Annotated in this window: 96 protein-coding genes, 4 tRNA genes, 3 rRNA genes and 2 pseudogenes (2 of these 105 cut by a window edge); 39 read left to right on the top strand and 66 right to left on the bottom strand. The window is 42.6% G+C overall.

All coding sequences use genetic code 11. The features are described from left to right. The 3 genes and pseudogenes from B649_RS05560 to B649_RS05550 form a co-directional block, all read right to left on the bottom strand. A protein-coding gene (locus B649_RS05560; RefSeq protein ID WP_015653532.1) for an HlyD family type I secretion periplasmic adaptor subunit crosses the window boundary here: on the bottom strand, positions 1 to 618 show its beginning. 696 nt of this gene lie to the left of the window's left edge; 618 of the gene's 1,314 nt are visible here — the first part of the coding sequence; its start codon is at positions 616 to 618; its stop codon lies off the left edge, out of view. A gap of 5 nt (positions 619 to 623) precedes the next feature. Continuing rightward, positions 624 to 2,614 (bottom strand): annotated as a pseudogene (locus B649_RS12680) (ABC transporter transmembrane domain-containing protein); the annotation flags it as partial. Between the two features lie 92 nt (positions 2,615 to 2,706). Next, positions 2,707 to 4,008: a TolC family protein gene (locus B649_RS05550; RefSeq protein ID WP_015653529.1), complete on the bottom strand. Its 1,302-nt coding sequence runs from the start codon at positions 4,006 to 4,008 to the stop codon at positions 2,707 to 2,709. A 365-nt stretch (positions 4,009 to 4,373) separates the two neighbouring features. On the opposite strand from B649_RS05550, the gene B649_RS05545 reads away from it, so the two are divergent. The 7 genes from B649_RS05545 (at position 4,374) to B649_RS05515 (ending at position 10,613) form a co-directional block, all read left to right on the top strand. Continuing rightward, positions 4,374 to 5,594, top strand: coding sequence for an AAA family ATPase (locus B649_RS05545; RefSeq protein ID WP_015653528.1), 1,221 nt, complete (start codon positions 4,374 to 4,376; stop codon positions 5,592 to 5,594). Positions 5,595 to 5,785: 191 nt separating this feature from the next. Beyond that, positions 5,786 to 5,992 (top strand): hypothetical protein, encoded by a 207-nt coding sequence (locus B649_RS05540; RefSeq protein ID WP_015653527.1) that lies wholly within the window; start codon positions 5,786 to 5,788, stop codon positions 5,990 to 5,992. A 138-nt stretch (positions 5,993 to 6,130) separates the two neighbouring features. Then, a complete protein-coding gene (locus B649_RS05535) occupies positions 6,131 to 6,682 on the top strand; it encodes a response regulator (RefSeq protein ID WP_015653526.1) in 552 nt (183 codons plus the stop codon). 105 nt (positions 6,683 to 6,787) lie between these two features. Further along, positions 6,788 to 6,862 (top strand) — tRNA-Glu (locus tag B649_RS05530). Between the two features lie 75 nt (positions 6,863 to 6,937). Beyond that, entirely contained in the window at positions 6,938 to 7,348 is a 411-nt protein-coding gene (locus tag B649_RS05525) for a rhodanese-like domain-containing protein (protein ID WP_015653525.1), read from the top strand. Between the two features lie 74 nt (positions 7,349 to 7,422). Further along, positions 7,423 to 9,510, top strand: coding sequence for a phosphate acetyltransferase (pta, locus tag B649_RS05520; protein WP_015653524.1), 2,088 nt, complete (start codon positions 7,423 to 7,425; stop codon positions 9,508 to 9,510). Continuing rightward, positions 9,507 to 10,613, top strand: a complete 1,107-nt coding sequence (locus B649_RS05515; protein ID WP_015653523.1) for an acetate kinase — start codon at positions 9,507 to 9,509, stop codon at positions 10,611 to 10,613. The genes pta and B649_RS05515 overlap by 4 nt, the downstream gene beginning before the upstream one ends. Here B649_RS05515 and B649_RS05510 read toward each other — a convergent pair. Both B649_RS05510 and nifJ read right to left on the bottom strand, forming a co-directional pair. After that, positions 10,610 to 11,605, bottom strand: a complete 996-nt coding sequence (locus tag B649_RS05510) for a dihydroorotate dehydrogenase-like protein (RefSeq protein WP_015653522.1) — start codon at positions 11,603 to 11,605, stop codon at positions 10,610 to 10,612. The genes B649_RS05515 and B649_RS05510 overlap by 4 nt on opposite strands. Then, a complete protein-coding gene (gene nifJ, locus B649_RS05505; RefSeq protein WP_015653521.1) occupies positions 11,605 to 15,171 on the bottom strand; it encodes a pyruvate:ferredoxin (flavodoxin) oxidoreductase in 3,567 nt (1,188 codons plus the stop codon). Before nifJ ends, B649_RS05510 begins: the two co-directional genes overlap by 1 nt. A 190-nt stretch (positions 15,172 to 15,361) precedes the next feature. Between nifJ and B649_RS05500 the strand changes: the two genes are divergently transcribed. Further along, positions 15,362 to 16,801, top strand: coding sequence for a pyruvate kinase (locus tag B649_RS05500; RefSeq protein WP_015653520.1), 1,440 nt, complete (start codon positions 15,362 to 15,364; stop codon positions 16,799 to 16,801). Positions 16,802 to 16,824: 23 nt separating this feature from the next. On the opposite strand, the gene B649_RS05495 is transcribed toward B649_RS05500, so the two are convergent. From B649_RS05495 to B649_RS05455, 9 genes are all read right to left on the bottom strand, one after another. Next, complete coding sequence (locus tag B649_RS05495; protein ID WP_291750950.1) at positions 16,825 to 17,949, bottom strand: sensor domain-containing diguanylate cyclase; 1,125 nt, start codon at positions 17,947 to 17,949, stop codon at positions 16,825 to 16,827. Between the two features lie 322 nt (positions 17,950 to 18,271). After that, complete coding sequence (gene glgP, locus B649_RS05490; RefSeq protein ID WP_015653518.1) at positions 18,272 to 19,915, bottom strand: alpha-glucan family phosphorylase; 1,644 nt, start codon at positions 19,913 to 19,915, stop codon at positions 18,272 to 18,274. 10 nt (positions 19,916 to 19,925) lie between these two features. Further along, complete coding sequence (gene glgB / locus B649_RS05485; RefSeq protein WP_015653517.1) at positions 19,926 to 21,881, bottom strand: 1,4-alpha-glucan branching protein GlgB; 1,956 nt, start codon at positions 21,879 to 21,881, stop codon at positions 19,926 to 19,928. Continuing rightward, positions 21,881 to 23,353 (bottom strand): glycogen synthase GlgA, encoded by a 1,473-nt coding sequence (gene glgA / locus B649_RS05480; protein ID WP_015653516.1) that lies wholly within the window; start codon positions 23,351 to 23,353, stop codon positions 21,881 to 21,883. The genes glgB and glgA overlap by 1 nt, the downstream gene beginning before the upstream one ends. Further along, positions 23,346 to 24,776, bottom strand: a complete 1,431-nt coding sequence (locus B649_RS05475; RefSeq protein WP_015653515.1) for a glycogen/starch synthase — start codon at positions 24,774 to 24,776, stop codon at positions 23,346 to 23,348. Before B649_RS05475 ends, glgA begins: the two co-directional genes overlap by 8 nt. Next, entirely contained in the window at positions 24,769 to 25,773 is a 1,005-nt protein-coding gene (locus B649_RS05470) for a hypothetical protein (RefSeq protein ID WP_015653514.1), read from the bottom strand. The genes B649_RS05475 and B649_RS05470 overlap by 8 nt, the downstream gene beginning before the upstream one ends. Beyond that, complete coding sequence (locus B649_RS05465; RefSeq protein WP_015653513.1) at positions 25,766 to 27,796, bottom strand: alpha-amylase/4-alpha-glucanotransferase domain-containing protein; 2,031 nt, start codon at positions 27,794 to 27,796, stop codon at positions 25,766 to 25,768. Before B649_RS05465 ends, B649_RS05470 begins: the two co-directional genes overlap by 8 nt. Before the next feature lie 8 nt (positions 27,797 to 27,804). Beyond that, a complete protein-coding gene (locus B649_RS05460) occupies positions 27,805 to 29,802 on the bottom strand; it encodes a glycoside hydrolase family 57 protein (RefSeq protein ID WP_015653512.1) in 1,998 nt (665 codons plus the stop codon). Further along, a complete protein-coding gene (locus tag B649_RS05455) occupies positions 29,802 to 32,309 on the bottom strand; it encodes a sugar phosphate nucleotidyltransferase (protein ID WP_015653511.1) in 2,508 nt (835 codons plus the stop codon). Before B649_RS05455 ends, B649_RS05460 begins: the two co-directional genes overlap by 1 nt. Before the next feature lie 156 nt (positions 32,310 to 32,465). Here B649_RS05455 and glk point away from each other — a divergent pair, with 156 nt between their 5' ends. Then, complete coding sequence (gene glk / locus B649_RS05450) at positions 32,466 to 33,449, top strand: glucokinase (protein WP_015653510.1); 984 nt, start codon at positions 32,466 to 32,468, stop codon at positions 33,447 to 33,449. Here the strand turns inward: glk and B649_RS05445 are convergent. The 7 genes from B649_RS05445 to B649_RS05415 all read right to left on the bottom strand — a co-directional run bounded on the left by B649_RS05445 (position 33,446) and on the right by B649_RS05415 (position 40,748). Continuing rightward, complete coding sequence (locus B649_RS05445; RefSeq protein ID WP_291750949.1) at positions 33,446 to 34,108, bottom strand: tRNA-uridine aminocarboxypropyltransferase; 663 nt, start codon at positions 34,106 to 34,108, stop codon at positions 33,446 to 33,448. The genes glk and B649_RS05445 overlap by 4 nt on opposite strands. A gap of 136 nt (positions 34,109 to 34,244) precedes the next feature. Then, positions 34,245 to 34,360, bottom strand: a 5S ribosomal RNA gene (gene rrf, locus B649_RS05440). 141 nt (positions 34,361 to 34,501) lie between these two features. After that, positions 34,502 to 37,420, bottom strand: a 23S ribosomal RNA gene (locus B649_RS05435). A 324-nt stretch (positions 37,421 to 37,744) separates the two neighbouring features. Beyond that, a tRNA-Ala gene (locus tag B649_RS05430) sits at positions 37,745 to 37,820 on the bottom strand. Between the two features lie 97 nt (positions 37,821 to 37,917). Continuing rightward, a tRNA-Ile gene (locus B649_RS05425) sits at positions 37,918 to 37,994 on the bottom strand. Between the two features lie 121 nt (positions 37,995 to 38,115). Next, a 16S ribosomal RNA gene (locus B649_RS05420) occupies positions 38,116 to 39,625 on the bottom strand. The 16S, 23S and 5S rRNA genes sit together here with 2 tRNA genes alongside, the layout of an rRNA operon. Before the next feature lie 391 nt (positions 39,626 to 40,016). Continuing rightward, positions 40,017 to 40,748 (bottom strand): hypothetical protein, encoded by a 732-nt coding sequence (locus B649_RS05415; RefSeq protein ID WP_015653508.1) that lies wholly within the window; start codon positions 40,746 to 40,748, stop codon positions 40,017 to 40,019. Positions 40,749 to 40,981: 233 nt separating this feature from the next. Between B649_RS05415 and B649_RS05410 the strand changes: the two genes are divergently transcribed. The 4 genes from B649_RS05410 to B649_RS05395 are packed head-to-tail and all read left to right on the top strand — an operon-like array spanning position 40,982 to position 46,665. Continuing rightward, positions 40,982 to 42,994 (top strand): TonB-dependent receptor, encoded by a 2,013-nt coding sequence (locus B649_RS05410; protein WP_015653507.1) that lies wholly within the window; start codon positions 40,982 to 40,984, stop codon positions 42,992 to 42,994. After that, on the top strand, positions 42,991 to 43,521 hold the full coding sequence (locus B649_RS05405) for a hypothetical protein (protein WP_291750948.1): 531 nt from the start codon (positions 42,991 to 42,993) through the stop codon (positions 43,519 to 43,521). Before B649_RS05410 ends, B649_RS05405 begins: the two co-directional genes overlap by 4 nt. Continuing rightward, positions 43,518 to 45,446: a GGDEF domain-containing phosphodiesterase gene (locus tag B649_RS12150; protein WP_015653505.1), complete on the top strand. Its 1,929-nt coding sequence runs from the start codon at positions 43,518 to 43,520 to the stop codon at positions 45,444 to 45,446. The genes B649_RS05405 and B649_RS12150 overlap by 4 nt, the downstream gene beginning before the upstream one ends. Before the next feature lie 52 nt (positions 45,447 to 45,498). Continuing rightward, positions 45,499 to 46,665, top strand: a complete 1,167-nt coding sequence (locus B649_RS05395; RefSeq protein ID WP_015653504.1) for a pyridoxal phosphate-dependent aminotransferase — start codon at positions 45,499 to 45,501, stop codon at positions 46,663 to 46,665. 98 nt (positions 46,666 to 46,763) lie between these two features. On the opposite strand, the gene B649_RS05390 is transcribed toward B649_RS05395, so the two are convergent. The 6 genes from B649_RS05390 to B649_RS05365 form a co-directional block, all read right to left on the bottom strand. Then, a complete protein-coding gene (locus B649_RS05390; RefSeq protein ID WP_015653503.1) occupies positions 46,764 to 46,985 on the bottom strand; it encodes a hypothetical protein in 222 nt (73 codons plus the stop codon). A gap of 72 nt (positions 46,986 to 47,057) precedes the next feature. Beyond that, positions 47,058 to 47,603: a hypothetical protein gene (locus B649_RS05385; RefSeq protein WP_015653502.1), complete on the bottom strand. Its 546-nt coding sequence runs from the start codon at positions 47,601 to 47,603 to the stop codon at positions 47,058 to 47,060. Positions 47,604 to 47,620: 17 nt separating this feature from the next. Next, the gene (gene lpxD, locus B649_RS05380) at positions 47,621 to 48,568 is read right to left on the bottom strand and encodes a UDP-3-O-(3-hydroxymyristoyl)glucosamine N-acyltransferase (protein WP_015653501.1); all 948 of its coding nucleotides are present in this window, start codon (positions 48,566 to 48,568) and stop codon (positions 47,621 to 47,623) included. A gap of 5 nt (positions 48,569 to 48,573) precedes the next feature. Continuing rightward, positions 48,574 to 49,050, bottom strand: coding sequence for an acetolactate synthase small subunit (gene ilvN / locus B649_RS05375; RefSeq protein WP_015653500.1), 477 nt, complete (start codon positions 49,048 to 49,050; stop codon positions 48,574 to 48,576). Further along, positions 49,050 to 50,744 carry an acetolactate synthase large subunit gene (locus tag B649_RS05370; RefSeq protein WP_015653499.1) on the bottom strand — a complete coding sequence of 565 codons (1,695 nt, stop codon included), beginning with the start codon at positions 50,742 to 50,744 and terminating at the stop codon, positions 49,050 to 49,052. The genes ilvN and B649_RS05370 overlap by 1 nt, the downstream gene beginning before the upstream one ends. A 150-nt stretch (positions 50,745 to 50,894) precedes the next feature. Beyond that, the gene (locus B649_RS05365) at positions 50,895 to 51,500 is read right to left on the bottom strand and encodes a class I SAM-dependent methyltransferase (protein WP_015653498.1); all 606 of its coding nucleotides are present in this window, start codon (positions 51,498 to 51,500) and stop codon (positions 50,895 to 50,897) included. Positions 51,501 to 51,655: 155 nt separating this feature from the next. Here B649_RS05365 and B649_RS05360 point away from each other — a divergent pair, with 155 nt between their 5' ends. Continuing rightward, positions 51,656 to 52,078 (top strand): host attachment protein, encoded by a 423-nt coding sequence (locus B649_RS05360; RefSeq protein ID WP_015653497.1) that lies wholly within the window; start codon positions 51,656 to 51,658, stop codon positions 52,076 to 52,078. Positions 52,079 to 52,094: 16 nt separating this feature from the next. Here the strand turns inward: B649_RS05360 and B649_RS05355 are convergent, their stop codons facing one another. Then, positions 52,095 to 52,958, bottom strand: coding sequence for a hypothetical protein (locus B649_RS05355; RefSeq protein WP_015653496.1), 864 nt, complete (start codon positions 52,956 to 52,958; stop codon positions 52,095 to 52,097). Between the two features lie 146 nt (positions 52,959 to 53,104). Between B649_RS05355 and B649_RS05350 the strand changes: the two genes are divergently transcribed. The 3 genes from B649_RS05350 to pcm are packed head-to-tail and all read left to right on the top strand — an operon-like array spanning position 53,105 to position 54,563. Then, the gene (locus tag B649_RS05350) at positions 53,105 to 53,443 is read left to right on the top strand and encodes a TraR/DksA C4-type zinc finger protein (protein WP_015653495.1); all 339 of its coding nucleotides are present in this window, start codon (positions 53,105 to 53,107) and stop codon (positions 53,441 to 53,443) included. Positions 53,444 to 53,453: 10 nt separating this feature from the next. Next, positions 53,454 to 53,927 carry a DUF2603 domain-containing protein gene (locus B649_RS05345; RefSeq protein WP_015653494.1) on the top strand — a complete coding sequence of 158 codons (474 nt, stop codon included), beginning with the start codon at positions 53,454 to 53,456 and terminating at the stop codon, positions 53,925 to 53,927. A 21-nt stretch (positions 53,928 to 53,948) separates the two neighbouring features. Continuing rightward, positions 53,949 to 54,563 carry a protein-L-isoaspartate O-methyltransferase gene (gene pcm, locus B649_RS05340; protein WP_015653493.1) on the top strand — a complete coding sequence of 205 codons (615 nt, stop codon included), beginning with the start codon at positions 53,949 to 53,951 and terminating at the stop codon, positions 54,561 to 54,563. On the opposite strand, the gene B649_RS05335 is transcribed toward pcm, so the two are convergent. The 4 genes from B649_RS05335 to B649_RS05320 all read right to left on the bottom strand — a co-directional run bounded on the left by B649_RS05335 (position 54,553) and on the right by B649_RS05320 (position 61,606). After that, positions 54,553 to 57,147 (bottom strand): cation-transporting P-type ATPase, encoded by a 2,595-nt coding sequence (locus B649_RS05335; protein ID WP_015653492.1) that lies wholly within the window; start codon positions 57,145 to 57,147, stop codon positions 54,553 to 54,555. The genes pcm and B649_RS05335 overlap by 11 nt on opposite strands. A gap of 3 nt (positions 57,148 to 57,150) precedes the next feature. Further along, positions 57,151 to 58,176, bottom strand: coding sequence for an AmmeMemoRadiSam system radical SAM enzyme (gene amrS, locus B649_RS05330; RefSeq protein WP_015653491.1), 1,026 nt, complete (start codon positions 58,174 to 58,176; stop codon positions 57,151 to 57,153). Between the two features lie 62 nt (positions 58,177 to 58,238). After that, a complete protein-coding gene (locus tag B649_RS05325; protein ID WP_015653490.1) occupies positions 58,239 to 60,356 on the bottom strand; it encodes a Tex family protein in 2,118 nt (705 codons plus the stop codon). After that, a complete protein-coding gene (locus B649_RS05320; RefSeq protein ID WP_015653489.1) occupies positions 60,353 to 61,606 on the bottom strand; it encodes a DEAD/DEAH box helicase in 1,254 nt (417 codons plus the stop codon). Before B649_RS05320 ends, B649_RS05325 begins: the two co-directional genes overlap by 4 nt. Positions 61,607 to 61,757: 151 nt before the next feature. Here B649_RS05320 and B649_RS05315 point away from each other — a divergent pair, with 151 nt between their 5' ends. From B649_RS05315 to B649_RS05295, 5 genes are all read left to right on the top strand, one after another. Next, on the top strand, positions 61,758 to 62,054 hold the full coding sequence (locus B649_RS05315; protein ID WP_015653488.1) for a DUF1294 domain-containing protein: 297 nt from the start codon (positions 61,758 to 61,760) through the stop codon (positions 62,052 to 62,054). A 234-nt stretch (positions 62,055 to 62,288) separates the two neighbouring features. Then, a complete protein-coding gene (locus tag B649_RS05310; RefSeq protein ID WP_015653487.1) occupies positions 62,289 to 62,744 on the top strand; it encodes a (2Fe-2S)-binding protein in 456 nt (151 codons plus the stop codon). A 2-nt stretch (positions 62,745 to 62,746) separates the two neighbouring features. Continuing rightward, positions 62,747 to 64,879: a molybdopterin cofactor-binding domain-containing protein gene (locus B649_RS05305; protein WP_015653486.1), complete on the top strand. Its 2,133-nt coding sequence runs from the start codon at positions 62,747 to 62,749 to the stop codon at positions 64,877 to 64,879. A gap of 7 nt (positions 64,880 to 64,886) precedes the next feature. Continuing rightward, entirely contained in the window at positions 64,887 to 65,903 is a 1,017-nt protein-coding gene (locus B649_RS05300; RefSeq protein WP_015653485.1) for an XdhC/CoxI family protein, read from the top strand. Next, a complete protein-coding gene (locus B649_RS05295) occupies positions 65,893 to 66,480 on the top strand; it encodes a nucleotidyltransferase family protein (protein WP_015653484.1) in 588 nt (195 codons plus the stop codon). Before B649_RS05300 ends, B649_RS05295 begins: the two co-directional genes overlap by 11 nt. Here the strand turns inward: B649_RS05295 and B649_RS05290 are convergent. Together B649_RS05290 and B649_RS05285 are read right to left on the bottom strand one after the other, a co-directional pair. After that, a complete protein-coding gene (locus B649_RS05290; protein ID WP_015653483.1) occupies positions 66,475 to 66,849 on the bottom strand; it encodes a DUF779 domain-containing protein in 375 nt (124 codons plus the stop codon). The two genes, B649_RS05295 and B649_RS05290, sit on opposite strands and share 6 nt — an antisense overlap. Before the next feature lie 61 nt (positions 66,850 to 66,910). Then, positions 66,911 to 68,407, bottom strand: coding sequence for an aldehyde dehydrogenase family protein (locus tag B649_RS05285; protein ID WP_015653482.1), 1,497 nt, complete (start codon positions 68,405 to 68,407; stop codon positions 66,911 to 66,913). A gap of 203 nt (positions 68,408 to 68,610) precedes the next feature. On the opposite strand from B649_RS05285, the gene B649_RS05280 reads away from it, so the two are divergent. After that, complete coding sequence (locus B649_RS05280; protein WP_015653481.1) at positions 68,611 to 70,611, top strand: methyl-accepting chemotaxis protein; 2,001 nt, start codon at positions 68,611 to 68,613, stop codon at positions 70,609 to 70,611. A gap of 35 nt (positions 70,612 to 70,646) precedes the next feature. On the opposite strand, the gene B649_RS05275 is transcribed toward B649_RS05280, so the two are convergent. The 12 genes from B649_RS05275 to B649_RS05225 all read right to left on the bottom strand — a co-directional run bounded on the left by B649_RS05275 (position 70,647) and on the right by B649_RS05225 (position 82,361). Further along, the gene (locus B649_RS05275) at positions 70,647 to 71,306 is read right to left on the bottom strand and encodes a response regulator transcription factor (protein ID WP_015653480.1); all 660 of its coding nucleotides are present in this window, start codon (positions 71,304 to 71,306) and stop codon (positions 70,647 to 70,649) included. Next, entirely contained in the window at positions 71,303 to 73,207 is a 1,905-nt protein-coding gene (locus tag B649_RS05270; RefSeq protein ID WP_015653479.1) for an FIST N-terminal domain-containing protein, read from the bottom strand. The genes B649_RS05275 and B649_RS05270 overlap by 4 nt, the downstream gene beginning before the upstream one ends. A gap of 119 nt (positions 73,208 to 73,326) precedes the next feature. Beyond that, positions 73,327 to 74,751 (bottom strand): leucyl aminopeptidase, encoded by a 1,425-nt coding sequence (locus tag B649_RS05265; protein WP_015653478.1) that lies wholly within the window; start codon positions 74,749 to 74,751, stop codon positions 73,327 to 73,329. Further along, complete coding sequence (gene pqqE / locus B649_RS05260; protein WP_015653477.1) at positions 74,742 to 75,875, bottom strand: pyrroloquinoline quinone biosynthesis protein PqqE; 1,134 nt, start codon at positions 75,873 to 75,875, stop codon at positions 74,742 to 74,744. The genes B649_RS05265 and pqqE overlap by 10 nt, the downstream gene beginning before the upstream one ends. Then, a complete protein-coding gene (gene pqqD / locus B649_RS05255) occupies positions 75,865 to 76,137 on the bottom strand; it encodes a pyrroloquinoline quinone biosynthesis peptide chaperone PqqD (RefSeq protein ID WP_015653476.1) in 273 nt (90 codons plus the stop codon). The genes pqqE and pqqD overlap by 11 nt, the downstream gene beginning before the upstream one ends. Continuing rightward, a complete protein-coding gene (pqqC, locus tag B649_RS05250) occupies positions 76,106 to 76,849 on the bottom strand; it encodes a pyrroloquinoline-quinone synthase PqqC (protein WP_015653475.1) in 744 nt (247 codons plus the stop codon). The genes pqqD and pqqC overlap by 32 nt, the downstream gene beginning before the upstream one ends. Positions 76,850 to 76,878: 29 nt before the next feature. After that, positions 76,879 to 77,793: a pyrroloquinoline quinone biosynthesis protein PqqB gene (gene pqqB, locus B649_RS05245; RefSeq protein ID WP_015653474.1), complete on the bottom strand. Its 915-nt coding sequence runs from the start codon at positions 77,791 to 77,793 to the stop codon at positions 76,879 to 76,881. Positions 77,794 to 77,895: 102 nt separating this feature from the next. Next, a complete protein-coding gene (pqqA, locus tag B649_RS12510) occupies positions 77,896 to 77,970 on the bottom strand; it encodes a pyrroloquinoline quinone precursor peptide PqqA (RefSeq protein WP_015653473.1) in 75 nt (24 codons plus the stop codon). A 16-nt stretch (positions 77,971 to 77,986) separates the two neighbouring features. Continuing rightward, positions 77,987 to 79,780, bottom strand: a complete 1,794-nt coding sequence (locus tag B649_RS05240) for a methanol/ethanol family PQQ-dependent dehydrogenase (protein ID WP_015653472.1) — start codon at positions 79,778 to 79,780, stop codon at positions 77,987 to 77,989. A 101-nt stretch (positions 79,781 to 79,881) separates the two neighbouring features. After that, on the bottom strand, positions 79,882 to 80,667 hold the full coding sequence (locus B649_RS05235; RefSeq protein ID WP_015653471.1) for an ABC transporter permease: 786 nt from the start codon (positions 80,665 to 80,667) through the stop codon (positions 79,882 to 79,884). Further along, positions 80,660 to 81,397, bottom strand: coding sequence for an ATP-binding cassette domain-containing protein (locus tag B649_RS05230; protein ID WP_015653470.1), 738 nt, complete (start codon positions 81,395 to 81,397; stop codon positions 80,660 to 80,662). Before B649_RS05230 ends, B649_RS05235 begins: the two co-directional genes overlap by 8 nt. A gap of 1 nt (position 81,398) precedes the next feature. Further along, the gene (locus B649_RS05225) at positions 81,399 to 82,361 is read right to left on the bottom strand and encodes a PQQ-dependent catabolism-associated beta-propeller protein (RefSeq protein ID WP_015653469.1); all 963 of its coding nucleotides are present in this window, start codon (positions 82,359 to 82,361) and stop codon (positions 81,399 to 81,401) included. 121 nt (positions 82,362 to 82,482) lie between these two features. On the opposite strand from B649_RS05225, the gene B649_RS05220 reads away from it, so the two are divergent. Continuing rightward, entirely contained in the window at positions 82,483 to 83,646 is a 1,164-nt protein-coding gene (locus B649_RS05220; protein ID WP_015653468.1) for an ABC transporter substrate-binding protein, read from the top strand. Further along, complete coding sequence (locus tag B649_RS05215; protein WP_015653467.1) at positions 83,631 to 84,101, top strand: DUF302 domain-containing protein; 471 nt, start codon at positions 83,631 to 83,633, stop codon at positions 84,099 to 84,101. Before B649_RS05220 ends, B649_RS05215 begins: the two co-directional genes overlap by 16 nt. On the opposite strand, the gene B649_RS05210 is transcribed toward B649_RS05215, so the two are convergent. From B649_RS05210 to B649_RS05195, 4 genes are read right to left on the bottom strand one after another with little or no spacing between them, the layout of a single operon-like run. Beyond that, positions 84,095 to 84,493, bottom strand: coding sequence for a DUF411 domain-containing protein (locus tag B649_RS05210; protein WP_015653466.1), 399 nt, complete (start codon positions 84,491 to 84,493; stop codon positions 84,095 to 84,097). The genes B649_RS05215 and B649_RS05210 overlap by 7 nt on opposite strands. Then, on the bottom strand, positions 84,490 to 85,194 hold the full coding sequence (locus B649_RS05205; RefSeq protein WP_015653465.1) for an ABC transporter ATP-binding protein: 705 nt from the start codon (positions 85,192 to 85,194) through the stop codon (positions 84,490 to 84,492). Before B649_RS05205 ends, B649_RS05210 begins: the two co-directional genes overlap by 4 nt. A 1-nt stretch (position 85,195) precedes the next feature. Beyond that, positions 85,196 to 85,936 (bottom strand): ABC transporter permease subunit, encoded by a 741-nt coding sequence (locus B649_RS05200; RefSeq protein WP_015653464.1) that lies wholly within the window; start codon positions 85,934 to 85,936, stop codon positions 85,196 to 85,198. A 5-nt stretch (positions 85,937 to 85,941) separates the two neighbouring features. Further along, entirely contained in the window at positions 85,942 to 86,910 is a 969-nt protein-coding gene (locus B649_RS05195) for a transporter substrate-binding domain-containing protein (protein WP_015653463.1), read from the bottom strand. A gap of 154 nt (positions 86,911 to 87,064) precedes the next feature. Here B649_RS05195 and pedF point away from each other — a divergent pair, with 154 nt between their 5' ends. Genes pedF through B649_RS05180 form a run of 3 tightly spaced genes read left to right on the top strand, consistent with a single transcriptional unit; the run spans position 87,065 to position 89,111 of the window. Then, on the top strand, positions 87,065 to 87,475 hold the full coding sequence (gene pedF, locus B649_RS05190; RefSeq protein WP_015653462.1) for a cytochrome c-550 PedF: 411 nt from the start codon (positions 87,065 to 87,067) through the stop codon (positions 87,473 to 87,475). 6 nt (positions 87,476 to 87,481) lie between these two features. Continuing rightward, positions 87,482 to 88,348: an ABC transporter substrate-binding protein gene (locus tag B649_RS05185; RefSeq protein ID WP_291750947.1), complete on the top strand. Its 867-nt coding sequence runs from the start codon at positions 87,482 to 87,484 to the stop codon at positions 88,346 to 88,348. Positions 88,349 to 88,358: 10 nt separating this feature from the next. Beyond that, positions 88,359 to 89,111: a thiosulfate oxidation carrier protein SoxY gene (locus B649_RS05180; protein ID WP_015653460.1), complete on the top strand. Its 753-nt coding sequence runs from the start codon at positions 88,359 to 88,361 to the stop codon at positions 89,109 to 89,111. A 5-nt stretch (positions 89,112 to 89,116) separates the two neighbouring features. Here the strand turns inward: B649_RS05180 and B649_RS05175 are convergent, their stop codons facing one another. The 5 genes from B649_RS05175 to B649_RS05155 all read right to left on the bottom strand — a co-directional run bounded on the left by B649_RS05175 (position 89,117) and on the right by B649_RS05155 (position 93,957). Next, positions 89,117 to 90,310: an OprD family outer membrane porin gene (locus B649_RS05175; RefSeq protein WP_015653459.1), complete on the bottom strand. Its 1,194-nt coding sequence runs from the start codon at positions 90,308 to 90,310 to the stop codon at positions 89,117 to 89,119. 266 nt (positions 90,311 to 90,576) lie between these two features. After that, on the bottom strand, positions 90,577 to 91,860 hold the full coding sequence (locus tag B649_RS05170; RefSeq protein ID WP_015653458.1) for a hypothetical protein: 1,284 nt from the start codon (positions 91,858 to 91,860) through the stop codon (positions 90,577 to 90,579). A gap of 310 nt (positions 91,861 to 92,170) precedes the next feature. Next, positions 92,171 to 93,433 (bottom strand): type II toxin-antitoxin system HipA family toxin, encoded by a 1,263-nt coding sequence (locus B649_RS05165; protein WP_015653457.1) that lies wholly within the window; start codon positions 93,431 to 93,433, stop codon positions 92,171 to 92,173. A gap of 17 nt (positions 93,434 to 93,450) precedes the next feature. Continuing rightward, a complete protein-coding gene (locus tag B649_RS05160; protein WP_015653456.1) occupies positions 93,451 to 93,714 on the bottom strand; it encodes a helix-turn-helix transcriptional regulator in 264 nt (87 codons plus the stop codon). 159 nt (positions 93,715 to 93,873) lie between these two features. Continuing rightward, positions 93,874 to 93,957 (bottom strand) — tRNA-Leu (locus B649_RS05155). Positions 93,958 to 94,103: 146 nt separating this feature from the next. Between B649_RS05155 and B649_RS05150 the strand changes: the two genes are divergently transcribed. The 7 genes and pseudogenes from B649_RS05150 (at position 94,104) to B649_RS12500 (ending at position 104,765) form a co-directional block, all read left to right on the top strand. Continuing rightward, positions 94,104 to 96,173, top strand: a complete 2,070-nt coding sequence (locus B649_RS05150) for a flagellin (protein WP_015653455.1) — start codon at positions 94,104 to 94,106, stop codon at positions 96,171 to 96,173. A 63-nt stretch (positions 96,174 to 96,236) separates the two neighbouring features. Then, positions 96,237 to 98,504, top strand: a complete 2,268-nt coding sequence (locus B649_RS05145) for a DNA translocase FtsK (protein ID WP_291750967.1) — start codon at positions 96,237 to 96,239, stop codon at positions 98,502 to 98,504. A 224-nt stretch (positions 98,505 to 98,728) separates the two neighbouring features. Further along, the gene (gene acnB / locus B649_RS05140; protein WP_015653453.1) at positions 98,729 to 101,338 is read left to right on the top strand and encodes a bifunctional aconitate hydratase 2/2-methylisocitrate dehydratase; all 2,610 of its coding nucleotides are present in this window, start codon (positions 98,729 to 98,731) and stop codon (positions 101,336 to 101,338) included. A 116-nt stretch (positions 101,339 to 101,454) separates the two neighbouring features. After that, positions 101,455 to 102,807 (top strand): ATP-dependent RNA helicase DbpA, encoded by a 1,353-nt coding sequence (gene dbpA / locus B649_RS05135; protein ID WP_015653452.1) that lies wholly within the window; start codon positions 101,455 to 101,457, stop codon positions 102,805 to 102,807. Positions 102,808 to 102,850: 43 nt separating this feature from the next. After that, positions 102,851 to 103,339 carry a PAS domain-containing protein gene (locus B649_RS05130; protein ID WP_015653451.1) on the top strand — a complete coding sequence of 163 codons (489 nt, stop codon included), beginning with the start codon at positions 102,851 to 102,853 and terminating at the stop codon, positions 103,337 to 103,339. A gap of 697 nt (positions 103,340 to 104,036) precedes the next feature. Then, positions 104,037 to 104,324: pseudogene (locus B649_RS12505) on the top strand (methyl-accepting chemotaxis protein); the annotation flags it as partial. Positions 104,325 to 104,420: 96 nt separating this feature from the next. After that, positions 104,421 to 104,765 (top strand): CZB domain-containing protein, encoded by a 345-nt coding sequence (locus tag B649_RS12500; protein ID WP_291750966.1) that lies wholly within the window; start codon positions 104,421 to 104,423, stop codon positions 104,763 to 104,765. 9 nt (positions 104,766 to 104,774) lie between these two features. On the opposite strand, the gene B649_RS05120 is transcribed toward B649_RS12500, so the two are convergent. The 10 genes from B649_RS05120 to B649_RS05075 form a co-directional block, all read right to left on the bottom strand. Further along, positions 104,775 to 106,013 carry a glucose-6-phosphate isomerase gene (locus B649_RS05120; RefSeq protein ID WP_015653449.1) on the bottom strand — a complete coding sequence of 413 codons (1,239 nt, stop codon included), beginning with the start codon at positions 106,011 to 106,013 and terminating at the stop codon, positions 104,775 to 104,777. Further along, positions 106,013 to 107,008 (bottom strand): type I glyceraldehyde-3-phosphate dehydrogenase, encoded by a 996-nt coding sequence (gap, locus tag B649_RS05115; protein ID WP_015653448.1) that lies wholly within the window; start codon positions 107,006 to 107,008, stop codon positions 106,013 to 106,015. The genes B649_RS05120 and gap overlap by 1 nt, the downstream gene beginning before the upstream one ends. A gap of 108 nt (positions 107,009 to 107,116) precedes the next feature. Then, a complete protein-coding gene (locus B649_RS12145; RefSeq protein WP_015653447.1) occupies positions 107,117 to 107,632 on the bottom strand; it encodes a glycine zipper 2TM domain-containing protein in 516 nt (171 codons plus the stop codon). Positions 107,633 to 107,698: 66 nt separating this feature from the next. After that, on the bottom strand, positions 107,699 to 108,316 hold the full coding sequence (gene hisG / locus B649_RS05105) for an ATP phosphoribosyltransferase (protein WP_015653446.1): 618 nt from the start codon (positions 108,314 to 108,316) through the stop codon (positions 107,699 to 107,701). Continuing rightward, the gene (locus tag B649_RS05100) at positions 108,310 to 108,927 is read right to left on the bottom strand and encodes a type III pantothenate kinase (protein WP_015653445.1); all 618 of its coding nucleotides are present in this window, start codon (positions 108,925 to 108,927) and stop codon (positions 108,310 to 108,312) included. The genes hisG and B649_RS05100 overlap by 7 nt, the downstream gene beginning before the upstream one ends. A 7-nt stretch (positions 108,928 to 108,934) precedes the next feature. Continuing rightward, the gene (locus B649_RS05095) at positions 108,935 to 109,276 is read right to left on the bottom strand and encodes a cupin domain-containing protein (RefSeq protein ID WP_015653444.1); all 342 of its coding nucleotides are present in this window, start codon (positions 109,274 to 109,276) and stop codon (positions 108,935 to 108,937) included. 75 nt (positions 109,277 to 109,351) lie between these two features. After that, positions 109,352 to 110,227: an ORF6N domain-containing protein gene (locus B649_RS05090; protein ID WP_015653443.1), complete on the bottom strand. Its 876-nt coding sequence runs from the start codon at positions 110,225 to 110,227 to the stop codon at positions 109,352 to 109,354. 79 nt (positions 110,228 to 110,306) lie between these two features. Further along, a complete protein-coding gene (locus B649_RS05085) occupies positions 110,307 to 111,128 on the bottom strand; it encodes a tyrosine-type recombinase/integrase (protein ID WP_015653442.1) in 822 nt (273 codons plus the stop codon). Then, positions 111,128 to 112,126: a PQQ-binding-like beta-propeller repeat protein gene (locus B649_RS05080; protein ID WP_015653441.1), complete on the bottom strand. Its 999-nt coding sequence runs from the start codon at positions 112,124 to 112,126 to the stop codon at positions 111,128 to 111,130. The genes B649_RS05085 and B649_RS05080 overlap by 1 nt, the downstream gene beginning before the upstream one ends. Next, positions 112,126 to 112,722, bottom strand: coding sequence for a hypothetical protein (locus B649_RS05075; protein ID WP_015653440.1), 597 nt, complete (start codon positions 112,720 to 112,722; stop codon positions 112,126 to 112,128). The genes B649_RS05080 and B649_RS05075 overlap by 1 nt, the downstream gene beginning before the upstream one ends. Before the next feature lie 122 nt (positions 112,723 to 112,844). On the opposite strand from B649_RS05075, the gene gatC reads away from it, so the two are divergent. From gatC to B649_RS05055, 4 genes are all read left to right on the top strand, one after another. Continuing rightward, positions 112,845 to 113,135 (top strand): Asp-tRNA(Asn)/Glu-tRNA(Gln) amidotransferase subunit GatC, encoded by a 291-nt coding sequence (gene gatC, locus B649_RS05070; protein WP_015653439.1) that lies wholly within the window; start codon positions 112,845 to 112,847, stop codon positions 113,133 to 113,135. 3 nt (positions 113,136 to 113,138) lie between these two features. Then, a complete protein-coding gene (locus tag B649_RS05065; protein ID WP_015653438.1) occupies positions 113,139 to 113,483 on the top strand; it encodes a Spx/MgsR family RNA polymerase-binding regulatory protein in 345 nt (114 codons plus the stop codon). After that, entirely contained in the window at positions 113,480 to 114,550 is a 1,071-nt protein-coding gene (locus B649_RS05060) for a type IV pilus twitching motility protein PilT (protein WP_015653437.1), read from the top strand. The genes B649_RS05065 and B649_RS05060 overlap by 4 nt, the downstream gene beginning before the upstream one ends. Before the next feature lie 105 nt (positions 114,551 to 114,655). Further along, a complete protein-coding gene (locus B649_RS05055) occupies positions 114,656 to 115,060 on the top strand; it encodes a Fur family transcriptional regulator (protein ID WP_015653436.1) in 405 nt (134 codons plus the stop codon). Positions 115,061 to 115,146: 86 nt separating this feature from the next. Here B649_RS05055 and B649_RS05050 read toward each other — a convergent pair whose 3' ends face one another. Then, positions 115,147 to 115,343, bottom strand: partial view of a class II 3-deoxy-7-phosphoheptulonate synthase gene (locus B649_RS05050; RefSeq protein ID WP_015653435.1) — the final stretch only. 1,150 nt of this gene lie beyond the right edge of the window; only the last 197 of its 1,347 coding nucleotides appear in the window; the start codon falls outside the window, past its right edge; the stop codon is at positions 115,147 to 115,149.

Raw genomic sequence — 115,343 nt, 5'->3', positions numbered from 1 at the left:
GTCGAGGACTTCTTTGAGACGGGCTTCGTGATCTTTTGCGGAGGCTAAGAGCTGTTTGAGTCTGCTTTTATCCGCTTTTGCCGCTTCGGTCGCTTCATCGTTTTGGCGGATCTGTTCTTGGAGGACTTGGCGTTGTTGATCGTAGGCGAGGGAGCCGGAGGTGTACATCATCTGCTGAGTGGCGATGGCGGCAGTATCTTGACATTTACTGCTAGGATGAAAGGCTCTATCGTTGATCTGGGCATCGAGGCGTTCAATCTCTAAATCAAGGAGTGTTAGGTTCTTTTGTTTGGACTCCAGATCGCTTTGGGTGAGCGAGGGGTCGATCTCCATCAGCACCTCCCCCTTTTTAACGCTTTGCCCCTCTTTGATATGAATAGCGCTGATCACCCCCGTCTCTACCGGCTGGAGGGTTTTAATCTCACCATCGGGAACGACTTTGCCCCGTGCGCTCACTACCACGTCGATTTTGGCGAGGAAGAGCCAAAGGAGTCCTATCACCATAAAAGCGAGGATGGCATAGAGGAGGCTTCGCCCTAGCGGTGACGTGGGACGCTCTTCAATCTCGACGAGGAGCGGGGTAAATTCGTGTTTGTCTTTGGTGTGAAATAAGCCCATCGTTATAAACCTTGCTGTGTGGTGAGTTTGTAGTAGTATCCTTGTAAGCGCATTAGCTCTTCATGGCTTCCGCGCTCTACGATATGCCCTTTGTCCATCACGATGATGATGTCGCAATCTTTGACTGTACTGAGGCGATGAGCGACGATGAACATGGTTCGTCCTGTTTTAATGCTTTGGAGATTGTCTTGGATGATCCGTTCCGATTCATAGTCCAGTGCCGAAGTTGCTTCGTCAAATATGAGGATGCGAGGATTGGTGATCAAAGCTCTGGCAATAGCGATACGCTGACGCTGACCTCCTGAGAGTGCGGCACCTCGTTCTCCTACCTGCGTATCATACCCCTCTGAGAGTTCGGCGATAAACTCATCGGCTCCCGCCATACGAGATGCGGCGATGATATGCTCCATAGGGGCATCGGGACGGCTAAGGGCAATGTTCTCTTTGATCGTGCCGCTAAAGAGGTAGTTCTCCTGCAAGACTACTCCGATGTTGTTACGGAGCCACTTGGGGTTCATATGACGTACGTCTACTCCGTCTATGTAGATTGTTCCGCTGTTAGGGATATAGAGACGTTGGATGAGTTTGGTGATGGTGCTCTTACCGCTGCCGCTGCGTCCTACCAGTCCTACACTGCTCCCGATAGGTATTTCGGCACTGATACCGTTTAGTACAGCGGGAGAATCGGGAGCGTAGGAGAAGACGATGTTATCGAAGTTCACGCTTCCATCGATTTTAGGGAGGGTGATCGCCTTGTCATTGGTTTGCTCTGTCGGGGTGTTGAGGATGTCACCCAATCTATCCACCGAGAGGAGTGTTTGTTGAAACTCGTTCCATAGATTCACCAGTCGCAATACGGGTCCCGTAAACTGCCCTGCAAACATCTGAAACGCGATGAGCTGACCGACACTCAGTTTCCCCTCCAATACTAACGTCACCCCCATATAGAGCATCGAGATGGTGAGGAGCTTTTGGAGTGCTCCACTCACCCCTCCGAGGATGTTGGAGAGGTTGCTGAGCTGAAATCCCGCATTGACGTAACGGGCGAGGTAATCTTCCCATTTGCGCTGCATCGAACCCTCTAGCGCGAGGGATTTGACCGTTTGAACTCCTGTTACCGCTTCGACGAGATAGGCATTGCTTTGCGCCCCCATCTGAAACTTCTCTTCGAGTCTGCGACGTAGCTCAGGGGTAATAATGAGATAGAGGATCGCGATGACCGTAACGAATCCCAGTACAACAAGGGTGAGTTTGACACTGTAGAGGAGCATCACCGCGACAAAGACCACCGAGAAGAGGACATCGAGGATGAGGGTAACCGATTTGTTAGCGATGAACTCACGGATCTGGTCGAGTTCACGAACACGGGCGATGATGTTCCCCACTTTACGTTTTTCGAAATAGACGAACGGCAATGCGAGGAGATGGTGAAAGAGCTTCGCCCCAGCTTTGCATCAATTTTCGAGGTGGTATGGGCGAAGATGTAACTGCGGATCAGATTGAGGATCAGTTCGAACACCGCCACGGCGATAAAAGCAACCGCAAGGACATCGAGAGTACTCATCGAGCGGTGTACGAGAACCTTATCGAGGATCACCTGCGTAAAGAGCGGCGCGACGAGACCGAATAGCTGAAGAACGAAGGAGGCGATCAATACCTCTGCCATCACCTTTTTGTACTTCATGATTTGGCGAAAAAACCACCCGAATCCGAATCGTGCATCAGCACTGAGGATACGGTGCTTTAGGACGATGCTTTTGCCTGTGCTTTGAGCGTTACAATCTTCATAGCTCATAATATAAGGCTCTTTACGGGTGATGTCAAAGACCAGTAGTTCTTGTTTCTCACTATTGGCTTGGATGATACTCATATAGGTGCCATCGATCTTTTGAACAATGATCGGCATCGGATAAGACTCGATCAGTTTTTCGACGGAGAGTTTTTTGATGCTTGCGCGGAATCCTTGAGCCGTTGCAATACGGCTCAGCTCTTCGATAGAGGGTTCGCTTTCACTTAGGGCGTACTCTTTGATAATGACGCGGGTATCGATCGCGATGCGGTTGAGTTTACCCGCTATTTCGAGGGCGGTTAGCGCACTGTGCATGATTCAATTCCGCTATGCTGTAATTTCAACGATTCCGCCTCATAAGAGTGCTGAATCGTTTCACTTTGTAATGTCAATTCTCTCTCCAGTGCTTCGAGTTTTACACTCACCTCACTCACGGCGTCCGCTTCACCCTGCGCTCTGAGTCTTTGGGTCATGGTGAGTTTGGAACGGGTTTCATTGAGCGCTTCGGTTTCGTTCTTGGTGAGCTGTGAAAGACGATTGAGCTTCTCATGTTTGGTGCGGGTTTCATGATCAAATTCCCTCTTTGCCAATTCAACCTCTTCACGGATGCGAGAGAGTTCCAGACGGAGACGTTCGGATTCACTGTTGTATTTGAACCCCTCGAACAGACTCCATCGCAGACTCACCCCGGCGTTCCAGCTATTGGGACGGATATCATCAAATCCGCGTGAAAAGTTATCCTGATCCGATCCGTAGAGATAGTACGATGAGTAAAGCGATACGACCGGGAACTGCGAGCGATTCAACATCGAGATTTCGGATTGTTTCTGGAGGATTCTTTCTTCGTAACTGCGTGCTTGCGGGGTATGGAAAAAGGATAATGTGTTATTCTCCCCATTTGTTTCCAAAGGGAGTAATCTGGTATCGGTCGTACTGAGATCGATATGGGATTTTTGAGAGAGGGCTATGATGTTTTCGTCGAACTCCATGGAGGAGCGCTCGATGTCACGTTCAAGATCGATGATACGGATTGCTTCATCCCCGACCGAAACGCGTGATTCTTTACCGGCACTGTAGAGCCGCTGTTTGAGACTGTAGAGTTCTTGGCGGAGTGTTCGCATTTGTGATTTGAACGTTTTTTCACTCTGAGTCCTCTGAGCACGAACATAATGTTCGAGAAGTTCGCGGTAGAGTTTGATCTCTTCATTACACTGATCGAGTTTTTTTACTACAATCTCTTTTTCTCCTACTTTGATCTGTTTGAGCGTAGAGCCGAAATGATAGAGTTCGTAATTCAGTCGAAGAGCCACCGAGTGCTCATAGGGGATAGTAGAGTTAATCGTCGTATCACCCACCGAAATACTCCCGGAGGATTGGGGATCGAGGTTATGGTTATATTCACCGCTGTAGCCCAAAGAGAACTGAGGATAGAGGGTCGAATAGATACTCTCTAGGCGGGCTTCTTCGATTTTTGTGTCGATGGAGCGGAGATTAAGACGGTGGGAAGAGTGCAACGCACTCTCTTTTAACTCGAAAAACGTGATCTCACGGGCACATAAAAGATTCAAGGCAGTTAGGAGAAAAATAGCGGGTAGTTTCATAGGCACTTCATTATCTAAATTATTTAAGAAATTTATAATAACTAAGTGTTTCTTAGAAAAGTGATATTTTAAATAAACAGTAAATAATTATTTTAATGTTTTACAAAAAGTAACACATACTGATGTTTAATATGTTATATAACGTTATTATTTTTGTTTGCTATTGTATGAAATTTATAATTTTAATGATAATTCGGTAGAAATTCCATCGCTATCGTTTTCATACACCATAAAAGATATTACGGTATAGAATTCGACATTGATTAATACATTGAATCGAATAAAGAGTAATTTTGAACAAGGGCTTGACAATTAATCGCAATAATGTTAATCTTACTTTACATATTTATAAATAGGTTGCCTATATGAGTTTACAAACACTTTTCCAAGAACAAGCAAAACGGCTCCGCACGATTTCACTGGATAAAAAGCGTTACCTTTATGATCAAATCAATTGGACATCTAAATCGATCGGTATCTTGGGGCAAAGAGGACTTGGAAAAACCACAATGATGCTCCAGTACATCAAAGAAAACTATGAAGGGAGTGATAAAGCGCTGTACATTTCGCTCGATAACCCCTATTTCCAATCGGTATCTCTATATGATTTTGCCATGGAATTTGAAAGCTATGGGGGAGAGATATTGTTTATCGACGAAGTGCATAAATATGACGATTGGTCAAGCCATGTCAAAACAATTTATGATGCTTCTGCTCTTCGAGTCGTCTTTTCAGGTTCTTCGATCCTCCAGATCAATAAACAAAAAGGGGACCTTTCTCGAAGAAGCCTTATTTATACTCTTGAAAATCTATCTTTTAGAGAATATTTGAGCCTTAGTGGTGCTATGGAATACCAGCCTATCAGCCTCGAAGATCTTTTAGAGAACCATGGTGCGATTGCAACAAATATATCAGAGCAGATCAAACCACTCAAATATTTTAAAGAATATCTAGAATATGGTGCCTATCCGTTTGTATTGGAAGACAAAGATAATTTCCATCAACGTCTCGTACAAGTGATCAATCTCATCCTTGAAACCGATTTACCCTATATTAACCGAATTGAAATGGCACAAATCGGAAAGCTCAAAAAGCTTCTTTACCTTTTGGCAATCAATGTCCCATTTATCCCTAATATCACCGATCTCTCATCTGCAACTCAAATTTCAAGACCTAAAGTATACGAGTATCTAAATCATCTGGAACAGGCTAAAATCATCAATACGCTGCGAAGTAAAGAAAAAGGGTATAACGTACTATCCAAGCCCGAGAAGCTATTAATGCAAAATACCAATCTTTCCTTTGCTCTCTCCTCGTCAGTCGATATTGGAAGTATGAGAGAGGCATTTTTCGTCAATCAGATCAAAAATGCCCTTGCTGCTAAAAACCGATTTATCGATGAATCGATCTATAGCTCTAAAAAAGGGGATTTTTTAGTAGACGATAAGTACACGTTTGAAATAGGTGGAAAGAATAAAGGCTTTGAGCAAATCAAAGATATCTCAAACAGCTATGTCGCTTCCGATGATATCGAGATAGGCTATAAAAATAAAATCCCCCTTTGGCTCTTTGGATTTTTATATTAAAATGAAAAGAAAATCAATTCTAAAATTTCATCAAAAGTATAAATATGTGTATCAAATACATTACACATGACCTCTCTATCGCTTAAGAATAAAAGTAACAAATTTCTAGCAATATTATATTGAAAACGATGATACGGTTTCCCGTGTAAAGCTTCTTTGGTAATTCAGCTCATTTTTACTACACTTCCATCATGGAATCAACTAAAGAACAACTCATTATCGATATTGAAAACCTGCTAAACCGCTATGATGGGCTCAAACCCACCCATATTGATCCTGCTTTACTTCAATTTTTGGATCGACAAACCCTACTCAGCATCATCGGTTCTATTCTAAGACAGCAAGAAAAAACGAATGAATCCAATATAGAATGGTTAGAACAATTCAAAAAACATTAATATCTAATCATGATCACAAAAACCGTTTTTGTAATTATTCAGACCAAAATTGTTTTTTTAAGGTAATGCTAAAAAATATGATCTATAATTACAACAATTATCCACAGTGATATTTTCTAACAACCAAAAGGAGTCCTCATGTCATCCAATGTAGATTTGATTCAACTTACTGAACAAACCAAAAAACTGACCGCAATGGTCGTCGAAGACGAAGTTGTTGCGAATGATCTTTTGAGTTCAACGTTCAAAAACTTTTTTGCTGACGTAACATCAGCTTATAACGGTGCTGAAGCACTACGTATGTACGAGAAAGTTAATCCGGATATCGTTTTTGTTGATATCATCATGCCGGAAATCGATGGTATCGAGCTTGCTCGCCGTATCCGTTCTATCAACCCGTCACAAATCATCATTGTTATCTCTGCGAGCAACGATATTCAAAAAATCTCTGAATCAATCGAAGTTGGTGTTAACAGCTTTATCCAAAAACCGATTGATACGAAAAAAATCCTTGAAATGCTTCAAAACATTACAAGCCTTGTATCTAAACGTAAAAAAATCGAAACTAAAACTTTCTCTATCTCATTGCCATTGGATGTTTATGAGTTGGTTGACGATAACGCTAAAGCAGAGAGTATCTCTAAAAATGCCGTTATTATCCGTGCACTTCGCTCATTCTATAACGACTAATCTCCCCTCTTCCCACTTTTGTGGGAAACAAATATGCTGATTTAGCTTTTTTTCAGCAATTAAACTCTATAATTTCGGCTCAGGTTTACCTGTTCTTATTAATACGGCCCCATCATCTAATGGTTAGGATTCCAGATTTTCATTCTGGCCATACGAGTTCGAATCTCGTTGGGGTCACCACTTTTTATTTTCTTCACAAACTATCACGATCATTATCCTTTTAAACGCTAAAATAGTAAAAATTCAAGGTTCCTAATGAAAAAAAAACAAATCATAAATCTGCTTTATTGGATAGCTTTCGCCGCTATTGCTCTTTATTTTGCTTATGCAAAAGGTTGGATATTCGCTGATTTTGAATCTATCACTCCACAGCAAGCGCATACTCTTTTGGAAAATGACAAAAACGTTTTTCTGCTAGATGTCCGTACCCAAGAAGAGTTCTCGAACGAGTACATTGAAAGCGCAACACTGATCCCGGTTCAGGTTTTATCCGAAAATCTTTCTCAACTTGAAAGTGTTAAAAACAAAAAAATTATTGTCTATTGTCACAGCAGTAACCGTAGTGTTGCCGCTTCCCGTATCCTTGTAGCAAATGGATTCACACCGCTGAATATGAAAGGCGGAATATCGCAATGGAAAAATGAAGGATTTACTGTAATATATTAAAACCAATAGATCAAACAAAACTCAGATCATACGATAGTCCAAAGTTAAACATTTTCATTTAGGAGTGTGCTTTTGTGAGTGTTAAAAATCTCTATATCGCTTCGTTAGAACCTAATGCCGGATCGCTCATCGTCTCAATGGGGATCATGGAAATGCTTAAAAGCCGTGTCAATAAAATCGCTTTTTTCAGACCGGTTATTGCCGATACGTCGATTCTCGACAATGATATCCATTTTATCCTTACTCACTTTAATCTGGATCAAAAGGCTGAAAGCTGTTACGGCTTTGGGCTGGATGAAGTTGAAACACTTCTCTCTGAGGGAAAAGAGGGCTATATCATAGAACGTTTGATAGAGCAATATCATACACTGGAAGGACACTATGACTTTGTCCTTATCCAAGGGCTGGATCAAACCTCTTTTACAAAAATGCTCTCGTATAATTTCAATCACGTTGTCGCTAAAAACCTTCAAGCCCCCTATATCAGTGTCATCAACGGTAAAAGCAAATCTTTTGAACATCTCTCTCATGAAATTAGTTTGGAACGCGTATCTCTCAAACATCAGCAAGTAGAGCATATGGCCATTTTTGTGAACCGTTTAGATGAAAAAAACAACCATTTATTTCGAGAAAAGTATGATGAGCAGAGTATCCCTACTTTTTTCATGAGAGAGATCGATGAACTAGACCGCTTAAGTGTCGCGGAAGTGAAACAAGTATTAAACGCTCATCAGCTCGTCGGTGAGCCAAAAGAGCTGGAACGGAGTATCAAACGACCGATAATCGCGGCAATGAATATAGAACATTTATTAAGCCGTATTGAAGAGAATGATCTGATCATCGTTCCGGGAGATCGACTCGATATTATTTTGGGTGTATTACAGGCCAACCAATCCAAAGAATTTCACTCAATTGCCGCTATCTTACTCACAGGTGGGCTGATCCCGCCTCAGAGCATTTTAAAACTGATCGACGGAATTGAGTTTAAGACACTTCCGATATTAAGCGTCGAAAGTGATACCTATCAAAGTGCGCTGAGTGTCGATGCTATTTCCCCTGCCCTGCATCCTGAACAAACACGCAAAATTGCGCTGGCCATGGGGGCATTTATAAATGCTGTCGATGTGGAACGTTTAAGTGAACGTCTCCGCACCGCACACAGCGATATCGTTACCCCTGCAATGTTTGAATACAGTCTCTATCAGCGTGCGTATACGGCACGTAAACGTATTGTTCTACCTGAAAGCAGCGATGAACGGATTTTACGTGCGGCTGAAATCCTGCTACGACGCGATGTTGTTGATCTTATTTTATTGGGCAAACCGCAGATTATTCTCCATCAGGCAAATACATTAGGGCTTGATATTTCCAAAGCAATAATCATCGATCCGGCTGCTTCGCCCCTTATGCAACCCTATGCGGAAGAGTTTTATGAAATGCGGCGTCACAAAGGGATGAGCATGAATACCGCAATCGATTCGATGAGTCATGGCACCTATTTTGCAACAATGATGGTGCATAAAGGGGATGCAGACGGTATGGTTTCAGGTTCGATCCATACGACACAAGACACCATACTTCCCGCATTGCAGATTATCAAAACAACCCCTTCTATCTCACTCGTTTCAAGTCTATTTTTCATGTGTCTGGATACGAAAGTACTTGTCTATGCCGACTGCGCTGTCAATCAGACCCCTGATGCCGAACAACTCGCCCAGATCGCTATTGCTTCTGCATACAGTGCAAAATCATTCGGGATTGAACCGCGCATCGCGATGCTCTCCTATTCAACCGGTAATTCGGGGCATGGAGATGATGTTCAAAAAGTACGCGAAGCGACCAAAATTGTCAAAGAACGTCATCCAAAGATGCTCATCGAAGGGCCGATCCAATACGACGCCGCCATCGATCCTGATGTCGCTCGTATCAAACTACCGGGTTCTGCGGTAGCCGGACAAGCAACGATTTTTATCTTTCCTGATCTCAACACCGGCAACAATACCTACAAAGCAGTTCAGCGCTCCGCTGGTGCAATCGCGATCGGTCCGATACTGCAAGGGCTGAAAAAACCGGTTAACGATCTCAGCCGAGGCTGTGAGATTGCCGATATCGTTAATACGATTCTTATCACTGCCATCCAAGCACAAAGTAATGTCGTATGAGTATCCTCGTTATCAATGCCGGCAGTTCGTCCATTAAATACAGTGTGTATGAAACAAAAACGCTTCGTCTGATTAACCATGGATTGATTGAAGAGATTCGTAATCACCATGAGGGGTTTGAAGTGATGCGAGGTCACCTCGAAACTCACGATATCGATATCACCCAAATCGATGCAATCGGTCACCGCGTTGTTCACGGTGGTGAACGTTTTCATGAACCTGCACGGATCGATGATGATCTTATCCATGAAATTCGTTCTCTTATTCCACTCGCACCGCTGCATAATCCCGCCAATATCGAGGGAATTCAAGCCGCACGTGCTATTGCACCGAATGTTCCTAATTTTGCAATCTTCGATACTGCCTTTCATCAGAGCATGCCAGCGTATAGCTATCGCTATCCCCTCCCCCATGATTGGTATGAATCGTATCATGTACGCCGTTACGGTTTTCACGGTACCTCACACCATTATGTGAGTACACAAGCTGCCCTGATACTGCAAAAACCGCTCGAAGAACTAAATCTCATCACCTTTCATATCGGTAACGGTGTCAGTGCCTGTGCAATCGAAAATGGTCGCAGTATCGATACATCGATGGGAATGACACCGCTGGAGGGGCTGATGATGGGATCGCGTTGCGGGAGCATCGACCCATCAATCATCGGATATCTCATGCGCGAAACAAAAATGAGTATCGATGAAATCGATACTATTTTGAACAAAAAAAGCGGCCTCCTCGCTATCGCAGGAACAAATGATCTACGCAGTGTTATTGATGCAAAAAATCGTGGAAATCAAAACGCTGCATTGGCAATCGATATGTTCGCCTATCGACTCAAGAAGCAGCTCGGTGAGTATATGGCCATCTTGCGGGGGGTCGATGCAGTCGTATTTACAGGCGGCATCGGTGAACATTCACCGCTCATCCATGAAATGGTGTGTGAAGGGTTAGAACATCTGGGAATCAGTCTTGATAAAGAGAAAAACCGTGCATGCGAGACACAGATTCACGATTTAAACACGAACATAGCCCTTCTCGTCATTCCGACCGATGAAGAGCTTCAAATCGCTCTTTACGTCCAAAAGCTACTTTTATCTTAGTGCCGATAATGCTGAAGGGCATACATATAAGAGTTACGCTCATACGCTGAAGGATTATCGGTGTGAAGTAAAGAGATAGAGCCTTTCATTTGCGCTATCGAAATATATTCATGTTTTTCCATCCACTCTATCATATTAGTTAATATATTTCTAATTTCCCCCTCCCCTTTGAGTAGCAATACCGAAGCCAATGCCGTTGCATCGGCTCCGCTCATAAGGGCCTTAAGCACATCCTCTGCGCTGTGGATTCCTGTATTGGCACACAGTGAGCAGGGGAATTTATTGTAAAGAATAGCACACCATCGTAGCGTCTCACTGAGGTTATAGGAACTGGTTATATTGGCTCGCTGCAACGTGGTAAGAAGTTCCAAATCGACATCGACTACGGTGGGATTATCAAAGATACTCAATCCGCTCGCTCCTGCTTCCACAAAGCGTTTGGCCATATTGGCCGGATTGGAGAAGTAGGCGTTCATTTTCACATTGATCGGAATCGATATCTCCTGTGCGAGCATGGCAACGGTATCTACGTACATTTTTTCAACCACACTCCCCTCCAAATCGATTTCGGTAGGGATATAAGTAATATTGAGTTCCAATCCATCCGCACCGGCTTGTTCGATCTTCTTTGCGTATTTAACCCATCCTCCCGCCGATACCCCGTTAAGACTTGCGATGATAGGAATCGAGACTGACTGTTTAACCCGCTGAATTTCATTGAGATAATGGTCGGCTTGAAGATTGTCAAAATCGACCTCACTGGGAAGATAACTGATCGCTTCAGCATTCGAATCACTATGAATATGCAAAAAATGGTCAATTTGATGTATCTCATGATTAATTTCCTCTTCAAAAAGAGAATGCATGATCACTGCGGCAATACCGTTATCTTCGAGTTTTTGGATACTCTCTAAAGAGGCAGTAAGCGGCGAGGCGCTGGCGATCAGGGGATTTTTGAGGGTAAAACCCAAAAATGTGGTAGAGAGTTCCATTATTCTTCCTCCTGTGCTGGTTCATAATATTCATGTAGATTTTGATAGCGCGCGTAAAGTGATTGCGCCGTATGTGCTGCGGTAATTAAAAATGATTCGGCAGATTCTTTGTTCATTTTTTCGGCCATTTTAAAGCGTGTTTCACGGTACATGAAATCTTTGACATCGATTTTTGGCCCCTTGTAATCGAGGGTCATCGGATTTACTCTCTCTTTGATTTTATCAGGATTAAATCGGAATATCGGCCACAATCCACTCTCCACTGATCGTTTTTGCTGATCAAATCCATAACGCAGGTCATACCCGTGCGCTACGCAATGCGAGTAGGCGATGATGATTGATGGCCCATCATACTGTTCAGCTTCGATAAACGCTTTGACTGTTGCCGTATCGTTTGCCCCCATTGCAACTTTGGCGACGTAGACATTTTCATAAGCAATCGCCATTGCGGCCAAATCTTTTGGCAGCCCCGCTTTCCCCCCTGCGGCAAATTTCGCAACCGCTCCTGTAAAGGTTGCTTTGGACTGCTGACCTCCTGTGTTGGAATAGACTTGCGTATCAAGAACAAGAATATTGACATTTTTTCCGCTGGCCAGGACATGATCGAGTCCTCCATAGCCGATATCGTATGCCCAGCCGTCTCCTCCTATGATCCAAACCGATTTTTTGACAAGATAGTCCGAGAGTTCGATCAGTGTTTTGGCTTCTTCAATGCCCAACACCTCCAAGGCAATTTTCAACGCTTCCACCCGTTTGCGTTGGGCATTAATCTGAATTTCCATATGCTGATCGGCATAAAGAATTGCATCTGCCAACGAACTGTCCAGATGCGGTTTCAAACTTTCCAACAGCCCTTTGGCACGCTCAGTATGGGTATCAATGGCCAAACGAAAGCCCAGACCAAATTCGGCGTTGTCTTCAAAAAGTGAATTTGACCATGCCGGACCTCGTCCCTCATCATTTTTTCGCCATGGAGTGGTCGGAAGATTACCGCCATAGATCGAACTGCATCCCGTCGCGTTGGCGATCACCATCCGATCACCGAAAAGCTGAGAAACAAGTTTCACGTACGGTGTTTCGCCACATCCCGGACATGCTCCGCTGAATTCAAACAGCGGTTCCAAAAACTGAGACTCTTTTAGATTGCTATGGTCGAGTTTCTCTCGATCCATCTTCGGCAATGAGAGGAAGAAATCCCACTGCATAATCGCCGCTTCGCGCAACGGAAGTTGCGGCATCATATTGATCGCTTTCAGATTGGTTTCGGATTTGTTTTTTGCCGGACATACTTCGACACAAAGTGCGCATCCGGTGCAGTCTTCGACAGCGACAGAGATATTAAACATCTCATTCTCACCAAAACTTTTTCCCTTTGCCGCTTTTGCCACAAATCCTTCAGGTGCTTCGTGCAAGTAGGAGATGTCAAAAACAGTAGAACGTATGACTGAATGGGGACAGGCGAAAACACATTTGTTACACTGGATACAGGTTTCAGCATCCCACTGTGGAACCTCCTGGGCGATATTTCGTTTCTCATACTGCGTCGTTCCCGTCGGCCACGTACCATCATCAGGCATTTGCGATACCCGTATCTCATCTCCTTTAAACGCAGAAATTTTACCGATCACCTCTTCGATAAAGGGGCTCATCTCTCCTTTTAGCGTGTGTTGCAATTCACGCTGAGAGTTGACAGATAATGGAACATTGATTTCATAGAGATTTTCCAGTGTTGCATCGACGGCGGCGTAGTTCATCTGTACAATCACATCCCCTTTGGTGCCGTAGGTTTTTTGGATCGATCCTTTGATTTTTGCTATTGATTCTTCTTTGGAAAGAATCCCGCTGATGGCAAAAAAACAGGTTTGCATCACGGTGTTGATCCGCCGTCCCATATTGGAAGATTGAGCCACCTTGTACGCATCGATGGCATAGAATTTGAGTTTTTTTTCGATGATCCTCTCTTGCGTTACACGCGGCAGACGATTCCACACCTCCTCTTTCGGATACGGGGTGTTGAGCAAAAAGACCGCACCCTCTTTGGCAATATCCAGAAGATCCAGTTTTTCGAGAAATACTGCCTGATGGACCCCGACAAAATCAGCTTTTTGGATCAAATAGGTTGATCGGATCGGTTGCGTACCGAATCGTAAATGGGACGTCGTCATTGAACCCGATTTTTTCGAATCGTAAACAAAATACCCTTGTGCATAATGGTCTGTCTCGGTGCCGATTATTTTGATCGTATTTTTGTTCGCTCCGACTGTCCCATCCGATCCAAGTCCATAAAATACCGCCTGAAACTGATCGGAATTCTCGAGGATAAAATTATGGTCATACTCCAAAGAGGTGAACGTGACATCATCGTCGATCCCTATCGTAAAGTGATTTTTCGGGGATGATTTTGAGAGTTCCTTGTAAATCGAAAATATCATAGCTGGGGTGAACTCTTTGGACGAAAGACCGTATCGCCCTCCGATAATGCGAGGTATCTTAAACGGAAGCGATTCTTGGTTTTCAAACAAGGCTGTTAGAACATCATGATAAAGAGGTTCACCCAAACTTCCCGGCTCTTTGGTACGATCCAGCACCGCAATGGAATGGACACTCGGAGGAAAGGCTGCGATAAATGCTTCAGATGCAAAGGGCAAGGCTAAACGCACTTTGATCATTCCGACCTTTTGTCCTTGTGTTACAAGATAATTTACACTCTCTTCCACCGCTTCGGCACCCGAACCCATTAGGACAATGATCCTCTCTGCATCCACTGACCCGACATAATCGAATAAATTATAGGCTCGCCCCGTAAGTGCGGCAAAGCGATCCATCTCGCTTTGCACTATTTTGGGCAAGGCTTGATAATATCGGTTGACACTCTCACGCCCTTGAAAATAGACATCGGGATTTTGTGCAGTACCTCGCAAAACGGGGTGATCGGGGCTGAGGGCACGGCGTCGGTGTGCAGCAACTAAATCCTGATCGATCATCGCTTTTAAAACGTCGTTGCTCAATTTCTGAATTCGGCTCACCTCATGCGAGGTACGAAATCCGTCAAAAAAATGGATAAACGGTATACGTGAGCGCAGCGATGCCGCTTGAGAAATAAGGGCAAAATCATGCGCTTCTTGGACCGAATTAGATGCGAACAGAGCAAAACCGCTCTGTCGAACCCCCATAACATCTTGGTGATCACCAAAAATTGAGAGCCCCTGTGCTGCAAGAGAGCGAGAAGCGACATGAAATACTGTTGAGGTTAGCTCTCCTGCGATCTTGTACATATTGGGGATCATGAGCAATAATCCCTGTGAAGCGGTGAACGTCGTCGTCAGCGCACCACTTTGCAATGCGCCGTGAACCGCGCCGCTTGCTCCACCTTCGCTTTGCATCTCGTACACTGTTGGGATGGTGCCAAAAATATTTTTCTCTTTTTTTGCACTGTAGAGGTCACTAAACTCTCCCATCGGGGAGGATGGTGTTATGGGATAGATAGCAATTACTTCATTGATTTTATGGGCGACCAGAGCAACGGCTTCATTTCCATCGACGGTTATGGTAGTAGATTCAAACATAGACACACTCCCTAAGTTAAATATCCTATATAGATTGTATACTAAAAAGGTTACATTGAATCTGTATGTTAATGACGATAAAGTTGGGATTTTTCACTCTATCTGCTGAATATTTTGCATAAAATATAAAGTTGTAATCTTTCTGTCGTATTATATTATTTGCCTATAGGATCTTAAAAGGGAGAAAAAAATGGAAAAAAAAATGTTAGCAGAAATATTTGAAAAATTACTGGATTTAAACGAGAAAATGAGACTCGGCATAAATCCTAAAAAAAACAATCCCTCTTTACTCAATATGCACCACTATCTCAACCTGCGCAAATACGACTTCTCGCATCTACAAGATGATCTCACCAAAGTTGGTCTATCTTCATTTGGCCGATCACAAGCACATATAGAAGCAAGTGTTAATGTTGCCCTTGAGATACTCTCCCGCGCGTTGGGGAAAAAACTCCCTATTCAAGCCGCACATCTAAGTTATGAAGCCTCTCATCAGATCATGGATAAAAATGCCCAGATTTTTTCAACCTCCAGTGATAAAACCAAGATTATGATCACCGTCCCCTCAGAATATGATGAGAATTGGTTTAGCGATCTCTCACATGAAGGGGTTCACCTCTTTCGAATTAATACGGCACATGATAATCCAGCGGCATGGAACGAGATGGCGAAGGGGATCAAAAAGGCATCGTGTGAAGATAAAGATTTAAAAATCTACGTCGATCTCGCGGGTCCTAAAATCAGAACTTCTCTCGAAAAAATAAAAAAATCGGAGAAACCGAAAAAAATCAAGGTTTTTTACGGCAATAAAGTATTAATCCATTCAACCGGTTCATCGCTTACAGAGAAAAAATCAAAACACTATGATGCTGTTGTAGGATGCAGTTTGAGTAAAATAGGAAGTATGGTCAATGTCGGTGATCCCCTCTTTTTGGATGATGGAAAAATCCAGCTCATTATTGATGAAATCCTCGGCGAAGATATCATTTGTACTGTTTTAACCCGCAATGATGAGGGGAGTAAAATCAAGGATGAAAAAGGGATCAATTTTCCCAACAGCGATATTGCGATTCATGCCATCTGCGATTATGATCGAGAAGTTTTACCCCATATTGTTGAATACGCCGATATTATCGGTATCTCCTTCACCCAAACTCCAGAAGATATTACCGATCTCATTCAAGAGTTAGAACACTTAGGGAAAAAAGGGCAAATAGCGATCGTTGCAAAAATCGAAACCAAAAAGGGGGTACAAAACCTCCCTTCCATACTCGAAACACTCATTCAATACGGCAATTCGGGAATCATGATCGCACGAGGAGATCTGGCGATCGAAATCGGATTTGAAAATTTGGCCTATATGCAAGAAGAGATTCTTGATCTCTGTACAGCGGCTCATATACCTGTAATTCTGGCTACCCAAGTGCTAGAGAGCAAAATGAAAACCAATATCCCAAGCCGTGCCGAAATCTCTGATGTCGCTTTTGCCCATAAAGCCGAATGTGTGATGTTAAACAAAGGAGATTATGCTCTTGAAACGATCAAAATCCTGACAACGATTTTTGCCCAAATGGATTTGATATTTCGTAAAAACAAACTCCTTTACAATCCAAGTTTTCAGTGGAAGTAATCTAAAATATTGATCTTATAGGTTTAAACATTATAGATCTCTGTTCTGTTTCTACCATTCTTTTTAGCTTCATAAAGTGCTTTATCCGATTTTTCAAAAAGGGTTTTTTTGGTATCTTCGCTGGAGAGCTGCGCGATCCCGAAACTGAGCGTTAAATTATTTTCGACATACTTAAATACATATGATTGAACCAATTTACGTAGATTTTCGGCTAAATTATACGCACCGTTAATCTCTGTCGCAGGGGTCAAAATAACAAATTCTTCTCCGCCCCATCGTGCAAAGATATCTCCGTTTTTAATATTATTTTCAATAAGATGAACCATATCCTGGAGCAATATATCGCCGGCTTGATGTCCATATGTATCATTAACCAGTTTAAAATTATCAACATCAAAAATAATCAAACTTAATGCAATATTGTTGAGCTTTGAATTTGCAATCTCTATGCTAAAAATATCTTCAAAATTTTCTCGGTTGTTGATTCCGGTAAGATTGTCTTTGTACGCTTTTTGCTCCAATGTATTCGTCATGGAATAGAGTTCATCTACCTTGTTTTTCATCGCTTTATTGATATTTCGCAATTGCTGTTTAGTCTCTTCGAGCTCAGTAATATTGTGTCGGATGGCTATGTATTCTATAACGTCTCCATCCACATCCAGAATCGGGATAACCGTCGTATCGACGATATACTGACTTCCGTCTTTTTTCATATTGGTGACAACACCGTTCCAACTTTTTTTTGCTTTGATCGTGTCCCATAAATCTTTAAACGCTTCTCTGGGCATATCGGGGTGTCGAATAATATTGTGCGGTTTTCCTACGAGTTCATCTCTCGTGTAACCGGATATCTCACAAAATTTATCATTGACATAAGTAATAACCCCTTTCGGATTGGTTTTTGAGACGATATTGCTCAAATCGACCGCTTTTTTATACTCTGCTAAAAGATTAGAGTTTTCACTTTTATAATTACGGTTACTGCTTATAATCGTCTCAAAATTGGATGCCAAATCATTGGCCATCTGCAATGTAAGAGAATCAATTTCACTTTGCAGGGCAAACGAAAGGTTTCCATTTTCAAAAATGATCTGTTCAATCGCATTTTTGAGTTTTAGGATCAAGGTAAAAAGATCGGATACAGTCACATTATAATTATTTAATAATTGTAAAAATTCAATCTTTATTTGGCATTCTGAAACAGTTGCTCGCCATTCAATTACACTGATATAGCAATCACAAAACTGATAAAAAAGGTGAGTATTTTTTTCGACAATAGGTAGAGAGTGCCTATGAAGCACATTTTTAACCTCATTTTGATTCATCCAAATTTTTATAATTTCATTACGGTGGACGCGTAAAAAATAGGAGAACTCTTCACTGTTTATTATCTTAATCATATAGGCTCACTTTATAAATTTAATCATCCATGACTATTATTTTAGTGTAAAAACAATAAAATATTTCTCATTAGTGATTGTACATTTGCACGTAATATTCGTGCACCATTCTTCCCGAGTCAAATGCCGGAATCACATCAGACATGGCAGTTTTTACAATCTGTGTCCACTGTTCAGGATGATCGTAATACATCGGAATAATCTCATTCTCCAAAATGTCCATCATGTTTTTGTTGTCTTCGCTATCTTGAACCTCAATCGGTGTACTGTGATCGATCGGTGGTATCGTAAACGCATTAATACCGTTTTTCGCAAATTCAGGATGCCATCCGTCTTCTGTGGAGAAGTGTATAGAGCCATTCATACTCGCTGTCATCCCGCTCGTTCCGCTCGCTTCACGTGAAACACGCGGGGTATTGAGCCAAATGTCAGACCCTTTTTTCAAGATTCGAGAGAGTTCGAGTTCATAGCCGACGAGAACTGCCATGTTTTTGATCCCATGGCTGATGTAGATCAATTCATTAAAAGCATTTACCGCATTGGTATCAAACGGATACGGTTTCCCCGCCCATATCACCTGAATCGGTTTATCGGTCCGTTCCAAAAGTTTTTTGAATCGGGCAAAATCGTGTTTTAGAAGCCCGGGGCGTTTGTATTCGGCAAAACGTCGTGCCCAAACAACCGTCAAAATATCAGGATTAAACATTTTTCCCGTCTGATCAGCTACGACGTTGAAAAGTTCTCGTTTAAGGTGTTTTTTACGCCCGATAAGGGCATAGTCTTCGTGTTCATCAAGTGCAGACAGCATCCCGTTATCAGTCCAGAAACGACGGTTCTGAGCATTGGTAATATAAATGATTTCCGAACTTCCTTCACAATCTTTCCACATCCGATTGGCCACTTCTCCGTGCATTTTCGATACGGCGTTGGTAATCTTCGATGAACGCAATGCTCCGACGGTGAGGTTAAAATTATCTTCATGTTCCATTTTCATAATGGTGCGAACCGTCTCTAAAGTTAACCCGTTAAAAAATCCGAATTTATGGAGCAAATAAATATTGTGCTGCTCATTACCGGCATCTTCAGGGGTATGGGTGGTAAATACTACCCTCTTTTTGACCTCGTCCATATTTTGATATTTCGCATACAATTCATAAACAAGAGGGAGTGCATGTCCTTCATTCATGTGAAAAATATCAATTGTTTGCTTCAAGGCTTCCAGAACTTTTATCCCGCCGATCCCCAATACGACTTCTTGGGAAATACGGGTCTCTTCGTTGGCATCATAAAGTTTATGGGTAATGGTACGTGCCAAAAAGTCATTTTCGGGAATGTCGGTAGAGAGGAGGATAATCGGTGCAGAACTAAAGACATTCGGCGGTAAATAAAAGGCTTTAATATGGACATCCTGAGAGTGGATGTTAACCGTTGCACGAACCCCGAGGTCTTCAAGAAAATAGTAATGTTTACGGATAAATTCGGTTTCCAAACTTCGATCTTCATGTCGTGACTGATCGTAATAACCAAAACTCCATAAGATACCGACACCGACAACATTTTGACGTAGATCATACGCACTTCTCATGTGCGATCCTGACAAAAAACCTAAACCACCCGAATAAACTTTGAGGGCCTGATGGATAGCAAACTCCATCGAAAAATAAGCAACACGGGTAGCGTATTTCGAATCAAATTCATAGTCATGTAAAATCATATCGCTCTCTTTATACCGGTTTTTCTAATTGTACCAAGGGTTTGGTTTCTCTTTGTTTTAAAAATATCACTCCCAGCGGAGGGAGCGTTAAAGTAAGTGAAAACGGACGTCCGTGCATCTCTTCGTGAATACTCTTTATCGGAGTACTATTGCCGATATTCCATCCCTCATACTGCGTTGATTGGGAGTTGAAAATCTCAACATATTCTCCGCTCTCCAAAATGCCCATTTTATAATTTTCTCTCGTAGCATCGGCAAAGTTGCACACGACATAGATAGTATCCGCCGGATTATCGCTTTTTCGAACGTATGCCAAGCAGTTATGGCTGTAATCACGATCATCGATCCACTCGAACCCTTCTCGTTTCTCATCATATAGATGTAAAGCCCGCTCATCGCGATAGAGTTGATTCAGGGCAGCAATCATTTTTTGCAGACCCGAATGGAGAGGAAAATCGCTCAAGTGCCAATCAAGTGAGCGTTCAAAATTCCATTCGGCGTATTGGGCAATTTCTCCCCCCATAAAGAGGAGTTTCTTACCCGGATGTGACATCATATAAGCGTACAAGGAGCGCAGGTTTGCAAATTTCTGATTGGTATCTCCGGGCATTTTATTAATCAGAGAACCTTTCATGTGGACGACCTCATCGTGACTCAGCGGCAACATAAAATTCTCGTCAAATCCATACCACATACTAAAGGTAAGCTGATGGTGGTGGTGCTGACGGTACAGCGGATCGTAATTCATGTATTTGAGCGAATCGTGCATCCAGCCCATATTCCACTTAAACCCAAATCCAAGGCCACCGGAATCTACTGGGCGTGTTACCATCGGATAAGCGGTCGATTCTTCAGCAATCATCAGTATGTCAGGGAATGCACCATAGACACTGGTATTGAGTTTTTTCAAAAACTCGATCGCCTCCAAATTCTCATTTCCGCCGTATTTGTTGGGGATCCATTCACCTTCTTTACGTGCGTAGTTGAGATAAAGCATCGAAGCAACCGCATCCACACGGATACCGTCGATATGATATTTATCCACCCAAAACATCGCAGAGCTGATCAAAAACGACTGGACCTCATTGCGTCCGTAGTTAAAAATAATGCTTCCCCATTCTGGGTGGTATCCCTGACGCGGATCATCATGTTCATAAAGTGCCGTTCCATCAAAGTTGATCAGTCCGTGCATATCGACAGCAAAATGAGACGGTACCCAGTCCATAATAACACCAACCCCGTTTTGATGAAGCGTATCAATCAAATACATCAAATCCTGCGGCGTTCCAAACCGTGCCGTAGCGGCGAAATATCCGACGACCTGATATCCCCACGATCCAAAAAACGGATATTCGGTAAGGGGCATAAACTCAACATGGGTATAGTTCATCTCATTGAGATACGCTACGAGTTCAACGGCCAGTTCACGGTAAGTGAGATAACGGTCCCCCTCCTCTACGTGCCTTCGCCATGAACCCAAATGAACTTCATAGACGCTAATCGGAGCATTATGCGCATTATTCTTATACCGCGATTTCATCCAGTTGTTATCGTACCATTCGTAGTTCTCTAAACTCCAGACACGCGATGCCGATTTCGGAGGCACTTCGGCATAAAATCCGAACGGATCACTTTTATCGTGGACGATATTATGAAACTTGGATACGATTTGGTATTTATAGGTAAGACCCTGTTCTACCCCTTCAATAAAACCTTCCCAAATTCCCGAATCATCCTGACGCAAACGCAGAGGGTGAGTATCCGTGCTGTAATCATTAAAATCGCCCCGTACACTGACATACTTCGCATTGGGTGCCCACACAGCGAAATAGATACCTCTCTTTCCTTTATGCTCCATCGCATGAGAACCCAATTTATTGTAGAGCTTTGAGTGTGTTCCTTGCTTAAAGAGGTAAATATCCATTTCACTCAGACGTGAAACCTCATAGCTCATTGTATGATACATTATTCCCCTTTTCTTCCGTGAACGATACGGCGATAAAGCGATTCATACTCTCTCGCGGCACCGTTCCAATCGTAGCGTTGTGACATCGCATTGCGTTGCATCTGCACAAACCCGTCTCGGTCATTGTACCACGTATGTACGGCCCAGCCTACCGTATTGATGAGTGCGTCCGGTGTCGCGTCATAGAATTTAAATCCTGTACCGTGCTCTCCGTCATTATGATAGTTTTCAATCGTATCATCGAGTCCTCCCGTCGCACGTACGATCGGAAGAGTCCCATAACGAAGCGAATAGATTTGATTCAATCCGCACGGCTCAAACAATGAGGGCATTAAAAACAGATCGCTTCCCGCTTCGATTTGATGTGCCAGATCGTTTCGGTAGCCGATAAAACAGCCGAATTTATCAGGATACATCCGAGCGATATCACTAAAATAATGTTCAGCCCATTTCTCCCCTGCTCCAAGCATGACGATCTGTATGTCCAATTCCAAAAGTCTATGGATAGAAGTGGCAATCAGTTCTATCCCCTTTTGCTCAACCAATCTCCCCACCAGTCCGATGAGAGGAGCTTCTGCTCTTTGCGGTACGTTAAACGTCTGTTGAAGGGCACTTTTACAAAGCCCTTTACCACTCATATCATCACTATCAAAGGTATGCGGAATTAGAGTATCAACCGCCGGGCTCCACTCCTCGTAATCAACACCGTTGAGTATTCCATGTAATTTATATGAGTTAATATCAATAAGTCCCTCCAATCCCCAGCCGAACTCTTGCGTTCGAATCTCTTGAGCATACTTTGAACTTACCGTACTGATCGCATCGGCATGTGTAATCCCCCCTTTGAGAAGATTAACACCCCCATGTTCTTCAAGTTCGTAAAAATGATCCCAACCGATCCCTAAAATATCCATCACCCCTTTGTAAAACTTACCCTGATGCTGAAGATTATGAATCGTAAGCAATGAACCGGTATGGGCAAAAGCAGGATCATACGCATAGATAGTATTAAGCATCATCGGGATGGCAGATGTATGCCAATCGTTCGCATGGATCACATCAGGATGAAATTGGAGTTTTTTAGCCAGCTGCATCACAGAGCGCGAAAAGAAAATAAAGCGATTATCATTGTCGCGAAATCCCTCTCCATTATCATCATACAGACCGCTGCGTCCAAAATAGCCTTCATGATCAATGAAGTAAATCGGTACCTCCGTAGAAGGAAGTCTCCCCTCATAAACACCTGCCCACATTTCACCCATCACTCCCATCGGTACACCCAGTTCGCCATCCATTAACTCTAAGCCGTATTTTTCACGATCTACTATGTAGTAACGGGGCATCACGATCCGAACATCATGTCCTAATGCGCGAAGTGCCTTTGGCAAAGCTCCGGCGACATCGGCCAAACCGCCTGTTTTCGCAAACGGTACAACCTCGGATGCTGCAATAAGAATGTTGAGTTTAGGCATCGATGTCCTTCTCTTTCTCATACAAAGCCCCATAGGCTATGGCGCTTTCTCCCCAGGAAAAGTCACATCTCATATTGTGATTGATAATTCGTTCAAAATGTTTTTTATCCTCATATAATTCACACCCTTTGTTCACTGCACTGAGTAAAGAACGGGAGGTAGGGGTACTGAATATTAATCCATAACCGGAACAACTATCTTCTTGATAACTTTCCAATCGCTTCACCGTATCGACCAATCCACCCACTCTATGGACAATCGGAAGTGTTCCGTACGAGAATGCGATCATTTGATTTAAGCCGCACGGCTCAAAAAGAGATGGCATCAATAAAAAGTCTGCCGCCGCGTAGATTTGATGCGATAATACTTCATCATATCTAAAGGTAAGATGGATGTTTTTATGACTTGCCGCGAGGACATCCAAAGCTTCATGATAGTGCTCTTCCCCCTCCCCTAATAATGCGATATTACAATCCAATGCGGCAATTTTCGGTAAGGTTTCAATCAAAAGATCAATACCTTTTTGTGAGGTAAAGCGACCGATAAAAACAAAAAGAGGCTTATTGATCCCTCGAAGGGCTAATTTTTTAAGTAAATCACTCTTATTGGCTTTTTTCCCTTTGGCATCACTATAAGGTGAAATCAATGCCCCATCCGTTGCAGGAGCAAAGTGATCGGTATCGATTCCGTTGATAATTCCGGTGAGCTTTGCGTGATGAAAATGCAAAAATCCTTCCAATCCGCATCCAAATTCACCGGTTAAAATTTCCCGAGCGTAGGTTGGGCTCACAGTGGTTACCTCATCCGCATAGGCGATCCCTGCCTTCATAAAATTGACTTTTCCATAAAATTCCAAAGAACCCATTGTAAAATAGCGCTTATCAATACCGATCGATTCTAAAATAGTCGAATCAAAGATCCCCTGATAGGCCAGATTATGGATCGTATAAATGGTTTTCGGTGAAAGGGCAGGATCCTTATGTACCAGTAACGCCGCGAGCGCACACTGCCAGTCATTAAGATGAAGGATCTCATAATGTTTTTTCTTAAGTAAGGCAAAAATGGCATACGAAAAAAGGGCGAAGCGTAATCCGTTATCCTCATATCCCGCTTTAGGAGTACCGTAGAGGAATTTTCTATCACACAACATCGGTTCATAGATAAAATAGTATTCATATCCCTCAACCGTGCAACCGTAAAGTTCAATGGTGTATTCCTTTCCTCCCATCGAAATATTCAATGTCTCTCCCAGAGAGGCAATGTTATATTTGTTTCGATCAATGATGCTGTAAAGCGGCATCACGACCGTAACGTCATAAAGGTTCTTTAATGCTCGCGGCAGGGCATGTGCAACATCTGCCAACCCTCCTGTTTTTGCAAAAGGATACACTTCGCTCGCAGCAAACAACACTTTTTTAACCATGTTTTTCTCCTCGTAAAAGTTTAGCAGCCAACTCCGGTTCCACCGGATTGATCATTATCTCCGAACTCACTTCAAACCCGCCGAATCGATAAATACGAGGAAGTATTCGAATCATTAAACGCTGGCTTTCACAATCACCGATATCTTCACCTAAAGGGGGGGTCGAAACCGACAGATTAAAGGCAAATTCTCCAAGCTGTGAGTGCATCTTCTGAATGACGGAAATAAGAAGTGTCGAAAGCTGAAGGATAGATTCATCGCTGAGCGTATCGATCTGTCCGATACATTTTTTAGAACTGATCATCACTTCGAACGCAAACCCGCTCGCATACGGACAAAATGCACTAAATTCTCCACAGGATTCTATCATTCTAATCCTATGAAATTCTTCATCCTGAAGAATGGATTCCATTAATGCTTTATGATGCTTCTCGAAATACTCGTGGCATATTCTATTCATCTCTCGCTGTTTTTTAGGGATAAAAGGCAAAGCGATCAGCTGTGTATGACAATGTGCCATGGTCGCACCCGCATCGAATCCTTCATTCTTAAACAGTGAAATAAAAGTGATCCGATGATCGCGGCGCAAATCTTCAACCCTTTGGCGAAGCGTTTTAAACCATACGACCATCTCCTCATGGCTCCATTGGGACATAGAGGTATGATGCAACGGAGTGTCGATAATCACTTCATGGGCACCAAAACCGTCCCAGTACTCAAAACTACCCTTATGGAGTTGATGAGGTGCTTCTATCGCTAAAGCTTTGTAGAGATTTGGAACAACACGGGTCTGCCATCCCTTTTGGTTCGCAAACGTCTCCGCTGGACGAATGGCAAAAATCTCTTTGGGGGTCATCGCTTCATTCCCCTCACAAAACGGACATCCTTTACCCGAACTATTTTCCTCTTTGTTCGGGGAAAAATCGGGTCGATGAAGCCGCTCTTGCGCAATCAGAACATGCGTATCATTCAAAGAGTCATAACGGATTTCAGACACGCGTAATCTCCAAACTGCCTTCAAGGCTGAGAGAGCTCTCAAAATCAAAAACAAACGCAATACTAAGAGCTTGAATACTCAAATCAAATCCCTGTTCACTTTGAGAAAGGGTTTGAAGCTTGAAATAGTGCGCACGAAACACTTTATCCATACGAAAAGTGATTTTTTTCTTTAATACCGTGTCAATAATCTCAAAATTTTGAATCTCCTCAATCTCCCCGGATGCTTGGAGAGATGCACCGTTGATCAGAAGATGTTCATAATCAGAGAAATGGAAATTATGCTCCATCACATAGGTGAATCCGCCGGTTGCTTCACTCTCCAAATGCAGTCTAAAATCAATTGTTTCAGAAGCGAACGAGAAATTCTTTAAAAGTTTTGTATTCCCTTTTTTCCCTCGAAAGATCCCCCCATCACGGCTAAATGCAATGGATATTTTACTCAAAGACGATTCAAAGGGCTGGTTGGCGAAATCGCCGTATTCATGAAAATTACAATGGCGAAACGCTTCAGTATTAAAATTTTCATCGCTGATGTGGTCAATAAACGAATTTTTCAAATACCAATCATAAATAATCGCATCACGAAGCGTATCATCAAACGAACCGCTTGCATGGTGAATCGTATCAATCCCCTCTTCAATAGGTGCAGCTTTATCACCCGCTACTTCAAACAACCTTTTGTGATAGGCCTCTTTACGCCGGGTCAGAGTATTTTGATAATTAAAACACTTATCCCGAATATCGAGTTCCACCAGCTGGGCTCCATACGCCGCATCAAAACGGGCAATCAGTTTTGCGCTGACCGATTTGTATTTAGGATAGCCGTCAAGTTCATTCTCATCACATACCAATGCCTTTTTCTTACCGTAGCGGATATTTTCACACTCGATCAAATAACGATAGCTGTTGTCCCGTAAATTCGGCAGATAGAGACCTCCGAATACCCCATGCCAGAGAGAATCGTTGGTTTGGAGTTTATACAGCGGTGTTTCAAAGTCTCCCTCGCCGTTCTGATAGGCACGGGAAAGTTCAACCATCCGTTTATGTAAACGGTTACTCTCGGGGTATTTGACAAAAAAATTCTTCCAAATTCCCCCTTTGAGAAATTTTACCCCTTCACGTTCATACCGTTCCAGCCCCATCTCCTCTTTCAACGCTTCCAGAGCCAAAGCATCATCGGCTCGGAGGCTCCATTCTCCCATCTCATAATACGAAACATTTGGCAAATAGGCAATCCCGCGCGAATGATGGGATGTAAAGTACTCACCGTAATGGCTGGTTTCGATCTCATCATCGGCTAAAACCGCTTGAATGAACTTCTCCAACCACCCTTTTTTATAGACCCATTCATACGTTCCCGGCCACATACCGAATTTTTCGGCATCATCGAAGATAATCGCTGCCGAATCTTGTTGGCGGTTATACGTTTTAATGGCTTGTATAGCACTCTCAACATTGATAAAAGGTATAGCATAGCGGAGTTTTTGACTTATCGGGAATAATCCCATCGGTTCACCTCCCTCTTCGCTCATGTAATACCCATCTAACCCCTCACGATCGAATCCGGCACATTGAAAATGGTAATCGTCCATCACCGTGTATTTGATACCTGCACGATTTAGATCTGGAATCAGTGCGGATTCCCACACCCGCTCCGTGAGCCAGAGCCCTTTGGGTGTTTGATTAAACTGCTCTTTAATCGACTCATTCAGCCGCTCTATCTGCGCTAAGCGATCTCGAGAAGGGATAACACTCAAAATAGGTTCATAATACCCTGCACTGAAAAACTCAATGCTTCCATTGTGAGCTAAAGTGAGGATTTTTTCATACAATGAGGGGCGCAGCTGAGCGATTCTTTCCATAAGCCAACCACTGCAATGGACGGAAAATTTAAACTCTGGATAACGGCTCATAACCTCGAAAAAAGGCTCGTAACAGGTTTCTATCCCCATCTCGATAACCCATTCAAAATTATCCACCGGTTGATGCATGTGGATTCCCAGTAATAGTGATGTTTTCATACCCTCTCCTATATATACCAGTCACTAGTAAAATCTTCTGTCAAATCAACTTTTAATGACCCGAATCCCGGCAACGATTGGAGTGTTTTGACTCCGCTTTTAAGTTTAAAACGGACATGCACACTCCCATTCGATAAAAAATGATTTCGAGAAAAAGAAAATTCAAGCCGATTTTCAAAGCTATGCGGTTTGAGATTGAGCGATTTTTCACTCTCTTCAATCAATATCTCAATCGAAATATCTTCTAACCCCTCAATATTTCCCTCAAAGGCAACGTATAAATTTTCAGCATCAAATCCATAGAACAGCGTATTAATCGGTCCGCGTGAGCGCTCCATCGTTCCAAATATTTTCTGCTCATCCACATACCCGCATCCCATCCAATCAAAAAAAGTACGTTTCTCTCCGTTTAGCTGTGGCGAGATCATATTGCACGGTTTAATCCATGCGGATTTTTCGGATTCCGAGGAAATAATAGGGATCAAAAGAGTCTCAGGAACCGAGAGCCCCAAAAGTTTGTAAATATCGATCAGATGTGTGCGAAAAAGGGTATCAAATTCATGTGCAAAATTGGTATTGTGATCCTCACCGTACCACCAAAACCAATCACTGCATTCTGAAGCTAAAAGATGGTACTTTATCTGTTTTTTGACCTCATCACTTAACCCGTCTTTATATCTCTCGAACTCACGACGGGTCTGAAAAATCAATTCCCATGCCCGATTTTTTTCACGATGTCCAACCCATGTATCAAAAGTTCCGTGTATCCATGTACCCGGATGAAGATATTCCAAAGCAGAAGTCCCGCTCTGCATTGATATCTCGTCCATGGTCAGGGTATGACACCATGCAGTATCGCGCAATGCTCCATAAAGCCCCTGAAAAAAATCGAATCCGTTGTTGGGGTAAAACTCCCACGCATTTTCTCCATCAACAATGACAAAAACATTCGGATTATCATGATTAAGCGCAATGGTTTCGAGTTCACCCATAAAATGACGGCTCGCATTCTTTCCGCTTCGATGACGATACTCAAACCCGATCAGATCACTCAGAGCATGATCACGAAACCCGATTAAGACGTCATTGAAACGATAGGATTTATAGCGCAAAGCGGGATCGTCGTTTTGGAGCGATCGATACAGAATTGCTTCATCGGTGGCAATCCACTTTATTCCCTCTTCTTTATAAATTTCGACACTTTTTTCATCCACCGCCCCCTCTGCCGGCCAAAAACCGCTCGGTTTGCGCCCAAAAGTTCTCTCATATAAATCAATCGAGAGTCGTACATGTTCGTATGCATCTTCTTGAAGCGAATAGCCCCCTTCAGGCAATACGGTCGTTTCATTCGCTCTTTTAGCATTTTGCATATCGACCAGCAGAGGGAGGATCGGATGAAAATAAGGGGTCGTTGAAACCGATACAATTCCCTGAGATTGAAGGGAAGCGTAAAGCGGAAGAATCTCAGCGATAAATGTAGAGAGTGATTCCAATAACGTCTCTTTATCGTGTTGCGAAAATCCTCGTTTTTGTTCCAACAGCCTTTTGACTTCTTCGTTATGCTGTCGCAGATAGTTTCCGCACCATGCAAGGATAAAAACCACTTCCAAATCAATCAGTTCGTCATCACTAAACGAATCACGATAATAAAGCTCAGCATACCGTTCTATCGGACGAACCATCGTTTCAAACTGCATAGCGGTAATGAGCTTAATGACCCATTTACGCTGCGACTCCTCCAAATTTGAGGGATAGAGAGACCAAAGAGATAAAAAATAATCAAATTTCAGCGGTTCACCATAAAGATGAAGCTGCTCAATCAACGATGCGCTGAGATTAAACGTTGCTTTGAGCCCAGGATATTCGCTCAACAGCCATGGCATTTCATAATAATCTTTGATGGCATGCAAAAAAACCCACGGCATCCTCATCACCCCATCACTTCCCCGATAATCAGGCTGGTGCATATGCCAGAAAAATGAGAGATTCAAGGATGATTTTTTCATCAGGATTTGGCCCATTCCTCGATTTTTGCCTTATAAAGCTGAGTGTAATGTTCCCCTTTCTCATCGTTTTTGGCTTGAATCGTGAGATTTAAAAAATCGCCGTATTGATCAGGAATCATCAATACCCAATCATCTTTGTCAAGCCAGATTTTCACACCATCGAGAGTTGAAGACTCTTTCCCCTTCGCATCACCGAGGAATCTTCGCATCATTTTACCTTTCAGAGCTTGGGTGCAGGGAACCTGAATCGTTACATAGAAAAAGTGCGGTAGAGAATCGATAATTTCAGAGAGTTTTACTCCGTGCGTCACGATCATCTCCAGTATTTTGAGGGTGGAATACATCGAGTCTCGATGGGTTGCAAACTCGGTAAAAGTAAAATTTCCCTCTCCCGTTGCGACCAAATCATACGTTTTCATTTTGGCGGATTTAAAATTAGCGTATTGACCTCGCTCTATTTCGAGGTGGTCAAAATAGACAATATCCGCTGCCCATGTCGGCAAGAAAACTCTTTTTTTCGATCCATGTGCTTTTGCATCCATATTGAGTAGCGTCAATACCACATACAAGGCACTTTGCTTGGTAAGAGGCTTTCCTTCATCGCAAATAATATCAAGTCTTTGCCCGTGAGGATAGAGGATAAAACCGGCATCCAGTTTAAGCGCTTGAATGACAGCGCCCATATCTTCATGGGAGCGTTTAATCAACGTATTGATATTCGAGAGACGATGTTCATCCGCATAAGCGTTAAACATAATATGTTCGACACCTAAATCGTTCAAAATGTCCGGGAACACTTCGGAAGCCAATCCATGTGTCAAATCAACCGCTATACGACAATCGAGACATTTAAACCGATGGGAATGTAAGATTGATTCCATCCCTTTTTTATATTCGCTGTATTCTCGTTTGTGATCGAGAGGATAGATCTGCCCGATTTGCGAATAATCAACCCGTCGATACGTCTCTTTAAAAAAGGCTTTTTCCACTTTTTTGGCAACATCGTTGTTGATTCGAAGTGCTTCATTATTGTAAAAGGTAATGACCGTACTGGTTGGATCATCAATTTTTTGATGAAAATGTACCCCTGCGGTATAGTTATCATGAAACGAAAGACTGCAACGCATGACCGATGAAGGGATCGCGTTGCAATCAACGACATCGACTCCGGCAGAGAGGAGCCCTCCTAAAAATGCCCGTTTTAACATGCGAGAGCTTTTATCATAATGGCGGGAAACCAATACAGTAGATCCAACCGGCAGCTGTGCACCGAATGCCTCAGCGAGTTTTGTGGCCATTTCGCAGGAAAGTTCGACGTTTGATTTACCGATAACCATCCCGTCTTCAAAAATAGAGTTTTTGTATTTACTCCCCAAAATCACACTTCGGCTAACGATTGCGGCATCCTCAATCACTTTATTCGGCCAGATCGTAACATCTTTTTCAATGGTTACGAGTTCACCGATCTCGCACCCTTGCGCTAAAATCAATCCCGATTTGGCGGTTACATTTTTACCGATATGGTTGTTACAGCAGATAACGCATCCATCAAGTTTGGCATTTTTACCGATCTCAACATCGTCCCAGATAACCGTATTGGCTACTTTCGAAGCACTCCCGATCGTAACATTGTTTCCGATTACGACGTTAGTGAGTTTTGAGCCTTTTTTAACCGTTACCTCTTTACCGATGAGAACAATTCCGACCACCTCGACACTTTCATCGAGGGTATTGTCTTCTTCACAAATCAATACACCATCAGGATATTTAACTGCTTCGCCACCTATGTTAAATTTAATTTTTCCCGCCAAAATATCTTCATACACATCACGGTAACTCTCAGGATTTCCAACATCACGCCAGTACCCCTGAGCGTATCCCGCCATCAAATCAATCCCCTGTCGCATTAAAAGTGGAAAAAGATCTTTGGCAAAATCAAAATTCTCATTCTTAGGAATATACTCCAAAATCTCCGGCTCAATAATATAGATTCCGGTATTGATCGTGTCACTAAACACTTCGCCCCAGCTTGGTTTTTCGAGAAACTTCTCTATTTTCCCCTCTTCATTGGCAATAACGACACCGAATTCGAGAGGATTTTCTACCGAGGTAAGTGTGATGGTTAATCGGGATTGTTTCGCTTTATGATAATCAAAAATTTGTTGAAAATCGAAATCGGTTACCAAATCACCACTGATAATAATGAAATTTTCATCCCCGATATACTCTTGAGCTTTTTTGACCGCTCCGGCTGTTCCATAATCATCGTCAGGAACAACATAAGTAATCTTGATCCCCCATGCACTGCCGTCTTTAAAATATTCTTTGATCACGTCAGGTTTAAAATAAAGGAGGATAATAAATTCGCTAATGCCTAAATCACGGAGACTTACAATCGTATGTTCCATCATTGGTCGATTCATAATCGGTAACATTGGCTTAGGGATAGAATTTGTAAGCGGCTGTATTCGTGTTCCAAAACCACCGGCCATAACCACAGCTTTCATTGAGCTCCTTTTCTCTTCATATTAATACATAATTATAATCTTAGAGGTTAATCATAGCATTATTTGAATCCATTTGGTGACATATAGTTACTGGATAGAATCTTAGGAAGAACACGATACAATTTAACCCATAATTTACACCATAAAGGAAACATAATGATCCTTGCAGGTGATATTGGTGGAACTAAAACATCTCTAGCACTCTTTGAAAGAGAGGGTGATAGACTGAAGATACTTTTTCAGCATCAATTTGAAAGCCGAAAGTATGAGAGATTGGGCGATATACTTCATGACTTCAGACAGATGTATGTCGATATACTGATCACCTCGGCATCTTTCGCAATTGCCGGTCCCATCATCGAGCAACGGTGTCGTACAACCAATCTGCCTTGGGAAATATCAGCACATGAGCTAAAAGAGCTCCTCAGCATTACGCAAGTTTTTCTCCTTAACGATCTTGAAGCGACGGCGTATGGCATGCTCTGTTTAGATAAAGATGAATTTATTGATTTGAATCCAAACGCTGTTTATGCAAAAGGAAATTGCGCGGTAATCGCAGCAGGAACCGGATTAGGAGAGTCAATGCTCTATTATGATGGCACATCGTATCATCCGATTGCCTCTGAGGGTGGGCATTGTGACTTTGCCCCTTTAAATGAACAACAAGATGCTCTTTTGCTATGGCTGCGTCAGCATTATCCGAAACACGTTAGTTTGGAGAGGATACTATCGGGTCCAGGGATTTCGGCACTGTATGATTTTTTACATGAAAGCGGTTTTGCACCCGAATCGGACCGGATGAAAAATCTCAGTGAAAAAGAGGATAAAAATGGACATATCAGCAAAAATGCCTTAGAGTTTCACGATCCGCTCTGTATCGAAACACTGAGGCTATTTTGTGAAATTTACGGTGCTGAGACAGGGAATTTGGCACTTAAAACAATGTCATTGGGAGGAGTTTATATCGGTGGAGGAATTGCACCTAAAATTTTACCTTTTTTACAAAGCGATGCATTTATCAATGCCTTTGTTGCAAAAGGTCGTTTTGAACCGATGCTTCGAAATATATCAGTCAAGGTTTCTCTAAATCCGGAAACAGCCCTTTTGGGTGCAGCCCATTTTGCAAAGAGATATAACTAATCTCGCTTTATAAATCGTGCCGTATTAGATTCATTGTTCGTTGCACATTTAATCTGATATGCCACCATAGAGGTAAACGGATCGATAAAATTCTTCAAAGTTCCCTCTTCCAGCACCTCTAATCCTTGATCATTCAAAAGCTCTAAAATTGTTTGTGTTGATTCAATTGTGGATAGACAAAACTCTTTTGGCTGCTCTTTAATCTGAAATTGCGATATTTTGGTATGGGTAAAACTGAGACGAGGCAAGTTCTGGAGATTCCGACTGAGACGAAGCATTTTAACGGAACAGGGCCATGTTGAGTCAATAATGAAGATGACGATCTGTTTTCCACTTCTATCAATTTTTTGAGTGTTAATATTAATACTATTTTTTCCTGGATAAAGGACATAACAGAGATTATTATTGTTATCAATCAAACTATTAATCGCTTTATGCCCGCTAAAATCAATATCAACGTAAAGTTCAGAATTTACTAAAGAGAGATGTGTCAGATGACCGGTACCGTTTTTCGTCTTTTTGAACTCTTTTGGGTGCATTAATATCACAAATTTTGTCTGTGTTTCAATCGGTTTTACGTATGAGCACATACATGAAGTGAGTGGGCGATAGCATTTGTAGCATTTTGGTCGTGCATCGTTTATTGTTACTGTATCCATACTGCTAAACTACCCTTATTTTGGTTGAACGATAGAACTATTCAATAATAAGCTAGTATTTTGTAAATGAAATTGTAAAAATGTGAGATTGTGATTGTTTAAAAAAGAAGTTGGAAAAGAAGGATAAAAATCTGAGGCCAGGCGGCGACCTACGTTTCCACACCTGAAAGATGCAGTATTATGAGCGATGAGGGTCTTAGCTTCCGGGTTCGGAATGGGACCGGGCGTTTCCCCCTCTCTATAGCCACCTGAACACTCAGAATCAATAACACCGTTGGTGTGATTGATTCTAAGTGTTTTTGTCACTTAATTCTTATTGTTAAGTCGTCAACGCGTAACCACATTTGCATTTCACCTTTATGCTTAATAAGGCGGTGAGAGCACAAATCATATGTAAAAAAGACGAACGTTCTATTAGTACTAGTCAGCTGAAAGAATTACTTCTCTTACACACCTAGCCTATTAACCTTGTAGTCTTCAAGGGAACTTCAGGGAGAGTTCATCTTGGAGTTGGCTTCCCGCTTAGATGCTTTCAGCGGTTATCACATCCGTACGTAGCTACCCAGCGATGCTCTTGGCAGAACAACTGGTACACCAGTGGTACGTCCAACCCGGTCCTCTCGTACTAGGGTCAGCTCTCCTCAACTCTCCTGCGCCCACGGAAGATAGGGACCGAACTGTCTCACGACGTTCTGAACCCAGCTCGCGTACCGCTTTAAATGGCGAACAGCCATACCCTTGGGACCTGCTCCAGCCCCAGGATGCGATGAGCCGACATCGAGGTGCCAAACCTCCCCGTCGATGTGAGCTCTTGGGGGAGATCAGCCTGTTATCCCCGGCGTACCTTTTATCCTTTGAGCGATGGCCCTTCCACACAGAACCACCGGATCACTATGACCGTCTTTCGACTCTGCTCGACTTGTCTGTCTTACAGTCAGTCCGGCTTATGCCATTATACTCTACGAAGGATTTCCAACCCTTCTGAGCCGAACTTTGTAAGCCTCCGTTACTTTTTAGGAGGCGACCGCCCCAGTCAAACTACCCACCAGACAGTGTCCTCCATGCGGATAACGCATGCGAGTTAGCTATCAGAATACTCAAGGGTGGTATCTCAAGATTGCCTCCACTGCAACTAGCGTCACAGCATCAACAGCTCCCACCTATCCTGCACAAAAGTATCCCAATAGCAATGTCAAGCTATAGTAAAGGTGCACGGGGTCTTTCCGTCTTTCCGCGGGTAGGAGGAATTTTCACCTCCACTACAATTTCACTGGATCCCTGGTTGAGACAGCTCCCATCTCGTTACGCCATTCATGCAGGTCGGTATTTAACCGACAAGGAATTTCGCTACCTTAGGACCGTTATAGTTACGGCCGCCGTTTACTCGTGCTTCAATTCAATGCTTCGCTTGCGCTGACACATCCTTTTAACATTCGAGCACCGGGCAGGCGTCACACCCTATACATCCTCTTACGAGTTAGCAGAGTGCTGTGTTTTTGGTAAACAGTCGGGAGGGACACTTTGCTGCGACCCGGTTCTGCTCCAGAGGCTAGCTCCTTCACATACTTAGGGCACACCTTATACCGAAGATACGGTGCTAGTTTGCAGAGTTCCTTAACCAGGGTTCTTCCACGCGCCTTAGAATACTCATCTCACCCACCTGTGTCGGTTTACGGTACGGGCGACAATTGTTCTCGTTTAGAGGCTTTTCTTGGCACGACGGCATCATCGATTCCAAGCGCAATCCGAAGATTTTGCTCGGCCTGTAAGATCTCGGCCTAATGAAACACGGATTTGCCTATGTTTCAGCCTACGTCCTTCGACCCACTATTCCATCAGTGAGCTCGATTAGCCCTATGCGTCCCCCCATCACTCAAACGAACAATTGTCGGTGTTGGAATATTAACCAACTTGCCATCGTCTACCCCTTTCGGACTCGACTTAGGTCCCGACTAACCCTACGATGACGAGCATCGCGTAGGAAACCTTGGGTTTACGGCGAAGCAGATTCTCACTGCTTTTATCGCTACTCATGCCTGCATGCTCACTTCCAAACGCTCCAGCACTCCTCACCGGTATACCTTCAACGCTGTTTGGAACGCTCTCCTACCACTCGTATAAATACGAATCTAAAGCTTCGGTGCGTATCTTAGCCCCGTTATATTTTCAGCGCAGAATCGCTAGATCAGTGAGCTGTTACGCTTTCTTTAAAGGATGGCTGCTTCTAAGCCAACTTCCTGATTGTCTCAGCAACTCCACATCTTTTTCCACTCAGATACGACTTTGGGACCTTAGCTGTTAGTCTGGGTTGTTCCCCTCTTGACGATTGATTTTATCACCCACCGCCTGACTCCCGAGATTACGCATGAAGTATTCGGAGTTTGAAAGGGTTTGGTACCGCGGTAAGCAGCCCTAGCCCTGTCAGTGCTCTACCCCTTCATGTTACGACTCGAGGCTATACCTAAATATATTTCGGAGAGAACCAGCTATCACTAAGTTTGATTGGCCTTTCACCCCTATCCACAAGTCATCCGAGGGTTTTTCAACACCCACCGGTTCGGTCCTCCACTGGCTCTTACACCAGCTTCAACCTGCTCATGGATAGATCACTTAGTTTCGGGTCTGCAGCATCTGACTAATTCGCCCTATTAAGACTCGCTTTCGCTACGGCTTCCCGTGAGGTTAACCTTGCCAGACACCACAACTCGCAGGCTCATTATGCAAAAGGCAGTCCGTCACCCTTCATAAAGAATAGGGCTCCGAATGATTGTAAGCCATAGGTTTCAGGTTCTATTTCACTCTGCTCACCGCAGTTCTTTTCACCTTTCCCTTACGGTACTAGTTCGCTATCGGTCTGGTAGTAGTATTTAGGATTGGAGGGTGGTCCCCCCGGCTTCAGTCAAGATAACACGTGTCCCGACCTACTCTGGATCCTGCTAGCTGTCTGTCAATTTCAAGTACGGGACTATCACCCTCTATGGTCGAGCTTTCCAACTCATTCTTCTATCGACTCGCAATGCCGTATGCAGTCCGCAACCCCGATTGCAAGCAATCGGTTTGTCCTAATCCCATTTCGCTCGCCGCTACTTTGGGAATCTCGTTTGATTTATATTCCTTCAGGTACTGAGATGTTTCACTTCCCTGAGTTCGCCCCCCGTAGGGTAACATACCTCTCGATATGTTGGGTTGCCCCATTCGGAAATCCCCGGATCAAAGCTCTTTGGCAGCTCCCCGAGGCTTATCGCAGCCTAATACGTCCTTCATCGCCTCTACCAGCCAAGGCATCCACCTATGGCCCTTAATATCTTTTTCTAATTTGCGCTCACCGCCTTATTAAGAATAAGACGGTGAAATGTGTTTGTAGTTACGTTTGGATTAATACACTTAAATGAGCAAAGCCCATTCAAGCGGCAAGGACAAATGTCCTTTGCAATCCCCTAAAGCTTCCTGCTTGCGCAGGAGACTCAAGAAATCTATCAATCCTTAGTTAAATTTGTTTCTCATAGATTGCTCTATGTCAAACATATTTAGTTGACGACTTAACAATAATAATTCAAATAACATTAGACTTTTAAAGTCTAATTCAAATACTCTAAATTAAGTACTTGAATCAGACTTCGTATTCTGATCTAGATCTGGTGGAGAATAGCGGGATCGAACCGCTGACCTCCTGCGTGCAAAGCAGGCGCTCTCCCAGCTGAGCTAATTCCCCAGATAAGTGATCGTGATTTTGAGAAAGAAGTATAAAGGTGAGGCAAAGCGTACTCTAGTACGTGAAGCCGAAAGCTTTATGCTTATGTCTTAAAATCTGGTGGGTTTGAATGGACTCGAACCATCGACCTCACCCTTATCAGGGGTGTGCTCTAACCAGCTGAGCTACAAACCCATATGTATTATGTCAAATAACATGGATCACTGAAAACTAAGTAGGTAAACGGTCAAGACAATACTTCTGTGAGATTTTTTAAGATGACGCAATCCAATGAAGGATTCGTCGTTACTCTTAGAAAGGAGGTGATCCAACCGCAGGTTCTCCTACGGTTACCTTGTTACGACTTCACCCCAGTCGCTAATTCCACCGTAAGCGGTAGCCAGTTTGGCATCCCGATTTCGGGTGAAATCAACTCCCATGGTGTGACGGGCGGTGAGTACAAGACCCGGGAACGTATTCACCGTAGCATAGCTGATCTACGATTACTAGTGATTCCAGCTTCATGTTCTCGAGTTGCAGAGAACAATCCGAACTGAGAGACGCTTTAAGAGATTGGCTCCGCCTCGCGGTATTGCAGCTCTTTGTACGCCCCATTGTAGCACGTGTGTAGCCCTGGCCGTAAGGGCCATGATGACTTGACGTCGTCCTCACCTTCCTCCTCCTTACGAAGGCAGTCTCGTTAGAGTGCTCAGCCGAACTGTTAGCAACTAACGACGAGGGTTGCGCTCGTTGCGGGACTTAACCCAACATCTCACGACACGAGCTGACGACAGCCGTGCAGCACCTGTGTGTAGGTTCTAGCAAGCTAGCACCCCCTAATCTCTTAAGGGTTCCTACCATGTCAAGGCCAGGTAAGGTTCTTCGTGTATCTTCGAATTAAACCACATGCTCCACCACTTGTGCGGGTCCCCGTCTATTCCTTTGAGTTTTAATCTTGCGACCGTACTCCCCAGGCGGAATGCTTAATCTGTTAAGTGCATCACCGAAGAGACGAGCTCCCCGACGACTAGCATTCATCGTTTAGGGCGTGGACTACCAGGGTATCTAATCCTGTTTGCTCCCCACGCTTTCGTGCCTCAGCGTCAGTATCATCCCAGCAGATCGCCTTCGCTTTTGATATTCCTAGTGATATCTACGGATTTTACCCCTACACCACTAATTCCATCTGCCCCTTCTGAACTCTAGGCTCCCAGTTTCAAATGCAGTTCAATGGTTAAGCCATTGGATTTCACATCTGACTTAGAAGCCAGCCTACGCACCCTTTACGCCCAGTGATTCCGAGTAACGCTTGCACCCTCCGTATTACCGCGGCTGCTGGCACGGAGTTAGCCGGTGCTTATTCAAGAGGTACCGTCATTATCTTCCCTCTTAAAAGGAGTTTACACACCGAAATGCGTCATCCTCCACGCGGCGTTGCTGCATCAGAGTTTCCTCCATTGTGCAATATTCCTCACTGCTGCCTCCCGTAGGAGTCTGGACCGTGTCTCAGTTCCAGTGTGTCTGATCATCCTCTCAAACCAGATACCCGTCATAGCCTTGGTGAGCCATTACCTCACCAACTAGCTGATAGGACATAGACTGATCTCTTAGCGAAAAAACTTTCCCGACTTACCTTAAAGTAAGAAGGAGTATCCGGTATTAATCACCGTTTCCAGTGGCTATCCCGAACTAAGAGGTACATTATCTATGGTATACTCACCCGTGCGCCACTAATCAGGAGAGCAAGCTCTCCATCATCGTTCGACTTGCATGTGTTAGGCACGCCGCCAGCGTTCACTCTGAGCCAGGATCAAACTCTCCATAATTGGTTTGTCCAATCCTATGACCCAAGATGTTAAAATCATTGGCTTCATAAATTGTTATCTATTTTACTTTTTGGTGATTGGTTAACCCAATCAAAGTAAATAGACGGTTGTTGTATTGTGTTGACATAAGGTCAACGTCTCGAAGACACCGTCTCGAACCGTTTGACCTACTTAGTTTTCAATGATCTCAAACTCAAACTTGACTCTTCTTTTCGAAGCGTCTCATCGTTTGTGGACGGGAATTATAGGGGATTTAGTCTTAGATGTCAAGAGGTTTTCGAAAGAATTTACTATAAAATTACAATGGATTCAAATGGTTACATAGCGTTATGAAAGTGACCAAAAAGAGCTTTCATTATAATAGAGATTTTGACTATGAATCGACATTGCTTTATTGCATCATGTAAAGATTATTACTCGAATCGCATGCGGCAATAAAAAGATCTTTTAACTCGCGATCAAATGTCATGACATAAACATCACTATTGTTAAGATTAAGCTGCTTAAAGTTCTCCAGCAAAATACCGTCCGCTACATTTTTACCGTGATCACATTTGGTAAAGTTGAACGATTTGAGTGTTTTGCCATAATCATAAAGGTTTGCTTCCCATTCATCTTTAAATAAATAGAGAGAATCCGGATTAGCGGCGATGTAAATATGATGATCTTCTATTGAGTATTTATCAATCAAGTCATTAAATATCGGAGCTATATTGGAAAAATTTTCAATGTCCCAGAACAAATAGGCACTGCTTGCAGACGTTTTGGTACTCTTGTTGACCAATGTCAGCCTCTTCGCGATATTAAAATGGCTGTGAGCCATATCGTTGATCAGTTCAATGCTATTTTTGACTTTTATGGCATCCTCCGTGTTAAAACGCAAAATCTTCCCCAATTCGATGTAGAGTTCCAAATCCTGAAGTTCCTGCCATGCTCCCCCTTTTTGATAGAAGCCAAGAGCACGGAGTTTTCCGGGAGAAAATAAAAGATTAACCTTTATCGGTCTGCGAGAGGTATAAGCACGCGTTACAATGGCTAAGACTCTACGTCCGTTTTCGGTATCGGGAAGTTCGATCGAACCATAATATTTTTGATTGATAATGATTTTTTGTACACTGGGCATTAAAAGTTTCCTTATTATTCGCAGATATTTTAACGCGGATAACTTAGAAATTTATAGGAAAAATGGAAAATAATAAAAAAAATGTTTTATTTAATTGGAATAAAAATAATAACTCATTATTATTTTTCGAAAAGTTACACTAACTCCCTTATTATCATCTTTTTAGCTTTTTTTTTACTCTCCTTTAAACACCCTTCAGCAACAATGAGAAACTAAAATAATAAGGAGATTTATTGAAACTATCCATCTGTGCTGTTTCAGTGATCGCCCTTGTTTTAAATGCCAATGATAGTTCTATTATTACATCTCTGAATGATGATATGCTTCAGACTGCACAAATGGCAACTCAAACCAATCATAATATCGATTACCAACCTTTTATCCTCTCCATTTTACACAATGATGACATCTCAAAATTGGGGATCAAAACTTTGGGAGAAGCACTGATGCTAATTCCGGGTGTTGATATGGCTACCAACACGATGAATAATCGAACACCAATTTTTAGAGGTTCCAATCCTACCGCGTATGGCCAATCGACCCTCATTATTGATGACGTGGTTGTAAACGACGATCTGTTCAGCAACTACAACTCTTATCTCGATTTTCCGATCGAACTGATTGATCGGATTGAAGTGGTACGCGGCGCCGGAAGTTTCATCGAAGGGGTAAACGGATATGCAGGAACCATAAATGTAGTTACTCATGCACAGCATGATTCTCTGCGTACTGAAACCGGAACTCTCTTTGGTTGGGGAGGAAATAACGCTATGATGGGGCTAGGCGGATGGAACAGATATCATGGTGAAACATGGAAACTCTCTCTTGATGCATTCACTCAACGCCATAATCAAAAAACACCTATTAGCGTTATCGATGCAGCAGGGCGTTCCGGATATGCACAATTAGGCATGGAGCAGAACGGCTTTGGAATAGCCTATGAAAATAAAGGATTCACGTTACGCGGTCGATACAATGATTATCAAAGTGACAGTGCATTCGGTAATCTTAATATTCTCCCGAATGAGGATGGGAAACTTCAACAGCCCACATGGTATATTCAGGGCAAATACACACTTCCCTTGATTCAAGACATGCGCCTTATACTTAAAACATCCGTCATGGAAAATACCTGGCAGAGTGATTCTACTCCTCTACCGGTAAATTTTGTCTACAACAGCATTACCTTGCCTGATGGTTACTCTGCATCATTGCTTATCAAAAGTCGCCGTATAAGCGGTGGGGCTTCTCTTCATTACACCGGATTTGAAACTCATCATATTACGGCAGGAATCGAATCGACTTGGGACAAAGCCGTCGATATGCACTCTATCACCACCAACAAAGTTACAGGTATCGGTATGGTGGATTATACCGATACACCGCAAGCCTTTATCGATGCAAAAAGTGCCAAACGTCAAACTACCAATCTTTTTCTCAGTGATATGATCACGATCAATGATATGACAGCAGTTGCATTTACGGTAGGTCAAATACAAACATCTGATATAGAGTCACATACAAATGGACGAGCAGCTATCGTTTATCAGCCGAACCACAATAATATTTTCAAACTGATGGCAGCGTCTGGATCACGAAACCCTTCTTTTCAAGAGATGTATATTACTCCAAGCGCGTATGGAACCGGGAATCAAAATCTTACCCATGAACATGTCCGTTCAATCGAAGCGCAATATTTACGAAAACTGAATTCGAGTCTCACCGCAGGACTCAATCTTTTTTACATCGAAAATTCTCAACAGATTGTCCGTGATGAAGCCGGGAAATTTCAAAATTATGGAAAAAGTACTATGGATGGGGCGGAAGCCGAATTACACGGGAAATTCTCTTCCGAAGATACCGTCTCACTTTCTTACAGCTATCTTCATGGAAAGACAGAAGACAATCAACACTATGAAGCCGCCCTCCCCTACACGGCTTCGCATCTGATCAAAGCTGCCTATACCTATGATCTTTCTGATGATTGGACCTTAGGGGGTGTTTGGCAATATGTTGGATCCAAAAAGCGTTATTCTCCTGATACGCGCGATGCTTTAGCAGCATACAATACACTAGATATTGCATTAGGTTGGAATATGAATACCCATAAAGGCTGGTATGCCCAGGGGGTAATCAAAAATATTGACAATACGATAGTCCGCTACCCTTCCCCTGCCTCAACCTATAGAGATGATTATCCGATCGAAGGTCGAACATTTTTGATTCGAACAGGATTAAAATTTTGATGCGGATTTGGGTTCTTTTTTTCATTCTCCTTCTTAGTGTTCAGGCAGAAGATACCCTATTGCTCAATTCTCATATCAAGATGATCCCAAAAATCATGGCTCTTGACACACGATTATCGGCTAAATCATCATCCAACAAATCAATTTTGGCCATTGTTTACGAAGGAAATCGTAAAAATGTGGCCCAAAAGATCGCGGATGAAATCAATCTTAACCATAATGGAAAAGTAGCCAACCTATCTTTTAGCACAGTGGCACTTTCAGTCGATGAAGTTCTTGTGCGCCAGGATATTTCTTTTACCTATTTAACTAAAATGAGTACGTCATCCACCCGAAAAATAGCAGCATGGGGTATAAACAATACAATACCAACCTTTTCGTATGATATGTCTAATCTTGAAGAGGGCATATTGGGTTCAATCGCCATTGAACGCTCCACCGTCATCTACATGAATAAAACTGTCCTTAAAGAGGGGAAATTTCGTTTTAATGATACTTTATTCCAAATTGCGAGACTTATCGAATGAACCGTTTTAAAAATGCACGACTCTCAACCAAACTCTTTTTTAGTCTGGTGATCACTTTTCTCATCATCTTTGCAACCATTACTTTCGTAACTTTTGTAATCGTTCGTGATTTGACTATGAATACCCAAAAAGAGAAAGCCGCTTTATTGATTGATGCGGTTGAACCGTCCATCTCTTTATCCCTATTTTTAGGGATAAAAGATATGGGAGACAAACTCTCTTCTATCACACGTCTTGATGAAGTTATCGCGCTTAAAATATCTGATAATAATGGGAAAAATCTCCTCGATTATCAGCAATATACAACATCTTCTCCCTATGAATCCATCAAAATATCTAAAAATCTGATGGAACCCTCATCCCTTAAACCAATCGGTTCCATCACACTCACCTACTCGGGTGAAGAATTTAACAAAACCATGAATCGGTTTTATACCCTTTATGGATGGATGGCCCTGAGTGTTTTTGGAATCCTTTGGCTGATGCTCATTTGGATTAATCGACTCTTATCGCCGATTAAAATGATCGCTCGAAAAGTTCGAAACTTTAAACCGGGCGAAAAAATAACCTTTGACATCCCCTATGCCCAACGTGAATTTACTCAAATTATCCATGCATTTAGAGTAATGCAACAAAGTGTCTGGGAATATTCGCAAGAGATCGAAACGATTAATAAAAATCTTGAAATTAAAATTGCTGAGCAAACCCATGAAGCGACGCGGCACCTTTATTATGACAATCTCACGACCCTTCCAAATCGTCTTAAACTCCAAGAAGATTTATCGACAAAACAGAGTAATACGGTTGCTATTTTAAACATCGATGATTTTAAAGAGATCAATGATTTCTTCGGAATCGATGCAGGAGACTGGCTTCTCAGCCAAATCGCTCACTGGCTTGTCGAAATGAAACTCTCCCCTTATCGGCTCGGTGGTGATGAATTTGCATTTCGTCTAAAGCAGGGAAGCACATCAGCCGAGTTTCGCCATAACATCGAAATGCTCCTTTCCCTTTTAAGTGAAAAGCTTTTTATGATTTCAGAAGAAACGGTTCATGTCCGAGCTACCGTCGGTATTGCAATCGACAGCGAAAAACCGCTCATTCATGCCGATGTTGCGCTTAACAAAGCACGAAGCGCAAAACAACCGTATTCCGTGTATGACCAATCTGAGGGAATTGAACAACAATATCAAGCCAACATTGCGATGTCTGCTCGCATCCGTCAGGCTTTAGTCGAACACCGAATTGTTTGTCAGTATCAACCTATCGTCTCCTGCAGCAGCGGTAAAATCGAGAAATTCGAGACCTTGGTACGGATTAAAAACGAGGACGATTCACTGATTGCTCCCAATGATTTTCTACCAATTGCCCAAAAAACCAAACTCTACCATCACATTACTCAAGAAGTTGTTTATCAAGCATGTAACCTCTTTGCGGCACGGCATGAGCAATTTTCGGTTAATCTCTCCGGTAGTGATATTTTAGATAGCAGAACCGTATCGACGATCGAAAATATTCTCCGCCAAACCGGTACAGCCGATCGGATAATTTTTGAAATTTTAGAGTCTGAGGGTATTGATAATTTCGATGAAGTTGCTTCGTTTATCTCTCGGATGAAAGCACTGGGAGCAAAGATCGCTATCGACGATTTTGGAACAGGCTATTCTAACTTCGAAAACATTCTCAAACTCAACGTTGATATTCTCAAAATCGACGGTTCACTCATCAAGTCAATCGATGAAAATCCGCGCCATCGAATTGTCGTTGAAGCAATTGTTGACTTTGCCCAGCGTATCGGAATCGATACGGTTGCCGAATTTGTATCTTCCGAAGAAATTTTACAAAATGTAACCGATTTGGGCATTACCTATGCACAGGGATTTCATACGGGAAAACCGCAGTTTTTAAATCAACAACTGATGTAAAATTTAAAGCCAGCCATGTTATAATTCCGAAATTTTTTATAAGGGTACACCCATGTTAACCGATCGCGTCAATATACTCTCCGAATCGATTACCATCGCTATCTCAACGTTAGCACAAGAGCTCAAAGCGCAGGGGAAAAACATCCTCAGCTTCTCCGCCGGTGAACCTGATTTTGATACACCACAAGTGATAAAAGATGCTGCTATTAAAGCTATCAATGACGGTTTCACCAAATACACTGCGGTTGACGGAATTCCTGATCTTAAAGCAGCCATTGCACTAAAACTCAAACGTGACAACGGTCTTGAGTACAAACCAAACCAAATCATCGCCAACAACGGTGCAAAGCACTCACTCTATAATCTATTTGCCTGCACAATCCAAGCCGGTGATGAAGTGATCATTCCTGCACCATACTGGGTTACTTATCCTGAACTTGTCATGTATTGTGGTGGAACAGTCGTCGAGATTATGACAGACGATGCAAGCGGATTTAAAATTACCCCTGAGCAGCTCAAAGCAGCGTTGACACCGAAAACCAAAATGTTAATTCTCACCTCTCCGTCCAATCCGACCGGTGCCGTCTACTCACAAGAAGAGCTTACTGCTCTTGGAAAAGTATTGGAAGGGACCAATGTCATCGTTGCGAGTGATGAGATGTACGAAAAACTGATTTATGACGGTGAGTTTACCTCGGCCGCTGCGGTCAGTGATGATATGTTTCAACGTACTGTTACCATCAACGGTCTTTCAAAATCGGTAGCCATGACAGGATGGCGTTTTGGGTATATGGCTGCAGCCAATACCGAAATTATCCAAGCTACTAAAAAATTGCAAAGCCAAAGCACATCAAACATCAATTCGATCACTCAAAAAGCAGCCATTGTCGGACTTAACGGTGATGCAGATGCAGATATTGAAGCAATGCGTGTTCAGTTTAAAGCGCGTCGCGACGAAGCGGTTAAATTGTTTAACGAAGTTGAGGGGTTATCAGTCCTCTCTCCTGCGGGTGCATTTTACCTATTCGTGAACATCAAAGAGGTAAGCAATGATTCTATGCAATTTTGTAAAGAGTTACTCGAAGAACAAGGGATTGCAGTCGTACCGGGAGTAGGATTTGGTTCTGAGGGGTATTTCCGATTTAGTTTTGCAACCGATATCGAAAGTATTCGCGAGGGGATTAAACGTATCGCAACTTTTGTAGCAAATAAGAAATAGTTGTATAACCGTTCACCCTGAGCCAATCGGAAGGGTAAAACGGTTCATGGTTCGACGAGCTCACCACGAACGGAAAAACGCTCAACACTAAAAAGTAATTATTGGATACTTTTTAGTGCTTCCACAACCGCATCAATATTTCCCATAGGAAGATGAACTTTCCATTCAGGATTTTTGGCATCACCGGATAAAGAGATCCCGATGCTTGCAACGCTGTCACTTCCTGCACCGTACGGCTCATCTACCTTACTGATAGAAATTATCCCTTTTTTTGTCCCATCCAATGGAATCTCTTTAATAATTGTTACACCAGAACTCATAATCTCTCCTATAAAACTGTATAGAAAAGAGTTTAGCCGATTTTGGCTAAAGCAATCTTAAAAAAGGGGAGTTTATTCGGCAGCTTGTACTTTTGAAGAATTTCCATAAATAAAGGCATACATTTTACGATAATATCGCTCGTTACGTGTGCGATCCGTAGCGCTGAAATGGTGATATCGGCCCAACGTTTCCCATGAATATCCAAAACTTTTGACGAGCTTTGTCAAAATGGAATTTGCTTGTTCACGCGACGTAGAATCTTCAAAATATTCGTGAAGCATCGGATTCGGATGGTACTTATAATTGATTTGGTATGGTCCGAGATCGAGGTTGGTAATCCCACCGTCGATTAGTGCCTGGGCTTGGGTACTGCATTGTTCGGCTGAACCGCATTTGATTAAATGACCATTAACCGCAAAACCTGCATTTTTTGCACGTTCGGCTTCTTCAATTGCGTTAATACGGATAACGTGAGGATTACATTCACCGTTCTCTTTTAAACATTCGCAATGCTTTATTGCATCGAGAACGATATCGGGCATACGGATTTCAGCAGGTTCACCCTCAGCATAAACAATACTGCCAAGTAACATCAAACCTACTGCTGCAATTTTCACCGTCTCCCCTTAATAACTTACGATTCTAACATTTTAGCAAGTTTTGCCTGCATTCTCAGCCATAATTTATGTTCCATTAAAGGAAAGCCGCTATAAATACCTTTATTAACGATACTTTTCGTAACACCTGAGCGAGCGGCTAACGTTGTAAACGGAGCGATACTTAAATGTCCTGCCGTAGCACTTTGACCACCCATAACAACATTTCGTCCCAGCGTAGTAGAGCCCGCAAGTCCCGATTGCGATACAATAATGGAGTGTTCGCCCACAACACAATTATGCCCAATTTGAACCAGATTATCGATTTTAACACCCTGCTTGATAATCGTCGAACCAAATACTGCACAATCCACGGTCGTATTGGCACCGATCTCTACATCATCTTCAATAATTACTTTACCGTTTTGATAAAGCTTGATGTGTTCACCCAATTTTGTGTGAGCATATCCGAAACCATCACTGCCTATCACCGTTCCGGAATGAATCATAACACGATTGCCGATCACACAATCACGATAAACGCTCACATTGGGATAAAGGATAACATCATCGCCGATTACCGCTTCAGCCCCAATATAAACACCGCTCATAATGGTACAGTTAGCGCCGATTCTAGCACCGTTTTCAATATGGGCAGTCGGATAAACACGTGTACCCTCTCCAATAACAGGAGGGAGATCACTGCTTTGTATCGGTTTGGCAAAATGTTTAGAGAGGAGCGCTACATACATATATGGCTCATCAGAATTAAGAACCACTACCCCCGCAGGAAGTAAATGAGCTTTTGAAGCAGGAAGGATCACGGCAGACGCTTTTGTCTCAGAGAGCTCTTTTTCGTATTTAGAGTCAGAAAGGAATGATATTTCCCCCTCTACTGCATTTTTAAGGGTATTCATCCCCGTAATTTCAATCGAATCCTGGATCTCATTACAACCTAAAAAAGCCGCTATTTCATAAAGTTTCATCTGTTTTATCTCTCTAATGCCACAGAGCCGCTGCGAACGATCTCTTTGGGGTGAAAACGTTTGATTGCTTCCAGAAAATGATTGACACGAGAGGGTTCATCAGAGATCATTACGATCATCGTGTCACTGCCAACATTGACGATACGCCCATTATAGGCGTGAGTAAGGGCTTCAATATCGCCCAATGACTCACTCATCGGAATTTTGACCAACGCCATCTCCGTCTCAACCAAATCGGCATGTTCGTAGACTCTCAGTACCGGAATCAGTTTGTGCAGCTGTTTCGTAATTTGTTCAACCACACGGACGGATCCTGCGGTTACGATGGTAATACGAGAATATTTAGAATCAGGGATCGGAGCTACCGTAAGCGATTCAATGTTGTATCCACGCCCTGAAAACAGTCCTGCAATACGTGAAAGTACGCTTGCTTCATTCATTACGATAACGGAAATAACGCGGCGTTCTGTCTGTTCCATCATTATTTCTCCTTGTACTCTAACATCATATTAAATAATGATCCGCCTGCCGGAACCATCGGTAAAACGTTTTCAAATCGGTTAACAGCGACATCAATGATCGCAACGACATTTTTTTCAACCGCATCTTTGAGTGCGGCATCAAATTCATCTTTGGTTGTTACCCGATACCCTACTCCACCGAACGCATCGGCAAGCTTCACAAAATCAGGCTGCATCGAAAGATCGGTAGAGGAGTGACGCTTGTCATAGAACAAGGTTTGCCACTGACGAACCATTCCCAAGAAGTTATTGTTCAAGATAACATTGATAACCGGGAGTTTATACTCAACCGCTGTCATCAATTCTTGGATATTCATGAGTATCGAGCCATCACCCGTGATGTTAATACTGACACGATCCATATCGGCACGTTTAACACCGATTGCCGCCGGAAAACCGAAGCCCATCGTTCCAAGTCCCCCTGAACTTACCCATTGACGAGGGCGGGTAAAGGGATAAAACTGCGCCGTCCACATCTGATGCTGTCCGACGTCGGTTGAGATATTGGCACCATCACCCAAGAGCTGTCCGATACGCTCAACTACCCATTGCGGTTTAATGCGATCTCCCTCTTCTTTGTACGAGAGAGGATGAAGCTTGTTAAAATTTGCAATGGTGTTATGCCATGATTCATAACGTTTAGGATCGACTTGCTCACGAGCAAGAGGAATCATTTGCTCCAATACATTTTTGACATCTCCAACGATTGGAAAGTGGGCATTGACCAATTTTGAAATACTCGCCGGATCGATATCAACATGGATGATCTGCGCATTTTTCGCAAATTCAGAGAGCTTTCCGGTAACACGGTCATCAAAACGAGCACCCAAACCGATAACGAGATCGGTCTCAGACATCGCCATGTTTGCCGCATACGAGCCGTGCATCCCAAGCATCGAAATCAATAACGGATCATCATAGCGGAGCGTTCCGCGTGCCATAAAGGTCTCTACCGCAGGAATTTGAGTCATTTTGGAGAACTCACGCACCAGCTCTGCCGCATTAGCGTTGATAATCCCACCTCCGAGATACAAGAGAGGACGTTTAGAGCTCGCGATCGCTTCCATCGCTTTTTTGATCTGACGCGTGTTACCCTTGGTCGTCGGTTTATACGTCTCGATATCAACCTCTTTGGTGTAATCAAATTTAGCGATTTGTGCCGTTACGTCTTTTGGAATATCGACATGCACGGGACCCGGACGACCGGTACGAGCGATGTAAAATGCCTCTTTGAGAATACGTGGCAAATCAGCCGCATCCGTTACTAGATAGTTGTGTTTCGTACACGGACGGCTGATACCGACCGCATCGATCTCTTGGAACGCATCGGTTCCGATAAGAGACATCGGCACCTGACCGCTTATCAGTACGAGAGGGATAGAGTCCATGTAGGCATCCGCTAATCCGGTCACACCGTTGGTAAAGCCGGGACCGGAGGTAATCATCGCCACCCCTACTTTACCGGTAGCTTTAGCATACCCCTCTGCGGCATGTACCGCTGCTTGTTCGTGTCTTGTCAATACATGCTGAAACGATCGCTGTTTGTAAATCTCATCATAGACATTCATGATCGCCCCGCCGGGGTAACCGAATACGACTTCGACTTCCTCGGCGATAAGTGCTTCAATAACCATCTGTGCACCGCTGATTTGCATGTTGTCTCCTTATTTATAAATTCAAATGCTTCCCTCAGCCGAGGCAGATTAAAATTGGCTGATAATATAACTAAAAAAGTAGGGAATTATAAAAGAAAATAGCTATAAATTACGTTAAAAGAACCCAACCCAGCCACTTTATCCGAATAATTATGGTTTTTTAGATGCCGTTACAAGAAATATCGGATATTCTCGTGTCTCTTTTTCAACCGTATAGGCGTGGTGAAATCGAACATGTTCAAATCCGGCGTTTTCAATCGTCTGACGCAATACAGAGCGCTCAAATCCAAAATGGTATACTCCATCATTTCCATGAGAGTGAAACGTTCCATCTTCCGCTTCTAAATCGGCGATAGCGATGAAACCGTCTCGTTTTAAATGGGAATGAAAGGTTCTAAATAAATCTTCCGTGTCCTCAACATGGTGCATTGCCATCGAACTGACGATTCCATGAAACTGCTTATTTAACGGTTCTTCGCAGATATTTTGGCAGATCGTTTCTACACATAGATTTTCAGAATTTTTACTCTCAAGCTGTTCCAACATTTTCTCAGAGAGATCGACACCCACAACTTGATTCACCATGCTGGCTATTTTAAAACTAAGCAGTCCGGTACCTGCACCAAAATCCATGATATTCATATTATTTAATAATGAAATGCGGCTGCTGATGGTTTGGAAGACGCTGTGGGCGATATTTTGACGCATATCCCCTTTGTCCCACCCCTGTGCAGCTTGATTAAAACGTTCCGTCATGCTCTACCTTTTAAGCTTATAATCTCTTGTTTGTATGTGAGGGTATTATAAGATAATTCTCTCATAATCCGAATGAAATAATCTTTTCTTTAAGATTTCAGGTGTACCATCTCTATGAATCATTTTTAACTCTTCGCAACATAAAGGAGACTCCAATGGAACACAATGGCAAATTGATTATCGTAGCAGATATGGGTGAACTCAAAAGTTATAAAGTGCAAATGATTACAGCAACAAACCGCTATCACTTGGAACTTCAAAGCGATTTGGATTATATCGAGGGTCGTCAAAGTATGAGTGAAACACTTAGTGATGATCAGGGCCGCTTTAAGAATGGCAGCGGAGAGGATCACGGTGCTGAGCACGAACGTGAACAGCGTTTGGTTCAACAAATCTCAGATGATATATCTGCGATGCTCTCTAACGCACAACCGGGTTCTTGTTACCTTGCATTTCCGGCTAAACATCACAAAGAGCTGACATCAGCCCTCTCCGATCGAGCACAAAAAGCTTTGGCTAAAAATATAGACGCCGATCTTGTCAAATGTCCGGTAGAGGATTTGCTCTCGCATTTCTAAGGATGAGAATAATTACTCATGCACCTGTTTTTTTACGGCTGACATAGTTTAACACCGCCATAGAAACGATCAGAATACCGACTCCGCTGATCAAATAAAATGCAAAATGCATATTTCGAATATCGTTGATAGCCACTTTAAAGACGACCATCAGCGATTCGATGGAGAGGGCGATAATGATCGAGGTCAAAAACTTGGTCAGTGTTTTGTATTCGTTTCCCTCTTCGAGGGTTAGGGAACGGTAGAATACCTCTTGTTCCAAGATCGTTTTCGCCAGATCGTAAATCGCAATCGCTAACGTAATCCCGATAATCGATTTAAAAACGTACTGAAGGGTTTCATCACCGCTGCTCATCAGGGCTTTGACAAATCCCAGCAATCCATACCCGCCTAAAAACAGCGCAAGCAATACAAGTCCGCCCCCAAGAAGTCCGTAAACCCACATCGAGAGTTTAGAGATGAGGCGGGTACTCTCGATCAGATGCATTTTGCCCAGTACCGCGACAAGATCGAGATCAAATACGGCAATTTTTCCATCGGAGTATTTGCGGGCGACAGAGACTTTCGGCTGACCGCTGTTGGCACAGATGTAGGGGTTGGAGATGTAGTTGCCTTTATCGTCAAACTGGATACGCTTAATAAAATAGGCTCTGTCTGAGCCATTTAAACTCATATCATGGCCGCTTCGTCGCCATGTCGGAGTAATCTGTTCCCCCTTTTCATCCATCAAATACATATCGGTGAGACAAGGAAGTCGTTTAAAAAATTTATTAACTTGAACATCATCGAAATCGTGCTGAGGAGTGTCGCTGATCGTATTCAGTAAAAATCCCTCTACCGCTTCTCGGTTTTCACGGTATATCTGCATCATTTGTTTCATTCGTTTTGTTCCGTCCTGTTAAAGTTCTTTAGTGTATCCAAAACCGCTTACGGATGTCAAAATAGAGAGTGAGTCTAATGCATACCTTGTTACCATTTTTGAGTTATCATTGATGAGTATTTATTTTTTGTAAAAAGGGGCATATCATGAGTACACGACACGATCTGGATCTCAAAGCATTCGAAGTGATCCTCAAAACCGAAAAAACAAAAATCGAAAAAAATATCGCTCTCCTTAAAGCAGAACTGAGCAGTATCGTCGATGAAGATGAAATCGATGATGTAGAAGGGATTGCGGGGCTTGAAATTGACAATACGAACGATCAAGCACTTCTGCAAAAGTTGGAATCAGAGATGTCGGAGATTAATACGGCACTCAACAAAATCGCATTGGGGAGCTACGGTATTTGTGAAAGAACCGGCAAACCCATCCCCGTGGCAAGATTAAATGCCAATCCTACGGCACGAACCCTAGTAAACGAGTGAGAGGGTTTCAATGCCATACCCTGATCATTTGAATAATCATTTAAGTCAAGTTGCTGAAAAAATGGGAATGAACCTCTCTGAGATGACCATCGTAAAAATGTCTCCCGGTACGGATGAGAGGCACAAGGATCTTGAACTCCTACAGGGGAACTGGCATGATGATCGTCCTTGGGCTATCATAGATGAAGAAGATCACCTCTATACTCTGAACTCTGTCGACTCCTTGGCCAAGATCATACGTCTTTTGAGCACTACCCAAAGTGAAGTTTTTCAACATAAACTTGAAAAAGCGATTTGGCAGCGTTTACCGATAGATTTCGAAGATGTTTGGGAAGTAGCGATGGATCGGATACGGACAATGGCTCGAAGTCAGTCTGAGAATACCGTTGTCAATATCGATCTTGATTGGCTAGTTCGTGAGATCCAACAAAAATACCCGAATCTTTTTTATCATATAGACCAGATACTGGAAGGAAAAAAATAACGAAGAGAGCGGAGTCTTACTATGAACACCAACGAACAGCTCATTCACCATTTGATCGATTCAGGGGTTTTGCATTCACAATCTCTCATTCACGCCTTTAAAGTATGTGACCGTATCCTTTTTATCCCTCAAGAGCTTCATCCCTATGCCTACAGCGACCGTCCTTTGCCTATCGGAGTGGCACAAACCATATCGCAGCCCTACACCGTTGCCGTTATGCTGGAGCTTTTACATCCTATGCTCGGCAACAGAGTATTAAATATCGGTTCGGGATCAGGCTGGACAACGGCTCTGCTGGCAACGGCAGTCGGAAAATCTGGATTTGTGGAAGGGGTTGAGATTATCCCCTCTTTGGTTGAATACGGAAATGCCAACTTACGCAAAATACCTATAGACAATGCATCGATCACTCTCGCTGATCCTTCAGCTTTGGGACGAGAGGGCAATCTCTATGACCGTATCCTCGTTTCGGCAAGTGCGCCCGAAATGCCGACAAAACTCTTCGATCAACTCAAAGAAGGGGGAATACTCGTCATTCCTATCCAAAACAGTATTTGGCATATCACCAAACACGAAGACGGAACGCTCGATGCCTATGAGCTTCCCGGTTTTCAATTTGTCCCCCTTATCGTCTGAAAAAACGGATAACTCCTTTACGAGCCTCTTCTGCCGCCAATATAATAATTGTTACCGCACCAACCGCCCACCAATAGATCGGATCGAACGGATGTGTACCGAAAACACTACTGAGCGGAGTCACAAAAATAAAAAGCACCAATATCCCGATCTCGGCAGCCACCCCGCCCCAGTAATAACGGTTGCTCCAAAAACCGATGGTGAATAACGAATCTCTTTGACTGCGGCATGAGAGGCCGTTACCGATCTGGGCAAAAACAATAGCGGCAAAGGTCAAAGTGACCGCTTGAAGATACAACGGATCGCTCCACGACAAAGGTTCTCCACTCCAGCCGTGTGCGCTAAGGTAGAACCAAAAAAGTCCCATGGACATTACCGCACTCAACAATCCTAAAAAGCCGAAGGCTCTCAAATAAACACCGAATGTCAATATGTGATCTTTACGGCTTCGGGGGCGTTGATTCATCAACCCCTTATTGGGCAATTCAGCCCCCAGCGCCATCCCCGGAATAATGTCCGTTCCCAAATCGATCGCTAATACCAGCGGAACGGGAAGTGCCAAAGGGAGCCCGAATGCAAAAAAGAGGACATACGGTACCGCTTCGGGTAAATTACTGGCAAGCATATAGGTGATAAAGCGGCGTATGTTTTCATAAACGGCTCTCCCCTCTTCTATCCCTTTGACAATCGTTGCGAAATGATCATCCATCAGTATCGCATCAGCGGACTGTTTTGCCACATCGGTACCTGATCCCATGGCAATACCGACATCCGCCCTCTTCAGTGCAGGTGCATCGTTGACACCATCACCCGTTACCGCTACCGTCTCTCCCATCTCTTTAAGAAGGGTGACAAGGGAAAGCTTCTGTTCGGGTGATACACGGGCAAATACATGGTTTTTATGCAACAGCCGCTTGATTGCCGCAGGGGGAAGCGTATCGAGCTGTTCTCCGCTCGTTACCTCCGTACTCGCCGTAATGATTCCCGCACTCATCCCGATTGCACCGGCGGTCAGAGGGTGATCCCCCGTAATCATCACCACCCGTATTCCGGCTTTATGACACAACCTGACCGATTCAAGAATATCATCACGCAACGGATCGACCATGGCGATAAAACCGATAAAGCTCAACCCGTTTTCAGCCTCTTGCCGTGATGTCGGGAGCGTGCTGCACTCACGCGACGCAAAACCGATAACCCGATAACCCAATGCCGCCAATGCGTCATGTTTATCCATCAGTTTTTGGTATTCGCTCTCTGAAATCGGCTTTTTCCCCTCTGCGGTCATCACCTCATCGCACAACCGCAGAATAACTTCAGGTGCCCCTTTGGAAAAAATCGAAAATCCTCCGTTCAAAGAGTGTACGGTAGACATCCGCTTCAGATGATAATCAAACGGATACTCACTCACCATCGGGTATTCACTGCGTCGGTGTGCAACATCGGTATAGCTGAGGGCAAAGATGAAAAGAGCCTGCTCTACGGGATCGCCGCTAGAAGCATCGGCGCGGTTGCACAAAAGAGCGGCATTCAGAAGCTCCGGCGAGGGGGGCTGTTTTTCATCCTCTTCCCATGCCGCCACTTCCATCTTGTTTTGGGTAATCGTCCCCGTTTTATCGGTGGCTATCACCGTTACGGCTCCCAGATTTTCGATAACCGAAAGGCCGTTTACTAAAAACCCCTTGGATGCCATCCGCTGTGCGCCGAATGCCAATGCCAGCGTCACTGTCGGCAGCAACCCCTCAGGAATCAGCGCAACCAAAACACCGAGCGAAAATAAAAATGTTTTCCATAACTCGTTATCTCCGAACCCTGAAAGGAGGATCAAACTTCCAGCAATCGCCGTTGAGGTTAATGCAATGACTTTAGAGATATGAGCTATCTCTTTTTGCAGATGGCTGGTCCCCGAATCGACACTTTGGGTTAACACCGCAATCGCCCCGTAGCGACTCTCCTTGCCTGTGGCAAAAACCAGCCCTTGTGCCTCCCCTTTTACGACATAGGTTCCCGAATAGAGGACATTTTTGATATGATCGCTCCCGACAGCGTCTGCGGAGACGAGTTCGCTCTCTCCGGTGAGGGTACTCTCATTCACCCAAATATCCGATGATTGAATCAGATACATATCGGCAGGAACTTTATCCCCCTCACTAAGAAGGACAATATCACCGGGGACGAGGGAGCTTGCCAATACCTCGCCCTCAATCCCACTCCGGCGGACGCTCACTTTTAGAGGAAGCATATTGCGCAATGCTTCGAGGCTTTTTTCGGTGCGATATTCCTGATAAAAGCCGAATGCTCCGTTCAAAACAATCACAATAACGATAGCCCATCCGATAGGAAGCATATTGGATGCAGGGTCGATCCACGCAATCGCGAAACTGATACACGCGGCAACCCACAGCAAAAGGGCAAAAAAGTGGGTAAATTGAGCGGTTAATTTAGAGTACCAAGGTGGAGTGGGAATTTTAGCGAGGAGATTAAAACCGTGTTGAAGATGTCGTCGTTTAACTTCCTCATCGCTTAACCCCTCTTCAGAGGAATCGAATGTTAAAAACAGCTCGTGGAGTGTCATTGCATTCATATTTTAATGCCAAACCCCTTCAATAGCCGTAGCACAATAGGGACACTGATTCCCTTTGAGCAAATGGTTGGTAACGTACTGACCGATATGTCCGTGACGGTCAATTACCACTCTTTGACAAGAAGGACAATAGGTCGATTCACGTGCCTCATCATCGATATTACCGACATAAACGTATTTTAATCCCGCTTCTTTACCGATCTCGTAAGCACGGCGAAGGGTTGAGGAAGGGGTACGGGGTGTATCCATCATCTTGTACATCGGATGAAATCCGCTGATATGCCACGGCATAGAGGGATCAAGAGAAGCCTGAAACTCGGCAATGGAACGTATCTCTTCATCCGAGTCATTCAGCCCCGGGATCAGAAGGGTCGTCGTTTCGATCCATATCCCTTTTTTATGGGCATATTCAACCGTATCCAAAACAGGTTTGAGCGAACCGCCGCAGATATCTTTGTAAAACGATTGCGTGTACCCTTTTATATCGATATTCATCCCGTCCAAAAAAGGGGCTATCGTATCGATTGCTTTGTGAGTCTCATACCCGCTGGTCACATAGATATTTTTCAATCCCGCTTCGTGAGCAAGTTTTGCGGTATCGTAGGTATATTCGAAAAAAACAACCGGCTCGTTATAGGTGTAGGCGATGCTTTGGCACTCGTGTTCCAATGCAAAATCGACAGCTGCTTTAGGGGAAAGGGGACGTCCGAAAATTTCGTGACGATGCTCTTTCGGATATTGGGAAATATCGGCATTCTGACAAAATTTGCACGAAAAATTGCACCCCACCGTTCCGAACGAAAAGACGCTTGTCCCCGGTAAAAAATGAAACATCGGTTTTTTTTCGATCGGATCAATATTGACGGCGGCCGCAAGGCCATACGTGAGGAGGTAGAGTTCACCGTTTTCAACTTTGCGGATACCGCAGATACCGTACTCACCTTCGGAAAGTTTGCAATGCTGATTGCACGCTTCGCATGCGATTCGTCCATCGTCGAGTTTGTGTGAGAGCCAAGCTAAGGATGACATTGTTACCCCCTGCAAAAAATAGTGATTTTGAACTATTCTAACTCCATAAAGATTAAAAAAAGCTAGTGAGATTCTTTTAAACTGAGTCCCACTTTCCCTTTGGCAATATCCACCTCGACAACACGGATAGCAGAGAGCTGTTGATTGACACTGAGCACTTCGAGCGGATGGGATATTCGCTTTTCCGACATCTGGGAGATATGGATCAATCCGTCGTTTTTCAATCCGATATCAACAAACGCGCCAAAATCGGCAATGTTGCGCACGACGCCCGAGACGATAGACCCCTCTCGAAGCTCTTTGATGTCGGTGAGATCGGAGCGAAACATAATCGGCGGCAAGCTCTCACGGGGATCAAACCCCGGTTTTCGAAGTTCTGCAATGATATCGGTGAGGGTCGCTTCCCCCACTCCCAACTCTTGCGCAATTCGAGGAATTTGATCTTTGGTGATCGAAGAGAGATCATAGTGTTTTAAAAGGGTATTCGCTGCCTCGTAGCTCTCAGGGTGAACGCCCGTGTTGTCCAGCACGCTTTTTCCCTCTCGTATCCGAAAGAACCCCGCACACTGCTCGTACGCTTTTGCCCCCAGCCCTTTAACTTTGAGAAGCTCTTGCTTGGCTTTGAACGCCCCGCTCTTTTCGCGGTGTTCTACGATGGCACGGGCAACTTTTGCCCCCACTCCCGCGACATAGGAGAGAAGCGATACCGAAGCACTGTTGGGATCAACCCCGATACGGTTGACCAAATCTTCGGTGACACTGCCGAGCTTCTTCTCAAGTAGCTTTTGATCGACGTCGTGCTGATATTGCCCCACCCCTAGCGATTTGGGATCGATCTTCACCAATGCCGCCATCGGATCGCGAAGTCGCTGAGCAATCGAGATCGCTCCGCGTATCGTGACATCGAGCTGCGGATACTCCTCTTGGGCGATTTTGGAGGCGGAGTAGACCGATGCCCCCGCTTCGGAGACGACGGTATAAGAGAGGTTGAGTCCCTCATCGCGGTTTAGCCTCGCGAAAAACTCCTGCGTTTCCCGCGACGCCGTTCCGTTACCGATGGCGACGGCATTAATCCCGTAACGCTTACACAACTGCTTCACCACTTTTGCACTCTTCTCATAATCGCTTTGCGGAGGGGTGGGATAGATCACGGCATGATCCAAATAGGTACCATTTTCATCCACCACGGCGAGTTTGCACCCTGTTCGGTAGGCGGGATCGGCTCCCAAAATGGCACGCTTCGTGACGGGAGGGGAACCCAAAAGCTGTGAAAGATTTTTGCCGAACGTATTGATCGCTTGGATATCCGATTTCTCTTTGATCATCGCGTGCACTTCCCGCTCCAATGAGGGAAATAACAACCGTTTGAAGCCATCGAGGTAGCTCGCTAATAGCAAACTTTGGGAGCTTTTTGCACTGCGTGGAATACGATAATTTTTAATCGTATTCTCCACCCGATCCATATCGAGGGTGATCTTGACGTTCAGCTCTTTTTCGCTCACACCGCGCATAATCGCGAGATAACGATGGGAGGGGATGGAAGCTATCTTTTCGCTCTTTCCGGCGAGCTTTGCAAACAGCCCCTCCTCACTCATCCCTTTGGCGGCTTTTATCTCAAAGGAGGAGTAATCCAGTATCTGACGTCGCCAGTGGTCGCGCTCTCTTGGGTCGTCACTGTAGCGCTCCGCGAGTATGTCCTGCGCACCTTTGATCGCATCCTCACGCGTTGTAACAGAGCCTTTGACAAAACTCTCCGCACGTTTCGACAATTCTCCCAACTCTAACTGCGCACGTTCCAGCAGATCGGCCAACGGCTCCAATCCCGCCGCAATAGCGGCACCGGCACGTGTGTTTTTCTTCTCTTTAAAAGGACGGTAGATGTCTTCGACCTCTTGGAGCGTTGCAGCGTTGTTCAACCGTGTACGCAGATCGTTATTCAACTCCGAGCGCTCCGCGATGAGACGGGAAACCTCCTCTTTTCGCTCCAGCAGTTTTTTCGAATAGCCGTAAATGCTCTCAAACTCCCGTAACTGCTCATCGGTAGCACCCCCTGTCATCTCTTTGCGGTAGCGGGCGATAAAGGGGATCGTAGAGCCCTCTTCGAGGAGTTTCAGGATATTGGTAACGGTTTTGGCAGTGAGTCCCGTTTTTTGGGAGAGCAGATCAATCAAAGGGTTCATTGGTTTCCTGAACCTTTTGCATTTTTGGCGGCGAGTTCTCGGGCTTTGTCTTTTTTACTCTTCCCTTTCCCCTTGATCGGATCGGGTCCTTTTACTTTCGGCGGTGGTGTTCCAAACAGTTCAAACCCCGCTATCTGCTCACGCGGTAGTTTAATAGAGGAGCGTTTTTCGATCAGGGCAAAATGATCGCGCTCTTCATAACCAATAAACGAAATCGCCAGACCTGATTTACCCGCGCGACCCGTCCGTCCGATACGGTGGATATAATCAGCAGGAGAGCGGGGAAGATCGAAATTAATAACACAGGTGATATCATCGATATCCAAACCGCGCGCGGCGATATCGGTGGCGAAGAGGATACGGACTTTTTTCGCTTTGAATTGCTCCAACACATACGTACGATCCTCTTGGAGGAGATCCCCGTTAAACGAGTCCGCCGAAAAGCCGTATTTGCGAAATTTCGCGGCGATATTGTCGGAGGCTCGTTTGTTCGCCATAAAGACCAACACCTGTTCCCATTTTTCGGTTTCGAGGAGGTGGCGAAGCAACGGCCCCCGATTTTCAGGATTCACCTCGATAACACGCTGATGGATGCTTTGTACCGTCGGAAGCTCTGCTTCAAGCGTGACATGAATAGGGTTTTGGGTAATTTTGGAGGCAATCGCTTCCATCTTCGGCGGATAGGTAGCGGAGAAGAGGAGATTTTGACGAGCGGCGGGGATCGATTCTAAGATCAGCTCTAACTCTTCGGCGAATCCGAGGTCGAGCATCTTGTCCGCTTCATCGAGGACAAAAAACTCCAAATGCGACAAATTCATCTGCTTTTTTTTCAAAACGTCGAGAAATCGCCCCGATGTTGCGACAAGAATATCGCACCCTTGTTGAATCGCGTAGAGCTGATCGCCGATACTCTCACCTCCGATGACACTCACCACTTTCGGTTTTGTCGGAAGATAGTTTCCCATACTCTCAAACGTCTGCGCTACTTGGAGAGTCAACTCCCGTGTCGGAGTGAGAACAAGGGCTTTAATTTTCCCTTTCCCCTCGCCGCGCGTCTGTGACCAAAGCTCTAAGATCGGTAATACGAAACTCGCACTCTTACCGCTTCCCGTCTGTGCACGGGCAAGTACATCTTTGTGCTCTAAGACGAGTGGGATCACTTTTTCCTGAATGGAAGTAGGCTGTGTGTAGCCCTCTTCGCTCACCGCACGCTGAAGAGGGGATGAAAGAGAGAGTTGTGAAAATAGCATAAGGGGTCCTCGTAAATAGTAAAAAGAAGTATATTTTGTATTAGTAGTCAAGCGGGTTAAAAACTCATTCACTCTTGTGCTATACTCGTTTTATGAAATACATTTACAATAAAACCCGTTTTAGAATGACCAAAATAGGTCTTGGTAGAGTATGAAGGGATTCGTTTTTCTCTTTCTCGTCTTTAATCTTTTTACGTTTTTAGTCTTTGGATACGACAAATATTTAGCCCGTACCAATCGTCCACGGGTCCGTGAAAAAACACTCCTGAATTTAGCACTGATGGGCGGAAGCGTCGGAGCCGTATTCGGTCAAAAGATCTTTCGCCATAAAACAAAAAAATCCCGCTATCGCTTTTGGATTATTTTAGTCGTCCAATTTGCTCTATTTGAACTGATGTGGTATTACGCTCCGGTGTTGGCTCAAATATTCCGAAGTTTGTGGGCATAGGAAACTCATACAGCATGATTTAAGCCCTTTCTTAGCCATTGACACTTTGACTAGCCTACCGACAGATGCTGAAGCCAAAATTTGATCGTAAAAACTATAATTCGATAGCCTTTTATGCTGCCTATCGTAACTCCGCGCACAATTCTTCATTCTAATAAGTTATATAACTATCGCTATTTCACCGCTATTTAGATTCTATATACTTCCCCGCAGATAAGCTTAAAAAGGATAACCATGACCACTAAATTAAAAATTGACGGTGTAACCTATGATGTTACTGTTGATGACGAAACACCTTTATTGTGGGTACTTAGAGACCATTTGAACCTTACCGGAACCAAATATGGATGCGGCGCTGCTCAATGCGGGGCATGTACTGTTTTATTAGACGGAAAAGCGATCCGAAGCTGTGCAACCTTTTTAAAAGAGATCGGCGATAAAGAGATCATGACGATTGCCAATACAACCGATCCTCTTCTGAAGAAAGTACAAGAGGCCTGGGTTGAAGAAGATGTTCCTCAATGCGGTTATTGCCAATCAGGACAAATCATGAATGCGACAGGTTTGCTAAAGGCGAACAGCAATCCTACCGAAGAAGAGATTTTAGCTGAGATGAATGGCAATATCTGTCGATGCGGTACCTATAACCGTATCAAAAACGCTATTAAAAAAATAAATGCAGGAGCTTAATTATGGGACTCTCACGAAGAACTTTTCTTAAAAATACCGCCATTGTCAGTAGCGCTTTTATCGTCGGATTTTATTTACCGGTAAAAGCCCGTGCCGATGAAGCAACCAAAGAGACGTTGCGTCCTAATGCCTTTATTCAAATTGATCCAGACAACACCATTACCTTTTTGATGGGTCAAGCTGAAATGGGTCAGGGAACGTATACAGCTCTTGCAATGTGTATCGCCGATGAGTTGGATGCGGCTTGGGACGCGGTTCAATTCAAAGCAGCCGATATTGACCCTGTCTATAATTCTGTCTTCGGGCCATGGATGCTGACGGCAGGTTCCACTTCCATCAGTACCAAACAGCTCGAAATGCGTAAAGTCGGTGCTGCCGTCAATGAAATGCTCAAAAAAGCGGCTGCAAAAAAATGGAATGCGGCTCTCTCAGATATCAAAACCAAAAACTCCCATGTTATCAATCTCAAAACAGGGGATAAGTTCACCTATGGTGAGTTGGTCGCAGATATTAAAACAATGAGCATTCCGGAGAATCCTGAGCTAAAAGCACTGAAAGATTGTTCACTCATCGGTAAACCTACCCGAAGACACCCGAGCGAAGCATGGGCAAAAGCGACAGGACAAACAGAATTCGGAATCGATGTGAGAATGGACAATCTCAAATATGCAGCCGTTTTGCATCCGGCCGTTTTCGGGGCCACTATCGTGAGTTTTGATCCCTCAGAAGCACTCAAACGCGACGGAATTTTAAAAATCAAACAAATTCCGACAGGTATTGCCGTTATCGCAGAACACTGGTTCCAGGCAAAAGAGGCATTAAATCATATCCATGTTGTATGGGACAAAGGGGAGTTTGCTAATGTCAGCAGCGACGATTTACGAAAAGAATATGATACTCTTTTAAATACGCCGGGTGCTTCTATGCGTCATGATGGCAATACGGCAAAAGCGTTCAAAGAAGCGCATAGCATCATCTCAGCAGATTATGAATTCCCATTTTTGGCCCATGCTCCGATGGAACCGTTAAATTGTACGATTCACCATACAGGGGAGAGTGCAAAAATGTGGACCGGAGGACAAGTACAAACTGTCTATCGAAAAGTTTGTGCAGATATATTGGGTCTTAAGCCTGAGGATGTGGAATATAACAATACCTTTTTGGGTGGAGGATTTGGACGTAGAGCTGCGGCAAACGCTGATTATATCAAAGATGCCGTCTACACCGCAAAAGACGAAGCGTGGCCGATTATGACACTCTGGACCAGAGAAGATGATATTCGCATGGGGAACTATCGTCCTATGTATAAAAATAAAGCCCGTCTCGCCCTGAACAAATATGGTGATATCACGGCCTTTGAAGCCAAAGTTGTCGGACAGCCGGTTGTCAAAGATACGATACTCGGATTTTTATTTAAAGACGGCGTGGATTGGGCGCAATGGGATGGACTTACCGATCATCCGTATTCGATTATGAATCATGATATGCAGGCCCATTCACCGAGTTCTCCGATTCCCGTATTATGGTGGCGTTCGGTAGGACATACGCAAACGGCTCCTCTGGTGGAAGGTATCGTGGACGAAGCGGCGCATAAAGCCGGAATCGATCCTATCGCCTACCGAATCAGCATGTTGGATGATTTACGATGCATCAAATTATTATTAGACGTCCAAAGAATTTCCGATTGGAAAAATCGTAAAAAAGAGAAAAATGTCGGTTACGGTGTTTCAATCGTCAAATCATTCGGCTCTATTGTGGCACAGGTAGCAAAAGTCAAAGTTACAAAAAATGATTTTAAAGTTGAAAACGTATGGTGCAGTGTCGATTGCGGTTTTGCGCTCAATCCGCTTAATATTGAGAACCAAATGATCAGCGGAATCAATTTCGGACTTGCCGCGACAAAATACAGTGAAATTACGATCAAAAACGGTGAAGCGGAACAAAGCAATTTTTATGATTACCTGGTGACGAGAATCTCCGATGCTCCTGAGATCAAAGTGAGTATCGTCAATTCAGGAGAAAAAATCGGCGGTATAGGCGAGACGGCAGTTCCTCCTATCTTCCCGGCAGTAGCCAATGCGATATTTGATGCGACGGGAAAACGATACCATTCACTGCCAATTAAAATAAGTTAGGCATATCATGTTTGCTCACAAAGATTTTATCAAGTTCCTACAACAATCTAAAAACGATAAAAAAGATATCGTCTGTATCAATGTCTTGGATACGGAAGGTTCCGTTTATCGTAAAAGCGGTGCGACTATGATGGTAAATTCCGACGGCGAATTCATCGGTGTCGTCAGCGGAGGCTGTTTTGAAGAGGACATAGTCCATTGTGCCAAAGAAATCCTCTCAAAACACGAAGGCAAGTATGTCGTCCATGACTTGCGGATGAAAGATGAGACATTGGACAGTTGGGGTAAAGGGGTTGGATGCAACGGGCTGATCAAACTATGGATGGAGCCGTTTTATTACACTCAAAACTACGGTGCGATCGGTATCGCACTGGAGTACGCTTTAAACAGAACCAAGAAAACCCTGATCCGTTCCACAGAGCAAAAGGGTTTTTACGGGTTTTCATCCGAAGAGCGCACAGAAGAGATCTTTTATGATGAAGAATCGCACCTCCGACTCATTTATCAAAAAATTAATTCCCCTTATCGATTATTGATTTTGGGAGCAGGACCGGGAAGTGAACCGTTACTTTCCATGGCAAATACGCTTGGGTGGCAAACCTCTATCTGTGATACAAGAACGTCAAATCTTACCCATGTACATTCTGCCGATGAAACACACTTGTTAAATAACTGCGAAGAGGTAGATGAGATTTTAGAACGAGATTTCGATGCGGCTGTCGTTATGAGTCATAATTTTAACAGCGATGCCGTCTATTTAAAAGCATTGCTTGATTCAGAGGTCTCCTATATCGGTATTATGGGACCTCAGAAGAGAACGAAAAATATTATCGATTCTTTCAGTCAATTTGGCGAGAGTGTTTTTATGGATCCGAGATTGCATAATCCCATCGGATTGGATTTAGGCGGAGAGTCACCTGAATCCATCGCCTTATCTATCTGTGCTGAAATTGAAGCACATCGAAACCGATCTACTCCGATGTCACTGAGAGAAAAAAAAAGGGTAGCAATCCATGCTAACTAACCATCATCTTGAGATTCTTGTTATGGCGGCAGGAACGTCAAGTCGCCTAGGAGAGCCCAAACAGCTATTAGAACTGAACGAGCATACACTTTTGTGGCATGCTGCGGTTCAGGCATTGGAATTTACACCCAATGTCACTGTTGTATTAGGACATAAACATGAACAATGCAGTGACTCTATCAACAATCTCCTTGTAAAAACAGTTGTTAATAGACGTTATGAAGAGGGGCTTGGAAGTTCTATTGCCTGTGGTGTTTCAACATTGGAGGAGTGCGATTGCGTTTTGATCATGCTCTGTGACCAGCCCTTAATCCCGCGAATACATTATAAAAAATTGATAGAAACGTCTAAAGAATTTCCGGATTTGATCATAGCATCACACTACGATAAAAGATCAGGCGTACCCGCCGTCTTTCCAAAACACTATTTTCCCGCACTTCGAGAATTAAAAGGAGATAAGGGAGCTAAAAGCTTACTGGAAACAAATATCTATCAATATATTCCTCTGAGTAACAATGAATCAAAAGATGTTGATACCCAAGAGGATTGGGAGAGAATACGATCTGATTTTTCATAGTCTCCCCTCGATGATCGCATACTCTTCATCGGTAAAGATTCTCGACCTCGTGATAAACTGATACCCCAAATCGATCTCTAATGAAAACGAGTTTCCAAAAGCGCTTTTTTCCTCTTTGACATCGATAGTAATCTGAGAATGTCTAAAATATTCAAATTGGTCTTTGTCGATAAAAAATTCGCATCCGCATATCTCACCGAGTTTTACATTTCTGCTGGGGACATAAAAATCACCTTTCTTGTAGCACATCGGAGCTGTTCCGTCACAGCAACCGCCGCTTTGGTTAAAAACCAATTCACCATTCTCTTGTTTTAATTTTTCAATGACTTCTGCGGCTTCGGGTGTAACGGATAATCGTTCTATGTTCATTTTATACCCTCTGTGCGGGATCAAAACAATTTTGATCCCGCTCGAATTTTTCTGCTATCGATTAAAAAAATCCCATAGCGCTTTTGTTGTACGACGTTAAGATATTTTTCGTGTGTCGGTACGAGTTCAACATCATCATGTGCGTCTCTCTGCCGAGGCCCGATTTTTTGTATCCGCCGAATGATGCGTGTGATGGGTACATATGGTAGCAGTTTACCCAAACACGGCCGGCTTCGATTCCTCGGCTGATTTTATGCAATTGATGCGCATCGCGTGACCATACCCCTGAACCCAATCCATAGATGGTATCATTTGCAATGGCTAATGCTTCTGCTTCGTCTTTAAAGGTGGTGACGGCAAGTACAGGCCCGAAAATCTCTTCTTGGAAGATTCTCATTTTATTGTGCCCTTTGAATACGGTCGGTTGGATATAAAATCCGTTCGGATACGTTGCAGACTCATACACCTCTCCACCGATGAGACACTCAGCCCCTTCTTCTTTACCGATTTTGATGTATTCGAGGATCTTCTCTTTTTGGTTGAGTGAGCATTGAGCCCCCATCATGTTGGCGACATCCAAAGGATTTCCTAATTTGATCGCTTCCATTCGCTCTAAAACACGCTTCATAAACGGCTCGTAGATCGATTCTTGGATCAATGCGCGTGAAGGACACGTACACACTTCACCGGAGTTAAACGCGAATAGAATCAACCCTTCAATCGCTTTATCAAAGAACTCATCATCGGCAGCCATAATCGATTCGAAGAAAATATTCGGAGATTTACCGCCCAATTCCAACGTTGTAGGGATGATATTCTCGGTTGCATACTGCATGATCAGCTGACCTGTAGTCGTTTCACCGGTAAACCCGACTTTTTTAACATCCGGATGCGTTGATAGATATTTACCGATTTTTCCGCCGGCACCGTTGATAATATTGACGACCCCTTTTGGAAGGACATCTTGGATCGCTTCCATCAACAATAGAATCGACATAGGGGTAGCGGAAGCCGGTTTCATAACGATACAGTTACCTGCCGCCAATGCCGGAGCCAATTTCCATGCCGCCATCAATAACGGAAAGTTCCAAGGAATGATTTGTGCGACAACACCGTACGGCTCATAAATCTCTTGAGAAATCGTCGTTTCGTCGATATCGGCCACCGTACCCGACTCGGCTCGGATGACGGACGCGAAATATCGGAAGTGATCCACAACCAAAGGGATATCCGCGAACAAAGTTTCTCGAATCGTTTTACCGTTATCCAAAGTCTCTGCAATCGCTAACGCTTCCAAATTGGCTTCGATTGCATCGGCAACTTTATTGAGCATAATACTTCGCTCTACGACGGAAGTATGTTTGTAGGATTGAAATGCTTTATTTGCGGCTTGAATTGCCAGTTCGACATCGGCTTCATTTGATCTTGGAATTTTTGTTAAAACTTCACCGTCAACGGGAGAGATATTATCAAAATACTCGCCACTTTGTGGAGCTACCCACTCTCCAGCAATAAAGTTCTCATATTGAGATTTGTAAGTCGGTTTTACGTATGCCACTTTTTTTCCTTTGATTCAATTTTGTGAAGAAACTTGGCGGAAGTCTTAACCCGCAGTTTTTTCTCTGAGCATACTTTATACTACTTCTATAGCTTGAAAATAGCAAAGGGTTTTAGCTATTTTGATGCTATTTTGATTTTATATACTTCACTTAGATATAAGTATGAATAAATGGTTATATTAGTCGATTCTAAAGGAATAGTATGTTCGGTCTTTTTAACTCTAAGGATACGCGTAAAGATGTGACAGCTCGAGGTGAGAAGGGGATGATTTCGATCACCTTGCGAGAAAACGATATTAAGAACGGAAAACTTGATCGTCTTGAAATTACACCGAAAGTGGTTATCGGTTTCGTCTCTTCGGCACTTAATTTTTCCACGATATCTTCTCTATTAAAACAAACACTTCCACCCGATACGACCTTGATTCTCTCAACAACAGCCGGAGAACTGTGCAGTTTTGACAAATCCGATCCTATCACCAATCTCTACTCCCAATCGAATGTAGGAACGGGTGATAATATTGTATTAATGTTGTTTGCCAAAGAGATGATTAGCGATGTTTATGTCGCTTCTGTTCCACTAAAAAGCGAAGATATCGGGTCAAGTTCCAAAAATGCCGCGACCCGAGTTTCAGCTATTTCCAACGAGCTTCGACAAATTCACGTACCCTTTAAAATGAACCATGAAGATACGCTTGGCTACACACTGATTGATGGCCTTTCTGCCAGTGAAAGTTTCTTGATGGAAGCCGTTTATAATGTTGGTAAATTCCCTTGTCTGCTCGTCGGCGGAAGTTCGGGCGGAAAACTTGACTTTGAAAACACCTATATTTTTGACGGTACACGTGTATTAAGACACCATGCCGTCATCACATTTATTAAATTCACACCGGGCTATCGATTTGGGATTTTCAAAAGTCAAAACTTCAAAAAATCGGCCGTAAAGTTTACGGTATTAGCCGCTGATCCGATTAAACGGATTGTTTCTGCTTTTATAGATACCAAAACCAATGCACGGATCAATGTCATCGAAGCATTATGCACTCATTTCGGTTGCTCTCCACAACAGCTTGATGTGAAACTGGCAAATTATACTTTCGGGATAGAAATAGACGGTGAAATTTATGTTCGATCGATTGCTTCAATTGATAGAACTGCCGGTGTCATCCATTTTTACTGCGATATCGAAGCGGGTGAAGAACTGATACTGTTGGAAAAAACAGACTTCGTTCGAACAACTTCAGAACATTATTCGGAATTCAGCTATAAAAAGCCCAAAGCTATAGGGGCCATTTTCAACGACTGTATTTTACGTCGCTTATTTAATACAAATGAACTCAATAGCCTTCGTTCATTTCAAGACATTCCGGTAGCAGGCTTTTCGACATTCGGTGAACTTCTAGGTGTTAATATTAATCAAACACTAACCGCGATCTTTTTCTACCGGATCGGCAATGAACCTTTCCATGATGAATATATCGATAGTTTTGTTCAAAAATATGCCGGATTTAAAAGCTATTTTCTCCTACGAAAAATTAATCGTCAGAATATGATCGATAACATCAACAAGGCTATGTTGAGTCAGATGAAAGAGAGCATGCCTGTTATTGAAACCATTGGAGATACCATCAATCATGCTGTTGATTCGATTGATACTATTGGAAAACAACTCTCAACGGTACAAGATCAATTTTCAGTTTTTTCCATTCATATGGAAAAAAGCAGTGTAGATAATGCAAATCTCTCTTCGGATGTAGAAAATCTTACGAATAATGTTCGTGAAATACGTGCGGTTCTCAGTGTTATATCCGATATAGCAGACCAAACAAACCTTCTTGCTCTGAATGCCGCGATTGAAGCTGCCCGTGCAGGAGAACACGGCCGTGGATTTGCAGTGGTTGCAGATGAAGTACGTAAACTGGCCGAACGAACTCAAAAGAGTCTCTCCGAAACCAACATATCAGTTAACACGATTATTCAGGCGGTTGAAGGAATTAGTGAAACGATGAAAAATGTGAGTACAGGGCTTACGACTATGTCATCAAAAAGTTTAGTACTCTCTAACGAAATGGAAGTTCTCTCAGATAAAAGCCTAAGTATTTCCGACGAACTTCGATCTCAGTCACTTTTAACGCAACAACTCAATAATGAGCTCAATAAGCTTCAAGTGTATGAAAAAACATTAGACATCTTAAATGGATGAGTGGATACCCGCCTGCGCGGGATTATTCACCTTAATCATTTAGGTCGTTCAACCATATAGCCTATTGATCGAATATTGATAATCATATCTTCTTTCAAAACATTTTTGATTCGGTTTAACTCTGCCCTTATTGTGGCATTATCGATCATATCATCATTCCAGACATAGTCTCTAAACATGTCATACGTCACGATTCTGCTTCTATGCTGAGACAAAAGCTCTATGATCTGAAGTTGTCTTTTCGGCAGAATCTGGGGTTCGTTGTTAAACAGCAGCGTCATCGTTTCACTGTCAAAACTATACGATTTAGAGAGCCTTTTATGCGCTTGCGGAACTTGTCTGGATTGTAATATTTTATCGATTCTAAGACTTAATTCTTTCAGATGAAACGGTTTTTTCAAATAATCATAACAACCTAAATTGAAAGCTCTTGATATATCTTCAATATCGATTAGCGCTGAGATAAAAATCGTAGGAATCTGTATTTTCTCATTATGGGTAGTCTCTAAAAGTGTTAACCCATCCATACCGGGGACATTGATATCCAGAAGCAGCAAATCAAAATTACTGTTATGAATCTTCTCCAATCCTTGTGTCCCGTCTTTAACCAACTCCACAACATGCCCTGTGGCCTGTATGTATTTCGATATGGCTTCACCCAGCATAATATCGTCTTCGACTAATAAAATCTTCAAAGGTATGCCTCCTTAAATTCATAGGTAAATGAGGTCTCTTCTTTCGTTGAATGCAATTCAAAAGCGACATTCTCATTATTACAAATCTCTTTTACGAGATTTAACCCCAATCCAAACCCTTCTTGCTGAGAACTTTCTCGGTAAAATTGCTCGAATATCTTATGAGGATTTGCTATCTCCGAAGATTTGCTTTTAAACGTAACTTTACACGTACTTTGATCATGTTCAATCACAACGTAAATTGGCTCATTCTCTTTCGTATATTTGATGGCATTGGTCAGATTGTTATCGATGATCCGTTGCAGCTGAGATTCATTAAAATAAATGATGAACTCTTTTTCAGGACTCGTAAAAACAAAACTGACATTCGATTTTTTGGCCACAATATTAAAAAACTCAATCCGGCTTCTTACATAATCCACTAAATCAATCGTATGCTTCGTATATTCGATCGTTTTGTTAATGAGCAAATACGACAAATCATCGTATATGGTACAGACATTTTTCATCGCCGCTTCGATGTTACACAGGTATGGATTTTTACCGTATTCCGCTTCGTAAAGTTCAACATTGCACATGATAATACTCAGCGGAGTATTGGTTTCATGTACTGCGTATTTGATAAACAGATCTTGAGATTTTAATAAACTCTGAGAATAGAGCTGTTCCTCTTCCAACTTCTTTTTCTGCTGTTCATAGTCGTCCGCTGATTGTGATATGAGATGAGCCAATGCACCGACGGTTATGGCATAGTCGTCATTTTCCAAAGGGATCGTTTTTGGCTTATTTTCAAGGGCAGAGCACTCTATGCAATCGGATTCGCATAAGCCGACGACAGTGAAGGTTTGGTTGAGCAGTTCATTGTGCCCTTCATGATGATAAAACTCGGCATAGCTGAAGAATCCTACTGTCGGTGCGTTCTTAACAAAAGGCTCCATTTCTATATTAATCAGACTGGGCATATACCTTCTGCGCGCCATACACGAATAGACAAAATAGGTTTGCATATTTTTACAGGGTGCCTGATACGTGTTGTCAAACGATTGCTGGATAATCAGTTCTGCGTTTCCGAATCCCAGCCGTACCTTATCTCCGACATTGAGATTCCCGGCAAAACTCATACTGCCGTCATTATGCTTGGCAATAACGGCGCGTGCGACTTTCAAACCGTTTTTATCCACAATCAATGGAAATTCAATCCCTGTTTTCGGGAGCGCCTTTGCGACCTCTTCCCCTAAATATTTTTTGTAAAAATCGACGGCCGGCATACCGGAAATCTTATACACCCGATTTTCTCTGATTTCATCAATCGTATGCTCAATTCCGATGGGAGACCAGTCAAATTTATAATTGTTGTAGACACTTAGCTTATCCGAATGCAAAGCAACACCGACAGCACCTTGTGCAAGAACCGTTTCGTTTTCACAAATATAGGTCTGAACAAATTGACCATTGTCTCCAGCCATTCCCCCGCAGACCATGACGGTATCGTTAACGGATTCAATCCCTTTTAAAAACACTTCACCGTTGCTGGTAGTACCGTCGGTAAAGAGGATCAGCAGTTTTGTGTTGGGTTTAATAAGCTTTTTTGCAAGATCGACTCCGTTTTGAAAACAATCTTTTCCATTCACCGATGCGCTGGTAATTTCTGTTTTGCTAAAGGTAGAGACTGCGATGATCGTTGAATGGGTTAAAATATCGCTATTGTTGATTTCCCCGTCCGTGGTCGTACCGATAACGACACTGAAAGGAAGTCTTTTTTTAATTTGTGCCGAGGCTTCTTGGAGTATCTCTTTTCCATCACCGCAAAAGATTTGAACTAAAATATTCTGTTCATTTTTTATCTCATCCAACCACTGTTGCTGCGATAAATCCGTATACTCAAATGTGTAGGTTTTCATGGCCTTTATTCTATCAAAAATATTAATAAAATAAAGACATTTTCGATGAATTTAATATAATCTATTCATATAATTTGCCTAAATTAAGCTATTTGAACTGTTTATAGCTTTGAGTGGAATTATTGAGTAATATTTTTCAAAAATTGCAAGATTAATCGAACACCTGCGCCGCTGGCACCATAGGGATTATACCCCCATATTTTGTGGGCATACGATGCTCCTGCCATATCGAAATGGAGCCATTTTTTCTTGTTCTCATCTTTGATAAACCGGTCTAAAAAGAGACTCGCTGTTATCGCACCGCCGTTTCGTGAAGAAGCGGTGTTAACCATGTCGGCAATCTCACTGTCGAGATCATTCTCAAAATATCGGTTGTAAGGCAAAAATCCGACTAACTCGCCGCTTTGCACTGCTGCCGTATTGATTTTATGCTTTAAGATCTCATTGTGTCCCATTACCGCTGTAGTATGACTCCCTAACGCGATAATAGAGGCTCCCGTAAGGGTAGCAAAATCAAAAATATAATCAAAATTTTCGATCTCGTCCTGAGCATAACAGAGACAGTCTGCTAAAACCAATCGACCTTCGGCATCCGTATTTTTCACTTCAATACTCATACCGTTTTTAGCCCGCAGCACGTCATCGGGTTTATAGGCGTTGCCTCCTATCATGTTCTCTACTGCACCGATAATCCCATGCACTTCACACTCAATATCCAGTGCTCTCAACGCGCTCATCACCCCTAATACAGCGCTCCCGCCCGCTTTGTCGCACTTCATGGAGACCATAGAATCGGCCGATTTGAGACTCAATCCCCCACAATCATACGTCAGCCCTTTACCCAATAGGACAATTTTAGCCTTTGGATTTTTAGGGCGGTAGGTGAGGTGAATGAGTTGTGACTCATGTACGGATGCCCTTCCGACACTCAGCATCGCATTCATCCCCATTTCATGCATTTCATGTTCACCCAGGATTTTGCATTCCAAACCGTCTCTTTTAGCAAAATATTTTGCGTCCAGTGCCATGATATGCGGGTAATAGTCCTGCGGCGGCGTATTAACGATATCTCTGACAAAATTAACATTGCGGCATATAATTTCAACCTCATGCAGCAGTTCTTCGAGGTGATTTTTGCTGTACATACTGCCGCTGTAGGCAATAAAGATCTTTCTCTCTTGATGCTTTTTTGACTCATGTTTGTATTGGGTGTAGTAATAATCACCCAAAATAAGCCCTTCAGCCAATGCTTTCACATCCAGTTTATCCTGATAGTGTTCTAATGCTATAAAGAGTGTTTTGAAACTGCTTTTTTGTATGGATTGAATCGCTTTTGCCGCACTGATTTTGAGATCTTCTGCGCGGAGCGAACGGCTTGCCACATACAAAATACTCTGATGAATATCCAAATAAGTCGTCCCCTCTTTGAGGCTGAATCCTGCTTTGGAGAGCATTTTGGTCTGGTCCGATTTTGCGGATAGCGTTGTTATAAACGATAGGGTTAAACTCTCTTTGGGCTGCTTGTTGGTGAGTACTATTTGCATGATGAATCCAATCTGTTTGCAATGATGTTCATCGAATTGATTTTGTTTCGGTACAGCGGTTGCTTATCTGAGTTGATGCTCTCCTCTACTTTGGTTGTTACAACATGATGAAAACCGGATTTGTCACAGACGGGATCCGCTTCATGCATATCTTTGGTCAATGCATAGGCTTGACATCGACATCCGCCGAAATCTTTCTCTTTTTCATCACACGTTCTGCATGGCTCCCTCATCCATGAGTCCCCTCGGAAATAGTTAAACGCTTCCGAATCGTTCCATATCGCTTCAACCGAATACTCTTTAACATTGGGAAAGGTGAGCGGAAGGGTGTTCGCCGTGTTGCACGGAAGTGCCACTCCGCTTGGATTAATGGTCAAAAAAGTCGAACCCCATCCATTCATACACGCTTTCGGACGTGTGGCAAAATAATCCGGTACCACAAAAAAGACTTTCATATCTTTTCGATTTTCTCGGTAGTGATTCGTGATCGCTTTGGCCTCAGCCAGCTGCTCTTTAGTCGGAAGGAGTGCATTGATATTTTCAAGCGCCCAGCCGTAATACTGGATGTTAGCAATTTCAAGGTAGTTTGCCCCCAGACGCTCCGCCATTTCAATGATATCACCGATCTGATGGATATTTTGGCGTGTAATACACGTGTTGACAATCAACTGAAGTCCATTATCTTTACACGCTTTGGCAAAAGCCATTTTGTCTTTAAAAGCGTTTTGATTGTTCGTTATCAGTGTGGTTGTATGCTCATCGGATGATTGAATACCCAACTGCACCGTCTTAAGCCCTGCTTCTTTGAGTTTAGAAACAATACTGATATCGGCTCCGACCCCAGAGGTAATCAGATTGGTATAAAACTTTAACTCATTGGCTTTTTTGACAATTTCGAGAAGATCTTTGTTCAGCAGAGGTTCACCGCCTGAGATACCCAGCTGAACGGCTCCCATAGCCCGTGCCTCTTCCATGACTCGAAACCAGTCCTCTTTGCTCATAGAGTCTTTCGTATTGGCAAAATCAAGCTGATTGTAGCAGTAGGTACACTCCAAAGGGCATTTATGTGTCAGCTCCAGCAATATCCATAAAGGGGGGCTAACGGTTTTATTATTAGGCTTCATGATAAATTACCCAATTGCGAGACATCGCTTCATCAAGAAATTCCATAACATCGGATTCAATCGCTTGATTCGAAAATTTCTCTACCAATGTTGTGATGATAGAGTCACACGAGTTCGCACCGTCACATAAACTCATAATCTCCCCTGCTGAGAAGCTGAGTTGCACCATCCCCTCAGGATAGAGCAAAACATAACAGCTTTGTTTCTCTTCATATTGGAGTTGAAAGTGACTATTCACTGCAAGAAATTTTTCGCGTTGCATGACAATCCTTAATATTAAAATACGGCGGTCGTTTAAGCTCATACGCAAGATAGAGGGCATCTACCATCGTCCACAAAATATCCAATTTGAACTGCAAGATTGAGAACGCTTTTTCTTGAAGCTCTGCGGTATTGAACTCCTCCAGCGTCAGTGCCAATCCGTGCTGTACGTCACGTCTTGCTTCCGTAAGTCGTTTTTGAAAATAACGTAACCCGTTTTGATCGATCCATGGATAGTTTTTAGGCCATGTATCAAGGCGCTGCTGATGTATTTCAGGTGCAAACATCTCGGTTAATGAAGACATCGCCGCCTCTTTCCAGGGTGCATGTTTCGCAAAGTTGACGTACGCATCGACGGCAAATCTGACCGAGGGCAACACATATTTATGACTGATAAGATCTTCTTTATTCAGCCCTACCGCCGTACCCAAATCGAGCCATGCTTCGATTCCGCCGCCGACACTGTCATGATCATTAATTCTGTCAATCCATTTTCGTCTATCTTCGATAGGAGGGTTGTTGGACATAATCGCCGCATCTTTGATCGGTATCATTGTTTGATAATAAAATCGGTTGGCTACCCATCCTTGAATCTCTTCTTTCGTACATTTACCTTCATACATGCGGATATGAAAAGGGTGATAAATATGGTACATACTCCCCATTGCTCTTAATGCTTCTTCGAATTCTTTTTTACTGAGGGGCGTTTTCATTTTTGTCCTTTAATTTAGTTTTTTGGGTCTTAAATCTCGATATGCATACCATCATATGAGATTTCTATATTGTGGCGTGTAAGCTCTTGATACTCTTCGGTGGTATCATCCAAAATCGGATTGGTATTATTAATATGAATTAATATCTTTCTCGGTTTTTCGAGCGTATCTAATGTTTCAATTAGCCCCCCTGCCCCGCTGAGCGGTACATGCCCCATATCGGTTCCCAGTTTCGTGGAGAAGCCATTTTTGATCATTTCATCATCCGTCCAAAGCGTCCCGTCTATCAAAAGAATATCCGCTATGCGCATCTCATCGATAATTGCTTGTTGCAATACGCCAAGCCCCGGAAGATAAAAGAGCCGCTTTCCGCTTTGCTTATTAATAACCACCATCCCGATATTATCGCCGGCTCTGGGTTTGTCACGATATATTGAATACGGAGGTGCGTTTGAAATCAAAGGAACCGCTCTGAAGGTGTAACTCGGCATAACCGGAATCTCAAAGCTAGTCCCATCGGTTGCTACCTCATGATAATGAGTTCCTCCCCCATCCCAATGGGTCAGCATTTTGAAAAGAGGAAAAGAGGTATTTAACTCTTCGTGTACCTCTTTGGTACAGTAGACTTCGTGAGGGCACCCTTCTCTAAGCATTAAAAGCCCTGTTGTGTGATCAATCTGAGCATCAATAAAAACGATTGCTTTGATCTTTGTTTCTCGTCTGAGCGTTGGGTGCAAAAAGGGGGAATTATGAATTTGTTCTAAAATGTCCGGTGAAGTGTTAAAAAGTACCCAGTTCTCACCGTCTTCACTGATCGTGATCGAGGATTGAGTGCGGCGTTTGATAGATGTTTTGCCTGCTCTGTACCCCTTACAATTGTCACAATTGCAGTTAAACTGAGGAAGACCGCCGCCGGCACTGGAACCTAATACCTCTATTTTCACCTTCTATCCTTTTCTATTATTAACTAAACTTATATACTATAGCCTCAATTAATAACAGAAACGGGCAAAATGATTTGCCCGCTCTTATCATTGTTGCTACGATTATTCGTGGCAGATGTACATAGTTACTTCAAATCCGAATCGGTTATCCGTAAATGACGGTTTTTCCCATTTCATAGCAGCCTCCTTTTTTTTATTTGTGTAGTTTAAATACGTGAACCATTCCACCTTGTGAAATGTGTTTAATGGATTTAGCAACATCTCCGCCCCATAAAGGTACAGCTCCGCCCCAACCTGATACTACAGAGACATATTGCTCACCGTCTTGTTCCCAAGTGATCGGTGATCCAACGATTCCTGAACCCACTTGGAACGAATACAATACTTTTCCGGTTGCGTCATCTAACCCGAGAAGTTCACCTTCCGGTGTTCCTGTAAATACGATTCCGCCGGCTGTTGCAAGTACTCCACCCCATAATGGAGCTTTATTCTCGTATTTCCATTTGATTTTACCGGTTTTAGGATCGATTGCTTTAAGCGCACCGATGTGGTCTTGATATACAGGTTTGATGGTAAAACCAGCACCCATGTATGCAGCACCTTTTTTATACGTTACCGGTTGATTCCAGATGTCCATACCCCACTCATTTGCCGGGACGTAGAAGAAACCTGTATTTTGTGAATACGCCATTGGATTCCAGTTTTTACCGCCTAAGAATGATGGAACGGTAAATACGGTCTTCCCTTTTTCGCCATTGACCGGTACACCGGGACGATTTTCTTCGATAACAACAGGTTTCCCGTCTTTACCAATCTCTTTTGCCCATGAAATTTTGTCAACAAACGGCGAAGCACTGATGAATTTACCGTTTTCACGATTTAAGACATAGAAGAAACCGTTTTTATCGGCAGTTGCACCGGCTTTTACCGTTTTGCCTGAAGCATCTTTATAGTCAAACAAGACAAGCTCTGACATACCGTCAAAATCCCATCCATCGTTAGGCGTGGTTTGGTAATGCCATACAATTTCACCGGTACTAGGATTAATCGCAATTCTGCAAGCAGAATATAAATTGTCTCCAGATCTCTCATGAGAGTTCCATGGAGAAGGGTTCCCCGTCGGTACATAGATAAGATCAGTTTCAGGATCATACGTTACACCGTTCCACGGAGCCGCTCCGCCGTGTTGCCACTGATCGCCTTCCCATGTTGCGTTTAAGGTTCCGCTGATACCATTTTCTTTACCGTTAAGGTATCCCATGTGTCCCTCAACCGTTGGTCTGCTCCACACAATCTCTCCGGTTTTTGGATCACGGGCTTCAACTCTGCCGACAATACCGAATTCCCCACCCGATACACCGGTTATAAGAAGACCTTTAACAATCAAAGGTGCTGCTGTAAATGAATAACCGTCTTTATACTCTGCAATGGTTTTCTTCCATACAACTTTACCGGTAGCGCGATCAAGTGCTACAAGTTTAGCATCCAACGTTCCAAAGATTACGAGGTTGTCAATAAGAGCTGCCCCTCTGTTGATAACGTCACAGCACGGTAAGATCGCATCCGGAAGTTTTGCTTCATAAGCCCAGATTTCTCGTCCGGTTGCAATATCCAGAGCGTATAAACGTGAATACGATCCTGTTACATACATAACACCGTCTTTAACCAACGGTTGTGACTCTTGCCCACGCATTTTTTCACCGCCGAAGCTGAAATTCCATACCGGAACAAGATCTTTGATGCTCTTTTTATTGATTTGTTTCAATGTCGAGTAACGTTGCCCTTTTTGCCCTAAACCGTACGTAACAACATCACCTACAGTTTTATCATCATTGAGGATATCATTATATGTTACGGGATTAAATGAAGCTTTCACTCCACCTTTTTTTGCATTGTTAGTTAGACCTGTGCCCTGAGCAGCACAACCAATAAGAAAGGCAGCAAGTGTTACTGCAATCTTAGTAGTTAGCATTTTACTCTTTGTCATTCTCTACTCCTTCAATTTTAATTTAGCAACAAATTTAGGAAAATCTGTCATTGCCAAAAGTATACATAAGAAAAATAGCCTGAAATTAGCGATGCTAAATTTTAACTTTTTTTCAAAACCTTTTTTGACTTATATCCCATAAATGCGAGGCTTAGTGCCACTATGAAATAGAAAAAAATAATATAAAAGTTGGACAAATCGTATTTTAAATAGAGCGTAAAGCGGATAGATTCAACAATATACGTAAATGGATTGAAGGAACAGACGGTGTATAAGAAAAGCGATGAATCTTTTATCTTCCATAATGGATAGAGTGCAGAGCTCAAAAAGAACATCGGAAAAATAACAAAATTCATAATAGCCGCAAAATTTTCCAGCTGTTTGATAACCGATGAGATAAACAGTGCAAACGCGTTAAGGATAATCGATGTGAATAAAATGACCGGTATCGTAAGCACTATAGCGGTAATACTCAGCTCTATTCCATAAAAATAAGCGACGATTAAAAACGTTATCGCCTGTATCGTTGAGACGATGGCGGTTGCAAACATTTTACAAAAAAGCAAAAAATTTCTATTAATATAAGAAGTCAGTAATATTTTCATACTTCCCATCTCTTTATCAATAATCATGGTTAAAGAGCTTTGCATACCGTTGAAAAGCAAAATCATCCCCACAAGCCCCGGAACGATATAGGTTTCATAGGTTATATAGGACTCATAGGGGGGAATGATGGCTAAACCCAGGGCCGATGTAAAACCTGCTGAAAAGATAAAAAGCCACAATAAAGGGCGAACGAGTGCCGAAAAGAATCGGCTTTTTTCTTTTAAAAAGCGTAATAGCTCTTTATAAATGATCCCTTGGGCACAATAAAAATAGTTACGCATCAGGATTCTCCCTCGTCAAATATCTGAAGGTTTGGGTTAAGTCCGCTTGATTGTGCTCGGCTATAATCGCATCAACCTTGCCGGTTTGAAGAATCTTTCCTTTGTGAATAATGGCCAACGTATCACTCTCTTGAACCTCATCAAACAAATGGGTGATCCATAAAACAGAGAGCTCCCCTTTTTGAACTTTTCGGCGCAAATAATCCAGAATATCAAAGCGGCTTTTCAAATCGAGTCCAACCGTTGCTTCGTCCAGTAAAAGAAGTTTCGGTTTGTTAATGAGGGAGCGTACGATTTCAACCCGTCGTCTGTGTCCGCCGTTGAGTTTTTGCACCTTTGTATCCAGTTTTTCATCGAGGTCAAGATTGCTCAGTTCCTCTTTGATAGAGGCGATGGTCTCTTTAAAACTCAACCCTTTTAACGCACCGTAGTAGTAAAGATTTTGTCGGACGGTCAAATCCAAATCCAGCGTCGGTTCCTGAAAAACGATACCGATATCTTTAAGCGCTTTGCTGTAATTTTGTATCGTGTATCCATTGATCTTTATTGAGCCGGATTGAAGGTTCAAGAGTCTGGTTAGAAGAGAGAATATAGTCGATTTGCCTGCCCCGTTCAGTCCGAGCAAGACAGAAAAAGAGGCTTCTTCGATGGAAAATGAGATATTTTTAAGAACCATCTCCTTATCGTATGTGTGCGATACGTTTTCGAGCTCTAAAATATGTGTTTTCATCTTAGTTCGTCGGAATAACCGCTAGACCCCAAGGATAACGGCCTACTTTAATACTTTTGAGTACTTTTAGTCCATTAACATCGATCACAGAGACATCACCGCTAACACCGTTGGTCGTGTAAAGCTGCTGTTCATTCTCGACAAAGGCCATTTGCCATACCCGTTTACCGACCAATAGATATTTAATCACTTTAAAGGTTACAGCATCGACAACCGCGACATGATTCGCTGGCCCCAGTGCGACAAAAGCGTATTTGCCATCGCTGGTAAGTTTTATACCGACCGGTTGAATTTGATCTTTAAAGATTCCCGGTATTTTAAAGTTGATTTTTGCAATGCCCTTTTTTGACGCTGTATCGACAACCATAACCGTTCCCCCTATCTCTGAAGAGGCCCAAACCTTATCACCGCTTTTATTAAATTCTATATGTCTCGGTCTTTGGTCAACAAGTGTTGTATGCACGATTTTTTTCGTTTTGGTGTCAATCCAATGTAAAAAATTTGATGTCTCTGTTGTTACGATTGCAAGCTTTCCATTAGGGCTTACGGCCATACCCTCAGGTTCTATCCCGACCTCAATCTGTTTTAATACGCTTCTTTTCAGTGTATCGACAATCGTGACCAGTGCATCATTCTCATTCGCGATATAAAGCTCTCTCCCATTAGGATGCAAAGCAAACTGTTCCGGGTCTTCACCCGATGGCAGATTTGCAATCACTCGTTTGCTTTTGATATCCAGTATTTGTACGGTGTCATCATCACTGGCACACACATACAGTTGAGTTTTAGATTTATCGAGGAGAATCCCGCGCGGTCTTTGTCCAACACGTATCGTTTCGGTGACTTTCTGAGTTTTTGAGTCTATAACGGAAATCGAATTGTCTTTCTCATTGGATACGAATACCGTATCTGCCTGAACTCCAATACTGAGCAATAAAATGGTTGAGAGTGCAGTTTTTTTCATAAAAATCCCTTATGACTGATGTTGAAAATATTATACAAAATGTAAATAGCTCGAAAATAGCTATACACACGCTATTTATTTTTCCTATAATTGTCATACCATGATTTTCAGGAGATCAACTATGCGCTATGCACTACATTTACTGATTACAATCTTATTGTGTACCATCTCGCTGAGCGCTACAGATATGAGTGTCAAGATGCTGTATTTACATCAAAAAGTAAAACATCCTCCGGTCCTCTCAAATATCATCGAAAAGCCGGATGACTTGGGTTTGGCCGGGGCAAAAATGGCACTAGAAGACAGTCAAAAAAGTGCTCAATTTATGAATCAGAAGTACTCTTTGGATACGAAAGTATCGTATAAAGAAGATGAGCTCTTAAAAGCTTTTGAGAATTACGTAGACAACGGCGGTCGCTATGTGGTTGTAAACGTTCAAATCTCCCTCTTTCTAAAACTTATGAAGCACCCAAAAAGTAAGAATGTTCTTATATTTAATACCGGATTGAATGATACCAGCCTGCGAATGTACTACTGCAACAGTAATCTTTTGCATACTATTCCAAGTGATGCGATGCTGTATGATGGATTAATGCAATTTCTTGTAAAGCGAAATTTCAAAAACATCTTCTTGCTCCAAGGCAAAACAGTCAAAGACAAACATATTGCTATTGCCATCCGAAGAGCTGCCAAAAAATTCGGTGCCACAATCGTAAAAGAGAAAATTTGGAATAACACAACAGATATTCGCAGAAAAGCGGAAGATGAACTCCCGGCATTTACCCAAAGCGATGACTATGATGTTATCGTTACGGCAGATTATTTTGGCGATTTCGGAGAATTTGTCTATTTCAACTCGTGGTTACCACGTCCGGTAGCCGGTACTCAGGGGCTTACGCCGGTAATGTGGCATAAGAGTATCGAGCAATGGGGGGCGGCACAAATGCAAAACCGCTTTGAAAAACATGCATCACGTTGGATGGAGTCTGAAGACTTTGCTGCGTGGGTCGCAATCCGAACCATTGCAACATCCCTCATGCACACGAACACAAGCGAAGTTAAAGCGAATATTGCCTATATTCGTTCAAATGAATTTGAGTTATCAGCCTATATGGGGAGAAAACTCTCTTACCGAAACTATAATGGACAGCTGCGAATGCCTATCTCTTTAGTTCATCCAAAAGCGCTTATTTCCACCTCGCCGCAAGTCGGTTTTTTACATCCGATAACCGATTTAGATACCCTGGGTATCGCGGCATCTGAGATGAAATGCAAACGAAAATAATCTTTTTTCTCTATCTCTTCTTAACAGGAGAACTCTATGCAGAGAATATTCGTACCGAAACACCCGAATATATCTCCTATAAAGTTAGCGATAGATCATTTGAAGAGGTGCAATTACGCATCAGCAATGAACTGCAAGTCAATGCATTTAACATCGTATACGAGATAAATATAGCAAAAGCCTTAGAAGCGGTATCCAAAAGTTTAGACAAACAACCGCTTCTAAAAAATGCGATCAGTATAGGTTTTTGTAAACCCTCTGTCAGTTATCAGCTCGTGGCTAAAAGTATCGATACTCTGCTGTATTGTCCATTGAAGCTGGTAATTTTTCAGCCACAAGATAGCTCGGACATTACGGTCTCTTTTCTAAAAACACCGAGACTGAGTGATCAAGTGGATCCGAAAAACGTGGATGAGATGATCGAAAATATCATTTCATCCGGTTTGGATCAATAGGTTCCATAAAGCTTGTATATCTTATCTGGATACAGGATATAGACCTTTTTTACCGCTTCATTGTTTTGGCTGGCAGGCAGGCTGAGTCCGATTGCGCCTGCGGGTTTCTCCTTCATAAACTTTTTAATAGCCTCCGGCGGGACATTCCCCTCAAAAACATAATCACCTAAAATTGAAGTATTGCAAGATTGAAGTTCTTTTGGAATACCTATATCACTTTTAAGTCCTTTAATATCTACTATCGACATAATCTCCGGCTTAGCTATGCTCATTTCTATCTCACTTAGCCACGATGCAGGGCATGAGCTTGTGACAGGTTTATAGATTTGCATTTTGAGGTCTTCCGCATTGGCAAATGAGAGCATCAATAGTATGAGCGTTCTTTTTTTCATAATTTTCCTTCTAAAATATTGGGATGCAGGGATAATATATTCTCTTTTATCACGTCTACCTGTGTAGGATAAAGCGTATCAAAACAGTGGTTTTCGTTGATGTGGGTCATAATGTTTCCGGTAACTTCACCGCCTAAAAAGAGAATTTTTTGTGAAAGCGAAATCGCTTCGTCAAGATCATGGGTAACCAAAATCACCGCAGGATTAAAACTTTTGCAAAAGAGCATCAAATCATTTTGAAGCGCGAGAGAGGTAGGTCTGTCCAGAGATACAAACGGCTCATCCAGTAAAATGAGCTTGGGACGGTTGATAAAAGCTCTTACAAGAGAAACTCTTCGTGCCATACCGCCGGAGAGATTTTTGGGGTAGGTATTGAGGGTATGTTCTAATCCCACCATACGCAAAAGCTTAAGTACCTCCTCCTGATCGCCGACTTTATCCACAACAGCAATATTTTCTCTGACGGTAAGCCATGGCAAAAGCCTAGGCTCTTGAAACATCATCCCGATGGTATCTCTGTCGATGTCAATCGACCCCTCAAAATCGTTATCCAAAGAGGAGATGAGCCGGAGCAGCGTCGTTTTTCCGCATCCCGATGGACCGATAATAGAGATAAATTCTCCTGATTTAAGGCTAAAACGTATATCTTGAAGTATCTCTTTCTCAGCATACTTTTTACGAGTGATATCTATGTTAAGCATATTATCTCCACTTGGATATTTGCGTATCGATAGGTCTAAAAATAAAACTTTCGATCAAAAGAATGATAATGATGAAAGAAAATGAATAGGCCAGTATCGAAGTGATATCAAAAAACTGAAAAAACATGGAAAGCTGAAATCCGATCCCATCGCTTCTACCTAATAGTTCGACCACTAGGACAATTTTCCAGATCAATGAAAGACCGTTTCTCGCACTTGCAATGATATAAGGGTAGAGTTGTGGGATATAAAAGACAAATAGCATCTTGTATCGGGATACTTTATAGATGTAGGCAACTTCAATCAGTCTTTTATCGATGGCTTTTACCCCTTCTCGTATGTTGACGATGACGGTTGGTACTTTATTGATGACGACGGCTAAAATCGCTGCAACATCGCTCAAACCAAACCAGATATAGCAGAGCATAATAACCACAAGTGCGGGCATATTCAGCCCCAATACGAGGAGAGTATCAAGCGCTGCATCAATTTTTTTGAAGTTACCCATCAACAGACCAAAAGCAATCCCAAGAGGCATGGCAATGAGAAAAATCATAGCAACGCGGTACAAAGTAATACCGAGATGATGCAGAAGTTCTCCACTGGAAATGTGCTCAATCAGGCTACTCAAAACATTTACCGGCAATGGAAGCATGGGAGAATCAGAGAGGAGTGCTGTGACATGCCAAAGTGCAATAAGGAAAAAAACAGATCCTACGCGCAGATACAGAAGATTGAGCATCTCTATTACCGCACACTATTAGGTTTATAGGGCCAAAACATCGTTTTATCAAAATGTTTGGAGTCACCAACGAGGCTTTTACCACCGGTTTTTTCCAAAATTGTATATATTTTTTCAATTCCATTAATTTCATTTTGGGTGAACTTATCAGGAATTCCCTCACGATACCCTTTTTTTAACGCTTCAAAAGCGGCATCGTCTTTAACGTGCATAAAGGGTCGTAATGCATTCCATGCCGTGTCATCGTGTTTGAGTATTTTATTCGCCTCATGCGAAGCTTGTAAAAAACCGTTGATCATATTTTTATTCTCTGCCGCAAATGGCCGCTTGAATACCCATCCGGTAAAGGGGATATCTTGATTGTTAATGCCGAAGCTTCCTAAAACTTCCCGAACCGAGGATATGGGTGTCATCCCTTTTTCATCCAGTAATACATTGTAGTGCCAAAAGTTGAGTACAGCGTCTAAACTTCCATCCGACAACTTAGCATTCAGAATCGGAGGTGCGGCAAATACGATCTCTGCATGGCTTGAGAGATCAATCCCCAGTTTTTGTTGAGCATACGCTTTGTAGAGTAACCAGCTTTTATCCATCGCCCCTCCGGCGACACCCAGTTTTTTCCCTTTTAAATCACCAAGAGTACGGTAACGTGAATTATTGGTATAGATTCCTCCCAGTCCTGTGGAATAAGGGTAAAAATAGAGGGAAAATTTAGGATAATTTTGTCGGTTGACCCAGACCCAGTCATTGACGATTACATCGACACTATCGGCTTGAAAAGCGACGGCAACACCATCTTTAGACGCTAGTTCTTTAATTTCAAGATCAAATCCGTATTTCTTGTCCAGTTCTCGTGACTTTATCGTCATCAATTCCCAATTAACGGTTCCATATGCCAAAACGCCAACCTTAAGCTGATTATTGCTTCCATATAGTAGAGATAAATAGAGCAACAGTAAAACAAAAATTTTCATAAATAACACTCCTACTTCTATAATATTTCCAAATCATTTTAGTACAGGTTTATAGCTTGAATATAGCAGTAAAAATTTCTTTTTAAACGCTATTATCAGGCTATTTTCATACTTTATAATTTCCAAATCACAAAAGATTAGAAAAGGAGTTAGTATGAAAAAATCTCATACGCTTGGAGTGGTAGCATTGCTATCAGCAACATTATTAATGAGTCACGGAAACGTAACCCCTCAGCCGGTAGATACTAAAGGTTTGGCACCCTTAGGAACAGCTTGGCTAGAAAAGAACCCTTACGAAGGAAATGCAAAAGCCATTGAAATTGGTAACCATGCTTACGCAGAAAACTGTGCTCGCTGTCATGGATTGGACGCAATCTCTGGCGGTGTTGCTCCGGATCTTCGCTACCTTGATAGAGGTGTAGAAGGCGATGCATGGTTTATGGAGAGAATCCGTGGTGGAGCTGTCCGAAATGGCAATGTCTATATGCCTCCATTCGAAGGTGTCATTAATCAAGAAGCTATGTGGTCAATTCGTTCATATTTGATGACTGTTAAACCTGACTAATTTGTCATGAAACTTCTAGCGGTCATCATTAGTACACTAATCATTACTCTTTGCTCGTATGCACGGAGTACTGAGGATATACAATCCTGCGGTGAGATCGTCATAGCCGTCTATAATGACTTTCGTCCCTATTCGTATATGGAGAACGGTGAAGCCAAAGGGATTGATGTTGAGATCGGCAAACATATTGCTGCATCCCTCAATGTTAAGCCAAAATGGTACTTTACAGAGGCTGATGAGAATCTCGATGATGACCTTAGAAATGTGGTCTGGAAGGGAAATCCTGTTCATAAAACGCGTGCCGATGTTATGCTGAGGATCCCCTATGACTATGATTATATGCGACAAGTAGATGCTACGAGCGGAGAGCTTCAAACAGAAATGGTTGCTATAAAATCACCCTACCATGCGGAAAAATGGGTTATTGTTACCCACAAAGATGTCATACCGAAGGTTAACACGTTGGGCATATTTGCCTATCACACCATAGGTGTGGAGTTAGATACCCTTCCGGATAAACATCTCTCCATGAAAAATGGAGGGTTACTCAGAAAAAATGTTAAACGCTACGCTAAGTTTGACGATGCCGTCTTGGATTTTAAAGCCGGAAAAATCGATTCCCTGGCAGGCTTAAAATCTCAAGTAGAGTTTTTACTTGATTACAATAATAATCAGGATAAATACACTATGACCAATGAGGTTTTGGGGATAAAATCCATTTGGGATATAGGTATAGCCGTTCGGAGTGATTATCGTGACTTAAGCTATCACATCGATGGCGTAATCACAGAGTTGCATGAGAACAAGATCTTAGAAAAAATATTCGACACCTATCATGTAACCTATACTAAACCTATTTCCTACGGACCTTAAAGGAACATGCATGTCTTCAACCCTATCCAAACTTCTAATCTTTATTCTCCTGCTCACTGTAAATGCACAAGCAAAAAATCCGATTTATTCACCCACTTTTGACGATCTGCTCCAAAAAACACTTCATGGCGCAAACTACTCTTTTGATGATATAAACATCACCATAGATGTCCCGAAATTTGCAGACAACCCTACCCATGTACCCATCGTTATCGATGCTTCCAAGATCAAAGATGCAAAAAGGATGATCGTATTCGCCGATTTAAACCTCATTCCTGAGATTATGGATGTCAAACTTTTAAACCTTAAAGCCATTTTCTCTTTTAGTATCCGTGTTGCCCAAGAAACACCCATACGCGTACTCGTTGAAGATACAAACGGATTATGGCATATCGGCAGTGCGAACATCAAAAGTTTTGGCGGCGGATGTTCACCAAGTACACCGGAAGAGAGTAAAAAGTTTGCCCTACTTTTGGGTAAACACAAAAGTCATACACTGCGACAAAACAAAACCTACATCATAAAATTTTCGATATTCCATCCTATGGAAACAGGGTTAATGTTCGGAACCAACCCCTTTTACATCAAACATCTTGAGTTATACAGCAACAAAGAGTTACTTGCAACTATGGAGCTTACTTCAGCAATCAGTCAAAATCCGACTATGGTTTTTGAGACGATGGGTGGGGATGGTACTTACACTATCGAGTTAGAAGACAGTGATGCAAACAAGTACCATATTTCCACTAAAGTAGATAACTAACCCTTCTAGAAGTTATAGTTCATGCGTACGAGAAAACGATCATACCCACCGTTATAGAGTCCGTCTTCGGAGGTATTGTTGTTTTTGTCATCAAGTATCGCATAGTTTACCTCGACACTAAGGGCTTTATTGATCTCATAACTTGCGATTAAATCAATCTCTTTCTCTCTCATATCTTCCGGTGCACTTTTAAAACCTGCATAGATAGCGGTCAATGTCAGACCTTCCAATCCTACCTCTTCCATATCCAACTCTGCACTGAACAAATACGCTTTTATATCTTCGAAATGATCAAGATTCATTTCTTCCGTATCAACCAGATAGGCTCCATTACCAAGACCGCTGATGATAAATTTTCCCGTACCATTGGAAGCTTCGTTATACGCTGTGCCGAGGGTAAGCATACCGATATTCAGATTTGCACCGATTCCATAAACAGTGCCATCCACGCCCGAACCATTCTCTTCTTTAAATTTCATCCATTGTCCTACGAATTCTAATCCATTGGTTTGATTGAAAGAAAGGGTGTAGCTTGCGTCAGTATAGAAGATATCCGTGAGTTTATCGATACCGTAATACCATCCTTGTAATTCGAGATTCTCAACACTCTCGTTAATGATACCGATAACAGCTGCACCGTTACTATCAGTAGTAACCTTTTTGAATTTAGAAATGTCATCCTCCGAGTCGTATCCGGCCCATCGTGTAATGTATCCTCCGACGAGTGTTGTTTCATCAACCCCTTTGTACGTCGCTATCGCTGCTTCAAAAGTATTCGGGTGCATACGGATATCATCAGTATCAGCGAATGGAGTATCGATAAGCTGGCGACCGACACGCAAGCTAATATCATTCGCACTGTAATCGATATAGGCTTCACCGAGATAAGCGTATGATTTGGTATCTTCTGCAAATAAATCAGGATTTGCTTCTCCCGCATCGAAATTCCCGGTTGCAAAATGGAGTTTTTGACTTACATATGCCCCTGCACCCAATTTAATATTATTCCATGCCGCACTCTCGTATTTGAGTATGCCACCGATCGAAGTACCATAGGTATCTTCATCCACTTCATTGTTCTGGCTTACATATACCGCACGAATCTCTCCGCTTGCTTTCCCCGCTACAAATGCCTCATCAATACTTGAAGCATTCAATGCTACTGTAGCCGCTAAGCTCATTACTGCCGCTTTTTGCATGTAATTCCTTACTGTTTTTTTATTATTAGATAAGTATATAGAATGAAAATAGCTCTGAAATAGCCGTTTAATAGGGGAATACGCAGTATGATTTTTGTTTTTGATTAGTAATACTGAAGAAAGACGGAGCACCTAAAGGGCCCCAGACTTTCTCCCCTTCTTCTCATCATTACCTTATTGACGTCGACGAAACTTCACTATAGGTTCAAAACTTTTCATAAAAAGGAGGGTTCATCCCCGAAGGGATGAAAGTTGCATACTGATTCTTAGAAGTTAAGAGTCAAACGTGCTTGAATAGAGTTAAATTGTGAACCGCTATTTTGATCATCAGCATCCGTAGAGATGTACGCCAAAGTAGTGTCCAATGCCCCAAAAGATTTTGTTGCAGACAAAGCAAGCTCTTTCATATCTTTATTGGTTTTATCGATACTTACGTTTGTATAGTAAGCGCCAAATTTAGCGATATCCTGTACATTATATTGAGCACTCAAATTCCATGATTCTGCATCAGGAGTACCTACATATCCATAGTTCCAAAAGGCTTCCGTATACAATTTTGATTGAGCTTTTACCGTGTTATTTGTAGCAAGGTTAGCAACTTTAAAAACACTATCTTTATCTATGTCTGAATAGGCGGCAGATACTTTAAAATTTTCGAGACCTTCATATCCAACTTTGAATGCATACCCTTTTGAGTCATGAACACCTTGATATACACCTTTTGGACTAATTTCGGTGTATTGAGCACCCAATGTTAGACCTTTAACCATATCGCTATTAAGATCGCCTTGTAACCAGAAAGCATCTGCAGCATTGACAACATTGTAATACCATGCTTGTGCTGTAAGCGGTTTGTATGAGTTGTTGATAAGAGCAAATACATTGGCACCTTTTGCTCCGTGTGTACCGAATGTTCCATTCGCACCCACAATCCCATCGAGACCAATACCTGAAGTATTATCAGCAATACCAGTGGCACTGTTGACCGTTGAAGCATCTGCAGTATATCCAACAGCATTTACACCATTACTGTGTCCAGCATATACAGCAACCAAAGTTGTATCGGGAATATCTTGGTTGATAAGAACAAAAGCTTCATAGCTATTCGGAGCAACAGACCACATTTCACTAAATGAAAGAGGTGAATCGAGCAGCATACGACCTGCTTTCACAGTTGTATTACCATACTTCGCGGCAATCCATAGTTCACCGATCCATGCTTCATCAGAAACATCATTACCGGCACCCGAGTTAGTAGCTGTATGCGCACTTGACCATGTATTACTTACCAAATTGTTTTCAAGACCAAGCGTACTGATCGCATACCCAGTCACACCAAAAGTGACATTCTTCAGAAGCTCTCCCGTTACACCCAGACGAAGAGCAGTATCTGCTGCACTTGATGCTTTACTAAAAAGATCATTTGGGTTTTTATCGTCCGTATTGTAGTAAAGTTTAGCATCACCGCTTACCTTTACATTGTCGAATGCGAATGCATTTACTCCGAGCAATAATGCTGCAGCTAGACTCATGCCTACCACTTTTTTCATATCATCTCCTTCAATCTATTGATTTTCATTAAATAAACAATATCTAATATATAGATATTATTAATACAATTCAAAATCATGGGATAAGTATATAGAATGTAAATAGCGTTGAAATAGCGATAAATAGAAACTTTTATCGCCAGCATGGATGTGATGGAAAGGATGAAATGAGAGTGATTCCAAACAGGTTAGAATCTATTAAATAGGGAGTTTTAAGGTGTAAACAACGTGTATTTCATTTTCAAAACAACAATGAAATACCTTTATCAGCTCAATCTCTAATGCTAAAATTCTTTAGTGTCGATACTTTTTATTTTTTCAAAGACTGATCAACTGTAGCCATTAATGCGATAATCTCTTCTCCCCATCGTCCAACACCATACTGTATTGCAAGCTCAATAAGAAACGTATGCTTAATCTCGATAACTTTAGAAATGATCTCATCGCAATTTTGGATTTTAAACTCTTCACCCATATGGATGAGATGTTTCCGATCAATGGATGAAATATTTTTGAGATTGAAAAGCATTTGATGGTGTTTGTTGTAAGTGAAGGTCAGATCGTATGCCGGTGCCGCCCTCCACTTACCGCTTTTATCCATAAGATACGAGATATTACGGCTATGATCATCTTTGTTTCCGTAAACGATATTAAAGATCATGATCCGATAAAGGTTAACCATATCTTCATGGGGAATGTTGAGCTTTAGCCCTACTCGAAAAGCGTTCATATAATCGAATGTCGTCTCGGCAGGATTATGATGCATCAGTCCAGAGAGTGAATGCATGTGAAATCGTTCAACCCCATTTGAAGTTTTTTTAATATCGAATCGCTCAACGGCGAAATGAACGCCACCATCCGTTTCAATGAGTGACGTCTCAGGCATACTAATCCCGCATTTTTTTGCACATAGCGCATAGATATGCTCAGTGATTGTCTTGGATATCTTTTCTTCCTCATAGGGTGTGGCAATACCGCGATTGGCTCCATATATGAGGTTATCGAATTTGATGATGGAGTGGGTAAACTTATCGGGAATAGTTTCCCCTTTCTTACCGACAAATATCTCTTTGCTCTGATAGTTAAGTCCCACAATCGCTTTTGGTCTGGCACCGGAGGCTGCCGAGCTGGATATGGCGATGATTTTTGCCAATGAGAGTTCCGCTTTACCGCTTAGAGCCATTTTGGTTTGTTCGTAGAGTTCTTTTGCTTGAAGTACAACCCCGTCACCATCATTCTCCTTCAATATCGACGGTTCATACGTCAGGGCGCCCATCGTATTATCACCAATAAATTGCAAGGTTTCAATCACCGAAGGGTGATATTGAAAATGCTGAACAAAAAAATCGTTGAGATATTCTTGACCGTATTGCCCAGGAAGGCTGTCATTGATTAATCCCGGTAAGCCGTGTTGAAATGCAAGATGGGAAAAATCGTAGAGTTTGTTTTTCTCTTTGAGTTGGATAGGAGAAAAAGGCAGATCAGTATTCGGAGAAAGGGCAAATAGGTTTTTACCGTTATGCTCAACCAGTTTGCCGATTGTCTCGCCCCATGCTTTTACGGATAATTCCATAATACTTTGCCCTGCCCTTACCACTTGATTTTCAGATTTTCATTCTCATCGATTAAAAGAGCTTCCAGCTCACCGATAGAATACAATCCTCTTAGCGTATCAACAAAGTTATTTAAAGAGATAAGTCCTGTTTTTTCAAACCGTGCATAGGTGCTGAATTTCACTCCGATATGCTCGGCAAATTCTTTCTGAGACAGTCCAATCTTCTTGCGCTTTGCTTTCGCACGAGAAGCTAATTCCGTGACAATCTCTTTAGTCGTTGCGAGTTCAAATGGTGTCATAGATATCCAATAAATAATATATTAACGATATTGTAGTCTTATTTAGTAAAATCGTCAATATATTAATTATAAATAAACAAATTTGATATTAAAGAATATATCTGATTTTTTCATTATGTCGAATTTTTGGATTATTTTGGAGTGATTTGAATAAGGAGGTGGTACCAGTGGCCGGACTCGAACCGGCACATATCGCTATACCGGATTTTGAATCCGGCGTGTCTACCATTTCACCACACTGGCATGTGTTTGAAGAGGTGGAATTATAGGTTTGGTTTGCTTAAAACTACGTAAAAGAGCTTTTACTAATCATTTTTCCTTTTTTGCCGATAATAGAGTATGGAACTTTTATTGCTTAATAGACATAAGCTTACACAAAAGGATTTGACGTGAGAATTACATCAAGCTCTTACTATAATAATATTTATGCTGAAAATAATAAACTAAACAAACAATTATTTGATGTCAACAAACAAATTTCATCCGGTATGAAAATTCAATATGCCCATGAAGATCCTGGTGTATTTATTGATACGTTGCGTTTAGATAATGAAATCACAACACTGGGACAAGTTAAAAGCAGTGCGCAAAGTGCTTATAAAATATCAACCCAAACCGATACAACAGTGGGTGAGCTCGTCAAAACGCTCGAATCCATGAAAGTGAAAATGGTCAATGCCGCGAATGCTGTACATTCTGACACCAGTATGCAAGCCATTGCAAAAGAATTGCGCGGGCTCCAAAATCATCTACTAACATTAGCCAATACCTCTATCGGCGGACAATACCTCTTCTCTGGAACCGCTACTTCAGTTAAACCGATCGGAGCCGATGGAACATATCAAGGAAATGATCAAGATTTGGAAGCTTTCTTGGGCTCAGGGATCAAACAAAAGTACAATATCAGCGGATCTCAACTTTTTTTGGGGGAAGAAAGTAAGATCAATCGTACAATCAGTTCTAACGTACCGCAAATGAGTTTAAATAATTTGTATCCTGATATTATGGAAGACTCCAGTATCTCACGCGATACCTCAACAGAGACCTATATCACCGGTTCGAGTACAATACGTGATCTCATGGGGGATAACGATACAAATTTAACCAATGACGCTGCGAGACAATCGTATTTTTATGTTCAAGGAACAAAAAGCGATGGGGAAAGTTTCAAAAGCAAAATTACTCTCAACATGAATGATACGATGGATGACCTCATGCAAGAGATCGCTGATCTGTATGGTAATAATCAGGTTGATATTTCACTCAATGTACAGGGACAAATTGAAATTTCTGACAAAAAAATGGGTTCAAGCAAGCTCGATTTTCACATGGTTGGTGCAGTTGATTTTTCAGGTGGTGCAGCAGCCAATATTACCGATATCGATGCTCTTCATGCAGGTTCTACCGATTTTGAAACCGCAGCGGTTACCACACCCGGTCTGTATGTTAAAGAATTTACAAAAAGCAGTTTAGATACTCCCTCAAGTGTTCTAAATACAATTGAAGGGGTCAATTACGATCGTACCAATTTTGAGCAAGAGGGTGCAAAGCTTCTCTCTAACATTTCGCAAATTGACAAAACAACTAATTCCTATGCGACGCCTACCAGTAAACTAGTTGATGTAGCAGGTGTTAGCAGTTTGAATACGCAGCAGCTTATCATTGAGGGCGTTGATATTACGGGTACAGCATTTACCGCTCAAATTGATTTAGCCACAGCAGGTTCAACATTTTCTTTAGACGGCGGTACAACCAATTTTAGTATCTTTAATACAGACAGCACACTGAGAAGTGCAGTTGATGCCGATGAAATGACGTATCAACAACTTTTAGACGTTGTAAATATGGCGATGAGTGGGAATCTACCCGCCACAAATACTGCGGCAGACTACGACGCAGCAATTACTACCGCCAACACCCAATCATCTACAACACTTGATTATGCCGGAAAAATGGTTTTTGAAGACAAATTGAATACAGTAACCGGTGCATCCCTATCAATTTATGATGCAGCTTCAGATGATTACAGCACTACAACCGGAAATATCTTAACGTTTAATGCCAACAGTGCCATCACTATTCGTGATCCAAAAACTGATTTTTTTACCCAAATTGAAGAGATGATACGCTCTGTTGAAGAGGGTAAAAAGCGAGCTGACGGCACGGATGCATCAGATCCCCGTAATCTTGGTGTCCAAAATGCGATTCAAAGGATGGACGATTTAAGCGATCATGTCAGCCGCCTACAAACCGAAGTTGGATCTTATTCTCAAGTATTACAAGCATCATCGGATCGTTCCGATATGCTCATTATCAGTACGAAAACACTTCAATCGGATATTATTGATACCGATGTGGCTGAAGCGACCCTACGCATGCAGCAGTTAAGTCTCAATTATCAAGCAATGCTTTCAAGCATCTCTAAAGTTTCACAGCTTTCTCTCGTCAATTATTTATAGCAATCTGCAATAAAAGGGGTTTCTCTCCCCTTTTTTGCTATAATCTAACTACTTTTCAACCTGATTCAAGGATCTACCATTTTACGCGACACATTATTTATTACCGGCTTTGGTATTTTATTTTATTTAGGAATCGCAACCATTATCGGTGATGCTTCCATTATCGGTGCCTATGGTGCATCATTTGCACAGACAAATGTATATGTGTTTGGATATGTTGCCTATACCTACTTGTTACTTCTCATGGTTCCACTTTTTTATTGGTATAAATTTGATGGCGAAATGCATCGTCGCTATGAAATGACAGGGATTTTTACCTTGCTCTTTTTTGCTTTGCTCTTTTTCCAAGCTATTGTTGTCGAGGGGATGTATCGCGGGGCATTCGGCGGAGCTATTGTTGACTTTTTATCCATCTATATCGGTTCATTCGGGCTTTGGATACTGTGGCTGATGATGGTCACCGTCTCGATTGTACTGGTAATGGAGCAAAGCCTCTCGGAATTAGCTCAACCGCTCAAAGAGTATATGGACAAACCTCTAAATGCTCCCAAACCATCCCAAAATACACAACATTCCCCTGTCGTTAAAAGTATCCCTATTGAAGAACCCTCGTATACTTATCCAGAGAGTAACTATACTGATCCTTATCCTTCATACGAAGAAACACCTAGCCCTATTAACGATACTTTCACACCACCACAAGCATTGGAGCCTTCAGCCTTTCTTGAAAGTCCATTAGAAGATTCATCCGTTTTAGAAACACCTTCGCTGCAGATGGATACCCCGAAAGAATCCACCATTCTCAGCATGGCAAAAAAAGTAAAAGAATCAAAACAGCACGCTCTTGTGGTCGATGAGCTTGAAGAAAATAAAATGCTATTGGATCAAATTGATAAAGGGTTCAGTGAAAAACCAAAAAACTTCAAACTTCCATTGGTTGAATTCTTTCAAAATCCTCCCAAAAAACAAACCTTGGTCGATGAAGCAGAACTCGATGATAAAATCCGAGATCTAATCGAAAAACTGGGACATTTTAATATCGACGGTGACGTTGTACGTACTTATGCGGGACCTGTCGTCTCGACTTTTGAATTTAAACCTGCCGCGAATATCAAAGTCTCCAAAATTCTAGGTCTTCAAGACGACCTTGCAATGGCACTCAAAGCTCAAACCATCCGTATCCAAGCTCCGATACCGGGTAAAGACGTTGTAGGAATTGAGATACCGAATAAAACGGTAGAGACGATTTTCCTGCGTGAAATGCTGGAGAGCAAGCTCTTTCAAGAAGCGGCATCTCCTCTGACACTGATATTGGGTAAAGATATCGTTGGGAATCCGTTCATCACCGATTTAAAAAAGCTCCCCCATCTCCTTATCGCCGGTACCACCGGAAGCGGTAAAAGTGTTGGGATCAATTCTATGATTTTAAGTTTACTCTATAAAAATTCACCCGACCAACTCCGTCTTTTGATGATCGATCCAAAGATGCTTGAATTTTCAGTTTATAACGACATTCCTCATCTTCTAACCCCCGTTATCACAAAACCCAAAGAGGCTATCTCAGCCCTCAATAATATGGTCAGTGAAATGGAACGTCGTTATCAGCTGATGAGTGAAACACGTACCAAAAATATTGAAAATTACAACGAAAAAGCAAAAAGTGAAAAACGTGATCCTCTTCCCTATATTGTTGTCATAATCGATGAGTTGGCCGATCTTATGATGACCAGTGGTAAAGATGTTGAATATTCTATCGCCCGTTTGGCTCAAATGGCACGCGCGAGCGGTATCCATCTCATCGTAGCTACCCAGCGTCCGAGTGTCGATGTCGTCACTGGACTTATCAAAGCCAATCTACCCTCACGCATCAGTTATAAAGTGGGACAAAAGATCGATAGTAAAATCATTCTTGATGGAATGGGAGCGGAATCGCTTCTCGGACGCGGTGATATGCTCTTTACCCCTCCTGGTATGAGCGGATTGGTACGACTTCATGCACCATGGAGCACTGAAAGTGAAATTGAAAAAGTAGTTGATTTCCTCAAATCACAACGCGAGCCAGATTATGATCGCCGTTTCTTAGCTGATAATGGCAGTACCCTAAAAGGTAGTAATGAAAATATCGATAACAAACCGCTAGATGAACTGTATGAAGAGGCTAAAAACATTATCCTTATGGAGCAAAAAACCTCTATCAGTTACCTCCAACGCCGACTTCAAATCGGATATAACCGCTCTGCTACGCTGATAGAACAACTTGAAAACAACGGTATTCTTTCCGCGCCAAATTCCAAGGGTAATCGCGATATCATCGCCAATGACCCTTTTTAATTCTCCTTTCGGAGAATCTTCCTATTTTTCTCAATTTGTAACGCTTTTTTCTCCTCTTTCCTCTGCTTTATTTTTTAATGCTCTATAGTAAAATCATAAATGTTACAATACTACACATAATCAAGCTCTTTAATTAAAACAATTGAGTAATTTAGTAACACTACGATAAAACTCTTTTTTACTTCTGATATAATCATTCAAAATTAACATGCACAGGAGTCACTATGGCTTTTATGGACGAATACAAAGCACACGTAGCGGAACGCACAGCACAGGGAATCCCCCCATTTCCTCTTACAAAAGAGCAAGTTACCGAGTTGGTAGCACTCATCAGCGCGACAAGTTCTAAAGACGGTGAATTGGTTGAAATGTTGGCAGAACGCGTCAATCCGGGTGTTGATGATGGCGCATACGTTAAAGCGGCATTTTTACATCAAGTCGTCCAAGGTGAAGTTAAAGCTTTTTTGAGCGACAACAGCGATATCAACAGTGACGATCACAAAAAAGCGGCGATCAAAATCCTCGGTAAAATGGTGGGAGGCTATAACGTAAAACCTCTTATCGATGCACTAAGTAATGATGCTATCGCTAATGAAGCGGCACATGAACTCAAACATACTCTTTTGGTATACGATGCGTTCAATGATATCGTTGAACTCTCATCTACCAATAGCTTCGCAAAAGAGGTTCTTCAATCATGGGCGGATGCTGAGTGGTTTACATCTAAAAAAACATTGGCTGAAAAATTCAGCGTTGTTGTTTTCAAATTCCCGGGTGAAACCAATACGGATGATCTCTCTCCGGCGAGCGCGGCATTTACCCGTTCCGATATCCCGCTTCACGCAACAACCATGTTGAGTGCAAAAATGCCTGAAGGTATTGCTAAAATCGCTGAACTCAAAGAAAAAGGGATGCAGATTGCGTACGTCGGTGACGTAGTCGGAACCGGTTCTAGCCGTAAATCTGCTGCCAACTCGGTTCAATGGCATATGGGTGATGATATCCCCGGCATCCCAAATAAACGCACTGGCGGTGTGGTCATTGGCAGCATTATCGCTCCAATCTTCTTTGCAACCTGTGAAGACTCCGGTGCATTGCCGATCGAAGCCGATGTTAGCCAAATGGAAACAGGCGATGTGCTCGATATCGATACAAAAGCGGGAACTATCACTAAAAACGGTTCTGTTATTGCTAATTTCACCCTTCGCCCGAACACGATCGAAGATGAAGTGCGTGCAGGCGGACGTATCCCTCTTATTATCGGTCGCGGTTTGACGGCTAAAGCACGCACGGCGCTCGGAATGACTCCGGCAACCATTTTCGCAACCCCTATCCAACCTGCCGATACCGGCAAAGGGTACACTCTTGCACAAAAAATGGTGGGTAAAGCGTGTGGTATGGAGGGTGTACGCCCGGGTATGTATTGTGAGCCGGTTACAAGCACCGTTGGTAGCCAAGATACCACAGGACCAATGACTCGTGATGAAATAAAAGAGCTTTCAGCTCTTGGATTCTCAGCAGATTTCGTTCTTCAATCGTTCTGTCATACAGCGGCGTATCCAAAACCATCCGACGTGAAATTGCACGCAACTTTGCCGGCATTCATCAGCTCACGCAGCGGTGTCGCTCTTCGTCCTGCGGACGGTGTTATCCACTCGTGGTTGAACCGCATGGTTCTCCCTGATACCGTTGGAACAGGTGGTGATAGCCATACTCGTTTCCCAATCGGTGTGAGTTTCCCTGCGGGTTCAGGTCTTGTAGCGTTCGCAGGTGTTACCGGTGCAATGCCTCTTGAAATGCCAGAATCAGTATTGGTACGTTTCAAAGGGGAGATGCAAGCGGGTATCACACTTCGTGACTTGGTTAATGCAATCCCTTATTACGCTATCAAAGCAGGTCTTTTAACGGTTGAGAAAAAAGGGAAAAAGAACATTTTCAACGGACGTGTATTGGAGATCGAAGGTCTTCCGAACATGAAAGTAGAACAAGCGTTCGAACTCTCTGACGCATCGGCTGAGCGTTCAGCGGCGGCGTGTACCGTCCGTCTGAACAAAGAACCGGTAATCGAGTACCTAAAATCAAACGTTACATTGATCGAAGCGATGGTAGCTGACGGGTATGAAGATGCACGTACATTGCAACGCCGTGCCGATAAAATGAAAGAGTGGTTAGCCGCTCCGACGTTGATGGAACCGGATGCCGATGCGGAATACGCGGCAATCATCGAAATCGATCTCGCAGAAGTAACAGAGCCGATCTTGGCATGTCCTAATGATCCGGATAATGTTAAATTGCTCAGCGATGTTGCAGGTACTGAAATCAACGAAGTATTCCTTGGCAGCTGTATGACCAACATCGGTCACTATCGTGCGGCAGGTGAAGTAATGCGCGGCGAAGGTAAAATCGCTGTTGAAAAATTCTGGATCGTACCACCGACCCGTATGGATGAGCAGCAACTCATCAACGAGGGGTACTACGACGTTTATAAAGCAATCGCAGCACAAACCGAAGTTCCGGGATGTTCACTCTGTATGGGGAACCAAGCGAGTTCACGCGAAGGTTCAACCGTATTTTCAACATCAACTCGTAACTTCGATAACCGTTTAGGAAAAGGGACTCAAGTTTATCTCGGAAGTGCTGAGCTTGCATCCGTATGTGCTAAACTTGGACGTATCCCAACCGTAGCGGAATACATGAGTATCGTTCCTGAAAAATTGGCAGGAAAAGCGGATCAAGTGTATAAATATCTTAACTTTAACGAAATCTCTTCGTACACACTTCAAGCACGTAACGTTGCGGAAGAAAAATACGGCGTTACCATCAAAGCGGTATAATTTTAGTCCGTTCGCCCTGAGCCTGTCGAAGGGCTCATGGTTCGACAAGCTCACCACGAACGAAGAAAACCTCAATACTACGCTATAATTTCCTATCTATAATACAAAGCGACACAATGTCCTCATTCGACCCCTTAGCGTTACGCGCACCTCTGAAAGAGGCATTAAAACGCCTTGAATTCACCACAATGACCCCGATTCAGTCCACTTCTCTTCCTGTCATTTTAGACAAAAAAGATTGTATTGCTCAAGCAGCAACCGGAAGCGGAAAAACTTTGGCTTTTGGTTTGGGAGTTTTGAACCCGATTAACCCAAAATCATTCGGTATCCAATCCCTTATCCTCTGCCCTACCCGCGAACTTGCCGAACAAGTGGCAAAAGTACTCCGTTCACTCGCTTCTGAAATTGGCAATATCAAGATTCTCACCCTCTGCGGCGGTGTCCCAATGCGTGGACAGCTCCATTCACTCAAACACGGAGCCCATATTATCGTCGGTACTCCGGGGCGTGTTTTAAAACTTCTTCAAATGGATGCCTTTGATACGGCACAAATACAAACCGTAGTTTTGGATGAAGCCGATCAAATGATCGATATGGGATTTATCGAAGATATTACCTCGATCTTGGGTTTTACTCCCCCATCACGCCAAACTCTCCTTTTTTCAGCTACGTTTCCCGATTCGATTCAAACGATCACATCGGAGTTTATGAAAGCTCCGGTTATGCTTCAAACTGCACATACGATCAGTAAACCGAAAATCGAAGAAATAGCCTATCTGTGTAACGACAAACTCCCCGCAATCGCAAAAGTACTCCATCTTCACGGAATTACCAATACGATCATTTTCTGTAATACCAAAGTGGATGCAAATGCTTTGTGTGAGGATCTTAACCGTATAGGAATACATGTTCTAACACTGCACGGTGATATGGAACAGTTTGACCGTAATGAAGCGATCATCCAATTTCGTAACTTAAGTGCCCCTATTCTCGTCGCCACTGATGTCGCGGGACGAGGAATCGACATTGAAGGTCTTGATGCCATCATCAACTACGAAGTTCCTATCCAAAACGAACGCTATACCCATCGTATCGGAAGAACCGGACGTGCCGGGAAAAACGGTATTGCCATCACACTTGTTAACCACCACCAGTATGAGCGTTTCTTGGATTTAAAACGCCCTATCACTCCAATAGAGCTTCCTGATATTCGAGAAAGGTTTTCCATTGAGACGTTGATGCGCACTATTTGTATCGATGCAGGAAAAAAAGAGAAACTACGCGCAGGTGATATTGTCGGTGCACTTATCAATGAATGTGGATTAACGCAAGAAGAGATTGGGAAAATTGATCAACTCGATCATCTCAGCTATGTAGCAATTCCTCGTAACAAAGCAGAAAATATTTATCAAAAATTTGTAAATCGTCCCATAAAAGGGAAAACATTCAGGAAATGGCTGTTAGACTAACATAAACTGTTTATATTATTTTATTATACGTACGAGGATTGTAATGGCAAATCAGGAATTAACATTTGGAGACGAAGAATTTATCGTTTCCAAAACCGATCTAAGCGGTAAAATCACCTATGGAAATTCACTCTTTATTAAGATGTCGGAATATTCGGAACTTGAGCTCATTGATAAGCCCCATAACATATTGCGTCATGAAGATATGCCCGCTGTAATTTTCAAATTACTTTGGAACCGTATCAAAGCAGGTCAAGAAATTTTCGCCTATGTCAAAAATAAGACAAAAAATGGAGATTATTATTGGGTATTTGCCCATGTGACCCCCTCTTTTGATTCGAATCGATCCATCAGCAACTATCACTCCGTGCGGCGCAAGCCCTCTCAGAAAGCATTAAATGTGATCAAGCCACTTTATTCTATGCTTCTGCAAAAAGAACGAAATGGTGGAGTAAATGCATCTGAAGCAGCACTCAATGAATTATTAAAAGACAAAGGTATCAGCTATGACGAATTTATCCTCTCTCTCTAAAGTTCAATACGCCAATATTGCGTCAATCATTTTATTTGTCGTTGCGTTAATTATCGAAATATTTTTATATGGCTGGAGTTGGATACGTCTGATCAATATTGCGAACTTTGCGTTGGCTTGGTTCGTTTTTATCAATATACGAAAAACCCAAGAGACTATCAGTGAAGTCGCAACCGTCATCAAAGGGGCAGAAAAAGGAAATCTAGAAAACCGTATTTCTCACATTAAAGATTACGGTGAGCTCAATGATCTATGCTGGAATACCAATAATATGTTGGATCAGACCGAAGTATTTATACGTGAAATCAGAGCCAGCGTGGAAGCATCAAGCCGTGATGAATTTTACCGTCATATTAATCTTCAGGGACTGCAAGGAGAATTTAAAGAGGCCAGTGCATTTGTCAATAAGGCAATTTCTTCCATGCACTCCACCTATTTACATATCCAAAAATCGGTACTTAACAGTACTATCGGACAAATTGGTTCAGGTGTCGGCGGAGGCTTAGAAGTCATCCAAAAAGATCTTCAAAATACCATTATACGACTTGGAAACATCACCAAAATCAGTCAAGCCACCTCGAAAAACTCTTCTGAAACAGTTGAGGAACTCGAAGAAATTATTATGAAACTGAGCCGTCTCATCGAGTTGGTACAAATCTCTGCAGATGCAATCAATTCACTCAATGAAAAAACCTCTGAAATTACCTCCGTTGTCAATTTGATTAAAGATATCGCCGATCAAACGAATCTGCTAGCCCTTAACGCTGCGATCGAAGCAGCACGAGCCGGTGAACATGGTCGAGGATTTGCCGTCGTTGCCGATGAAGTTCGCAAACTGGCTGAGCGTACCCAAAAAGCAACCGGAGAAATCGCCATTGCGGTTCAAACGCTTCAACAAGAGACGACTGAAATACATAGTAATGCTGAAGACATGAATGACATCGCCAGTGAGTCCAGTAGTGCCATCGAATCGTTCCGCTTTACCCTTAATACCTTTAACAAAGATGCTCAAACCACAGCCCGACAAGCAACCGTTATTGAAAACACAACCTTTGTCACATTGGCTAAAATCGATCATATTATGTTTAAGTCCAACGCGTATAAAACTATTGTTCACGGCCAAATAGAACAGTCGTTCAGCGATCATCACAGCTGTCGTCTAGGCAAATGGTATGAAACCGGTTCCGGAAAAGAGAGATTTTCACATCTGGCGAGCTTCAAAGGAATCGAAGCACCGCATGCCATAGTTCATAATATGGTACATAGTAATTTAGTATACGTCGAAAAAGAAGATCAAACTATCTATCATCAAGACAGCATTATTGAAAATTTCAAAGCTATGGAGAGTGCCAGCCTTTTACTCTTTGGTTTGATGGATAATTTAATCCAAGAATCTGAAGAAGAAATTTGCCTAAAACGTTCTTAATTGAACGTTTTACGAGTGAAAATATCCAGCCAATATCTGCTTTCCAATTTCGACACCCGGTTGATCATACGTACGAATTTCCAAAAGTGCTCCGCTAAGTGAGGTGAGTAACTCATAATAGAGAATCAACTCTCCCACAGAACCTTCATCGATTTGTTTCCATGCAATCTCATCCACACTGACACCGCTTTGTAAAACACTTTGCATCGTTGCTTGACATTGAGCATTAATGAGTTCATTAAAACTTTTACCGTTTACAAAATCACTTTTTTCCAAATGCTTGAGAGAGAGTTCAGGAATCATCAAATGATCTTCCGAATGTTCAATATGCATGAAGGTGACCGTTTTATTCAAAGGTCCTTCAATAATCAACTGCAAAAAGGAGTGCTGATCGACTGATCCGATCAAAGAGATAGGCGTTAATCCTACCCGCTCACCTCTCGTATTACGCTTACCCAATGATTCACCCCAAAGTTGAACCACCCATTTACCAAACTCTTCAAACGTATCGGAATAGGCAAATAATACATTCATGGGGTATTGATCGCTGTGGGTCACATAGAAAGCCGCTTTTTGGAGCATATGATCTTCTTCACGATTCCAGAACTGCTCTAAAAAACTTTCTGCTCCTTTGAGTATAGCTCCCGTATCAAAACCGGCCAAGGTGAGAGGAACCATCCCGACAGCACTGAGAACCGAAAACCGTCCACCGACGTTTGCGGGAATCACAAAACGTCGAAGTTTATTTTCATCCGCAAAATGTGAAAGAATAGAGTCCCCATCACTGACAATGTAAATCTGATCAGAGTTTTCCAAAGGCAATTCAAAACTCACTATGAGCCGCTTGAAGATAGAGAGGGTTTCGACCGTTCCGCCCGATTTTGAAATGACAATAAAAAGAGTGCGGAACTTATCAATTTGCTTCATCTCCTGCATAATACTGATAGGATCAGAATTTTCAAGATAAATCAATTTCTTAGCATTCGGAGTACTGGGACGCAAAAGTCGTTCAATCGCTTTTATCCCCAAAGATGATCCCCCGATCCCAATTATGGCAATCGTATTAAAGCGACGATCGGTATCATGATAGATCGTTTTTAGCTCTTCAACAATCAATTGCGAAGAACGAGGAAGATGATAGTACCCAATCTCTCCGGAATCTGCTTCGTGACGAACCGCTTCAAACCCTTTTTCAAGAGTTTGAGGGTCAAGCCCGCTGCATTCGAAATAGTTTGAGTACTTAAGCATTAATGTGTACCGATAAGAACGGTCATGTCAACAAGACGACTACTGTATCCCCACTCATTATCATACCAAGCCAATACTTTCACGGTATGTCCATCCACAACACTGGTCATATCCGGTACATAAGTGGAACTGTAGGTTGAACCAACAAAATCACAGGATACACGCTTATCATTATCCACTTCAATCAGACCGTTAAAAGCACCTTCTGCTGCCGTAGTAAATGCTGCATGAATATCCTCTTTAGTCACCTCTTTTTTGAGGTTGACAGTCAAATCGACAACCGATACATCCGGTGTCGGTACTCGCATCGCATAACCGTTGAGTTTGCCGAGCAATTGAGGCATAACTTTGCCGATCGCTTTTGCCGCACCGGTTGAGGTAGGAATCATATTGAGCGCCGCAGCACGTGCACGGCGGGGATCTTTAGAGTGTTTAACATCCAAAATATTTTGATCGTTTGTATAAGAATGAATTGTTGTCATAAGCCCATTTTCGATACCGAATGCATCATCCAAAACTTTACAAATCGGCCCTAAACAGTTGGTCGTACAGCTGGCATTAGAGATAATCGCTTCTCCTTTGTACGCATCTGAGTTAACTCCGTAAACGTATGTCGGAGAATCGTCTTTCGCAGGTGCTGACATAATGACTTTTTTGATCCCGTTTTTCAAGTGTTTTTGACAGCTCTCCTGATCCAAAAAGACACCCGTACACTCAATAACCACTTCAGCTCCCGTACTGCCGAAATCAACTTTGTCGATATCGCGTTCACGGAACATACGAACGTTTTTACCTGCGATTGCTATGGTGTTTTCATCGATTACTTTTGCATCGATACCGCGATGTACACTGTCAAATTTCAAAAGATATTCAAGCATTTCAGGCTTTGCCGTCGTATTCAATGCTACTAATTCAATGTCACTGCGTTCAGCAATAATCTTAGCGACGATAATTCCAATTCTTCCTGTGCCGTTGATTGCCACTTTGAGTGCCATATAGACTCCTGAAAATAATAAAATAATATGATTGATTTTAACGAAAAAACTTTAAAAAGATGGTTATAAAGAGGAAATCTAAGCCCTTTTTAGGAGGCTTAGAGAAAATTAATAGCTGTAGGTGACGGTAACAGGAATCTGTTTCAATGCGCTATTGCTCTCGACACTGATTTCTCTTCCCTTAAATTTGGCGTAATTGATATAGCCATCCACTACTTGACGGGTTTTTACAGTTGTAATATTCTCACATTTGCGAACGGTTTGATACGTTGTTGAAGAAGGGGTATTGTACTTGCTCCCTACGTTTTGACCGGCTAGCGTTCCGAGCACCGCTCCACCGACAGTTGCCGCCGTTTTACCTTTTCCGCCGCCGACTTGATGTCCTAGAACACCGCCTAAAGCACCTCCGACAACAGCACCGATAACATCATTGTTCGTTCCGCCCGAACTGACTTGCTCTTGTACGTCGTAGCACTTTTGGCTAGGAACCTCTTCTTGAATCGTTGAGTAGTTAGGCGTTGATCGTATCACGTTAACGTATTCAACCGTCGAAAAATTCTCCGCCATTACCGCTGACGTAGAAAAAAGCACCGATAAAGCAACAGGTAAAATAATCTTTGACATTTTAATATCCTTTGTTAATTTTCAGTATTGTAAATAGTATTTGTTAATCAATTGTGAATTGCTTAATTATTTTCCGTACAAAAGAGCGTTTATTTTTTCGTAAATATCTAATATCTCACTTTTTTTCTCGAAAAAACTGTTTTTATTGGCGATCAGATGGGTGGTTGATTCCATAATTGTTTCAACCACTTCCAATCCATTTTGTTTCATCGTACTGCCCGTTTCGACGACATCGACAATCATATCGGCAAGCCCGACGAGGGGAGCAAGTTCAATGGAACCGTAGAGTTTGATAATATCGGCGGCTACCGCACGTTCGGCAAAATAGCGCTTGGTAATGTTCACCATTTTGGTCGCGACTTTTATTTCGCTTTTGGTAAAGTCCGGTTTTTCCCCCGCACGCATCCCGATCGCAACACGGCATTTCCCTTTTTGCAGGTCCAAAAGGCGGATCACATCCAACCCCTGCTCTTCAAGAGTATCGAGACCTACGACACCGATATCGGCCGCTTGGTGATAGACATAGGTTGCAACATCCTGATTACGTACCAACAAAAATTTAAAATTTTCGGTCTGAAGGATCAATTTGCGATCATCAAATTTAAAACTGCTTCCGAAAATCGTTTCAAATATTTCCAACGTATCTTCGGCAATTCGCCCTTTTGGGAGTGCGACACTTAGCATTTAACACCTTTTTCTATCAACTTATTCATCCCCTGGAAGATCAAATCTTCCCTCACAACTGCCTCGGGTAAAAAACGAGACAACAGATGTGCATCCCCTCCGGTCAAGAAAATGGGTTTTCCAAGACGCTCAATCTTTTCAATCAAAGGAGCCAAAAAACCGACCGTGAGTGCATCAGGAGTATTTTTCGCCATTATAGTCAAATCAACCTCAAAGTTAAATGACACGTTTAATGCAGGAGAGAGTCTTGAATACGCTTCCTGAGCTGCACGAAGCCCTAACGCAATAAATCCACCCTGATAGAGACCATCTCGCATCAAATCAACCGTTATGGCACTCCCCGCATCGACGACAACCCCCTCATTAACCGCTTCACACACCATGATCCGATCAATTCCCATTGTGGAATAGTATTTATCCCAGTCGATAAATGCTCGCAGATCATGCCAATTCATGAGGTCACAAATACGTTCATTCAAAGAAGCATTAACACTGACATAATAGACATCGTCGTGAAGTGTCACGGGATTAAAATCAGCTACACTAAGCTTGGTACGTTTACCATCCATGAACAAATCAACCGAGGTATTGCCGATGTCACATAATATCATGCTGATATTATAGCTTAAGTACCCCGCTCACACGTGCGACACTGTCTCCTTTATGCAGACTTAGACGAACAATCGAATCTTCAATGGCATTAAGGTCGTGTATAACATTTGGTTTCAATGCAATGACATCCCCTGCGCCGAAAATCATTCTCTCTTCTCCTATTCCAAAATCGATCTCTCCCGAAACAATCATCACCGTGATCGGAAATGATGTTTTATGCGCTTTCATCGATTGCCCTGCTCGGAAAACGATTCGGATCTCTTTCGTAAATTCATTCGTGATGAGCGGAGTAATAACAGGCTGTGTATCGCCGAAGATCACATCTGCCGTAAATGAAGCATAGGTCATAACTATATCCTTTTTTGAAATGGATGATAACTTTAACAAGAAAATAGTTTCTTGACGAAGATCAAGAATAAGATTTCAATTTTTTAACTTTTCTAATATATTAAACGCACCCACATCAAATTTTGAAAATGCAAACCACTTTTTGCCCAAATCTTTGAGACTTGCACCGATATGATAAACTTCTTTAGCATCAATTATCAAAAACCGATCGTGGGATGAATCGAACTTTTTTAGCTCTATATTTGGATATTGTGCATTATGTTTTTTGAGATCAAGTTCTAGCTGTTTAGTGATATTTTTGGTGTAAATAGTGGTTTTAACTTTTGCCTCTCGTTTAGAAAGCAACGTCAGAACTGTATCATCGACATAATTATCAATCAACACAATACTTTCATCGGCACTTTTAATTAAATCCGATACAAAGATATACGCATCATAAACTTGCCCATCGTAAAAGATGCCCTGTTTTGGTTTGATGGATTTATCTTCGATGGCATTCAGTATCGCTTCTACTTTATCATCGGTTTTGAACTGTTTTTGCTCCAATGAATCGAGTCTTTGAAAAATCAAAGCATTATTTGAGATAAATCTTCGCATCTCTACAAAAGCTCTCATGATTTTTATATTTATTTCAATAGCAATTTTGTTTGTTAATACACCCGATATGCTTGCTACCCCTTGCTCAGTAAATACATAAGGCAAACTACCGCCAAGATGTTGTTTTGAAGGTATCGCATTTTGCGATACCATAATCTCAACTTCATTATCATTTAGTTGAAACATAAAATCATCAGGGAATCTAGCTCTATTTCTTTTTACTTGTTCTCTTAATCTTATAGGCTTAACATCATAAAGCTCCGCCAAATCTCTATCCAACATCACCTGCATTCCGCGAATGCTGTAGATTTTATTTTTGATGCTGTCATCGATAGAGGCTGTGACTTCGTTCATCGGTAATTCCTAAAATTTTGCTTTATTCTACCCCGTCGCTCAAAAATAGGGAAAAATATGACAAAATGAAATTTACCATTTAACAATGTGCCATCGGATGATGTTTCAATACCGTCTCTTGAAGATTCTGTTTTTGTACATGGGTGTATATCTGTGTCGTCAACAGTGATGCGTGTCCCAGTAACTCTTGGACAACGCGTAAATCAGCCCCGCCGAGTATCAATGCCGTTGCATATGAATGACGCAATGCATGGGGAGAGACACCCAGATATTTTTGGGTGATTTTAAACGCAGAAATTCGACTGAGAGACTCTCCTCTGTAGTTCAGCCAAAGGTGTGAACGCCGATAGGGGCACGATTCTTGATACACACGAAGTGCCTTTAATGCCTCTGGGGCTATGGGGACATAACGCTCTTTCTCCCCTTTACCGTGACGAATACGAAGCCATTCCCCTTCGATATCCCCCTCTTCCACCATCAAACATTCACTGACACGAACTCCCGTCGCGTATAAAAATAGGAGAAGTGCATAATCCCGCAACCCAATCCATTCGCTCCGATCAACTAATCTTAGGCCGGATTGGATGGTTTCAAAACTAAGGTATTTAGGGAGATTTTTCGGAACTTTGGAGAGGGGAAATTTGGAAGATACAGAATTAAAGCGGTTACGGTGACAAAAATCGAGAAAAGAGTTAAAGGCAGAGAGTTTACGGTTAAGCGTTCGTTTATTCGCAATCGTTCCAAGAACACGGAAAACCGTGTTGGAATCAAGCTCAGTGAGACATTTCTCTGAAGTATGCTCGATTTCATTTAAATCATGGCTATAGGCTGAGATCGTTCGAGGACTCAGCGCTTTGATAACCGTAATATATTCGATAAAAGCTTCAAGCTCTTTCGACATTATTTGATATTGATATAGCGGTCGTCAAAATAAAAACGTCCGTCTCCAAGGAAAATTTTGTTATCGCTGTCCATGTCGATATCATAAACATCATACGCCAAAAGGTTCTTGGTCAGGGCAATCATATACCCCTCTTGCTCCAACGCGTAAACACGATCATTTTGGACACTGATCCCTACAAAGTGAGCAAACGGAAATTTCTTTTTCGCTTTAAATTGCAATGTCGGACTAAGAGCAATGATTTCACCCTGTTTTGTCGTTAACCAAATACCATCAGCGGTATAAGCGATATTTCGGATTTCATATTTTTCACGCGCCTCTTTTTGCGAAAGCGCCAATACCGCCGTGCCGGTCGATGCCACCAGATTATTATCAACAACATTCATGTAGGTGATATTGTTAAAAAATTCATCCGAACTGACAACAACCGAACGGAGAACCTTTTTTGTCTCCGAGTTAACAATGACGATTTTTCCATCAAGGGTTAAAAAGAGTACCAATTCTTTCAGGAAATGGGGGTTTGCTACACGGGCATCAACAGCGATAGGAGCATTGGAAGACTCTTTAAAAAGGAGTTTTTTACTCTCAAGCGAATAAATTGCCATTTCATTATTGGTGAACAATATAGCAACGCTATCGTCTTGAATACTCGCTGCAGCAACACCGCGTTTGAGTTCAAAAGTTACCTTGGCATCGGTTCCGTCTTCCGGAAAAAGGACGAGATTCCCCTCAGGACTTTCGGTGATTACCCATGCGCCATTTGCATTGATTAAACGGTAATTTTCAGGGATTTTAATATTTTTCTCCCCCTCTTTGGTCAACAAACGGCCGTTATCCAACAAGGCAGCTGATTGTGTTGATTGAGCAATAGAAGCACTTAAATGTCCGGCATTCCGCCATTCACCCTTCACGTTTTCAGGCTTATAGACCTCTTTGTGTGAACATCCGCTAAATAAAACAAGCGCACCCAAAGATAGTATCAATGTCGTTAATTTCATTATTTTACTCCATAATGCGATAGTGCACTGGCAACTTGATACATAGGTGATTCTTCACTGATCTGCGCAATTTTTTGATGAGCCGCTGCAATGTCGCCTTTCTCAATGGATGCAACAGCAACTTCCAGTAATGCAAGATCTTTATACAGGGCCCCTTGTTTTTTCGTATATTGCTCAAGCGACGCAGTATCGTTTTTAATAGCAGCAGCTTCATACAATGCGATATCGGCAACGCCGAAAGCTTGGGAGTTTTTAAGCCCTTCAAGAATCGTTACATCGTTTTGGGCAATTCCACGGGAAAGTTTCCACACATCGTACAATGCAGGATTGTCATTTTTAAGCGTTTGTTCTGCTGTTGCATCACTCGGGTTGGTCAGTAAAACGTTAAATGCCGCATTTGAACTTTCAATTTTTGCGTTACTATACGCTTGATATCCAATAGCACCGCTCACAGCCAGTAATGACGCAGCTACTGCCGCTATTAAAGGCTTTTGGTATCGTTTAACAAAACGTTCCGTTCGTACAGCGCTTTCAAAAAACTTCTCTTCAGAACTCAGCTCCTCTTTGAGGGCATCCATATTCTCTTTTAGACTCAAAACGGCTCCTGTTATTACTGCTCATTAATTGGGGTAATAATATCTCACCCTACGTTAAAGTTTAGTAAACCTTTTTTTAGGGTACAATTATTTCTATAAATTTATCACGACTTAGGTTAACCATGCAAATTGATGAAAAACTCTTACAACGTTTAGAAAAACTCTCTTACTTACAAATCCCGCAAGAACATCGTGAGGAGATGATAGCGCAACTCAGTGAAATCGTCTCTTTTGTCGATAACCTCTCTGAGCTTCCTACCGATGGAGTAGAAGCGACATTTGCGATGTCAGAAAATTCAACCCTGCTTCGTGAAGACATCGGCAATGTAAATGGAGCGATCAATGATGATATTTTGGCCCATGCACCTCATTCTCAAGATCACTTTTTTATCGTTCCGAAAATCATTGAGTAGAACATGACACATATCTACGGAATTAAAAGTTGCGGAAGTGTCCAAAAAGCGCTTAAGTTTTTGGATACTCACGCCATCGCTTATACCTTTCACGATTTTAAAACTACTCCCGTTTCTCATGAAAAAATTGAGTCATGGTCTGCTCAAGCTCCGATTTCTACCCTTTTAAATACCAAAGGGACCACCTATCGAACCTTGGGTCTAAAAGAGTATAATTTGGATGACAACGGAAAAATAGAGTGGATGAGCAACCACAATCTCCTCATAAAACGTCCGGTTATTGAATTTAAAGATAAACTCATCGTCGGCTTTGATCCATCTCAATACGAAGGAATATTACTCTCATGAATGCAGCATTGGATATTTATAAACTCCTCAAGAGTGTCGTTGCGTATAAAGCATCAGATCTTCACCTCGTTAGCCGTTCTGAACCCCAAATTCGTATCGATGGGCGGCTCGTTGCCCTTAATCTACCCGTTTTAGATGGCCGTGATATTGAAGAGATGGGCTATTCCCTCCTCACAGAAAAGCAAAAAAAAGCGTTTGAAGAGGCTAATGAGCTTGACTTTTCAATCGTTATCCCTGATGTCGGCCGCTTTCGTGCCAACTACTACAAAACGATGGATGATATCGCATGCGCCTTTCGTATTATCCCTGTTACTATCCCCTCACTCGATGATTTGAACGCAAAAAAAATATTTAAAGAGCTTATTAAACGGGAAAAAGGGCTTATCCTCGTAACGGGACCAACCGGAAGCGGTAAATCAACCACATTGGCGGCAATGCTCAATGAGATCAATCTCAATGAAGCCCGTCATATTATTACCGTTGAAGATCCCGTTGAGTTTGTCCATACCAATAAAAAATCGCTGTTCTCTCACCGTAATATCGGTACCGATACCAAAAGCTTCTCGGCCGCACTCAAATATGCCCTTCGTGAAGACCCTGACGTTATCCTGATCGGGGAGATGCGGGATAAAGAGACAATCACTGCCGCACTAACCGCAGCAGAAACCGGTCACCTGGTTTTTGGAACACTCCATACCAACTCCGCACCTCAAACCATCAACCGTATTATCGACGTTTTCAGCGGAGACGAGCAGCCGCAGGTTCGAGCACAGCTCTCAACCTCATTGATCGCCGTTATCTCTCAAGCGCTTCTCCCAAAAATCGGAGGCGGTCGTATTGCGGCGCAAGAACTGATGATTACCAACCCTGCAATTTCGAATCTTATTCGTGAGGACAAAGTACATCAACTCTATTCACAAATGCAGCTCAACCAAACCGGTACAAGCATGACAACACAAACACAAGAGATTGTCGAATTTTTGCGTAAAAAGCTGATCACTAAAGAGATCGCGTTGCAATACTCCAATAAGCCCGATGAGTTACTGAGAGTCATCGAATCCCTCTAAAATTTCCCCTCAATGGAGGGGAATTCTTAAAGTTTATTTCAACACTCTGCTCTTCTCCTCTTTTTTATGGAACATCGAACCTATAATCGTTTATAATCATGAATTATGAAACATGAACATTTACTCAAACATCATCAGCTCAAAGCTACACCGCAACGGATGGCAATTATTGAACTTATGCACCATTCAGGGCATATCAGTATAGATGATCTGTATCAAGCGATTCGCAAAAAATTTGCCTCAATATCATTAGCAACTCTGTATAAAAATGTCCATACGATGATGGATGTCAGCCTGATTCGTGAAGTAAAAATTCCGGGGCAAAAAACCAAATATGAAATTGAGAAAGAAGCTCATGCGCATGTCATGTGCAAATGCTGCGGTGAATTAAAAGACATACCTTTTGACCCGGCCTCTTTACTTCAAAAATCGATGGATTTGAGTCACTATGCAGCAGATGAAGTATCGATTGTTATTTCGGGAACGTGCCCTGAGTGTCAGAAGAAGTAAAAAAGAACGAGCGTATTCTCATCCGTTCGTGGTGAGCTGGTCGAACCATGAACACCCTTCGACGAAGCTCAGGGCGAACGGTGAGGTTAACGATGCGCTTCTTTGAGCGTATCAGCGATCAAGAAAGCCAATTCTAACGATTGGTCTGCATTAAGACGCGGATCACAATGGGTGTGGTAACGGCTTTTGAGATTTTCTGAAGTAATTTCAAATGAACCTCCGAGACACTCTGTGACGTTTTTCCCCGTCATCTCCAAATGCACACCGCCTGCGTATGTCCCCT

The organism is Candidatus Sulfuricurvum sp. RIFRC-1, from assembly GCF_000310245.1.
GTDB lineage: Bacteria > Campylobacterota > Campylobacteria > Campylobacterales > Sulfurimonadaceae > Sulfuricurvum.
This window is presented reverse-complemented; position numbering and strand designations above follow the sequence as displayed.

Excerpts from the sequence above, each read along its gene's own strand:
- B649_RS05550 (WP_015653529.1), bottom strand. The coding sequence starts at position 4,008 with ATGAAACTACCCGCTATTTTTCTCCTAACTGCCTTGAATCTTTTATGT.
- B649_RS05545 (WP_015653528.1), top strand. The coding sequence starts at position 4,374 with ATGAGTTTACAAACACTTTTCCAAGAACAAGCAAAACGGCTCCGCACG.
- B649_RS05540 (WP_015653527.1), top strand. The coding sequence starts at position 5,786 with ATGGAATCAACTAAAGAACAACTCATTATCGATATTGAAAACCTGCTA.
- B649_RS05535 (WP_015653526.1), top strand. The coding sequence starts at position 6,131 with ATGTCATCCAATGTAGATTTGATTCAACTTACTGAACAAACCAAAAAA.
- B649_RS05525 (WP_015653525.1), top strand. The coding sequence starts at position 6,938 with ATGAAAAAAAAACAAATCATAAATCTGCTTTATTGGATAGCTTTCGCC.
- B649_RS05515 (WP_015653523.1), top strand. The coding sequence starts at position 9,507 with ATGAGTATCCTCGTTATCAATGCCGGCAGTTCGTCCATTAAATACAGT.
- B649_RS05510 (WP_015653522.1), bottom strand. The coding sequence starts at position 11,605 with ATGGAACTCTCTACCACATTTTTGGGTTTTACCCTCAAAAATCCCCTG.
- nifJ (WP_015653521.1), bottom strand. The coding sequence starts at position 15,171 with ATGTTTGAATCTACTACCATAACCGTCGATGGAAATGAAGCCGTTGCT.
- B649_RS05500 (WP_015653520.1), top strand. The coding sequence starts at position 15,362 with ATGGAAAAAAAAATGTTAGCAGAAATATTTGAAAAATTACTGGATTTA.
- glgP (WP_015653518.1), bottom strand. The coding sequence starts at position 19,915 with ATGATTTTACATGACTATGAATTTGATTCGAAATACGCTACCCGTGTT.
- glgB (WP_015653517.1), bottom strand. The coding sequence starts at position 21,881 with ATGTATCATACAATGAGCTATGAGGTTTCACGTCTGAGTGAAATGGAT.
- glgA (WP_015653516.1), bottom strand. The coding sequence starts at position 23,353 with ATGCCTAAACTCAACATTCTTATTGCAGCATCCGAGGTTGTACCGTTT.
- B649_RS05475 (WP_015653515.1), bottom strand. The coding sequence starts at position 24,776 with ATGGTTAAAAAAGTGTTGTTTGCTGCGAGCGAAGTGTATCCTTTTGCA.
- B649_RS05465 (WP_015653513.1), bottom strand. The coding sequence starts at position 27,796 with ATGAAAACATCACTATTACTGGGAATCCACATGCATCAACCGGTGGAT.
- B649_RS05460 (WP_015653512.1), bottom strand. The coding sequence starts at position 29,802 with ATGAAAAAATCATCCTTGAATCTCTCATTTTTCTGGCATATGCACCAG.
- B649_RS05455 (WP_015653511.1), bottom strand. The coding sequence starts at position 32,309 with ATGAAAGCTGTGGTTATGGCCGGTGGTTTTGGAACACGAATACAGCCG.
- glk (WP_015653510.1), top strand. The coding sequence starts at position 32,466 with ATGATCCTTGCAGGTGATATTGGTGGAACTAAAACATCTCTAGCACTC.
- B649_RS05445 (WP_291750949.1), bottom strand. The coding sequence starts at position 34,108 with ATGGATACAGTAACAATAAACGATGCACGACCAAAATGCTACAAATGC.
- B649_RS05415 (WP_015653508.1), bottom strand. The coding sequence starts at position 40,748 with ATGCCCAGTGTACAAAAAATCATTATCAATCAAAAATATTATGGTTCG.
- B649_RS12150 (WP_015653505.1), top strand. The coding sequence starts at position 43,518 with ATGAACCGTTTTAAAAATGCACGACTCTCAACCAAACTCTTTTTTAGT.
- B649_RS05395 (WP_015653504.1), top strand. The coding sequence starts at position 45,499 with ATGTTAACCGATCGCGTCAATATACTCTCCGAATCGATTACCATCGCT.
- B649_RS05390 (WP_015653503.1), bottom strand. The coding sequence starts at position 46,985 with ATGAGTTCTGGTGTAACAATTATTAAAGAGATTCCATTGGATGGGACA.
- lpxD (WP_015653501.1), bottom strand. The coding sequence starts at position 48,568 with ATGAAACTTTATGAAATAGCGGCTTTTTTAGGTTGTAATGAGATCCAG.
- ilvN (WP_015653500.1), bottom strand. The coding sequence starts at position 49,050 with ATGATGGAACAGACAGAACGCCGCGTTATTTCCGTTATCGTAATGAAT.
- B649_RS05370 (WP_015653499.1), bottom strand. The coding sequence starts at position 50,744 with ATGCAAATCAGCGGTGCACAGATGGTTATTGAAGCACTTATCGCCGAG.
- B649_RS05365 (WP_015653498.1), bottom strand. The coding sequence starts at position 51,500 with ATGACGGAACGTTTTAATCAAGCTGCACAGGGGTGGGACAAAGGGGAT.
- B649_RS05360 (WP_015653497.1), top strand. The coding sequence starts at position 51,656 with ATGGAACACAATGGCAAATTGATTATCGTAGCAGATATGGGTGAACTC.
- B649_RS05355 (WP_015653496.1), bottom strand. The coding sequence starts at position 52,958 with ATGAAACAAATGATGCAGATATACCGTGAAAACCGAGAAGCGGTAGAG.
- B649_RS05350 (WP_015653495.1), top strand. The coding sequence starts at position 53,105 with ATGAGTACACGACACGATCTGGATCTCAAAGCATTCGAAGTGATCCTC.
- B649_RS05345 (WP_015653494.1), top strand. The coding sequence starts at position 53,454 with ATGCCATACCCTGATCATTTGAATAATCATTTAAGTCAAGTTGCTGAA.
- pcm (WP_015653493.1), top strand. The coding sequence starts at position 53,949 with ATGAACACCAACGAACAGCTCATTCACCATTTGATCGATTCAGGGGTT.
- B649_RS05335 (WP_015653492.1), bottom strand. The coding sequence starts at position 57,147 with ATGAATGCAATGACACTCCACGAGCTGTTTTTAACATTCGATTCCTCT.
- amrS (WP_015653491.1), bottom strand. The coding sequence starts at position 58,176 with ATGTCATCCTTAGCTTGGCTCTCACACAAACTCGACGATGGACGAATC.
- B649_RS05325 (WP_015653490.1), bottom strand. The coding sequence starts at position 60,356 with ATGAACCCTTTGATTGATCTGCTCTCCCAAAAAACGGGACTCACTGCC.
- B649_RS05320 (WP_015653489.1), bottom strand. The coding sequence starts at position 61,606 with ATGCTATTTTCACAACTCTCTCTTTCATCCCCTCTTCAGCGTGCGGTG.
- B649_RS05315 (WP_015653488.1), top strand. The coding sequence starts at position 61,758 with ATGAAGGGATTCGTTTTTCTCTTTCTCGTCTTTAATCTTTTTACGTTT.
- B649_RS05310 (WP_015653487.1), top strand. The coding sequence starts at position 62,289 with ATGACCACTAAATTAAAAATTGACGGTGTAACCTATGATGTTACTGTT.
- B649_RS05305 (WP_015653486.1), top strand. The coding sequence starts at position 62,747 with ATGGGACTCTCACGAAGAACTTTTCTTAAAAATACCGCCATTGTCAGT.
- B649_RS05300 (WP_015653485.1), top strand. The coding sequence starts at position 64,887 with ATGTTTGCTCACAAAGATTTTATCAAGTTCCTACAACAATCTAAAAAC.
- B649_RS05295 (WP_015653484.1), top strand. The coding sequence starts at position 65,893 with ATGCTAACTAACCATCATCTTGAGATTCTTGTTATGGCGGCAGGAACG.
- B649_RS05290 (WP_015653483.1), bottom strand. The coding sequence starts at position 66,849 with ATGAACATAGAACGATTATCCGTTACACCCGAAGCCGCAGAAGTCATT.
- B649_RS05280 (WP_015653481.1), top strand. The coding sequence starts at position 68,611 with ATGTTCGGTCTTTTTAACTCTAAGGATACGCGTAAAGATGTGACAGCT.
- B649_RS05270 (WP_015653479.1), bottom strand. The coding sequence starts at position 73,207 with ATGAAAACCTACACATTTGAGTATACGGATTTATCGCAGCAACAGTGG.
- B649_RS05265 (WP_015653478.1), bottom strand. The coding sequence starts at position 74,751 with ATGCAAATAGTACTCACCAACAAGCAGCCCAAAGAGAGTTTAACCCTA.
- pqqE (WP_015653477.1), bottom strand. The coding sequence starts at position 75,875 with ATGAAGCCTAATAATAAAACCGTTAGCCCCCCTTTATGGATATTGCTG.
- pqqD (WP_015653476.1), bottom strand. The coding sequence starts at position 76,137 with ATGCAACGCGAAAAATTTCTTGCAGTGAATAGTCACTTTCAACTCCAA.
- pqqC (WP_015653475.1), bottom strand. The coding sequence starts at position 76,849 with ATGAAAACGCCCCTCAGTAAAAAAGAATTCGAAGAAGCATTAAGAGCA.
- B649_RS05240 (WP_015653472.1), bottom strand. The coding sequence starts at position 79,780 with ATGACAAAGAGTAAAATGCTAACTACTAAGATTGCAGTAACACTTGCT.
- B649_RS05235 (WP_015653471.1), bottom strand. The coding sequence starts at position 80,667 with ATGCGTAACTATTTTTATTGTGCCCAAGGGATCATTTATAAAGAGCTA.
- B649_RS05230 (WP_015653470.1), bottom strand. The coding sequence starts at position 81,397 with ATGAAAACACATATTTTAGAGCTCGAAAACGTATCGCACACATACGAT.
- B649_RS05225 (WP_015653469.1), bottom strand. The coding sequence starts at position 82,361 with ATGAAAAAAACTGCACTCTCAACCATTTTATTGCTCAGTATTGGAGTT.
- B649_RS05220 (WP_015653468.1), top strand. The coding sequence starts at position 82,483 with ATGCGCTATGCACTACATTTACTGATTACAATCTTATTGTGTACCATC.
- B649_RS05215 (WP_015653467.1), top strand. The coding sequence starts at position 83,631 with ATGCAAACGAAAATAATCTTTTTTCTCTATCTCTTCTTAACAGGAGAA.
- B649_RS05210 (WP_015653466.1), bottom strand. The coding sequence starts at position 84,493 with ATGAAAAAAAGAACGCTCATACTATTGATGCTCTCATTTGCCAATGCG.
- B649_RS05205 (WP_015653465.1), bottom strand. The coding sequence starts at position 85,194 with ATGCTTAACATAGATATCACTCGTAAAAAGTATGCTGAGAAAGAGATA.
- B649_RS05200 (WP_015653464.1), bottom strand. The coding sequence starts at position 85,936 with ATGCTCAATCTTCTGTATCTGCGCGTAGGATCTGTTTTTTTCCTTATT.
- B649_RS05195 (WP_015653463.1), bottom strand. The coding sequence starts at position 86,910 with ATGAAAATTTTTGTTTTACTGTTGCTCTATTTATCTCTACTATATGGA.
- pedF (WP_015653462.1), top strand. The coding sequence starts at position 87,065 with ATGAAAAAATCTCATACGCTTGGAGTGGTAGCATTGCTATCAGCAACA.
- B649_RS05185 (WP_291750947.1), top strand. The coding sequence starts at position 87,482 with ATGAAACTTCTAGCGGTCATCATTAGTACACTAATCATTACTCTTTGC.
- B649_RS05180 (WP_015653460.1), top strand. The coding sequence starts at position 88,359 with ATGTCTTCAACCCTATCCAAACTTCTAATCTTTATTCTCCTGCTCACT.
- B649_RS05175 (WP_015653459.1), bottom strand. The coding sequence starts at position 90,310 with ATGCAAAAAGCGGCAGTAATGAGCTTAGCGGCTACAGTAGCATTGAAT.
- B649_RS05170 (WP_015653458.1), bottom strand. The coding sequence starts at position 91,860 with ATGAAAAAAGTGGTAGGCATGAGTCTAGCTGCAGCATTATTGCTCGGA.
- B649_RS05165 (WP_015653457.1), bottom strand. The coding sequence starts at position 93,433 with ATGGAATTATCCGTAAAAGCATGGGGCGAGACAATCGGCAAACTGGTT.
- B649_RS05160 (WP_015653456.1), bottom strand. The coding sequence starts at position 93,714 with ATGACACCATTTGAACTCGCAACGACTAAAGAGATTGTCACGGAATTA.
- acnB (WP_015653453.1), top strand. The coding sequence starts at position 98,729 with ATGGCTTTTATGGACGAATACAAAGCACACGTAGCGGAACGCACAGCA.
- dbpA (WP_015653452.1), top strand. The coding sequence starts at position 101,455 with ATGTCCTCATTCGACCCCTTAGCGTTACGCGCACCTCTGAAAGAGGCA.
- B649_RS05130 (WP_015653451.1), top strand. The coding sequence starts at position 102,851 with ATGGCAAATCAGGAATTAACATTTGGAGACGAAGAATTTATCGTTTCC.
- B649_RS12500 (WP_291750966.1), top strand. The coding sequence starts at position 104,421 with ATGTTTAAGTCCAACGCGTATAAAACTATTGTTCACGGCCAAATAGAA.
- B649_RS05120 (WP_015653449.1), bottom strand. The coding sequence starts at position 106,013 with ATGCTTAAGTACTCAAACTATTTCGAATGCAGCGGGCTTGACCCTCAA.
- gap (WP_015653448.1), bottom strand. The coding sequence starts at position 107,008 with ATGGCACTCAAAGTGGCAATCAACGGCACAGGAAGAATTGGAATTATC.
- B649_RS12145 (WP_015653447.1), bottom strand. The coding sequence starts at position 107,632 with ATGTCAAAGATTATTTTACCTGTTGCTTTATCGGTGCTTTTTTCTACG.
- hisG (WP_015653446.1), bottom strand. The coding sequence starts at position 108,316 with ATGCTAAGTGTCGCACTCCCAAAAGGGCGAATTGCCGAAGATACGTTG.
- B649_RS05100 (WP_015653445.1), bottom strand. The coding sequence starts at position 108,927 with ATGATATTATGTGACATCGGCAATACCTCGGTTGATTTGTTCATGGAT.
- B649_RS05095 (WP_015653444.1), bottom strand. The coding sequence starts at position 109,276 with ATGACCTATGCTTCATTTACGGCAGATGTGATCTTCGGCGATACACAG.
- B649_RS05090 (WP_015653443.1), bottom strand. The coding sequence starts at position 110,227 with ATGAACGAAGTCACAGCCTCTATCGATGACAGCATCAAAAATAAAATC.
- B649_RS05085 (WP_015653442.1), bottom strand. The coding sequence starts at position 111,128 with ATGTCGAAAGAGCTTGAAGCTTTTATCGAATATATTACGGTTATCAAA.
- B649_RS05080 (WP_015653441.1), bottom strand. The coding sequence starts at position 112,126 with ATGAAATTAACGACATTGATACTATCTTTGGGTGCGCTTGTTTTATTT.
- gatC (WP_015653439.1), top strand. The coding sequence starts at position 112,845 with ATGCAAATTGATGAAAAACTCTTACAACGTTTAGAAAAACTCTCTTAC.
- B649_RS05065 (WP_015653438.1), top strand. The coding sequence starts at position 113,139 with ATGACACATATCTACGGAATTAAAAGTTGCGGAAGTGTCCAAAAAGCG.
- B649_RS05060 (WP_015653437.1), top strand. The coding sequence starts at position 113,480 with ATGAATGCAGCATTGGATATTTATAAACTCCTCAAGAGTGTCGTTGCG.
- B649_RS05055 (WP_015653436.1), top strand. The coding sequence starts at position 114,656 with ATGAAACATGAACATTTACTCAAACATCATCAGCTCAAAGCTACACCG.